The sequence below is a fragment of the Dactylosporangium sp. NPDC050588 genome, assembly GCF_040654975.1.
In the GTDB taxonomy this organism is placed as follows: Bacteria; Actinomycetota; Actinomycetes; order Mycobacteriales; family Micromonosporaceae; genus Dactylosporangium; species Dactylosporangium maewongense.
Map to the genome: position 1 here is coordinate 1 of NZ_JBFAJA010000028.1, position 110,562 is coordinate 110,562.

General features: G+C 72.6%; 110 protein-coding genes and 5 pseudogenes (1 of these 115 only partly in view). 74 read left to right on the forward strand and 41 right to left on the reverse strand.

Annotated elements, in window-relative coordinates; translation table 11 throughout:
- Positions 1-269: 269 nt before the first annotated feature.
- Positions 270-833, reverse strand: coding sequence for a dihydrofolate reductase family protein (locus AB0I21_RS20705; RefSeq protein ID WP_360563266.1), 564 nt, complete (start codon positions 831-833; stop codon positions 270-272).
- Between AB0I21_RS20705 and AB0I21_RS20710 the strand changes: the two genes are divergently transcribed.
- On the forward strand, positions 832-1,473 hold the full coding sequence (locus tag AB0I21_RS20710; RefSeq protein WP_360563267.1) for an AAA family ATPase: 642 nt from the start codon (positions 832-834) through the stop codon (positions 1,471-1,473). The two genes, AB0I21_RS20705 and AB0I21_RS20710, sit on opposite strands and share 2 nt — an antisense overlap.
- Here AB0I21_RS20710 and AB0I21_RS20715 read toward each other — a convergent pair.
- Together AB0I21_RS20715 and AB0I21_RS20720 are read right to left on the reverse strand one after the other, a co-directional pair.
- Positions 1,460-2,269: a polysaccharide deacetylase family protein gene (locus AB0I21_RS20715; RefSeq protein WP_360563269.1), complete on the reverse strand. Its 810-nt coding sequence runs from the start codon at positions 2,267-2,269 to the stop codon at positions 1,460-1,462. The genes AB0I21_RS20710 and AB0I21_RS20715 overlap by 14 nt on opposite strands.
- A gap of 98 nt (positions 2,270-2,367) precedes the next feature.
- Complete coding sequence (locus AB0I21_RS20720; RefSeq protein ID WP_360563270.1) at positions 2,368-3,660, reverse strand: MFS transporter; 1,293 nt, start codon at positions 3,658-3,660, stop codon at positions 2,368-2,370.
- A gap of 45 nt (positions 3,661-3,705) precedes the next feature.
- On the opposite strand from AB0I21_RS20720, the gene AB0I21_RS20725 reads away from it, so the two are divergent.
- Genes AB0I21_RS20725 through AB0I21_RS20740 form a run of 4 tightly spaced genes read left to right on the forward strand, consistent with a single transcriptional unit; the run spans position 3,706 to position 7,290 of the window.
- Positions 3,706-4,329 carry a TetR/AcrR family transcriptional regulator gene (locus AB0I21_RS20725; protein WP_344509720.1) on the forward strand — a complete coding sequence of 208 codons (624 nt, stop codon included), beginning with the start codon at positions 3,706-3,708 and terminating at the stop codon, positions 4,327-4,329.
- 33 nt (positions 4,330-4,362) lie between these two features.
- Positions 4,363-5,790 carry an NAD(P)-binding domain-containing protein gene (locus tag AB0I21_RS20730; protein WP_360563272.1) on the forward strand — a complete coding sequence of 476 codons (1,428 nt, stop codon included), beginning with the start codon at positions 4,363-4,365 and terminating at the stop codon, positions 5,788-5,790.
- Positions 5,787-6,599: an SDR family NAD(P)-dependent oxidoreductase gene (locus AB0I21_RS20735; RefSeq protein WP_360563273.1), complete on the forward strand. Its 813-nt coding sequence runs from the start codon at positions 5,787-5,789 to the stop codon at positions 6,597-6,599. The genes AB0I21_RS20730 and AB0I21_RS20735 overlap by 4 nt, the downstream gene beginning before the upstream one ends.
- A gap of 49 nt (positions 6,600-6,648) precedes the next feature.
- On the forward strand, positions 6,649-7,290 hold the full coding sequence (locus AB0I21_RS20740) for a hypothetical protein (protein ID WP_360563274.1): 642 nt from the start codon (positions 6,649-6,651) through the stop codon (positions 7,288-7,290).
- A gap of 49 nt (positions 7,291-7,339) precedes the next feature.
- Here AB0I21_RS20740 and AB0I21_RS20745 read toward each other — a convergent pair whose 3' ends face one another.
- A complete protein-coding gene (locus AB0I21_RS20745) occupies positions 7,340-7,810 on the reverse strand; it encodes a hypothetical protein (RefSeq protein WP_360563451.1) in 471 nt (156 codons plus the stop codon).
- Between the two features lie 9 nt (positions 7,811-7,819).
- A complete protein-coding gene (locus tag AB0I21_RS20750) occupies positions 7,820-8,428 on the reverse strand; it encodes a hypothetical protein (RefSeq protein ID WP_360563275.1) in 609 nt (202 codons plus the stop codon).
- A gap of 18 nt (positions 8,429-8,446) precedes the next feature.
- On the opposite strand from AB0I21_RS20750, the gene AB0I21_RS20755 reads away from it, so the two are divergent.
- Positions 8,447-8,794, forward strand: coding sequence for a hypothetical protein (locus tag AB0I21_RS20755; RefSeq protein WP_360563277.1), 348 nt, complete (start codon positions 8,447-8,449; stop codon positions 8,792-8,794).
- Positions 8,795-8,813: 19 nt separating this feature from the next.
- Here the strand turns inward: AB0I21_RS20755 and AB0I21_RS20760 are convergent, their stop codons facing one another.
- Genes AB0I21_RS20760 through AB0I21_RS20770 form a run of 3 tightly spaced genes read right to left on the reverse strand, consistent with a single transcriptional unit; the run spans position 8,814 to position 10,079 of the window.
- Positions 8,814-9,050 carry a hypothetical protein gene (locus AB0I21_RS20760; protein WP_360563279.1) on the reverse strand — a complete coding sequence of 79 codons (237 nt, stop codon included), beginning with the start codon at positions 9,048-9,050 and terminating at the stop codon, positions 8,814-8,816.
- A 40-nt stretch (positions 9,051-9,090) separates the two neighbouring features.
- The gene (locus tag AB0I21_RS20765) at positions 9,091-9,225 is read right to left on the reverse strand and encodes a RidA family protein (protein WP_360563280.1); all 135 of its coding nucleotides are present in this window, start codon (positions 9,223-9,225) and stop codon (positions 9,091-9,093) included.
- Between the two features lie 11 nt (positions 9,226-9,236).
- Positions 9,237-10,079 (reverse strand): helix-turn-helix transcriptional regulator, encoded by an 843-nt coding sequence (locus tag AB0I21_RS20770; RefSeq protein WP_360563281.1) that lies wholly within the window; start codon positions 10,077-10,079, stop codon positions 9,237-9,239.
- Between the two features lie 100 nt (positions 10,080-10,179).
- Between AB0I21_RS20770 and AB0I21_RS20775 the strand changes: the two genes are divergently transcribed.
- From AB0I21_RS20775 to AB0I21_RS20790, 4 genes are all read left to right on the forward strand, one after another.
- A complete protein-coding gene (locus tag AB0I21_RS20775; protein ID WP_360563283.1) occupies positions 10,180-10,923 on the forward strand; it encodes an SDR family oxidoreductase in 744 nt (247 codons plus the stop codon).
- 47 nt (positions 10,924-10,970) lie between these two features.
- Complete coding sequence (locus AB0I21_RS20780; protein WP_360563285.1) at positions 10,971-12,356, forward strand: serine hydrolase domain-containing protein; 1,386 nt, start codon at positions 10,971-10,973, stop codon at positions 12,354-12,356.
- Positions 12,357-12,531: 175 nt separating this feature from the next.
- A complete protein-coding gene (locus AB0I21_RS20785) occupies positions 12,532-13,269 on the forward strand; it encodes a MerR family transcriptional regulator (RefSeq protein WP_360563287.1) in 738 nt (245 codons plus the stop codon).
- A 32-nt stretch (positions 13,270-13,301) separates the two neighbouring features.
- Positions 13,302-13,787, forward strand: coding sequence for a TIGR00725 family protein (locus tag AB0I21_RS20790; protein ID WP_360563289.1), 486 nt, complete (start codon positions 13,302-13,304; stop codon positions 13,785-13,787).
- A 343-nt stretch (positions 13,788-14,130) separates the two neighbouring features.
- Here AB0I21_RS20790 and AB0I21_RS20795 read toward each other — a convergent pair whose 3' ends face one another.
- Entirely contained in the window at positions 14,131-14,595 is a 465-nt protein-coding gene (locus tag AB0I21_RS20795) for a DIP1984 family protein (RefSeq protein WP_344509744.1), read from the reverse strand.
- A gap of 24 nt (positions 14,596-14,619) precedes the next feature.
- Complete coding sequence (wrbA, locus tag AB0I21_RS20800) at positions 14,620-15,246, reverse strand: NAD(P)H:quinone oxidoreductase (protein ID WP_360563292.1); 627 nt, start codon at positions 15,244-15,246, stop codon at positions 14,620-14,622.
- A 117-nt stretch (positions 15,247-15,363) separates the two neighbouring features.
- On the opposite strand from wrbA, the gene sigJ reads away from it, so the two are divergent.
- The 3 genes from sigJ to AB0I21_RS20815 all read left to right on the forward strand — a co-directional run bounded on the left by sigJ (position 15,364) and on the right by AB0I21_RS20815 (position 19,944).
- Positions 15,364-16,248 carry an RNA polymerase sigma factor SigJ gene (gene sigJ, locus AB0I21_RS20805; RefSeq protein ID WP_360563294.1) on the forward strand — a complete coding sequence of 295 codons (885 nt, stop codon included), beginning with the start codon at positions 15,364-15,366 and terminating at the stop codon, positions 16,246-16,248.
- Between the two features lie 79 nt (positions 16,249-16,327).
- Positions 16,328-18,337 carry a glycerophosphodiester phosphodiesterase family protein gene (locus AB0I21_RS20810; protein WP_360563296.1) on the forward strand — a complete coding sequence of 670 codons (2,010 nt, stop codon included), beginning with the start codon at positions 16,328-16,330 and terminating at the stop codon, positions 18,335-18,337.
- 233 nt (positions 18,338-18,570) lie between these two features.
- A complete protein-coding gene (locus tag AB0I21_RS20815; RefSeq protein ID WP_360563297.1) occupies positions 18,571-19,944 on the forward strand; it encodes a ricin-type beta-trefoil lectin domain protein in 1,374 nt (457 codons plus the stop codon).
- Between the two features lie 733 nt (positions 19,945-20,677).
- Here AB0I21_RS20815 and AB0I21_RS20820 read toward each other — a convergent pair.
- Together AB0I21_RS20820 and AB0I21_RS20825 are read right to left on the reverse strand one after the other, a co-directional pair.
- On the reverse strand, positions 20,678-21,751 hold the full coding sequence (locus AB0I21_RS20820) for a HAMP domain-containing sensor histidine kinase (protein ID WP_360563299.1): 1,074 nt from the start codon (positions 21,749-21,751) through the stop codon (positions 20,678-20,680).
- Positions 21,748-22,410: a response regulator transcription factor gene (locus AB0I21_RS20825; RefSeq protein WP_360563300.1), complete on the reverse strand. Its 663-nt coding sequence runs from the start codon at positions 22,408-22,410 to the stop codon at positions 21,748-21,750. Before AB0I21_RS20825 ends, AB0I21_RS20820 begins: the two co-directional genes overlap by 4 nt.
- A gap of 115 nt (positions 22,411-22,525) precedes the next feature.
- Here AB0I21_RS20825 and AB0I21_RS20830 point away from each other — a divergent pair, with 115 nt between their 5' ends.
- Positions 22,526-23,953 (forward strand): hypothetical protein, encoded by a 1,428-nt coding sequence (locus AB0I21_RS20830; protein ID WP_360563302.1) that lies wholly within the window; start codon positions 22,526-22,528, stop codon positions 23,951-23,953.
- Positions 23,954-24,007: 54 nt separating this feature from the next.
- Here the strand turns inward: AB0I21_RS20830 and AB0I21_RS20835 are convergent, their stop codons facing one another.
- Positions 24,008-25,201: a CoA transferase gene (locus AB0I21_RS20835; RefSeq protein ID WP_360563304.1), complete on the reverse strand. Its 1,194-nt coding sequence runs from the start codon at positions 25,199-25,201 to the stop codon at positions 24,008-24,010.
- Between the two features lie 212 nt (positions 25,202-25,413).
- On the opposite strand from AB0I21_RS20835, the gene AB0I21_RS20840 reads away from it, so the two are divergent.
- The 12 genes from AB0I21_RS20840 to AB0I21_RS20895 all read left to right on the forward strand — a co-directional run bounded on the left by AB0I21_RS20840 (position 25,414) and on the right by AB0I21_RS20895 (position 39,680).
- Positions 25,414-26,289, forward strand: a complete 876-nt coding sequence (locus AB0I21_RS20840; protein ID WP_360563306.1) for a cyclase family protein — start codon at positions 25,414-25,416, stop codon at positions 26,287-26,289.
- On the forward strand, positions 26,282-27,742 hold the full coding sequence (locus AB0I21_RS20845) for an MmgE/PrpD family protein (protein ID WP_360563308.1): 1,461 nt from the start codon (positions 26,282-26,284) through the stop codon (positions 27,740-27,742). The genes AB0I21_RS20840 and AB0I21_RS20845 overlap by 8 nt, the downstream gene beginning before the upstream one ends.
- Positions 27,739-29,205, forward strand: coding sequence for a dihydroorotase family protein (locus AB0I21_RS20850; RefSeq protein WP_360563309.1), 1,467 nt, complete (start codon positions 27,739-27,741; stop codon positions 29,203-29,205). Before AB0I21_RS20845 ends, AB0I21_RS20850 begins: the two co-directional genes overlap by 4 nt.
- Before the next feature lie 42 nt (positions 29,206-29,247).
- On the forward strand, positions 29,248-30,153 hold the full coding sequence (locus AB0I21_RS20855) for a CoA ester lyase (protein ID WP_360563311.1): 906 nt from the start codon (positions 29,248-29,250) through the stop codon (positions 30,151-30,153).
- A 93-nt stretch (positions 30,154-30,246) separates the two neighbouring features.
- Positions 30,247-31,281: a hypothetical protein gene (locus tag AB0I21_RS20860; RefSeq protein WP_360563313.1), complete on the forward strand. Its 1,035-nt coding sequence runs from the start codon at positions 30,247-30,249 to the stop codon at positions 31,279-31,281.
- 109 nt (positions 31,282-31,390) lie between these two features.
- Complete coding sequence (locus tag AB0I21_RS20865) at positions 31,391-32,749, forward strand: FAD-binding protein (RefSeq protein WP_360563315.1); 1,359 nt, start codon at positions 31,391-31,393, stop codon at positions 32,747-32,749.
- A gap of 327 nt (positions 32,750-33,076) precedes the next feature.
- Positions 33,077-34,141: a class I SAM-dependent methyltransferase gene (locus AB0I21_RS20870; RefSeq protein WP_360563316.1), complete on the forward strand. Its 1,065-nt coding sequence runs from the start codon at positions 33,077-33,079 to the stop codon at positions 34,139-34,141.
- Between the two features lie 59 nt (positions 34,142-34,200).
- The gene (locus tag AB0I21_RS20875; RefSeq protein ID WP_360563318.1) at positions 34,201-34,452 is read left to right on the forward strand and encodes a hypothetical protein; all 252 of its coding nucleotides are present in this window, start codon (positions 34,201-34,203) and stop codon (positions 34,450-34,452) included.
- Position 34,453: 1 nt separating this feature from the next.
- A complete protein-coding gene (locus AB0I21_RS20880) occupies positions 34,454-35,242 on the forward strand; it encodes an SDR family oxidoreductase (protein WP_360563319.1) in 789 nt (262 codons plus the stop codon).
- A 40-nt stretch (positions 35,243-35,282) separates the two neighbouring features.
- Positions 35,283-36,650 (forward strand): RidA family protein, encoded by a 1,368-nt coding sequence (locus tag AB0I21_RS20885; RefSeq protein ID WP_354891857.1) that lies wholly within the window; start codon positions 35,283-35,285, stop codon positions 36,648-36,650.
- A 13-nt stretch (positions 36,651-36,663) separates the two neighbouring features.
- The gene (locus AB0I21_RS20890; protein WP_360563321.1) at positions 36,664-38,415 is read left to right on the forward strand and encodes a CocE/NonD family hydrolase; all 1,752 of its coding nucleotides are present in this window, start codon (positions 36,664-36,666) and stop codon (positions 38,413-38,415) included.
- 5 nt (positions 38,416-38,420) lie between these two features.
- Complete coding sequence (locus tag AB0I21_RS20895) at positions 38,421-39,680, forward strand: helix-turn-helix domain-containing protein (RefSeq protein WP_360563323.1); 1,260 nt, start codon at positions 38,421-38,423, stop codon at positions 39,678-39,680.
- On the opposite strand, the gene AB0I21_RS20900 is transcribed toward AB0I21_RS20895, so the two are convergent.
- A complete protein-coding gene (locus AB0I21_RS20900) occupies positions 39,655-40,791 on the reverse strand; it encodes a flavin reductase (RefSeq protein ID WP_360563325.1) in 1,137 nt (378 codons plus the stop codon). The genes AB0I21_RS20895 and AB0I21_RS20900 overlap by 26 nt on opposite strands.
- 118 nt (positions 40,792-40,909) lie before the next feature.
- On the opposite strand from AB0I21_RS20900, the gene AB0I21_RS20905 reads away from it, so the two are divergent.
- From AB0I21_RS20905 to helR, 20 genes are all read left to right on the forward strand, one after another.
- Positions 40,910-42,010, forward strand: a complete 1,101-nt coding sequence (locus AB0I21_RS20905; protein WP_360563327.1) for an LLM class flavin-dependent oxidoreductase — start codon at positions 40,910-40,912, stop codon at positions 42,008-42,010.
- Positions 42,003-42,563: a carboxymuconolactone decarboxylase family protein gene (locus AB0I21_RS20910; RefSeq protein WP_360563329.1), complete on the forward strand. Its 561-nt coding sequence runs from the start codon at positions 42,003-42,005 to the stop codon at positions 42,561-42,563. The genes AB0I21_RS20905 and AB0I21_RS20910 overlap by 8 nt, the downstream gene beginning before the upstream one ends.
- A complete protein-coding gene (locus AB0I21_RS20915) occupies positions 42,560-43,363 on the forward strand; it encodes an alpha/beta fold hydrolase (protein ID WP_360563330.1) in 804 nt (267 codons plus the stop codon). Before AB0I21_RS20910 ends, AB0I21_RS20915 begins: the two co-directional genes overlap by 4 nt.
- Positions 43,360-44,310 carry an NAD(P)-dependent oxidoreductase gene (locus tag AB0I21_RS20920; protein WP_360563332.1) on the forward strand — a complete coding sequence of 317 codons (951 nt, stop codon included), beginning with the start codon at positions 43,360-43,362 and terminating at the stop codon, positions 44,308-44,310. Before AB0I21_RS20915 ends, AB0I21_RS20920 begins: the two co-directional genes overlap by 4 nt.
- Entirely contained in the window at positions 44,307-44,678 is a 372-nt protein-coding gene (locus AB0I21_RS20925) for a VOC family protein (protein ID WP_360563333.1), read from the forward strand. The genes AB0I21_RS20920 and AB0I21_RS20925 overlap by 4 nt, the downstream gene beginning before the upstream one ends.
- A gap of 118 nt (positions 44,679-44,796) precedes the next feature.
- Complete coding sequence (locus AB0I21_RS20930) at positions 44,797-46,185, forward strand: amidohydrolase family protein (protein WP_360563335.1); 1,389 nt, start codon at positions 44,797-44,799, stop codon at positions 46,183-46,185.
- Positions 46,186-46,237: 52 nt separating this feature from the next.
- On the forward strand, positions 46,238-47,800 hold the full coding sequence (locus tag AB0I21_RS20935; protein WP_360563337.1) for a class I adenylate-forming enzyme family protein: 1,563 nt from the start codon (positions 46,238-46,240) through the stop codon (positions 47,798-47,800).
- Positions 47,800-48,480, forward strand: coding sequence for an aspartate/glutamate racemase family protein (locus tag AB0I21_RS20940; RefSeq protein WP_360563339.1), 681 nt, complete (start codon positions 47,800-47,802; stop codon positions 48,478-48,480). The genes AB0I21_RS20935 and AB0I21_RS20940 overlap by 1 nt, the downstream gene beginning before the upstream one ends.
- Before the next feature lie 273 nt (positions 48,481-48,753).
- Entirely contained in the window at positions 48,754-50,433 is a 1,680-nt protein-coding gene (locus tag AB0I21_RS20945) for an ABC transporter substrate-binding protein (RefSeq protein ID WP_360563341.1), read from the forward strand.
- Positions 50,430-50,999: a hypothetical protein gene (locus AB0I21_RS20950; protein WP_360563343.1), complete on the forward strand. Its 570-nt coding sequence runs from the start codon at positions 50,430-50,432 to the stop codon at positions 50,997-50,999. Before AB0I21_RS20945 ends, AB0I21_RS20950 begins: the two co-directional genes overlap by 4 nt.
- A gap of 17 nt (positions 51,000-51,016) precedes the next feature.
- Positions 51,017-51,727 (forward strand): alpha/beta hydrolase, encoded by a 711-nt coding sequence (locus tag AB0I21_RS20955; RefSeq protein ID WP_360563345.1) that lies wholly within the window; start codon positions 51,017-51,019, stop codon positions 51,725-51,727.
- 58 nt (positions 51,728-51,785) lie between these two features.
- The gene (locus AB0I21_RS20960) at positions 51,786-52,529 is read left to right on the forward strand and encodes an alpha/beta hydrolase (RefSeq protein WP_360563347.1); all 744 of its coding nucleotides are present in this window, start codon (positions 51,786-51,788) and stop codon (positions 52,527-52,529) included.
- 19 nt (positions 52,530-52,548) lie between these two features.
- Positions 52,549-53,583 (forward strand): ABC transporter permease, encoded by a 1,035-nt coding sequence (locus tag AB0I21_RS20965; RefSeq protein WP_360563349.1) that lies wholly within the window; start codon positions 52,549-52,551, stop codon positions 53,581-53,583.
- Between the two features lie 2 nt (positions 53,584-53,585).
- Positions 53,586-54,554: an ABC transporter permease gene (locus tag AB0I21_RS20970; protein WP_360563351.1), complete on the forward strand. Its 969-nt coding sequence runs from the start codon at positions 53,586-53,588 to the stop codon at positions 54,552-54,554.
- Complete coding sequence (locus AB0I21_RS20975) at positions 54,551-56,560, forward strand: ABC transporter ATP-binding protein (protein WP_360563353.1); 2,010 nt, start codon at positions 54,551-54,553, stop codon at positions 56,558-56,560. Before AB0I21_RS20970 ends, AB0I21_RS20975 begins: the two co-directional genes overlap by 4 nt.
- A 76-nt stretch (positions 56,561-56,636) precedes the next feature.
- Complete coding sequence (locus AB0I21_RS20980; RefSeq protein ID WP_360563355.1) at positions 56,637-58,076, forward strand: amidohydrolase family protein; 1,440 nt, start codon at positions 56,637-56,639, stop codon at positions 58,074-58,076.
- A 2-nt stretch (positions 58,077-58,078) separates the two neighbouring features.
- Positions 58,079-58,987, forward strand: coding sequence for an NAD(P)-dependent oxidoreductase (locus AB0I21_RS20985; RefSeq protein ID WP_360563357.1), 909 nt, complete (start codon positions 58,079-58,081; stop codon positions 58,985-58,987).
- Positions 58,984-59,943 (forward strand): Gfo/Idh/MocA family oxidoreductase, encoded by a 960-nt coding sequence (locus AB0I21_RS20990; protein ID WP_360563359.1) that lies wholly within the window; start codon positions 58,984-58,986, stop codon positions 59,941-59,943. Before AB0I21_RS20985 ends, AB0I21_RS20990 begins: the two co-directional genes overlap by 4 nt.
- Positions 59,944-60,025: 82 nt before the next feature.
- Positions 60,026-60,880, forward strand: coding sequence for an IclR family transcriptional regulator (locus tag AB0I21_RS20995; protein ID WP_360563361.1), 855 nt, complete (start codon positions 60,026-60,028; stop codon positions 60,878-60,880).
- A 167-nt stretch (positions 60,881-61,047) separates the two neighbouring features.
- Positions 61,048-63,174: an RNA polymerase recycling motor ATPase HelR gene (gene helR / locus AB0I21_RS21000; protein WP_360563363.1), complete on the forward strand. Its 2,127-nt coding sequence runs from the start codon at positions 61,048-61,050 to the stop codon at positions 63,172-63,174.
- Here the strand turns inward: helR and AB0I21_RS21005 are convergent.
- The 4 genes from AB0I21_RS21005 to AB0I21_RS21020 form a co-directional block, all read right to left on the reverse strand.
- Positions 63,152-65,122 (reverse strand): DNA recombination protein RecN, encoded by a 1,971-nt coding sequence (locus AB0I21_RS21005; protein WP_360563364.1) that lies wholly within the window; start codon positions 65,120-65,122, stop codon positions 63,152-63,154. The two genes, helR and AB0I21_RS21005, sit on opposite strands and share 23 nt — an antisense overlap.
- Positions 65,119-65,613: a hypothetical protein gene (locus AB0I21_RS21010; protein ID WP_354891910.1), complete on the reverse strand. Its 495-nt coding sequence runs from the start codon at positions 65,611-65,613 to the stop codon at positions 65,119-65,121. Before AB0I21_RS21010 ends, AB0I21_RS21005 begins: the two co-directional genes overlap by 4 nt.
- Positions 65,610-66,566, reverse strand: coding sequence for a hypothetical protein (locus tag AB0I21_RS21015; RefSeq protein ID WP_360563365.1), 957 nt, complete (start codon positions 66,564-66,566; stop codon positions 65,610-65,612). The genes AB0I21_RS21010 and AB0I21_RS21015 overlap by 4 nt, the downstream gene beginning before the upstream one ends.
- Positions 66,567-66,714: 148 nt before the next feature.
- The gene (locus AB0I21_RS21020) at positions 66,715-67,821 is read right to left on the reverse strand and encodes an endonuclease/exonuclease/phosphatase family protein (RefSeq protein ID WP_360563367.1); all 1,107 of its coding nucleotides are present in this window, start codon (positions 67,819-67,821) and stop codon (positions 66,715-66,717) included.
- 142 nt (positions 67,822-67,963) lie between these two features.
- Here AB0I21_RS21020 and AB0I21_RS21025 point away from each other — a divergent pair, with 142 nt between their 5' ends.
- The gene (locus AB0I21_RS21025; RefSeq protein ID WP_360563369.1) at positions 67,964-70,651 is read left to right on the forward strand and encodes a glycoside hydrolase family 9 protein; all 2,688 of its coding nucleotides are present in this window, start codon (positions 67,964-67,966) and stop codon (positions 70,649-70,651) included.
- A 55-nt stretch (positions 70,652-70,706) separates the two neighbouring features.
- Here the strand turns inward: AB0I21_RS21025 and AB0I21_RS21030 are convergent, their stop codons facing one another.
- Positions 70,707-71,000: an RICIN domain-containing protein gene (locus tag AB0I21_RS21030; protein WP_360563453.1), complete on the reverse strand. Its 294-nt coding sequence runs from the start codon at positions 70,998-71,000 to the stop codon at positions 70,707-70,709.
- Positions 71,001-71,131: 131 nt separating this feature from the next.
- Here AB0I21_RS21030 and AB0I21_RS21035 point away from each other — a divergent pair, with 131 nt between their 5' ends.
- Complete coding sequence (locus AB0I21_RS21035; RefSeq protein ID WP_360563371.1) at positions 71,132-71,917, forward strand: endonuclease/exonuclease/phosphatase family protein; 786 nt, start codon at positions 71,132-71,134, stop codon at positions 71,915-71,917.
- 37 nt (positions 71,918-71,954) lie between these two features.
- Here AB0I21_RS21035 and AB0I21_RS21040 read toward each other — a convergent pair whose 3' ends face one another.
- The 4 genes and pseudogenes from AB0I21_RS21040 to AB0I21_RS21055 form a co-directional block, all read right to left on the reverse strand.
- Positions 71,955-72,647, reverse strand: a complete 693-nt coding sequence (locus AB0I21_RS21040; RefSeq protein WP_360563372.1) for a CPBP family intramembrane glutamic endopeptidase — start codon at positions 72,645-72,647, stop codon at positions 71,955-71,957.
- Entirely contained in the window at positions 72,644-72,895 is a 252-nt protein-coding gene (locus AB0I21_RS21045; protein ID WP_360563374.1) for a hypothetical protein, read from the reverse strand. Before AB0I21_RS21045 ends, AB0I21_RS21040 begins: the two co-directional genes overlap by 4 nt.
- Positions 72,889-73,044 (reverse strand): NAD-dependent epimerase/dehydratase family protein, encoded by a 156-nt coding sequence (locus AB0I21_RS21050; RefSeq protein WP_360563376.1) that lies wholly within the window; start codon positions 73,042-73,044, stop codon positions 72,889-72,891. Before AB0I21_RS21050 ends, AB0I21_RS21045 begins: the two co-directional genes overlap by 7 nt.
- A 54-nt stretch (positions 73,045-73,098) precedes the next feature.
- Positions 73,099-73,311: pseudogene (locus AB0I21_RS21055) on the reverse strand (YhjD/YihY/BrkB family envelope integrity protein); the annotation flags it as partial.
- Between the two features lie 194 nt (positions 73,312-73,505).
- On the opposite strand from AB0I21_RS21055, the gene AB0I21_RS21060 reads away from it, so the two are divergent.
- The 4 genes from AB0I21_RS21060 (at position 73,506) to AB0I21_RS21075 (ending at position 76,968) form a co-directional block, all read left to right on the forward strand.
- Entirely contained in the window at positions 73,506-73,817 is a 312-nt protein-coding gene (locus AB0I21_RS21060; protein WP_360563377.1) for a DUF3618 domain-containing protein, read from the forward strand.
- Entirely contained in the window at positions 73,817-74,089 is a 273-nt protein-coding gene (locus AB0I21_RS21065) for a DUF4235 domain-containing protein (RefSeq protein WP_344510694.1), read from the forward strand. Before AB0I21_RS21060 ends, AB0I21_RS21065 begins: the two co-directional genes overlap by 1 nt.
- Positions 74,090-74,191: 102 nt before the next feature.
- Positions 74,192-76,486, forward strand: coding sequence for an MMPL family transporter (locus tag AB0I21_RS21070; protein WP_360563379.1), 2,295 nt, complete (start codon positions 74,192-74,194; stop codon positions 76,484-76,486).
- Between the two features lie 17 nt (positions 76,487-76,503).
- Positions 76,504-76,968, forward strand: a complete 465-nt coding sequence (locus AB0I21_RS21075; RefSeq protein WP_360563381.1) for a hypothetical protein — start codon at positions 76,504-76,506, stop codon at positions 76,966-76,968.
- On the opposite strand, the gene AB0I21_RS21080 is transcribed toward AB0I21_RS21075, so the two are convergent.
- Positions 76,954-77,427 (reverse strand): MarR family transcriptional regulator, encoded by a 474-nt coding sequence (locus AB0I21_RS21080; protein ID WP_360563383.1) that lies wholly within the window; start codon positions 77,425-77,427, stop codon positions 76,954-76,956. The genes AB0I21_RS21075 and AB0I21_RS21080 overlap by 15 nt on opposite strands.
- A 37-nt stretch (positions 77,428-77,464) precedes the next feature.
- Between AB0I21_RS21080 and pip the strand changes: the two genes are divergently transcribed.
- Positions 77,465-78,448, forward strand: coding sequence for a prolyl aminopeptidase (gene pip / locus AB0I21_RS21085; protein ID WP_360563384.1), 984 nt, complete (start codon positions 77,465-77,467; stop codon positions 78,446-78,448).
- Positions 78,449-78,455: 7 nt separating this feature from the next.
- Here pip and AB0I21_RS21090 read toward each other — a convergent pair whose 3' ends face one another.
- The 8 genes and pseudogenes from AB0I21_RS21090 to AB0I21_RS21125 form a co-directional block, all read right to left on the reverse strand.
- On the reverse strand, positions 78,456-79,130 hold the full coding sequence (locus AB0I21_RS21090; protein ID WP_360563386.1) for an MBL fold metallo-hydrolase: 675 nt from the start codon (positions 79,128-79,130) through the stop codon (positions 78,456-78,458).
- A 112-nt stretch (positions 79,131-79,242) separates the two neighbouring features.
- Positions 79,243-80,736: an alkaline phosphatase PhoX gene (locus AB0I21_RS21095; protein WP_360563388.1), complete on the reverse strand. Its 1,494-nt coding sequence runs from the start codon at positions 80,734-80,736 to the stop codon at positions 79,243-79,245.
- 113 nt (positions 80,737-80,849) lie between these two features.
- Positions 80,850-81,667: pseudogene (locus tag AB0I21_RS21100) on the reverse strand (DUF4253 domain-containing protein).
- 254 nt (positions 81,668-81,921) lie between these two features.
- On the reverse strand, positions 81,922-83,109 hold the full coding sequence (locus AB0I21_RS21105) for an MFS transporter (protein ID WP_360563390.1): 1,188 nt from the start codon (positions 83,107-83,109) through the stop codon (positions 81,922-81,924).
- Positions 83,106-83,801: a FadR/GntR family transcriptional regulator gene (locus tag AB0I21_RS21110; protein ID WP_360563391.1), complete on the reverse strand. Its 696-nt coding sequence runs from the start codon at positions 83,799-83,801 to the stop codon at positions 83,106-83,108. The genes AB0I21_RS21105 and AB0I21_RS21110 overlap by 4 nt, the downstream gene beginning before the upstream one ends.
- Positions 83,802-83,902: 101 nt before the next feature.
- A complete protein-coding gene (locus AB0I21_RS21115) occupies positions 83,903-84,613 on the reverse strand; it encodes a hypothetical protein (protein WP_360563393.1) in 711 nt (236 codons plus the stop codon).
- A gap of 16 nt (positions 84,614-84,629) precedes the next feature.
- On the reverse strand, positions 84,630-85,118 hold the full coding sequence (locus AB0I21_RS21120) for a sigma factor-like helix-turn-helix DNA-binding protein (RefSeq protein ID WP_360563395.1): 489 nt from the start codon (positions 85,116-85,118) through the stop codon (positions 84,630-84,632).
- A 120-nt stretch (positions 85,119-85,238) separates the two neighbouring features.
- Positions 85,239-86,159, reverse strand: a complete 921-nt coding sequence (locus AB0I21_RS21125) for a M56 family metallopeptidase (protein WP_360563397.1) — start codon at positions 86,157-86,159, stop codon at positions 85,239-85,241.
- 89 nt (positions 86,160-86,248) lie between these two features.
- On the opposite strand from AB0I21_RS21125, the gene AB0I21_RS21130 reads away from it, so the two are divergent.
- The 4 genes from AB0I21_RS21130 to AB0I21_RS21145 all read left to right on the forward strand — a co-directional run bounded on the left by AB0I21_RS21130 (position 86,249) and on the right by AB0I21_RS21145 (position 89,460).
- Positions 86,249-86,638, forward strand: a complete 390-nt coding sequence (locus AB0I21_RS21130) for a BlaI/MecI/CopY family transcriptional regulator (RefSeq protein ID WP_344510663.1) — start codon at positions 86,249-86,251, stop codon at positions 86,636-86,638.
- Positions 86,639-86,691: 53 nt separating this feature from the next.
- Positions 86,692-87,213 carry a PadR family transcriptional regulator gene (locus AB0I21_RS21135; RefSeq protein ID WP_354891965.1) on the forward strand — a complete coding sequence of 174 codons (522 nt, stop codon included), beginning with the start codon at positions 86,692-86,694 and terminating at the stop codon, positions 87,211-87,213.
- A gap of 189 nt (positions 87,214-87,402) precedes the next feature.
- On the forward strand, positions 87,403-88,635 hold the full coding sequence (locus AB0I21_RS21140) for a glycoside hydrolase family 3 N-terminal domain-containing protein (RefSeq protein ID WP_360563399.1): 1,233 nt from the start codon (positions 87,403-87,405) through the stop codon (positions 88,633-88,635).
- A gap of 30 nt (positions 88,636-88,665) precedes the next feature.
- Positions 88,666-89,460 carry a DUF4184 family protein gene (locus AB0I21_RS21145; RefSeq protein WP_360563401.1) on the forward strand — a complete coding sequence of 265 codons (795 nt, stop codon included), beginning with the start codon at positions 88,666-88,668 and terminating at the stop codon, positions 89,458-89,460.
- A 136-nt stretch (positions 89,461-89,596) separates the two neighbouring features.
- On the opposite strand, the gene AB0I21_RS21150 is transcribed toward AB0I21_RS21145, so the two are convergent.
- Positions 89,597-91,798, reverse strand: coding sequence for an ATP-dependent RecD-like DNA helicase (locus tag AB0I21_RS21150; protein ID WP_360563402.1), 2,202 nt, complete (start codon positions 91,796-91,798; stop codon positions 89,597-89,599).
- Between the two features lie 43 nt (positions 91,799-91,841).
- On the reverse strand, positions 91,842-92,660 hold the full coding sequence (locus AB0I21_RS21155; protein ID WP_360563404.1) for a class I SAM-dependent methyltransferase: 819 nt from the start codon (positions 92,658-92,660) through the stop codon (positions 91,842-91,844).
- A 144-nt stretch (positions 92,661-92,804) separates the two neighbouring features.
- Here AB0I21_RS21155 and AB0I21_RS21160 point away from each other — a divergent pair, with 144 nt between their 5' ends.
- From AB0I21_RS21160 to AB0I21_RS21205, 10 genes and pseudogenes are all read left to right on the forward strand, one after another.
- Positions 92,805-93,329, forward strand: coding sequence for a PadR family transcriptional regulator (locus tag AB0I21_RS21160; protein WP_344510649.1), 525 nt, complete (start codon positions 92,805-92,807; stop codon positions 93,327-93,329).
- Positions 93,326-93,997, forward strand: coding sequence for an ABC transporter ATP-binding protein (locus tag AB0I21_RS21165; protein ID WP_360563405.1), 672 nt, complete (start codon positions 93,326-93,328; stop codon positions 93,995-93,997). Before AB0I21_RS21160 ends, AB0I21_RS21165 begins: the two co-directional genes overlap by 4 nt.
- The gene (locus AB0I21_RS21170) at positions 93,994-96,150 is read left to right on the forward strand and encodes an FtsX-like permease family protein (RefSeq protein ID WP_360563407.1); all 2,157 of its coding nucleotides are present in this window, start codon (positions 93,994-93,996) and stop codon (positions 96,148-96,150) included. Before AB0I21_RS21165 ends, AB0I21_RS21170 begins: the two co-directional genes overlap by 4 nt.
- A gap of 59 nt (positions 96,151-96,209) precedes the next feature.
- Complete coding sequence (locus tag AB0I21_RS21175) at positions 96,210-96,968, forward strand: thioesterase family protein (protein WP_360563409.1); 759 nt, start codon at positions 96,210-96,212, stop codon at positions 96,966-96,968.
- A 45-nt stretch (positions 96,969-97,013) separates the two neighbouring features.
- A pseudogene (locus tag AB0I21_RS21180) lies at positions 97,014-97,226 on the forward strand (helix-turn-helix domain-containing protein); the annotation flags it as partial.
- Positions 97,227-97,299: 73 nt separating this feature from the next.
- Positions 97,300-97,800 (forward strand): hypothetical protein, encoded by a 501-nt coding sequence (locus AB0I21_RS21185; protein ID WP_360563456.1) that lies wholly within the window; start codon positions 97,300-97,302, stop codon positions 97,798-97,800.
- Between the two features lie 98 nt (positions 97,801-97,898).
- A pseudogene (gene lexA, locus AB0I21_RS21190) lies at positions 97,899-98,264 on the forward strand (transcriptional repressor LexA); the annotation flags it as partial.
- Between the two features lie 634 nt (positions 98,265-98,898).
- Positions 98,899-99,228, forward strand: coding sequence for a DUF1622 domain-containing protein (locus AB0I21_RS21195; RefSeq protein ID WP_360563455.1), 330 nt, complete (start codon positions 98,899-98,901; stop codon positions 99,226-99,228).
- Positions 99,225-99,494: a hypothetical protein gene (locus AB0I21_RS21200; RefSeq protein WP_360563411.1), complete on the forward strand. Its 270-nt coding sequence runs from the start codon at positions 99,225-99,227 to the stop codon at positions 99,492-99,494. Before AB0I21_RS21195 ends, AB0I21_RS21200 begins: the two co-directional genes overlap by 4 nt.
- 44 nt (positions 99,495-99,538) lie before the next feature.
- Positions 99,539-100,039 (forward strand): hemerythrin domain-containing protein, encoded by a 501-nt coding sequence (locus AB0I21_RS21205; RefSeq protein ID WP_344510642.1) that lies wholly within the window; start codon positions 99,539-99,541, stop codon positions 100,037-100,039.
- An 81-nt stretch (positions 100,040-100,120) separates the two neighbouring features.
- Here AB0I21_RS21205 and AB0I21_RS21210 read toward each other — a convergent pair whose 3' ends face one another.
- Positions 100,121-101,347: an MFS transporter gene (locus tag AB0I21_RS21210; protein WP_360563413.1), complete on the reverse strand. Its 1,227-nt coding sequence runs from the start codon at positions 101,345-101,347 to the stop codon at positions 100,121-100,123.
- A gap of 59 nt (positions 101,348-101,406) precedes the next feature.
- Here AB0I21_RS21210 and AB0I21_RS21215 point away from each other — a divergent pair, with 59 nt between their 5' ends.
- From AB0I21_RS21215 to AB0I21_RS21225, 3 genes are all read left to right on the forward strand, one after another.
- On the forward strand, positions 101,407-102,255 hold the full coding sequence (locus AB0I21_RS21215; RefSeq protein ID WP_360563415.1) for a Rieske 2Fe-2S domain-containing protein: 849 nt from the start codon (positions 101,407-101,409) through the stop codon (positions 102,253-102,255).
- A 36-nt stretch (positions 102,256-102,291) separates the two neighbouring features.
- On the forward strand, positions 102,292-103,374 hold the full coding sequence (locus tag AB0I21_RS21220) for an NAD-dependent epimerase/dehydratase family protein (RefSeq protein ID WP_360563417.1): 1,083 nt from the start codon (positions 102,292-102,294) through the stop codon (positions 103,372-103,374).
- A gap of 71 nt (positions 103,375-103,445) precedes the next feature.
- Complete coding sequence (locus AB0I21_RS21225; protein ID WP_360563419.1) at positions 103,446-104,000, forward strand: hypothetical protein; 555 nt, start codon at positions 103,446-103,448, stop codon at positions 103,998-104,000.
- 178 nt (positions 104,001-104,178) lie between these two features.
- Here AB0I21_RS21225 and AB0I21_RS21230 read toward each other — a convergent pair whose 3' ends face one another.
- Positions 104,179-105,765, reverse strand: a complete 1,587-nt coding sequence (locus tag AB0I21_RS21230) for a methyl-accepting chemotaxis protein (protein WP_360563421.1) — start codon at positions 105,763-105,765, stop codon at positions 104,179-104,181.
- Between the two features lie 129 nt (positions 105,766-105,894).
- Between AB0I21_RS21230 and AB0I21_RS21235 the strand changes: the two genes are divergently transcribed.
- A complete protein-coding gene (locus AB0I21_RS21235) occupies positions 105,895-106,509 on the forward strand; it encodes a dihydrofolate reductase family protein (protein WP_360563423.1) in 615 nt (204 codons plus the stop codon).
- 112 nt (positions 106,510-106,621) lie between these two features.
- Positions 106,622-107,266, forward strand: coding sequence for a class I SAM-dependent methyltransferase (locus AB0I21_RS21240; RefSeq protein ID WP_360563425.1), 645 nt, complete (start codon positions 106,622-106,624; stop codon positions 107,264-107,266).
- Here AB0I21_RS21240 and AB0I21_RS21245 read toward each other — a convergent pair.
- On the reverse strand, positions 107,245-107,943 hold the full coding sequence (locus tag AB0I21_RS21245) for an AraC family transcriptional regulator (protein WP_360563427.1): 699 nt from the start codon (positions 107,941-107,943) through the stop codon (positions 107,245-107,247). The genes AB0I21_RS21240 and AB0I21_RS21245 overlap by 22 nt on opposite strands.
- Before the next feature lie 60 nt (positions 107,944-108,003).
- Here AB0I21_RS21245 and AB0I21_RS21250 point away from each other — a divergent pair, with 60 nt between their 5' ends.
- Positions 108,004-108,246 (forward strand): hypothetical protein, encoded by a 243-nt coding sequence (locus tag AB0I21_RS21250; protein WP_360563428.1) that lies wholly within the window; start codon positions 108,004-108,006, stop codon positions 108,244-108,246.
- Positions 108,247-108,257: 11 nt separating this feature from the next.
- On the opposite strand, the gene AB0I21_RS21255 is transcribed toward AB0I21_RS21250, so the two are convergent.
- Positions 108,258-108,887 (reverse strand): hypothetical protein, encoded by a 630-nt coding sequence (locus AB0I21_RS21255; RefSeq protein ID WP_360563429.1) that lies wholly within the window; start codon positions 108,885-108,887, stop codon positions 108,258-108,260.
- 11 nt (positions 108,888-108,898) lie between these two features.
- Positions 108,899-109,156 carry a PspC domain-containing protein gene (locus AB0I21_RS21260; protein WP_344510619.1) on the reverse strand — a complete coding sequence of 86 codons (258 nt, stop codon included), beginning with the start codon at positions 109,154-109,156 and terminating at the stop codon, positions 108,899-108,901.
- A gap of 146 nt (positions 109,157-109,302) precedes the next feature.
- On the opposite strand from AB0I21_RS21260, the gene AB0I21_RS21265 reads away from it, so the two are divergent.
- The gene (locus AB0I21_RS21265; RefSeq protein ID WP_360563430.1) at positions 109,303-109,776 is read left to right on the forward strand and encodes a molybdenum cofactor biosysynthesis protein; all 474 of its coding nucleotides are present in this window, start codon (positions 109,303-109,305) and stop codon (positions 109,774-109,776) included.
- Here AB0I21_RS21265 and AB0I21_RS21270 read toward each other — a convergent pair.
- A complete protein-coding gene (locus tag AB0I21_RS21270) occupies positions 109,760-110,182 on the reverse strand; it encodes an NUDIX hydrolase (RefSeq protein ID WP_344510615.1) in 423 nt (140 codons plus the stop codon). The genes AB0I21_RS21265 and AB0I21_RS21270 overlap by 17 nt on opposite strands.
- A gap of 10 nt (positions 110,183-110,192) precedes the next feature.
- Positions 110,193-110,562 (reverse strand): annotated as a pseudogene (locus tag AB0I21_RS21275) (aldo/keto reductase) (it continues 454 nt past the right edge of the window).

The window sequence follows — 110,562 nt, forward strand, 5'->3', positions numbered from 1 at the left end:
GGTCGTCAGTGGTGTGTGACATATTACTGGCGTGTCGGATATGGCTCGTGGAGCCGATGTGGTGGTGATCGGCGCCGAGCCTGGCCCGGCCCCGCCTGGCGTGGCGGTGGCGACCGACGAGACAGTGGCGGCGGACCGCAGCTTGCAGGCGTTTCCGGTGGCCGCCGGGGTCCGTTCGCCCCCGCTGGCGTTGCGGCCGCGCTGGCTTCGGGGCGCGGTAGCCGCGACCGCGGGACTTTCCATGGTCGACGGCGCGGGTCGGGGGTGGTTCAGGCGGACGGCTCGTAGTGCGTCACGGGGATGACGCCGTCCACGAGGGTGGAGGTGACGGTGCGCAGGTTGAGGCGCTGCTTCGGCTCCGCGAACAGGCGGCGGCCACCGCCGAGGACGACCGGGTGCACCGCCACGTGGTATTCGTCGATGAGGCCGTGGTCCGTCAGGGCGGCGGCGAGCGACGCACCGCCGGTCAGCAGGAGGTCGGCGCCGGGCTCCGCCTTGAGCGCGAGCACCTCGTCGCGCAGGTTGTCGCTGATGACGCGGCTGGTCCACGCGTCGCCCTCGAACGTCCGGGAGAAGACGATCTTCGGGGTCGCGCGCCAGAACGGGGCGAAGGCGGTGACGTGCGGGTCGTCCGTCATCGACTCCGCGTCAGGCCAGAAGGCGACCATCATCTCCCACACGGGCCGCCCGAAGAGCAGTGTGTCGACCCGCTGGTCGAGGCTTTCGGAGTACGCCGACAGCCCCGGGCCCATGGTCGGCCAGTCGAACTCCCCGTTCGGCCCGTCGATGAACCCGTCGACCGACGTGTGCACCCAGTAAATGATCTTCCGCATGGATCGCTCCTCCTTGTGGTACCGACGCTGTCACCTGGAGGTCGGGGCGCGCAGGTCAAGCTCGACATCACCACCATGTGACGCACGACACAGGGCGCATCGAGCGAGCCGCCCGGCGTCAGTTCTGCGACGATGCGGTGTGCTGATCGTCGTATCTGGATTGCCGGGGACCGGGAAGAGTGCCGTGGCCGCGGGCGTTGCCGCCGGGCTGGGCGCGGTGCAGCTGTCCATCGACGAGGCCGAGGACGCGATGCTCGGCGCCGGGCTGGCCGCGGGGTGGGAGACGGGCGTCGCGGCGTACGAGGTGACCAGGGCGTTCGCCGAACAGAACCTGGCGCTGGGCCGGGTCGTCGTGGTCGACGCCGTCAACGACAGCGAACCCGCCCGGCAGACGTGGCGCGGTGCGGCGGCGCGGGCCGGGTCGGGGCTGCGGTTCGTGGTGCTCACGTGCTCGGACCGGCAGGAGCACCGCCGGCGTCTGGAAGGCCGGCGGCGGGGGCTGCGGCACCTGCCGGAGCCGACGTGGGCGCACGTCGAGGCCCTCGCGTACGCGCCGTGGACCGATCCGCACCTCGCGGTCGACACGGTCGCGCCGCTGGACACGGTGGTCGAGGCGGTGCTCGGGTTCAGTCGAGGATGACGAACTGGTAGCCGCGGGCCTGCAGCGCGGGGATGACGGTCTCCAGTGCGGCGCAGGTCTGGGCGCGGTCGCCGCCGCCGTCGTGGCAGAGCAGGATCTGGCCCGGGCGGGCGGCGAGGAGGTGGTCGGTGATGGAGCGGGTGCCGGGCTGGGTCCAGTCGCGGGGGTCGTTGGTCCAGTTGATGGGCAGCATCCGGGCCTGGGCCGCGGCGGCGAGGACGGCGGGGGAGACGGCACCGCCGGGGGATCGGAAGATGGTCGGCAGCTTGCCGGTGGTCGAGTAGATCTTGTCCTGCGCGCGGTCGATCTCCTGCTGTACGCGGCCCGGGTCGAACTGGGCGAGCTTCGCCGGATGGCTCCACGTGTGGTTGGCGACGTGGTGGCCCGCGGCGACGAGGTCCTTGGCGACGTTCTCGTGGCCGAGTACCTGGTTGCCGATGAGGCAGAAGAGCGCCGGCACGTGGTAGCGGTCCAGCAGCCGGAGCACCTTCGGCGTCCACCTGGGGTGCGGGCCGTCGTCGATGGTCAGGGCCACCGCGTTCGCCGGGAAGGGCGGGCCGGGCCTCAGCTTGCGGTACTCCTCCAGCGTGAACACCGGCCGGTCCAGCGCCGGCATCGGCGAGGGCGACGGCGCCGGGGGCGAGGGTTGCGTGGCGGCGGCCGCCCCGGGGACGGACTGGGGGCCGCGGTGCGGAGCCGGAGGGAGCGGCGGACCCGCCGAGCCGCCCGCGACGAGGGCCGTGCCGGTCGCGGCGAGCCCGGCGCCGAGCAGGCGCCTGCGCGACAGTCCGGTCACAGCGGTCACCTCCGGGTGCGTGATCACGTCACGCCGACGCACTGTTCCTGACGTCGTCGGCCCGCAAAGGGTTGCACATCCACAGCACGCGAGGTGTGTCAGTGGTCCGCGTCGAGGCTGTACCGGCGCTGGAGCAGGACGGCCACGGTCATGAGGGCGGCCGGGACGAGGGCGAAGCCGTAGCGGACCGCGGCGAGGGCCGACGGCGTCTGGGTGACGTGCTCGCCGGCGGCGCTGGCCGCGAAGCCGCCGAGGGCGAGGCAGGCCGCGTACACATAAGGCCCCAGCGCGCCGCCGGTCGCCTCCGCCGCGGTCCAGACACCGGTGTAGCCGCCCGCGCGGGTCGTGCCGTCGGGGCCGGAGGCGGCGATGACGTCGGGGAGCATCGAGAAGGGCAGCAGCTGCATGGCGGCGAACGCGACGCCCAGGACCGCGACCGCCGCGACGATCAGGGGCAGGCCCGCGGTGCCGCCGAGGGCGAGCACGAGAGAGCCGGCGACGAACGCGACCTGGGCGACGAGCAGGCCGCGCTGCTTGCCGATCCGGCGGGCGACGGCCACCCAGATCGGCGTGGCGAGGATCGCCGGGGCGACGAAGGCGGCGACGAGGACGGTGGTGAGCTTGGGACGGCCCAGCTCGTACTCAGCGAAGTAGGGCACGGCGGCGAGGACCAGGTGCGTCGTGGTCGACATCGCCAGATAGGACGCGACCAGGGTGCGGAACTGCCGGTCCCGCAGCGAGGCCAGCAGCCCGTGCCGCGTGCCCGCGGCAGGCTGTACCGGAGCGGCTGCCGAAAGTCGTCGGACGCCGACGATGCCGACCAGCATCGCGGCGAACATGGCGACACCGAGCAGCAGGCCCATCCAGGCGTAGCCGAGCAGGGAGGCGAGCAAGGGGGCGGCCACGCCGCTGAGCAGGATGCCGACGGTGAGGACCACCATGCGGAAGCCCATCAGGCGGGTGCGCTCGTGGTAGTCGATGCGCAGATCCGCGGGAGTGGCAAGGTAGGGGACCTGGTACGCGGCGAAGAGGAGGTTGCCGGCGATGAACGCGACCGCGACCCACAGCCCCGCCGGAGCGCCGCGCAGGCCGGGGACCGCGAAGAGCGCGGCGAACGCGACGGCGAGCGCGCTGCCGGCCAGCATGAGCCGGCGCCGGTGGCCGCGGCGGGCCAGGTCGGCGTCGGAGAGCCGGCCGACCCACGGGTGCAGGACGACGTCGAGGATCTTCGGTGCCAGCAGGACGAAACCCGCGAGCAGCGGCGCGACGGCGAGGACGTCGGTGAGGAAGTACAGCAGGAGCAGGCCGGGCACGGTGACCCACACGCCCATGCCGACGGAGCCGGTCGCGAACGGGATGAGACCGCGTAGCGGCAGCCGGACGTTCGACATGAACCACGCTCCCGTAATCCAACGTGCGATGGATAATAGGCGACGATGGACGATCTGAACAGCACGCGCCGGCGCCCCGGGCGGCCCCGCGCGGCAGACATGGCAGGCACCCGTGAGGTGATCGTGCGGGCGGCGACCAAGCTGTTCGCGCGCCACGGTTTCGACGCGGTGAGCGTCCGGGCCGTGGCGGAGGCGGCGGGCGTCGACGTCGCCACGGTCCACCACCACGCCGGCAGCAAGGCCGCGCTCTACCAGGCGTGCTTCGCGGCGGTCTTCGAGGCCGAGCGCAGCGCCCTGGAGCCGGTCATCAAGGGCGCCTACGACATGCAGGGGCTGCACCGCGTCCTCGACGCGTTCGTCGACTTCCTGCAGGAGCGGCCCGAGACCACCGGCCTGTGGCTGCGCCGGTGGCTGGACCCCGACCGGCACGCGGGCGTCGACGAGCAGTATTCGACGCCGCTGTACGAGCAGGTGCAGGCGGTCCTGGCCGCCGCGCACCGGGCCGGGGTGCTGCACGAGCCGCAGCCGCACCTCGCGGTGCGCAGCCTCATCTGGGCCGTGCACGCCCACACGGTGACGGCGCTGCACGGCGAGGTCACCGAGGACTCCCGGTTCGCGCTGCGGGCGTTCGTGCACCGCTGGCTGGACCGCATGTACGGGCAGCCTTGACGCCCCCGGTGACCGGCGCGCAGAATCCAACGCGTGTTGGAATACAGGGTGGTGGTCATCGGTGCCGGGCCGGCCGGGCTCGCCACGCTCAAGGCCCTCGCCGACGCGCGGGTGCCGGCGATCTGCTTCGACGCCGGTGACCGGCCTGGCGGGCTGTGGGTGCTCGGCGGCCCGCACTCGTCGGCGTACCGGACGCTGCACCTCAACACCAGCCGCACCCGCACCGAGTTCGCCGACTTCCCGATGCCGGCCGGCTGGCCCGACTACCCCGGCCACGCGAGCGTCGCGGCGTACCTCGCCGACTACGCCCGCACGTTCGGCCTCGACGAACAGATCCGCCACCGGCACGTCGTGACCCGCGTATACCAGACGCGGCACGGCACCTGGGAAGTCACGGCGCAAGGTCCACAAGGGACGGTCGAGGTGACGGCCGGCGCCGTCGTCGTCGCCAGCGGGCACAACACCGTGCCCCGGCTGCCCGACCCGCCGCACCCGGGCGACCTCACCGCCACCCAGCTGCACAGCCACGACTACCGCGGGCCCGAGCAGCTGCAGGGCCGCCGGGTGCTCGTCGTCGGCGGCGGCAACTCCGCGATGGACATCGCCGTCGACGCCTCGCACGCCGCCACGCGCACCCTGCTGTCGGTGCGCCGCGGCGTCTGGATCGTGCCGAAGTACCTGTTCGGCCGCCCGTCCGACACCCTCAACGGCGCGCTCGCGAAGCGCCTCCCGTGGCGGGCCCGGCAGCGCATCAGCCAGACGATGCTGCGGCTCGCCGTCGGGCCGCCGCAACGGTACGGCCTGCCCGCCCCCGCCCACGGCTTCCTGCAGGACCACCCCACGCTGTCCGACGCCCTCCTGCCGCGCATCACCCACGGCGAGATCGAGGTGCGCCCGGCGATCGACCGTTTCGACGGCGATGACGTGATTTTTTCCAACGGCAACAGGGATTCCGTCGATGTCGTCGTCTGGTGTACCGGCTACCGCGTCGACGTGCCGTTCCTCGACCCGGCGCTGCTCGGCGAGGGCGCGGACCGGCTGCCGCTCTACCGGCACGTGTTCCACCTCGACGCGCCGGGCCTCATGTTCGTCGGGCTGATGCAGTCGACCGGCGCCGCGCTGCCGGTCGTGGAGGCCCAGGCCAGGCTGGTCGCGGGGCACCTCGCGGGCACCTACGCGCTGCCACCGCTCGCCGCGCAGCGCCAGGACTGCGCCGCCGAGCTGCGCGCGGCACGGGACAGATGGGGTGAGCGCCGCCCGGCGATGCGGATCGACTTCGACGCCTACCTCGACCTCGCCGCCCGCGAACTGGCCACCGGCCGCAAACGCGCGGCGGCCACCCAGAATCCAGCGCCCAGCGGTCCGATCCGGGCAGACGGTGGCGAGACACGGGCAGAAGGCGGCGAGATGCGAGCAGACGGTGGTGCGCGGCAGGCGCCCGACGGCGGAGCGGGCACGTGAGCGCGCTGCGAGGGCGGCGGGTCGTCGTCACGGGCGCCAACGGCACGTTCGGAAAGCTCCTCGGCGAGCGGTTCACGGCGGCGGGCGCGGCCGTCGTCGGCATCGACCTCGTCGCCGTCGACGGGCCGGTGCCCGTCCTCGCCTGCGACCTCACCTCCGCCACCGCGGTCCCCGGCGCCGTCGCCGCGGCCGTCGACCGGCTCGGCGGCCTCGACCTGCTCGTCAACAACGCCGGCGTCGGCGGTCCCGCACCCGCCGAGCTGCCGCCGGACGAGGTCGTCGCCCGGCAGCTGGAGGTCAACCTCCTCGCCGCGTGGCGCACGACCGCCGCCGCCATGCCGGCCCTCGAGGCGGCCCGCGGCAGGGTCGTGTTCGTCGCCAGCAGGATGGCCGTGCTGCCGCTGCCCCTCGCGGCCGCGTACGGCGTCAGCAAGCGGGCCCTCGTCGCATACGCCGACGCGCTGCGCCTCGAGGTCGGCACCCACGTCGGGGTCAGCGTGGTCTATCCGAGCATGGTCGCCTCCCCGATCCACGACACGACCGCCGCCGCCGGCCTGTCGCTGCAGGGCGTGTCCAGGCTGGAGCCGGCCGACGGGGTCGTCACCGCGATCGTGCGCGCCGCCACCGCCCGCAAGGCGCCCCGCGCGGTCGCCACGACCCGCCGCGGCCGCTTCGAAATGGCCGTCGCCCGCCACTTCCCGTCCGTGGCGGACGCCATGGTCCGTCGTACCGTCGCCGCCAGACTCGCCGCGGGCGCCTTCACCGACGCCCCTCTCGCCGCCGGTATGGTCCGCCGCTTTCTGTCATGATCACGACTGATGGCGGCGTGCTCGGGCGGCACTGACGACGATCGCGCGCATGAGCTCGTTCACAACGCCTCGCGCACCTATAGCCCCGCTCAGCCGTGTCCGTGTCCGCGCGGCCCTCGCGGTCATCGCCGTGTCCGCCGCCCTCATCCTCGGCTCCGCCCTGGCCGCCTGGAACCCGTGGCACTTCGTGGTGTTCGGCTTCGGCGGGTACTGGTTCGCCGGTGTCCTCACGCTGGCGCCGCTCGCCGGTGGGGCCGTCGCCGTGCTGCTCATCCGTAACAAGGCCGCCGCCATCACGGTCGGGGTCGTCAGCGCCGTGCTGACCCTGATCGTCGCGGTCGGCGGCTTCCTTCTCGCCCTGCTGGTCGACCCTCACTGGGACCGCACCGTGCTCGCGGCCTCGCCGAGCGGCAGGTTCCAGCTCGTCAGCCTGGAGGAGTCGGACATCATCTTCCGTCAGCAGCTCCGGGTGGGTCGCCCCGACGGCATCCTGACCCGCGAGTCCGCCCGCCCTCTCATCTGCGTCGAGGCCACCTTCGGTGACACCCCGGAGATCAGGGTGAAGTCCGCCCGGTTCGTCGCCGAGCACGAGGTCGAGATCACCTTCGAGGACGGCAAGACCTGGCGGACCCGGTTCGACCCCGACGACCTGCAGCCCGCGGATGTCCTCACGGAGAACTGTTCACTCTGACGCCCCGCCGGTCCGGCCGCTCCGAGCGCCGGACCGGCACACCGCGGCGTCAGTGCAGGGACGTCTTCAGGACGATCAGCGCGACGCCGAAGCTGCCGGCGACGGCCGCCGACACCACCCGCTCGCCGCGGCTCAGGCGCCCGTGCCGGCCGATCTCCCAGCCTGCCAGGCACAGCAGCAGCGTGGAGCAGACCAGGGCGGCGACCACGGACCACAGCTGCGAGTGGCCCGCCAGGTCGGCCGCGACGAGCACCGCCACCGGCAGCGCCGAGGCGGTCACGATCTCCCAGCCGCTCGCGAGCTGCCGGCGCACCGCCGCCCACGCCGGGCGGTGCCCCTCGTGGATCCGTTCGGCGACCAGCCGCGCGTAGCGCTCCGCGCTCCAGTACACGAGCAGCGTCACCACGACCGCGACGGCGGTGGCGGCCGCGGTGTGGGCGTGCGACGCGGCCATGACGGCGGCGCTGACGATGACGCCGTAGATCCCGGCCGCAGTGCTCTCCTCGTCCGCCCGCGCCATCCGCACGCCCTAACGATCTTCGGCGGCTCCGCCTGGCACCTCCTTCCGGCTGGGTGAAGGCTCGCCGAGGACCGCGGCCAGGTGCGCCGCGGCCATCGTGTCCCGCGGCCGCAGCGCCAGCAGCGCCCGGAGCCGGCGCGCCGCCTCCGCCCGCCAGGCGGGGTCCTGCGCGTCGAGGTCCTCGGGCTCGTCCTCGCCGGTGTAGCAGACGAAGTCGTCGGTCGTGGACTCGTCCAGGACCAGCAGCGCCATTCCGTTCGCGGCGGCCGCGTGCGCCGGGTCGGCGTCCAGCGCCCGGCCGTACAGCTCGAACGCCTCGGCGCGGCGCCCCCACAGGCTGCGTAGCCAGGCCTGTCGGTCGCCGGTGCCGTCGTACAGTGGCGAAAATTCCAACACGGTGCGGAATTGCCGCAGCAACAGCCCCGCGAGCAGGGTCGCGGTCACCGGGTCGGCGGGCTCGGCCGCCAGCGCGCGCCGCAGCCACCCCTCCGCCTCGGGCACGTCGTCCGGCGTCTCGAGCGACGACGCCCCTTCCAGCACGCACAGGCGGTGCCCGAGCTCCCGCGCCGCCCCCGCATCACCGGCCTCCGCCGCCTGCCGCAGTCCCTCGAGGTCCACGGCGCTACCGTACTGGCCATGTACAGCTGGTACGTCGTCCGCCGCACCTCGATGGTGAACAACAACGACACGGCCACCGACTGGTTCGTCCTCAGCGACCACGCCGACCTGCTGCGCGTCCTGGACACCCTGGACGTCAACCCGAGCTGGACCGATTCCTGCGCGCTGCAGGTGTACCGCGACGGCCGGCTCGACGTCAGCATCGACCTGCTCGCCACGGTCTCCGACGACGAGGACGACTTCTGCCCGCCCGACCTCACCGGGATCACGATCCCCGCCCTGGACGGCACCCCGCTCCCGCCAGGCCACCCCGTCATCCTCGACGGCACCTCGCTGCACTACGGCAGCAGCACCTTCTACAACTGACCTCGGCGCCGCGCAGCTTCTACCGACAAATCCAATAGCCGCTGCCTTCGTGCCGGACGACGTCCCCGTCCGGCCGGCCGACGCAGACCGCGTCGCCGTCCACCCACACCTGTTCACCCTTGCGCAGGAAGACGGGTCGCGGGAGCTCGACGGCCCAGTCGCCGGCGTCGACCCTGTCCACGAGCGTCAACCGGTCCACCGGAGCCGGCGCCGACCGGATCGGCCACGCTGTCCCGCCACCCGTCCCGAGATCCATGCCACGAGAATATCCACTCGGCCGGGGATTAACAGCCGCGTCAGACGGTCGCGAGGGCGTCGACCTCCACGCGGAACGCGGGGTGCACCAGGGCGCTCACCTGCACGAGCGAGCTCGCGGGCGGAGCGGCCGGGTCGAGGAACTCGTCGCGGACCGGGCGGAAGAAGTGTTCCACGCCGCCCCGTCCTAGGCCGGGACGGTGGTGGGCAGGTCGGTGGTCATGGTGGTGAGCAGGCGCAGCGCCTGGGCGGACGGGCTGGCGGGCTCGGCGTGGTAGACGAGCAACTGCTGGCCGGGGGCGCCGTTGACGGTGAAGGTCTCGAACGACAGGGTCAACTCCCCGACCATCGGGTGGACGAAGCGCTTCGTGCCGGCGGTCTTCGCGGCCACGTCGTGACGGGCCCACAGGCGGCGGAAGTCCTCGCTCTTCAGGGACAGCTCGCCGACGAGGTCGGTGAGGCGGGGGTCGTCGAGGTCGGCGCCCGCGGTGGCGCGCAGGCTGGCGACGGTCTCGGCGGCGACCTTCGGCCAGTCGGCGTAGATCCGGCGGGTGGCGGGGTCCAGGAAGACGGCGCGGACCTGGTTCTGGCCCTTGACCGAGCAGTGGTTGAGGGCCGCGGCGAGGGCGTTGTTCGCGAGGACGTCCAGGTGGCGGCCGACCACCATGGCGGGCGTCTCGGTCCACAGGTCCAGCAGGCGTAGCAGGTGCGCGCTGACCCGCTCCGGCTGGCGCGGGCGGCGCCGCGGTCGGGATGCCGGGCGGGCCAGCTCCCGCAGGTGCGCGATGCCTTCGTCGTTCAGTGTGTACACGCGAGCCAGGGCATCGATCACCTGGTCCGACGGGTGCTTCTCGCGGCCCTGCTCGAGCCGCACGTAGTAGTCGGCACTGACCCCGGCGAGCAGGGCGACCTCCTCCCGGCGCAGGCCGGGGGTGCGGCGGCGGGCCGGTTCGGGCAGGCCGAAGTCCTCGGGCCGGGTCACCTCGCGGCGCGCCCGCAGGAACTCGCCGAGCCGGTTGTCGCTGTGCATCCGTCCAGCGTAGGCGGCTCGGACGGCGGTTGCCTGGCCGTGGTACTCCCAGGTAAATCCCGTCCTGGATGGATTGTGCCGAGGCGCCGACGGTGGAGGCATGACAAACACCAACAGGGTCGCCGTCGTCACCGGAGCGACCAGCGGCATCGGCGCGGCTACCGCGAAGCGCCTCGCGGACGGCGGCGCGGCCGTCGCGCTCGTCGGGCGGCGGGAGAGCCGCCTCAAGGACCTCGCCGCCGAGATCGGCGGCAGCGCGCTGCCGGTCGCCGCGGACGTCGGCGACCTCGACGCGATGCGGGCCGCCGCGGCCACGATCCGCGAGGCGTTCGGCCGGGTGGACCTCGTCGTGGCCAACGCGGGGGTCATGCTCGCCGCGCCGTTCGAGGCCGCGCAGACCGCCGAGTGGCAGGAGATGATCACGACGAACGTCAGCGGACTGCTGCACACGGGCCGCGCGTTCATCGACGACCTGCTCGCGGCGGCCGCGGACGGCCGGCCGGCGGACCTCGTGCACGTCGGGTCCGTGGGCGGGCACATGGTCTTCCCGAACTACAGCGTCTACACGGCCACGAAGGCCGCCGTCGCGCACCTCACCCGCAACCTGCGGGCGGAGCTCGGCCCGCGCGGCGTCCGGGTCAAGAACGTCGAACCGGGCTTCGTGCTCACCGAGCTCGGCGACGGCATGCGCGACACCGCCCAGCGCGACCAGCTCGCCCAGTGGCGCGACTCGATCGAGGTGCTCACGCCGGAGGACATCGCCGACGCGATCGCCTACGCGACGGCCGCACCGGCCCGCGTGAACCTGGCCGAGATCATCGTCGTGCCGACGCAACAGGGCTGAACGCGGGCTTGACCTTGACCCAGGGGCAGGGTCCGACGATGGGCGGCATGACCGACATGGCGCACATCAGCGAGCGGATCGCGGCCTTCTGCGACACCACGAACATCCCCGGCTACGTCGCCGGCGTCGACCACGCCGGCGGGCAGCACATCGTCGCGCACGGGGTGGCCAACGCCGCCACCGGCGCGCCGATGCGCGGCGACACCCGGTTCCTCTTCGGCTCCATCACGAAGGTGATGACGACCATGCTCGTGCTGCGGCAGGTCGAGCTCGGCGCCGTCGACCTGGACGCGCCGGTCGTGACGTACCTGCCGGAGTTCACGCTCACCACGCCCGGTGCGGCCGGCCGGATCCTCGTGCGGCACCTGCTGACACACACCAGCGGGATCGACGCCGACCTGTTCTTCCCGGCCGGGTGCGGCCCCGATGCGCTGCGGATCTACCTGGACGGGCTGGGGCGGCAGTGCGGGACCCTGTTCGAGCCGGGCGAGCTCGTCAGCTATTCCAACGGCGGCATGATTGTCGCCGGGCGGATGCTGGAAGTCGTTACCGGGACGCCGTATCACGAGCTGCTGCGGCGGGAGGTGTACGCGACGGCGGGCATGACCGACGCGTGCGCGTCCGCGGAGGAGGCGATTCTGCGCGGCACCGCGGTCGGGCACTTCGCCGACCCCATCACCGGCGCGGTGCGGACCACCGGCATGTTCACGCTCCCCGCGACGTGGGCACCGGCCGGCGGCACGCCGATCGGGACCGTCGGGGACCTGCTCGCGCTGGGCCGGGCGCATCTCGCCGGCGGCGGTACACCGGCGATCTCGGCCCGGTCGGCGGAGCTGATGCGCACGGTCGCCCACGACCTGGGCACGCCGAACGTGCCGCCGGTCGGGATGGGCTGGCTGGTGCGCGAGCTGGGCGGCACGACCGTGCTGACGATGTCCGGGGCGTCGCCGGGCGGGGTCGCGGTGCTCGCCGTCGCGCCCTCGGAGGGCCTGGTGTTCGCCGCGTACGGCAACGACGCGCGGGCCCTGTCGCTGCACGACGCGCTGCTGTCGTCGCTGCTGCCGGCCGCTCCGGTGGCCCTGAATCCAACAGACGTTGCATTGTCGCGTTACGTGGGCACCTACCGGTCGGACCAGCTGCGCATCGAGGTCAGCGTCGTGGACGGGCAGCTGGAGGAGCGGATCACCTACGAACCCGCCGACGCCGTGCAGGAGGCCACGTTCGCGGGGTTCGTGGGCGGCCCGTTCGTGGTCCCGCCGCTGCGGTACGAGCCGGTCGGCGCCGACCTGTTCGCACCCGCCGGCCTGCCGCTCGGCGACCTCGACCTGACGTCGCGCCAGTACCTCGTGTCGTACCACGGCGACGGCCCGGACGGCCCCACCCACCGCTGCTCGGGCGGCCGCATGACCCGCCGCGTCCTGTCCGGGCGCTGACGGCCCGGTCGGTGCTGACAGGATGCGGGGCGCTGACGGCCCGGTCCACGCTGACAGGATGCGGGGCGCTGACGGCCGGTCCGCGCTGACAGGATGCCGGGCGCTGACGGGCCGGTCCACGCTGACAGGACGCCGGGCCACCGACGGCCCGGTCCGCGCTGACAGGATGCGGGGCATGAGCGACGAACGGCACCTGCTCACCATCGGCCGGCTCGCCGACTACGCGGGCGTGACCATCAAGGCCGTCCGCCACTACCACGCGCGCGGCCTGCTGCCCGAGCCGTCCCGCGACGAGTCCGGGTACCGCCGCTACACCGCCGCCCACGCCATCCAGCTCGTGCAGATCAAGACCCTGGCCGACGCGGGCGTGCCGCTCGCCCGCGTCAAGGAACTCCTCGCCGCGGGCCCCACGGAGTTCGCCGCGGCGATCGCCGAGATCGACCACGACCTGCGCCGCCAGGCCGAGAAAATCCAACGCAGCCGGGACCGCGTCGCCCAGCTGCGGACCGGCGACCGCCTGTTCGTCAGCGAGGAGGTCGCCGCCTACCTCGACCGGCTGCGCGCGCTCGGGGTGAGCGACCGCGCAGTCCTGCTGGAGCGCGACATCTGGGTGCTGCTGCACGCCGTCTCGCCGCGGCAGGCGGACGGCTGGATCACCGACAAGCTCGACGCCCTCGACGACCCCGAGTTCCAGGCGATCTACCTCGCGTACGACGCCGCGTTCGACGCCCCACCCGACGACCCGTCCCTGCCGGGCCTCGCCGCCCGCGCGCGCCGCTGGCACGCCCAGCGGTACCCGTCCGGCGAGCCCTCCACCGGCGCCGACCCGGACATCACCCGCCTCGCCGCCCTCGCCGCCGGCGCGTCGTCACCCGCTTGGACCCGCCTCGCCGAGCTCGCGCGATCGGTGTGAAACGGCGGCGAAAGGCGGGTAGCGTCGCCGACGTGCGGGGACCCTATGTGGCGGTGATCGGGGCAGGGCGGGCGACCGGAGAGCAGGAACGCGTCGCCGAGCAGGTCGGGGCGCTGCTCGCCGAGGCGGGCGCGGTGGTCCTCTCCGGCGGGCTGGGCGGGGTCATGCGGGCCTCGTGCCGCGGCGCGCACGAGCGGGGCGGCCTCACCGTCGGCCTCCTCCCCGGCGGGGACCGGAGCGAGGGCAACCAGTTCCTGACCGTGGCGCTGCCGACCGGCCTGGGGGAGCTGCGCAACGGGCTCATCGCCAGGACCGCCGACGGGCTCATCGCGGTCGGTGGTGGGTGGGGGACACTGAGTGAGATCGGCTTCGCGATGCGGCTCGGGCGGCCGCTCGTCGCCGTCGGCAGCTGGGCGGTCACCGCTCCCGACGGCGGCCCGACGTACCCGGTGATGGACAGCCCCGACGACGCCGTCGCCTGGCTGCTCCGGGAAATCGGCCACCCAGCAGCGCATTAGTCGCCGCGGGAAGCCACCCAGCAGCGCACTGGCCGCCACGGGAAGCCACCCCACGGCGCAACAGTCGCCGCGGGAAGCTGCCAGCAGCGCAACAGCCGCCGCGGAAAGCCGCCCGGAGACGCGAAGTGCCCCTTGCCCGCCCTCGCCGTCGTGGATCTGCACCCGGTGGTGTGCCGTGCTCCGTGCCTCGTCACCTGTGCGCTGTGCTGGGCGTGCGTTGTCTGCCGGGGAGTCGAACCCCCGCGCCTGCCCGCGGCACGCCAGAAGAGGAGCCGAATTGCCCGTCGGCTCTCGGGTCGTGCACGCCTCCACGACGGCTACCTGCTTCGCGTCCAAACCCCGGTCAGTCCAGGAGGTCGGCCTCCCAGTTCGTGCGCTGCACGGCGGTGTCGACCTCGCGCAGCTGCCGCGCCACGTCGTCGGCCTCGGCGCGCAGCTCGGCGACCGGCAGCGCCGACAGCATCTTCAGCTCCGAGCGCAGCTGCCGGTAGCCGCGCTGGCCCTCACCCGCGGCGGCGCTCGCCGCGGCCGTCACCACGCTGTGCCGCAGGCGCAGCACGTCCCGCCGGGCGAGAGCGTCGGTGAGCGTGCCGTCGCCGAGCGGCGTGGCGGCGTTGGTGCGGTTGATCCGCCGGATCAGCGACTCGAGCTCGTCGAGGACGGCGCCCGCCTCGGCGAGCAGCGCGGCCGCGTCCTCGGCGGGCGTCTCACCCTCCTGAAACCGGGCGCTGCCCGTGATGCGGGCGCGCAGCTGTTCGACCCGGCGCGCCGCGTCGGCGCGCAGCGCAAGCGCTTCAGCAAGCTTCACGCTCGCCAGTGTCCGCCACGACGATCATGCCCGCACGCCGTTTTCCGGCAACCGGCCCGCCTTGAGTGCGGCGGCGGTCTCCACGGCGCGGCGGGCCTGGTGCCGGGCCGCCTGCAGCACGACGTCGCCGGGCGGGCCGTCGCCGGTCACGTGCGAGGTGCCGTACGGGTTGCCCGACCTGAACTGGATCGGGTCCGTGTAGCCGGGCGGCACGATGATGCCGCCCCAGTGGTAGAACACGTTGGCGAGCGCGAGGAGGGTGGACTCCTGGCCGCCGTGGGCGGTGTTCGACGCGGTGAACGCCGTGTACACCTTCCCGGCGAGCCCGCCGCTGAACCACAGCGGCCCGGTGCTGTCGATGAATGCCTTCAGCTGCGCGGACACGTTGCCGAAGCGGGTCGGCGTGCCGAAGAGCACCACGTCGGCCCAGTCCAGGTCGTCCAGCGTCGCCCCGGCAACGTCGGCACTCGCCGAAACGTGCGCGGCCCACGCCGGATTCCCTCCGATGATGGATTCCGGCACGGTCTCCGCGACCTTTCGGAGCCGGACGGTCGCGCCGGCCTTCTCGGCTCCCTCCGCCACGGCCGCCGCGAGGGCGTGCACGGTGCCGGTCGCGCTGTAGTAGACGACGGCGGCGTTCACGGGCTGCATGTCGTTGCTCCCTTTGTCGTTGGCTGCTCATGTACGACGAAGCCGGCGGCCGGCATGTGAGGCTCACAATCCGCGGGGCTGTCTCGTCGACACTGGAGGTGAACGGAAGGGGGCCACATGGAACCGGTGATGACCGAGCGGCGCAGGTTGACGGACCTCGCGTACCGCCTGCTGGGATCGCTCGCGGACGCCGAGGACGTGGTCCAGGAGACCTACGCACGCTGGTACACCTTGAGCGAACACCAACAGGAGTCCATCCAGAACCCGGCGGCGTGGCTCACGACCGTCGCCGGACGGATCTGCCTGGACCTGCTCGGGTCGGCGCGGATGCGGCGCGAGCGATACGTCGGGGAGTGGATTCCCGAGCCGCTGCCCGGCCGTCCACAGTGGATCGGCGGGCGGCCCGACGGCGCCGCGCCCGACCCGGCCGAGCGGGTCACCCTCGACGAGTCGGTCAGCATGGCGTTCCTCGTGGTGCTGGAGGCGATGACGCCCGCGGAGCGGGTCGCGTTCGTGCTGCACGACGTGTTCCAGTACCCGTTCGCGGAGGTCGCCGGGATCGTCGGCCGCAGCCCGGCGGCGTGCCGGCAGCTCGCGTCGTCCGCCCGCCGGCGCATCCGCGAGCACCGCGAGGCCGCACCGCCGGCGGGCGACCGCGCCGGCGTGGTGCGGGCGTTCCGGCGGGCGTGGGAGGCCGCGGACGTCGACGCGCTCATCGGCCTGCTCGACCCGGCGGTCACCGCGACCGGCGACGGCGGCGGCCTCGTCAACGCGGCACCGCGCCCCGTCGTGGGGGCAGTGGAGGTGGCCCGGTTCTTCGCGGTCCGCACCGGGTTCCGGCTCGCCGAACGGACCGTCAACGGCCAGCCCGGCCTGGTCGCCGAGGTCGACGGCGCGGTCGCGGCGGTCCTGGCGTTCGACGTGACGGGGGACCGGGTCCGGCACATCTGGGCGGTGCTCAACCCCGAGAAGCTCCGGCACTGGACTGTCCGGACGCCGTGAAAGCTTGTACGCCCGGCGTTCACGGACCCGTCAACCTCCGCCCCGCCTCGCGCCGCCTGACGTTGGCAACGTGCCCGGCATGTCCATGTCTCGATGGTCGGCCGCCGCGATCGCGGCCGGCCTTCTCCTTCCACTGGCGGTGGCCACGCCCGCGGCGGCACACCGCAAGGCGTCCTTCGACATCCAGGCCCACCGCGGCGGCCTCGGCCTGCGCAGCGAGAGCACGCTGAGCTCGTTCGGCAACGCGCTGCGGCTCGGCGTCACCACCCTCGAACTCGACATCCAGATCACCGCCGACGGCCAGGCCGTCGTCACCCACGACCGTCGCGTCAGCGGCGCCAAGTGCCTCGACACCGCGCCGGTCGCCGCGGGCGATCCCGTGTTCCCGTACGTCGGGAAATTCATCAAGGACCTGACCCTCGAGCAGGTCCGCACGCTCGACTGCGGCAGCAAGGGCCTGCCCGAGCACCCGGGTCAGCTGCTCACCCCCGGCTCGCGGATGCCGCTGCTGCACGAGGTGTTCGACCTCGTCGCCCGCTACGGCAACGACGAGGTCAAGTTCAACCTCGAGACGAAGGTCGAGGCCGGCGCGCCGCAGGAGACCGCGCCGCGCGAGCAGTTCGTCCAGGTCGCCGCGCGCGAGATCCGCGCCGCCGGCCTGCTGCGCCGGGTCACGATCCAGAGCTTCGACTGGGGCGCGCTGCGCCGCTTCCGCGAGGTCGAGCCGCGCCTCGCGCTGGTCGCGCTGACCAACCGCGATTTCCTGCAGACCGGCCAGCCGGGCGCCTCGCCGTGGCTGGGCGGCCTCGACATCGACGACTTCGGCGGCGACCCCATCGCGGCCGTGAAATCCATCGGCGTGACGAGTTTCTCGCCGGTGCACGGCTTCCCGCAGAACGGCAAGGTCACCGACGCAGGCTACCAGCCGTACGTCACGGCGGCGATGGTGCGCCACGCGCACGCCAACGGCATCAAGGTGATCCCGTGGACCGTCGACGACCCGGCCACGATGAACAAGCTCATCGACGACGGGGTCGACGGCATCATCACCGACTACCCGGACCGCCTGCGGACCGTCGCCGCCCAGCGCGGCTTCACGCTGCCGCGCGGTACCAAGTCACCCTTCGACATCCAGGCGCACCGCGGCGGCAAGGCGACCCGGCCGGAGAACACCCTGGCCGCGTTCCGTAACTCGCTGGGCAACGCCGACATCTCCACCCTGGAGCTCGACACCGGCGTCACGAAGGACGGCGTGCTCGTCGTCAGCCACGACCGCTCGCTGAACGGCTCCCACTGCCGCGACACCGCGCCGGTCCGTCCGGGCGACCCGCTGTTCCCGTACATCGGCAAGTCGATCCACGACCTCACCCTCGCCCAGGTGAAGACGGTCGACTGCGGCAACGCCTCGGCGCCCGGCGAGCGGATCCCGACGCTCGACGAGCTCTTCGCCGTCGTCAAGTCCAGCGGCCGCGACGACATCCGGCTCAACATCGAGACGAAGATCAGCCCGACCGTCGCCGACACCGAGCCGTATTGGATTTTCACCATCCGGCTCGTCACCGCGATCTCGAAGGCCGGCCTGGACCGCCGCGTCACCATCCAGTCCTTCGACTGGCGGACCATCCAGCTGTCGCGCGCGCTGAACCCGAGGATCGAGACCGTCGCGCTGGTCTGGCAGTACGGCCCCGCCGAGTGCGCCACTCTCGCCGACGAGTGCTCGCTGCAGGCGGTCTACGGCAACCCGTCGGTGAAGAGCCCGTGGACCGGCACGCTCGACTGGTGGAAGTACCGGGACCTGGGCAAACTGGTGAAGGCGAGCGGCGCGTCGACCGTCTCCGCCAACTGGCAGGTGCACGACCCCGCGCAGGGCACCGTCGTGTCCGACGACTGGTACCTGCGGCAGAACCCGGCCTACTTCCACGGCCCGACCGTCGACGTCCTGCACCGCCGGGACGGGCTGAAGGTCGTGCCGTACACCATCGATGACGAGCCGACGATGGACCGTGCCATCGCCCTCGGCGTCGACGGCATCATCTCCGACGACCCCGGCAAGCTGATCACCGTCGCCAGGCGCGCCGGTCTGCGCTGACGACTCCGTTCGCCGCACCCGTCGCCGGTACTGCCGGCGGCGGGTGCACTTTTTCGCCCCGCGGTGGTCTTCGAGCATGTCGCGTCGTGCGTGATCGCGTTGCCGGACCTGCAGTTATTGACAACAAGCTTTCCAGTAGCTCAGGATGCTGAGAGCGCTCTCACGTCCGCCAACGTGTGGCGTACCGCCAATCGCACCGTCTCCGCTCCTGCTCGAGAAGGGCAACCCTCACCGTGGAGATCCAACAAGAACGCACACCCCGCGGGCTCCGCGGCCGCACCGCGCTGCTCGCCGCCGCCGGCGCGGCAGTGGTGGCCGCCGCATCGATCGCGGCACTGCCCGACGCCGGCGCGTCGGTGCCGCCCACTCCGTCCGGCTGGACCCAGATCTTCGCCGACGACTTCAACGGCGCCGCGAACACCGGTGTCAACACCGGCAACTGGCTCTACGACCTCGGCCACGGGTACCCCGGCGGCGCGGGCAACTGGGGCACCGGCGAGATCGAGAACATGACCAACAGCACCCAGAACGTCTACCTCGACGGTGCCGGCAACCTCGCCATCAGGCCGCTCCGCGACGGCGCCGGCAACTGGACCAGCGGCCGCATCGAGACGCAGCGCACCAACATCGCCGCACCGGCAGGCGGCAAGCTGCGGGTCGAGGCGCGCATCGCGCAGCCCAACGTCAACACCGCCAACGGCGCCGGCTACTGGCCCGCGTTCTGGATGCTGGGCGCGGCGGCGCGCGGCACCGGCGCGACCGGCTGGCCCGGCATCGGCGAGATCGACATCCTGGAGAACATCAACGGCCGGCCCTCCGTCTTCGGCGCCCTGCACTGCGGCACCAACCCCGGCGGCCCGTGCAACGAGACCACCGGCATCGGCAGCGGCGAGCGTCCGTGCGGCGGCTGCAACGGCGGCTACCACACGTATGCCATCGAGCAGGACCGCAGCACGTCGCCGGAGCAGATCCGCTGGTACCTGGACGGCAACAACTTCTTCACCATCAACGCCAACCAGGTCGACGCGACCACCTGGAACAACGCGACCCACCACGGCTTCTTCATCATCCTCAACGTGGCGATCGGCGGCGGCTTCCCGGCCGCGTTCGGCGGCGGCCCCTACGCCTCCACCGTGTCCGGCGCCCCGATGATGGTCGACTACGTCGCGGCGTACACGGCCGGTGGCGGTGGCGGTGGCGGCACCACGCCGCCCCCGACCGGCGGCAAGGCCGTGAAGGGTCCCGGCGGCCTCTGCCTGGACGTCCGCTCCTCCAACAGCGCCAACGGCACGCCCGTCCAGCTCTGGGGCTGCAACGGCACCGGTGCGCAGCAGTGGACGTACGTCGAGGCGGGCAGCACCCTCCGCGCGTTCGGCAAGTGCCTCGACATCCCGGGCGGCTCCACCGCCAACGGCGCCAAGCTCCAGATCTGGGACTGCAACAGCACCGGGGCCCAGGTCTTCATCCACCGCGCCGACAACACCTACTACAACCCGCAGTCCAACAAGTGCCTCGACGACCCCAACGGCTCGACGACCCAGGGAATCCAGATGCAGATCTGGGACTGCAACGGCAGCGGCGCCCAGAAGTTCAGCCTGCCGCAGTAACACCCGCACAACGACACACCCTTGGGCCGGCCCTGCCACAGGCGCCGGCCCAAGGCCGTCCTTCAGGGCGCCCCACGCCGACAGCCACCTGAGCCGGGACACCCGCACACGCCACGGCACTCCGACCGTCCTCGACGCCGTGCCCCTCCGGCGGCATCACCGCGAGCCCATGCCGAACCTTCCGCCCCCACCCGACGCCGACCACGGCCCGCCCGTGCTGGACCTCCGGGCCCCAGCCACCCAGCACCACCGTGCACACCGGTGCCGACCCCCCAGGCCCCAGCCACCGGCGTCACCACGAGCGCGCCCATGCCGGACCTTGCGGCGCCCCCGACCGCGGCCTGCCCCGCACGCTGCCCTCGGTGCCGCCGCGGCCTGCTCCGCCACGCTGCCCTCGGTGCCGCCGTGGCCGCACATCCCCTGCAGGGTGGTCCCGACCTCCTCGCCGCACAGCCTCGATCCCGCGCCGCGCCGCCTCGACCAGGTCGGTTCCCGCGTCGCCTCGACCAGGACGGTCCCGTGCCGCATTGACCAGGTGGCTCTCGTGCCGCCTCAATCAGGCCGGTCCCGCGCCAAGGGTGCCCCGTCGTAGCAGCCGCGCTGCCACGAGCCATCCGATCGCTGCTGTCCCGGCCTCCAGCAGCGGCCCCTTCTGACAGCGCGCCCGGCTATCGCCGACACCGACCCTGTGCGAGGCCGGCGCGAGCGCTCGGCCCCGATGCCCTGCGGTTTGTCAGGGCACAGGTGGGAAATCGACGGTGATGTGGAGCCCTCCTTCCGGCCCGGGGCACGCGGCGAGCGAAGCGTGATGCGCCTGCGCGATGGCGGCGACGATGGCCAGCCCGAGCCCGTGGCCACCCGTGTCGTCGGTGCGGTCGGTGCCGTGGCGCTGAAACGGCTGGAACAGCCGCCCGATCTCCGCGGCGGGGATCGGCGGCCCGGTGTTGCCGACGGTCAGCCGTCCCGTGGGGGACGTGGCGACCTCGACGGTCCCATCCAGGACGTTGTGCCGCAGCGCGTTGCCGACCAGGTTCGTCACGAGGCTCGCGGCCAGGCGCGGGTCGCCGAGCACCGGCGCGGCGGCGAGCACGGTGTGGACGCGCACGCCGCGCCGCTCGGCCTCCGCCCCGTGGCCGAGGACGACGGTCCGCGTCACGTCGGCGAGGTCGAACCGCTCCCAGCGGTCGATCGGCTGATAGCCCGTCGCCAGCGTGAGCAGCGCGTCGATCAGGCGCTCCTGCTGCTCGCCGAGCTCCAGCAGCTCGTGGCAGGCCGATCGGAGCGTCTCGTCGGTGGCGTGCGGGTCGGTGAGCGTCAGCTGCAGCATGGTCCGCTGCACGGTGAGCGGCGTGCGCAGCTCGTGGGAGGCGTTGGCGATGAACTGCCGCTGCGCCGTGAACGACGCGTGCAGCCGTCGCAGCAGATCGTCGAGCGTGTCGGCCAGCTCCGCGAACTCCTGGTATGCGGCCGGCACGCGCATCCGCGCAGCGAGGGTGTCCGCGGACATCGCGCGGGCCGAAGACGTGATCACCTGGAGGGGGCGCACCGCCCGCCCGGCGATCCACCAGCCCAGCACGACGGACAGCGCGGCGATGAAGACCAGCGCGACGGCGGAGTAGCGCAGCAGCTCACCGAGGTTGCTGGTGGCCTGGGCGCCGCCGCTCCCGTCGACGGGGGTGGTGTGGCCGGTGCTGATCAGTGGCAGGTTGACGAACGCCAGCAGCAGCACGCCGCAGCCGAAGGCGAACGCCGCGTGCAGCAGCGCGAGGCGGGTGCGCAACCGGCGGCGCGGCGCTGGGCCGGTCATCGCTCGCCGATCCGATAGCCGCCCTCGCGGACGGTATGGATGGCGGGTGGCTGGCCGAGCTTGCCGCGCAGCCGGGCGATCGTTGTCTTCACGGTGGTGGTGAACGGGTCGGTCGCGTCGTCCCAGACCCGCTCGAGAAGCTCCTCGGCGGACACGACGCGGCCGCCGGCGGCCAGCAGATGCGACAGCACCGCGAACTCCTTCGGGCTGAGATCCAGCCGCCGGCCGGCCCGCGACGCGACCCGCCGGTTGGGGTCGAGTGTCAGGTCACCGTTGTCCAGCACCGGAGGCAGCGCCGGCGCGCTGCGGCGGCCCAGCGCCCGGACGCGCGCGACCAGCTCGGCGAAGTCGAACGGCTTGGGCAGATAGTCGTCGGCGCCCAGGCCGAGCCCTTCGACCCGGTCACGGACGGTGCCGGCCGCGGTGAGCATGAGCACGCGGGTGCCCGCCCCGCCGGCCACCGTGCGCCGGCACACCTCGTCGCCGTCCAGGCCGGGCAGGTCGCGGTCCAGGACCATGACGTCATAACGGGTGGCGGCCAGCTGCTCCAGCGCGGCGTGACCGTCGAGGGCGGTGTCGACGGCCATCGCCTCGCGGCGCAGACCGGACGCGATCAACGCGTTCAGCGTCCGATGATCCTCGACCACCAGCACTCGCATGACCACACCTCCATGCAGCAAGAGCGACGCCGACCACGATGCCACGCGGGAGGTGACAGCCCGGTGACAGCGATCGACACCGTCCTGTCACCCCCGCCGGCGTACAACCGAAGCCATGACACAAGTCACCAGGCTGCTGCGGTCGGAATGGACCAAGTTCCGCACCGTGCCCGGCTGGGTGCGCGCCGCCGCGGCCGCCGCCCTGATGATCGTGCTGTTCCCGCTCACGGGTCTGGCCGGCGGGGCACCCGAGCAGCGCACGACGGTGCCCATCGGGCCGCACGGCGAACCCGTCAGCGACGCCTACTTCTTCGTGCACCGCCCGCTGTTCGGCGATGGCAGCATCACCGTCGCGGTCACCGCCCCCTCGTCCACCAGCCCATGGGCGAAGGCGGGACTGATCGTCAGCGCGGGAGCCGAGCCCGGCGCCCGCTATGCGGCCATCATGATGACGGCGGCTCATGGTGTACGGATGCAGCACGACTACCTGCACGACCGCGCCGCTACGGCAGGCGGCTGGCTGCGCCTGACCCGATCCGGCGACACGGTCACCGGTGAGGTCTCCGCCGACGGCGCGAGCTGGAGCGAGGTCGACTCGGTGCGGCTGGCGGGACTGTCCGGCACCGTGCAGGTGGGCCTGTTCGTGGCCTGCCCGCCACTGGTCGACGGTATCGGCACCGCCGGCAACACGGCCACCGCCACGTTCAGCGACCCGCAACTGGCGGGCGCCTGGCCTGCCGCCGACTGGACCGGTGACCAGCGAGGAGCGGGCACGGCCACGTTCGCGGGCTATCCGTCCGGCACGTCCGGCGGGTTCACCGCGTCCGGCGACGGCTTCACCGTGACCGGCGCCGGCGACCTCGGCCCGGCGCCCCGCAGCGAGGTGCCCGTCGGTGCCACCGCGGCCGACCTGCTCTTCGGCACGTTCCCGGCACTGGTCGTCATCGTCGTGGTGGCCACCCAGATGATCACGACCGAGTTCCGGACCGGGCTGATCCGCACCACCTTCAGCGCGAGCCCACACCGGGTGCGTCTGCTGGCGGCCAAGGCGACCGTGCTCGCCGGCGTCACGTTCACCGTCTGCCTCGCCGCGACGGTCATCGCGGTGCCACTGTGGCTGCGGGTGGTCCGCGGCCTCGGTCTCACCGTGTTCCCGGCGACGGACGGCACCCTGCTGCGGGCCGAGGCCGGCACCGCCGCGCTGCTCGCCGTCACCGCCGTCTTCGCGCTCGCCGTCGGGACGGTCGTGCGGCGCGGCGCCACCGCGGTGACCGCCGTCGTGGTCGCCACCGTGCTGCCCCACCTGCTGGCGCGGACGCCGTTCCTGCCGCCACCCATGGCCGAGTGGCTGGCGACGTTCACCCCCGCGGCGGCCCTGGCCGTCCAGCAGACCCTGACCCGCTACTCCCAGGTCGACAGCGTGTACACCCCCGCCACCGGTTACTACCCGCTGTCCCCGTGGGCCGGCCTCGCTGTCCTGTGCGCGTACACGGCGCTGACCTTCGCCTTAGCCACCGTCCTCCTGCGCAGGAGAGATGCATGAGGCGCCGCCGCAGGAGTGAGCGTGAGGCGTCGCGTGGTTGCGGGTGTCTTCGCGTCAGACGGCTCCGGCCGCGTTCAGCTCGGCGATCTCCTCCTGTGTGTAGCCGAGCTCGGTGAGCACCTCTTCCGTGTCGGCGCCCTTGGGACGGCCGGTGAAGCGGATGCGTCCGGGTGTGTGCGACATCCGCCACATGACGTTGTGCATGAGCATCGGTCCGAGTTCGGGGTCCTCGACCTGCGTGATCATTTCGGTCTCGCGTATGTGTGGGTCGTGGGCGATGTCGGCGGCGGAGTAGACGGAGGCGAGCGCGGCACCGGCCTGCTCGAAGGCCGCGAGGACCTCGTCGCGGTTGTACTTGCGGACCCAGGTGCCGACGTATTCGTCGAGTTCGTCGGCGTGTTCGGCGCGTGTGTGCCCGGCTGCGAACCACGGCTCGTCGACGACCTCCGGGTGGCCGACGAGGTGCATGACCCGCTCGGCGATCGCCTGGGCGGATGTCGAGACGGCCACCCAGTGGTCGTCCTTCGTGAGGTAGGTGTTGCGGGGGGCGTTGTTCGTCGAGCGGTTGCCGTGCCGTTGTTCGACGACGCCGAGCTGGTCGTAGACGGTGACACCGGGGCCGACCGCGGTGAGGATCGGCTCGATGAGGCTGAGGTCGATGACCTGGCCGGCGCCGTTGCGTGCGTCCCGGTGGTAGAGGGCCATGACGGCGGCGGAGGAGGCGGCGATGCCCGCGATGCTGTCGGCCAGGCCGAAGGCGGGCAGCATCGGAGGGCCGTCGGCCTCGCCGGTGAGGTGGGCGAAGCCGCTCATCGCCTCCGCCAGGGTCCCGAACCCGGGACGTGAGGCGTAGGGGCCGTTCTGGCCGAAACCGGTGATCCGCACGATGATGAGTCCGGGGTTGAGGGCGTGCAACGCCTCGGGCGACAGCCCCCAGCGCTCAAGCGTCCCCGGACGGAAGTTCTCGACGAGCACGTCCGCCTCGCACACGAGGCGTTTGAGCACCTCGGCACCGGCGGGCACCTTCAGGTTCAGCGTGACGGCCCGCTTGTTGCGGGACACTTCCTTCCACCACAGCGGGACCCCATCCTTGGACGGTCCGTGACCTCGTAGCGCGTCGCCCTTGGTCGGATGTTCCAGCTTGATGACCTCGGCTCCGTAGTCGCCGAGGATCTGGCAGCACAGCGGGCCTGCCAGGATCGTGGACGCGTCGATGACCCTGACGCCACGCAACGAATCCTGAGACATGTCCCTCCTTGGTTCCGATCAGTGGAACGTCGTTCCGAACCAAAGCTAGGTTCGATGTCGCTTGGAGTCAATCGCCTCGCCCCGAGGTTGTCGGGAGCGCAGTGCTGACGCTGGTGTCGTACCGCGAAAGAGACACTTTCCACAGGGCGCAATGGTGTTCCGCTCTACGGGTTTCTCGGCTAGTCTCCGTGACTACATCAGCGGGACCGGAGGTGCAGGGCGCCTTCAATGCCCGACCGGAAACGGAGGACAGGGTTCACGTGCCGGATGACGTGTTGATCGAAGCCGTGGCACAGGGCGTGCGCGTCTTCGACCTGGGGCGGGTCCTCTTCGTGGGGATGCCCCAGTCTCCCAACCACCCCCACTACTGGCACGCGCTGCCGCGCCGGCACGGCGACATGGTGCGGGCGGACGGCGGCTCGGCCTCGAACGACATCATCACCATGGGCACGCACGTCGGCACGCACATCGACGCCCTCTCCCACGTGTCGCAGGACGGCCGCCTCTTCGACGGCTCGGACGCCTATGAGGCTTCCTCAGGCGGCCGCTTCATCGAGCTCGGGGCGCACACCATCCCCGCCATGGTGCGTCGTGGCGTCCTCCTCGACGTGCCGGCGGCTCTCGGCACCCCTGAGGGATGCCCTCCCGGCTACGAGATCACGCCCGACGACCTCGAGGTCACCCTCGAACGTCAGGGCGGGTCCATCGCGGCCGGTGACGTGGTCCTGATCCGCAGCGGCTGGGGCAGGCACTTCGACAACCCCGACCGCTCGGTCTTCATCGGCGGCGAATCCGGCGTTCCCGGTGTCGGCGAGGCCGGCGCGCGCTGGCTCGCGGATCGGGGCGTCGTCGCCGCGGGCGCCGACACCATCGCCTTCGAGTGCCTCCCGCCGGGCGCGGGACACAGCGTCCTGCCTGCTCACCGTGTACTGCTCGTCGATGCCGGCATCTACATCATGGAAACCCTCGACCTCGAGGAGCTCGCCGCCCAGCGCGTGCATGAGTTCGTCTTCGTCGCCTCGCCGCTCAAGTTCTACGGCGCGACCGGATCGCCGGTCCGTCCCCTGGCGGTGACGAGCGGTGCATGACGCGACCCTCGCCCAGGCGATCGCGCGGTTCGCCGCCCGGGCCCGCTACGAGGACCTGCCCCTGGCGGTCACGGCCAGCGTGCGGCAGCGGGTTCTGGACACGCTCGGCATCTGCATCGCGGCGCAGAGCCTCGACAGCAGTCAGGCCGTCATCGACTACGTCGCCGAGCAGGGCGGTGCCCCGCAGGCGCGCGCGATCGGAGTGCCGCACCGGGTCCCCGCCGCGCTCGCCGCCTTCGGCAACGGGGTGCTCGCCCACTCCCTCGACTATGACGACACACATCTGCCTTCGGTGCTGCATCCGAGCGCGACCATCGTGCCCAGCGTGCTCGCCGCCGCCGAGCGCGCGGGCACCGACGGGCGCACGGCGGTCACGGCGATCGCCGTGGGTCTCGAGGTCTGCGTCCGCATCGGCATGGCCGGCTACGACCGGCAGGCCGGCAACTCGGTGTTCTTCGAGCACGGGCAGCACGCGACCTCGATCTGCGGCGCCCTCGGTGCCGCGGTGGCCGTGGGGGTCGTCCTCGGCCAGGACGAGGCGCAGCTGACGAGCTCCCTCGGCGTCGCGGCGTCCATGGCCGCCGGCATCATCGAGGCCAACCGGACCGGTGGCAACGTCAAGCGGCTGCACTGCGGCTGGGCCGCGCACTCCGCCGTGACGGCGGCCGACCTCGTCAGCCGGGGCATCACGGGTCCGCCGACCGTGCTCGAAGGGCGTTTCGGGTTCTTCGAGGCGTTCCTGCGCGGCGAGTTCGACCCCGCCGCCATCCTTGAGGGCCTGGGAACCGAGTGGGAGGTGCCCAGGATCTTCTTCAAGCCGTACCCCGCCAACCACTTCACCCACGCCGCCATCGACGCCGCCACCGCGCTGCGGCGCAGGGGCGTGGACCACCGTGCGGTGCGCAGCCTCACCCTCGGTGTCCCGGCGCCGGTCATCAGGACGATCGGCGAGCCGATCGACGGCAAGCGCCGCCCGGCCACGGGCTATCAGGCCCAGTTCTCCGGCCCGTACGCCGTCGCCGTCGGCCTGCTCGGCGGGGGAGGCGGCCTCGGGGTCGGCCTCGACGACTACACCGACGAACTCGCGGCCGCCCCCATGCGCCGGGAGATCATGGACAAGGTCAGCGTCGTCGCCGACGACGAGTGCACCCGGATCTTCCCGGACCAGTTCCCCGCGGTCCTCACCGCCGAGCTCGTCGACGGCTCGGCCGTGACCGAGCGGGTCCTCGTCAACCGCGGAGGTCCGCAGCACCCGCTCTCCGACGACGAGGTCGAGCTCAAGTTCCGCGACAACGCGGGGCGGCACCTTCCCGAGACAGCGGTGGCGCGGATCGCGGCGCGCGTGCTGGCTCTCGACGAACTGAGCGACGTCGGCGTCGCCCTCTCCGCCCTCGACGACGTGGCGGCCATCGAGTACTCCGTCACCACTACCGCGCAGGAAGGCGACCTATGAACTACGACCTCATCGTCCGCGACGTTCGCCTCGTCACCCATGAGTCGCCCCAGACCGTGCTCACCGACATCGCCGTGACGGACGGGCGGGTGGCCGCCATCGGCCACCTCGGCGACGCCACCGCCACGACGACGGTCGACGGTGGCGGCAAGCTCGCGCTGCCCGGCGTCGTCGACGCCCACCAGCACTGGGGCATCTACAACCCGCTCGAGATCGACACGGAGACCGAGTCGAAGGCGGCGGCCCAGGGCGGTGTGACGACGGGCCTCAACTACATGCGCACCGGGCAGTACTACCTCAACAAGGGCGGCGCGTACCGTGACGTGTTCCCCGAGGTGCTCGAGCGCAGCCAGGGCCGGGCGTACATCGACTACGCCTTCCACCTCGCGCCGATGTCCAAGGAGCAGATCGGCGAGATCCCCGAGCTCATCAAGGAGCACGGCGTCACGTCGTTCAAGATCTTCATGTTCTACGGTGGCCACGGCCTGCACGGCCGGTCCGCGGACCAGAGCTCGTTCCTCATGACCCCCGAGGGCGAGCGCTACGACCTCGCGCACTTCGAGTTCGTCATGCGCGGCATCCAGGCGGCCCGGGAGGCCGAGCCGCAGATCGCGGACTCCATCTCCCTCAGCATGCACTGCGAGACCGCCGAGATCATGTCGGCCTACACCGCGATGGTCGAGCAGGAGGGGCGGCTCACCGGGCTCGAGGCGTACTCCGCCTCCCGGCCTCCGCACTCCGAGGGCCTGGCCATCTCCATCGCCTCCTACCTCGCCCACGAGACGCGGCTGGCGAACATCAACCTGCTGCACCTGAGCGGACGCAAGGCGGTCGAGGCGGCCCTGCTCATGGCGAAAACCTTCCCGCACATCGACTTCCGCCGCGAGGTCACCATCGGCCACCTCATCGCCGACTACCACAGCGCGTCGGGCATCGGCGGCAAGGTCAACCCCCCGCTCCGCTCGCGTGACGATGTCGAGGGGCTGTGGGAGCACGTCCTCGCCGGCGAGATCGACTGGGTCGTCAGCGACCACGCCTGCTGCCGCGACGAGATGAAGTTCGGCGAGGAGCGCGACAACGTCTTCGTGGCCAAGTCCGGCTTCGGCGGAGCGGAGTACCTCCTGCCGGCGCTCATCACCGAAGGTCGCAAGCGGGGCCTCGGCCTGGACCGGATCGCCGCCCTGACCTCGTGGAACCCGGCACAGCGCTACGGGCTCTCCGGTCGCAAGGGCGTCGTCAAGGTGGGGCACGACGCCGACTTCTGCCTCGTCGACGACTCGCGGTCCTGGGTCGTGCGCGCCGAGGACTCCCTCTCGACGCAGGAGTACACGCCGTTCGAGGGGTTCGAGCTGTCCGCCGCCGTGACCGACACGTTCGTGCGCGGCCACCACGTCCTGGCCGATGGGGTGATCCAGGGCGAGCCCCGCGGTCAGTACCAGCGGCGTCCGTTGACCACCGAGTAGGCAGCCCGCGACAACCGGCCGCCGACGCGAGAGGAGGACGGCGTGGATCCCTTCAAGGCACACAGTCCCGCACCCGAGCTCACCGCACTCTACGTGCCGGCGGACCGTCCGGACCGGCACGACAAGGCCCTCGCGACGATCGCCGACGTCGTCATCGTCGACCTGGAGGACGCCGTCGCTCCCAGCCGCAAGGACGCGGCGCGGCGCGAGGTCGTCGACCTGCTGCGGCGCCGGTCGTCGCTGCCCGGCACCGCGCGCCTGTGCGTCCGGGTCAACCCGGTGAGCAGTCCGTGGGGCCGGGCCGACCTCGAGGCGCTCGCGGAGGTCCTTGCCGACGTCACCGTGCACTCGGTCCGGCTGCCCAAGGTCGAGTCGGCCCAGGACGTCGACTCGGTGCGGGCCTGCTTCGAGCGGGACGTGCCGGTGTCGGTCCTCGTCGAGACGGCCGTCGGCGTCGAGCGGCTCGGGCAGATCGCCGCGGCGCACGGGGTGGCGTCGGTCGCGCTGGGCGAGGCGGACCTGCGCTCGGATCTGCGGCTGACCGGGGACGGTGGGCTGGACTGGGTGCGCTCGCGACTCGTCGTCGCCGCCCGCGCCGCGGGGCTGCCGCCGCCGATGATGTCGGTCCACCCCCGGCTGAACGACGACGAAGGTCTGCTCCGATCCTGCGCGGCCGGGCGTGCCGCCGGGTTTCTCGGGCGCACCGCCGTCCACCCGCGGCAACTGCCGCTGATCGTGGAGGGCTTCGCACCCGAGCCGGCGCAGGTCGAGAAGGCCGAGAGTCTGCTCGCGGCGCTCGCCCAGGGCCAGCAGGTCGCGGCGGGTGTCGTCGTCCTGCCCGACGGTCAGATGGCCGACGCCGCCATGGCCGCGGCAGCCGAGCACGTCGTCGCCGTGCACCAGCGAGTTCAGGTGCTGCGGCAGATGTACAGCGCGGCGCCGGCGTGAGACGGAGCAACAGGTAACTGACAGGTGTCGTGCCGACGGGGCGGCTGCGGCCGGGGAGCACGGCGTTGACGGACAGGAGGCCGCACGATGCGCATGGACGGGTTCCTTCTCGGGCCTGGCCCCGCGGGCCGCTGTGACGACTACCGGGTGGGTGGCGCCGTCGTGCACCGTACCGACGCCGGTTGGCGCATGTGGTACTACTGCCGCGACCGCGCCTACGACCGCCCGGCACCGGGCACGCTGGGGTCGGGGCGGATCGCGTTGGCCACCTCTCCCGACGGCATCGGGTGGGAGAGGTTCGACGGCCCTGAAGAGCTCGGCTCGGTGTTCGCCCCGAGCAGCGACCCGGCAGGCTTCGACGCCTCCCACGTCGGGCTCACCGATGTCACCTTCGACGGGCGGCTCTGGCACCTGTGGTACTTCGGCGGCGACCTGACCGTTCGGGCGAGCCAGACACGGCTCGGGGCGGTGACGGGGCTCGGGATGCGCCCGGGGCACGCGATCAGCCCCGACGGGGTGACCTGGACCCGCGTCCCCGGCCCGGCCACCGGCGGGGCCCTGCTCGACTACGACCCGGACCGGCTCTACCGCGCGTGGCCGAACGCCTTCGGTGACCCCGACGGGACGATCTTCGTCCAGACCACCTCACCGACCCTGGACCTCGGCGTGTTCCACACGGACACCTTCGTGTCCACCGACGGGGTCGTCCTGACCGGCGTGGGGCCGCTCGTCTGGGCCGACGGCGAGCGGCCCTGGGACTCGCACGGCATAGTGACGCGGCAGGTGCTCGAGAACCCGTTCGGCGAGGGTCGCCGCTGGCTCATGCTCTACACCGGGCTCGACGAGCGCCATGGCCGCTCGGTCGCGACCGCCGACTCCGACGACGGCCGGCACTGGCACCACCAGTCCGACGGCCCGGTGCTGACGGCGGGGGAGCCCGGCGCGTGGGACAGCCTCGGCGCGGCGGCGACCAGGCTGGTCCCGGTCGAGGACCGGCTGCATCTGTACTACTACGGCTTCAGCTCACTCGCCGACGACGACTCCCCCCGAGGGATCGGCCTCGCGATCGCCCACCGCCGGCCGGGGTCGCCGTTCCGACGCGTCACGACCCCCGACGACCAGTACTGACGCAAGCGACCCCGACGACCGGTACTGACGCAAGCGACCCCCGACGACCGGTACTGACGCAAGCGACCTTCGATGACCAGTATTGACGCTCCCGAAGGAGGAGAACGAGATGGCGGACGTCAACCTGCTCGTGGCCGGTGCGGGCGGCGGCATCGTCGCGGCGCTGCGGGCCCAGGAGCTCGGCCTCTCGGTCGCGGTGATCGACGCGAACGAGCACTTCCTGCTGGCGAACAACACGGCAATGTCGACGGCCATGATTCCGGGTGCCGGATCGCTGTTCCAACTTGACGCAGGAGTCGAGGACTCGCCGGAGATCTTCGCCGAGGATGTCCGGCACAAGACCAAGGGTCGCGCCAACCCGGTCGTGACCGACGCGCTGAGCCGGATCTCGGCCCCGCTCGTCGAGTGGCTGGCCGGCTCGCTCAAGCTGCCACTCGAGCTCGTCACGGATTTCGAGTACCCCGGGCACACGCGGCACCGTTGCCACACCGTGCCGGGGCGGCACGGCACGATCCTGCTCGGCATGCTCCACCGGGTCGCCCGGGAGCGGGGGATCGACATCGTCGTCCCCGCGCGGCTCGTCGCGGCCCGGCACCAGGACGACGCCCTCGTCGCCGTCACCGAGGCGCCGGACGGGACGACGGAGGAGATCTCCTGCGACGCCCTCGTCCTCGCGACGAACGGCTTCGGGGCCGACGCGGCGCTCGTCGCCGAGCACATCCCGGAGATCGCCGGCGCCGTCTACCACGGCAGCGAGGCCTCGCGCGGCGACGCGCTGAGCATCGGGCGGACGTTCGGTGCGGCCGTCGACTGCCTCGACGCGTACCAGGGCCACGGGGCGCTCTCGCTCAGCAGCATCCTCGTCGGCTGGGCGACGGTGATGCACGGCGGGTTCATCGTCAACAGGAGCGGAGGCCGCTTCGCCGACGAGACCCAGGGCTACTCCGAATTCGCCGCGCTCGAGCTCACGCAGCCGGACCACCGCGCGTTCATCATCTTCGACCAGCGGATCCACGACGCGTGCCTCGCCTTCGAGGACTTCCGTCAGACGAAGGAGTCCGGGGTGCTGCGCCAGGGCAGCACGGCCGCCGAGCTCGCCGGGCGGCTCAGCCTGCCCGCGGACCGGCTCGAGGCCTCGTTCGCGCAGGCCGCCGCCGGGCGCCGCGGCGCGACCGACCCGCACGGGCGCTCCCGATGGGGCGAGGTGGACCTTGCCGCTCCGTTCTACGGGGTCGAGGTGCGTCCCGCGCTCTTCCACACCCAGGGCGGGCTCGCTGTCGACGCGGCGGCCCGCGTCCTCGACGCCGCCGGCGATCCCATCGCGGGGCTCTACGCGGCGGGTGGCGCCGCCGTGGGCATGAGCGGCCGGGGAGCGGACGGCTACCTGGCCGGCAACGGGCTGCTCGCGGCGCTCGGGCTGTCCTTCATCGCAGCCGAGGACGTGGGCCGCCGCCTGGCGGGCCGCTGACCGAACCAAGAGGCCAAGAGGCCGCCGCCTGAACCAAGAGGCCAAGAGGCCGCCGCCTGAACCAAGAGGCCAAGAGGCCGCCGCCTGAACCAAGAGGCCAAGAGGCCGCTGACTGAACCAAGAGGCCGCTGACCGAAACGAAGAGGCCGGTGTTCGTAACAAAGCCGCCGGCAACCGAAACACAGAGGCCGGTGGCCGTGACGAACTGGCCGGACGAGTTGACGCGGACCTCTTGTTCGGCGGATACCTAGATCGCTATGGTGCATTGAATGGAACGCTGTTGCGCATAGTGGAATTGATGACTGGCTCACCCATGGAGGGATGAACGTGAAGACAGGTCTCAAACAGCGCGGCCGAGCCAACTTCAACCTGCTGGCGGACATGGCCGCATGGAGTGGCCGGGAGCTCCAGGCCTCGGCCGAGCGGACGCTGGACAAGCGGCTCGAAGGCGAGACCCTCCCCGAGGGCGACCGCGAGCGGCTGCGTCGCGGCTACGAACTGCTCGACGGCTCCAGATCCTTTGCCTGGGACCGCTTCTACACCCGGCTCATCGCCGAGCGTCAATTCGTAGCGGGCCTGGAAGCGTACGAGGACGGGGCGGCGGAGATCCGGGCGGAGTACGAGGCGAACGCCGGCAAGGGTGGCGTGCTCGAGCTCGACCCGGACGTCGAGATCCCCGAGTACTGGACGACGGAGTTCCACCTCACGCCGGGCGGCTGGGACGGCCACGAGCACATGGGCTTCATCATCCACGACTACGTCTACGACCTGATCTTCGCGACCGGCGGGATCGGCGCCATCAAGCCGGGCAGCCACTTCTCCGACCTGCGCTACGTCACCGCCGTCGAGGGCAACCGCGACCACTACGACAACATCCTCGAGCTCGGCGTCGGGACCGGCCGTTACGCCCTCGCGCTGCAGCACGCCTACCCGGACGCGAAGATCCACGGCATCGACCTCGGCCCGAGCGAGCTGCTGCACGCCAAGCTCGTCGCCGCGCGCAACGGCTTCGAGTGGAACCTGCGCCAAGCCCAGGCCGAGGCCACCGGCTACGACGCGGACACCTTCGACCTCACCACGGCCTTCATCCTCTTCCACGAGATCCCGGCCCCGGCCGCCAAGGCCGTGGTCAAGGAGGCGTTCCGGGTCACCAGGCCCGGCGGGGAGTTCCTCGTCGCCGACGTCGCGCCCTACCGCGAGCACGAGAGCCTCTTCCGCTCGGTGGTGCTCGACTGGGAGACGGACCACCGCAACGAGCCGTTCTGGCGTGGCGCGCTCCTCACCGACCGGAAGGCGCTGCTCGAGTCCGCCGGATTCGTCGACGTCCAGGAGTACGGCGTGGGCGCGGCCAACTACCCGTGGATCACCAAGGGCGTCAAGCCCGCAGCCTGAAACACCACGCTTCCGCCCCGGCGGCGGAACGGCACCGCGCCACCCCCTGAGAGGAAGCCATGGAAGTTCCTAAGTACTTGGAGAAGGCGACGATCGACGATCTCGCCCGGATGATCGAGGGCCTCGCCGAGGAGTTGTGGGTGACCAAGGACCGGCTGTTCGTCCTTGAGGAGGTCCTCGCGGGCAAGGGCACGCTGTCCGACTCGACCGTCGACGAGCACCTGCCGTCGGAGCGGCTGCAGGCCGTGCTCCGGCGGGAGCGGATGCGTCTCATCCAGCGGGTCCTCGGCGCTCCCCAGATGGACCACTGACATGGCCAACCTCGTCGCCCCCGCGCTGCGCTCCTCGCTCGGGCAGGCCCTCGGCCTCGCCGGGCGCACCATCGTCGTCACCGGCGCCAACTCCGGCATCGGGCAGGCCGTGGCCCTCGGCCTCGCCGAGCTCGGCGCCAACGTCCTCGGACTCGCCAGACGCGAGGAGGGACTGGCCGCGGTCGCCGAGCAGGCCGAGCAGGCCGGCATCTCGTTCGCCTACGCCGTCGCCGATGTCACCGACGAGGCCTCCCTCGAGGCGGCCATGGACCGCGCCGTCGAGACCTTCGGCGGCCTGCACGGTGTCGTCGCGAACGCCGGTATCGCCGTCGTCCAGCCCGCGCTCGAGGTCGGCGCCGACGACTTCCGTTCCGTCGTCGACACGAACCTCAACGGCGTGTTCCTCACGGCCCGCAGCGCGGCCAAGAGGATGACCGACGGCGGCTCGATCGTCCTGACCAGCTCGAGCTTCGCCCGCCGCGGTTTCCCGGACTGGTCGAGCTACAACGCGAGCAAGGCCGCCGTGTCGATGCTCGCCGAGACCCTCTCCGTCGAGTGGGCGCCGCGCGGCATCCGGGTCAACGCGATCGGCCCGACCGCGACGCTGACGCCGGTCAACGAGGCACTCTTCGCCGACCCGGACTTCACCGCGGCGGTCGTCGCGGGGATCCCGGCCGGCCGCATCCTCGATGCCCGTGAGCTCATCCTGCCCACCGCGTTCCTGCTCAGCCCCGTCAACGGGATGATCCTCGGCCAGACCCTCATGGTCGACGGCGGCCAGACCCTCTGAAAACGCCTTCCGAGCAGCACAAACCCTGGAGGCCTCGCCCATGACCCACAACAGCCCCCGCGTCGTCCACGACGTGCCCGACGCGTCCTTTCCTGACTGGTACCCGAGCAGCCCGGTCGTCACCGCCGGCCCGTTCGCATTCACCGCCTCGATGAGCGCCACCGACTTCGACAACGGCGGGCTCGCCGAGGCCGCGCAGGTCGAACCGGGCCTGCCGCTGCACAGCGGCCACCCGGTGAAGAAGCAGGTCCGCGAGGTGTACCGCCGCCTCGACTCCGCGCTCACCGTCGCCGGGTCGAGCCTCGAGCAGGGCGTGTGCATCAACCAGTGGCAGCCGACCTTCCACACCGACGGGCACCTGGAGCCGGGGTGGACGCCGCGCTACCAGACCCACTGGGAGGACTGGCGTTTCGTCGCGCACTCGTACATCCAGGGCCGCGACGAGTTCCTCCTGTCCGACCGCCCGGCGAGCTGCCTGCTGCCCGTCGAGCGCCTCGTGGCCACCGACACCCACGTCGAGATCCAGCTCATCTCGTTGCTCGACGGGTCCGGTATCGAGAAGCGCGCCTACGCTCACGACGTCCACAGCCCGCTCGGTGGCTACTCGGTCGGCGTCGAGTCCGGCCCCTACCTGTTCAGCGCGGGCTTCATCCCGACCGACTTCGAGTCCGGCCTGCACCCGAACGCCCGTGTGCCGCAGCACATCTGGTACGGCAACCAGGTCGCCGCGGAGACCGACGAGACGTTGCGGCAGATCCGCATCACGATGGAGGCGGCCGGCGGGGACTGGCGTGACGTCGTCAAGGTCGTCATCTACCTGACGCCCGAGGGCGTCCGGCAACTGCCCGCCATCGACGAGGTCTGGGCCCGGCACTGGCCGACCGAGCCGCCCGCGCGCACCATCGTCCCCGTCTCCGGCATCGGTGGGGTCAAGGGCGGCAACGTCGAGATCTACGTCATCGTCGCGCGTCCCGGGCACGGCGGCGACCGCCACATCATCCGCGCGGACAACGCGCTCGCGCCGATCGGGCACCAGGCCCAGGCCGTGCGCAGCGGCTCCCTGCTGTTCCTGTCCGCTCAGCTCGGACGCACCGCTTCCGGCGCGCCCGGCGGCGCATTCGCCCGCAGCCTGCCGCACACCCGCCGCCACATCGTCGACCAGGTGCGGCGCATCCACGAGGACGTGGCGGCGATCTGCGAGGCGGCCGGCACCTCGATCGAGAACGCGGTCCGTGCCGACCTGTTCCTGTCCGACCTCGAGGACCTGCCGACCGTCTTCCAGGCCTGGCCCGAGCCCTTCACGAACGGGCTGCCCGCGGCCGGGTTCTACGAGGTCCCACGGGACTTCCAGGAGGTGCCGGGCTGCGCCCTCAGCGTCGACCTCATCGTCCACATTCCTGAGCAGTGAGGTTCGCAGGCCCGTGACCGAGACCGCCGCCCGCATCAAGGAGGTCCGCGACGGCATGCGGATCCTGTGGGACGTCACCATCACGATGGACGACGGCCTGCCGCTCGCCGCCGACGTGTTCCTGCCGGAGGAGCCCGGACGCTACCCGGTGCTCCTCAGCTACGGTCCCTACGCCAAGGGGCTGCCCTTCCAGGTGGGCTACCCCACGGCGTGGGAGTCGCTGTCGGGCGACCACCCTGACGTCGCCGCGGGCAGCTCCTGCGCGTACCAGAACTGGGAGGTCGTCGATCCGGAGAAGTGGGTGCCGCACGGTTACGCCATCGTGCGGGTCGACTCCCGGGGCTGCGGCCGCTCGCCCGGCTACATCGACCACTTCTCCGCGCGCGAGACGAAGGACTTCGCCGCGTGCGTCGAGTGGGCGGCGGACCAGCCCTGGTCGACCGGCAAGGTCGGCACCTCGGGCGTGTCCTACTTCGGGATGAACCAGTGGCAGGTCGCGGCGGCACGGCCGCGCGGCCTCGCCGCGGTCTGCATCTGGGAGGGCGCGAGCGACTTCTACCGCGACGCGTCCCACCACGGCGGGATCCTGTCGACGTTCTGGGAGCACTGGTACGACAAGCAGATCAAGGTCGTCCAGTACGGTCTCGGCGACCGCGGCCCGGTCAACCCCATCACCGGCCTCAACGTCTGCGGCGACGAGACGCTCAGCGAGGAGGAGCTCGCCGCGAACCGGTGCGACTTCGGCGCGGTCATCCGCTCCCACCCGCTGCTCGACGAGTGGCACGGCGAGCGCTCCGGCGTGCTGGAGCACATCGAGGTGCCGTTGCTCAGCGCCGGGAACTGGGGCGGCTCCGGGCTGCACCTGCGCGGCAACGTCGAGGGCTTCCTGCGCGCCGGCAGCGCGCAGAAGTGGCTCGAGATGCACGGCCTGGAGCACTGGACGACCTACTACACGGACTACGGGCGGGAGATCCAGCTCGCGTTCTTCGACCACTTCCTCAAGGGCGTCGACAACGGCTGGGACCGGCGCCCGCCCGTGAGCCTGCTCGTCCGCTCACCCGGCGAGGTCTACGAGGAGCGGGTCGCGTCCGCGTGGCCGCTGCCGGAGACGGCGTGGCGGCGTCTCGAGCTCGACCCCGACCTGCTCCAGTTCGTCCAGCAGAGCGACGCTGCACCGGGATCCGTCGAGTTCTCCGGTGGCCGGGAGGTCACCTTCCGGCTGCCGGCGACCGACGCGGACCGTGAGATCACCGGCCCGGTCTCGGCGAAGCTGTTCGTGTCCACCGACTCGGACGACGCCGACGTCTTCCTCACCGTGCGGCTGTTCGACCCCGGCGGCAAGGAGGTCACCTTCGCCGGTGCCGTCGACCCCAACGCGCCGATCAGCATGGGGTGGCTGCGTCTGAGCCATCGCGAGCTCGACGAGGCCGGCTCCACCCCGTGGCGGCCGATCCTCTCGCACTCGCGCACCCTTCCCGTCGAGGCGGGCGAGGTGTACGAGGTCGACGTCGAGGTCTGGCCGACGTGCATCGTCGTCCCCGCCGGCTACACGCTCGCGGTGACCATCGGCGGCCGGGACTACGAGAACCCCGAGCTCGAGGACGCGGTGACGATGTCCAACTTCAAGAACGCCATGAAGGGCTGCGGGCCGTTCCTGCACGACGACCCGGTCGACCGTCCGGAACGGCGGGACGCCGCGCGGGTCCGCGTCCATTGCGGCGGTGACCACCGGTCGAGCGTCCTGCTGCCCTTCCAGGAGCGCTGATCGCCGTGTCCGCGGAGTCCGCCTGCCCCCCGCCGCTGCCCGTGTGGCTGCGGGAGGCCCTCAGGTCCGCCGTCTCGGCCGAGCTCATCGCGGAGGTCGTGGCCGTCGACCTCGACGCGGCGTTCGATCACCTGCGCGACGACGAGGAGTTCGTCGCCGCGCTGACCGCGAGCGTCACGGAGAACGTGCGGACCCTGCACCGGGTCGCCATGGGCGAGGTCGAGCTCGACGAGCTCGACCTCGTGCAGCCCCGGCGCCTCGCCGTCGTCCAGGCCCGGCGGCGCGTCGTGCAGGCATCCCTGCACCTGTCCTACCGCGTCGGGTTCCTCACCATGTGGCGGGACTGGGTGGGCCGCCTCGACGCCGTCGAGGCGGACCCTGCCCGCCGGTGTGAGGGCGCCCGCCTGCTCACCGAGCTCGTCATGGCCTACCAGAACGCGGCGCTGGCCCAGGTGGCCCGCGAGCACATGCTCACCGAGGAGAGCCTGCAGCGGTCGCGGGACCATCTCCGCTTCCGACTCGTCAAGGACCTGCTCAACAGCGACCACGTCCCGGACAAGTTCGAACTGCTCGGACTCGGCTACGACATCGACGCCGACCACATCGCCGTCGCGTCGCGTGCCGATGCCGGCACCGACTGGGTGCGCCGCGTCCAGGCGACCTGTGCCGTGACGGACGTCCTGCACCACACGGAGCCGGACGGCATCCACGTGCGGTTCCTCGCCCGGCGGGCGTGGACCGCCGAGGCGCGGGCGGGGCTGCGCCGGCTGCTGGCCGAGCACGGTGTCGCCGCCGAGGTGAGCGCGCCCGCGCGTGGCCTGGAGGGACTCCGCCACGCCTATGGCCAGTTGGGCCGGCTGCGCCGGATTCGAGGGGCGTTCGCCGGGAAGCATCAGCGCTACCAGCTCGCCCGTGACGGGGTCATCGAGTACGCCGACGTCCGTCTCGAGGCGATCTTCCTCGACGACCTGCCCATCGCGGCGCAGCTCGTCGAGGAGGAACTCGCGACCCTGAGCGGCACCGGCAGCGGGCTCGACGTGCTGCGCGAGACCCTGTGTGTCTGGCTGCGGGAGCGCAACTACGCCGCGACCGCGAGAGCCCTGCACCTGCACGAGAACACCGTGCGCAACCGCGTCCACCGTATCGAGGAGCTGCTCGGTCACGACCTGCAGTCCCGCCATGCCGAACTCATGCTCGCGCTGCGCCTGCACGACCTGCTCGCCGGCCTGAACGAGACGGCTACACCGATCCGCCGCGCGATGTGAGCAGCTCCCGGGCCCGCTCGGTCGCCAGCGTGGTGTAGTGCCCGATCGCCGCCTTGACCGCCGGCAGGTCACGCTGACGGTAGCCGCTGACGATCCGCTGGTGGACGTCGACGAACTGCGAGGAGCTCTTCCGGGTCATCCCGAAGCTGTGCGCCATGATCGTCGGCATGGCCAGCGCCTCGTACTGGGCGATGGCGCGCCGGTTGCCCGAGAGCCCGATGAGGAAGCGGTGGAACCGGTCGTTGGCCTCGAGGTAGGCCTCGAAATCGGTGAACTCGTCGTTGAGGATGAACCGGGACAGCTCGCCGCAGCGCTGGTCGAGGGCGACCAGGTCGTCCTCGGACACGGAGCCGACGGTCAGGTCGGCGACCCCCTGCTCGATGATCGCGCGCGCCTCGAACGCCTCCGCGGCGTCGTCGGCGGTGAACGGGGCGACCCGATGACCGTGCCGCGTCGACATGATGAGCCCTTCACGGCGCAGCGTCGACAGCCCGGCGAGGACGGCGGCCGGCTCGACGTCGAGGCGTCGCGCCAGCTTCGGAACGTCGATGTCGTCGTGCCCGTCGATCTCCCGCGCGAGGATCATGTCGCGCAGCCGCTGGTACACCTGGTTGAAGCGGTCGAGCGTGAGCCCGCCGAACCCGCCGCGGAAGTACGTCAGGGGCAGGCCCTCACGCGCCTGGGCGTCCCGCGCCCGGCCGATGAAGATGCTGTGGCTGCCCGCCTGCACCGTGTCCGACACCTCGCACTCGATCGAGGCCAGAGCGTCGGTGAGGACGGGATTGCCGAGGACTCCTTCGTGGACGCGCACACCGGTGAACTTGTCGTCGCTCGGGCGGGCGAACTGCAGCGCGAGCTGTTCCTGGCCCTCGGCGAGGATGTTGAGGCAGAAGGTGCCCGCCTCGGCGACGGTCCGCTCGGTCGGCACCGAACGGTTGACGCAGACCAGGACCATCGGCGGGTCGAGCGACAGTGACGTGAGCGCACTCACCGTCATGCCGGCCCGTGCCTGGACGCCGCGTGACGTGAGGACGGCGACGCCGGTGGCGAAGCGACCGGCGACATTGCGGAAATGGTCGCGGTCAACGTTTGGCGTCCGAACGACGGTCATGTCCCGAGTCAACCTCCCGCCCCGGCGGCGGGGCAATCACGGCTTCCCACATCCCGGCCCGGTCAGGTTGTGAGAAGCCGTAATTGTTCCGGGGTTGACCAGCGGATTGACTGAGCCGGTGAGACTTGGATACTTCGCGATGCCACTGCACCGCCCCGGACGTCCATGGGCGGAGACGCTCCGCGAGGACCGCGAGGCGGTCATCCTCGCCGACCGGCTCGGATTCCACGACGCCTTCATCGGTGAGCACCTGACGGACACGCTGGAGAACATCACCAACTCGATGCTGTTCCTCGCGACGCTCGTCGGCGACGCTCCCCGGATCAAGCTCGCGACCGGCACGACGAACCTGTCACACCAGCACCCGGCGCTCGTCGCGGCCAACGCGGCGATGTTCGACCACCTGACCGGCGGCCGGCTCATCTTCGGCATCAGCCCCGGGGCGCTGCCGTCGGACGCCGAGGTGCTCGGCATCCTCGACGAGGACCGGGGCGCGATGTTCGCCGACGCCATCGAGGTCATCCTCAAGATCTGGGAGGGTGAGCCGCCCTACGACATCGTGTCCGGGAGCGGTCGCTACAGCGTCTCGACGCGGCGGTCGATGGACCTTCCGCTCGGTGTGGGCGTCCTGCCGAAGCCGCTGCAGAGCCCGCGCCCCGAGGTCGTCGGCACCGTCGTCGCGCCCTTCTCCAAGGGCGTCGTGGAGATGGGCCGCAAGGACTTCCACCCCCTGTCGGCCAACTTCCTGCTGCCGCAGTGGGTGGCCACGCACTGGGACAAGTACGTCGAGGGCAAGGAGGCCGTAGGGGTCAAGGCGGACACGGCCGACTGGCGGATCGCGCGGACGGTCTTCGTCGCCGACACCGAGCAGGCGGCCCGCGCCTACGGGCGGGACGACCGGAACAGCCCCTACCGGTTCTACTACGAGCAGATGCTGCGCAAGATGACCAAGCTCGGGCGGCTGGGCCTGTTCAAGCGCGACCGCAGCGAGCCGGACGAGGCGATCACCCTTGACCGGGTCCTCGACGACCTCGTCATCTGCGGCACGCCCGAGCAGGTGGCCGAGCAGCTCGTCGCCTTCGAGCAGCAGACCGGACCCTTCGGGGAGCTCGTCTACGCCGGCCTCGACTGGGTCGACGAGGGGCTCGCCCGCCGGTCGATGGAGCTCATGGCGACCGAGGTCATGCCCCAGGTCGAGAGGTACGGCAGCGGTGCGTGACCGGATGCCGCAGTTGCCGGCGACGGCACTGACGCCGGCACAACAGGAGGCCGTCGCGGCGATCACCGCCGGCCCCCGGGGTGCGCTCTTCGGGCCGTTCGTCCCTCTCCTGCGCAGCCCCGGCGCCATGGTTCGGCTGCAGGAGGTCGGCGCCCACCTCCGGTTCGGGTCCGCCCTGCCCAAGGCGGTGCTCGAGCTGGCCGTCCTTCAGGTGGCTCGCGCCCGCAACCAGGTCTTCGAGTGGGGCTACCACTGCCAGCTCGCCCTCGACGCGGGCGTCCCCCGGGAGGTCGTGGAGGACATCGCGGCCGGCCGGGAGCCGGGTCCGCTGGCGGAGCCGCTGGCGACGGGCTACGCGGTCGTCGCCGACGTCCTCGCCGGCAACGACATCCCCGACGAGCGCTACGACCGGGCGCTCGACGTGCTCGGCGAGGAGGGGCTCATCGACGTCATCGTCTGCGCGGGCTACTACACGACCCTCGCCATGGTGATGAACGCGACCCGGACCGACGCCGGCGCGCTCAGCCCGCCCGTCGAGATGAGCCTGTCGTGAGCGGGGTGGCCGTCCGCGGCCGCACCCTGCGGGAGGGCCAGGGCCCGACCGTCGTGCTGCTGCACCCGCTCGGCGCGGGCGCCGACTTCTGGCAACCGGCCGCCGCCTCCCTCGACGGCCTCGGCGTGTACTCCGTCGACCTTCCGGGGCACGGCGGCTGCCCGGTCCCCGACGACCCCTACGGCACGGCGGACGTCGCGGCCGCGCTCGCGACGCACCTGCGCGGCCTCGGCCACGAGAGCGTGCACGTGGTGGGGCTGTCCCTCGGCGGCCTCGTCGCCCTCGAGCTCGGGGCGCACGACCCCGGCCTCGTCTCAAGCCTCGTCGTGGCGGCCACCGTCCCGTCCTACCCGGAGGACTGGCGCGAGAAGTGGCGGGCCCGGGCCGCCGACGCCGGACGCCTGGGCGTGACCCCGTTCGTCGAGCCCACGCTGCAGCTGTGGCTCACCCCCGCCGCCCTCGCCGCCGACGGGCCCGAGGTCGCCTACGTGAAGCGCACCCTCGGCGGCACCGACCCGCGCGGCTACGCCCTCGCGTGCCTGGCCCTTGCCGATGCCGACGTCACCCCGCGGCTCGGCACGATCACGGCGCCGACCCTGCTCGTCGACGGCGAGCTCGACGCGCCGCTGTTCCACGACGGCGCCGCCCGCCTCGCCCGGTCGATCCCCGGCGCCCGCCGCGCCGTCATTGCCGGGGCGCGGCACGCCAGCGCCCTCGAGTTCGCCGAGCCCTTCGCGCGGCTCGTACGGGACTGGGCGCGACCCGGGAATGACGGCCCGGACGAAGGGAGCCGGTCATGAACGCGACCGGTCGACCAGTCGTCGGCTTCGTCGGGCTCGGGGTCATGGGCTCCGCCATGGCGGGCAACGTCCTTGCCCGCGGGGCGTTCGAGGTCCACGGCTACGACATCGACGCAGACCGGCGCCGCGCGTTCACCGACGCCGGGGGCGTGGTGCACGACGACCTCGCCTCGCTCGTCGCCGCCGGCGACCTCGTGCTCACCTCACTGCCGAGCGCCGCGGCCTTCGAGTCCGTCCTCGGTGGGCTCGTCGAGCACGCGCGCCCGGGGACGGTCGTCGTCGAGACGAGCACCCTGGATCTGCGCACCAAGCTCGACGGGGCGGCCCGCCTCGCCCGCACGGGCGTCGAGATGCTCGACTGCCCGCTGAGCGGCACCGGTGCCCAGGCCCGGGCCGGCGACCTCGTCGCCTACGTGAGCGGCGCACCGGAAGCGGTCGGACGGGCCAGGAGCCTCGTCGAGGCGTTCACGCGCGCCCACTTCGAGCTCGGCGAGGTCGGCAACGGCACCCTGATGAAGCTGGTGGCGAACCATCTCGTCGCGGTGCACAACGTCGCCGCGGCCGAGGCGCTCGGGTTCGCCCAGGACCTCGGCCTCGACCTGTGGCAGGTGCTCGCCGCCGTCGGCGACGGCGCGGGAGGCTCGCGGATGCTCGGTGTCCGCGGCCCCGACATGGTGCGGGGGCGCTACGAGCCGGCGAGCATCCGCATGGACGTCTTCGCCAAGGACCTCGAGATCATCGGGGCGGCCGCGGCCGAGGCGGGCACCGTGACGCCCCTGTTCGACGCCGCCCGGGCCGTCTACCGCGACGGCCTGTCGGACGGCCTCGTCGCCAGCGACACGGCCGTCGTGTTCGAAGTGCTTCGTGGGCACCCTCGCCCACGCGACCCGGCGCCCAGCGGGCGACGGGCATCGGAATCGGTCGACAACGGAAGGGAACACGCATGATCACCGGAATCCGCGGTGTGAACATCAAGGTTCGTGACCAGGATCGGTCGGCGAGCTTCTGGACCGAGCAGGTCGGCCTGGAGGTCGTCAGCGACGTCGTCATGCCCGACTTCGCCCCGCGTCGCTGGTTGGAGACGGCCCCCGCGTCGCGCAACTCGTTGATGATCCTGCACTGGCCGGTCTTCGACGAGGTGGAGTTCTACTCGGGCATCACCTTCACCTGCGACGACATCCACCAGACCTACGAGGAGCTCAAGGCCAAGGGCGTCGAGTTCGTCTCCGAGCCGTTCCTGGCCGGCTTCGGCTGGTGGGCGACCTTCAAGGACCCCGACGGCAACGTGTTCGTCCTGCGGCAGGAAAAGGGCTGAGCGCAGCCATGGTCGCGCGCCCGCCGCGGGCGGGCGCGCATCAGCGACAACGAAAACTCACGACGGGGCCGGAAGGCGGTTGACGATGGTGGAACGTTCGGTCATTTTCCCTCGCTGGGTGTACCTCGGTGGCGGTGAGGTGCGCACGGGCGCGGCGGTGGTCGTCGAGGGCGACCGGATCGCCCAGGTCCTGCCGGCCGGCCAGGCCGAGGGCATCGATGCCCGGCGGATCGAGCTGACCGACAAGGTCCTGCTGCCGGGGCTGGTCAACATGCACACCCACGCGGGTGCCGGCCCCGTCGGCCGGGCCGTGTCGGAGGACTACGAGCTGCCGACGGGCATGCCGTTCTACGTGCCGCTGTCGCGGCTGTGGCGGCACGCCTACCGGGACGAGCTGCGGGAGCAGTTCCGCGCGGTCATCGAGTGGGACGTCCTCGGCATGATGCGGACCGGGACGACGACGATCCTCAACCACGCGTCGACCGACATCGAGGGCTACCTGCACATCGCCGATCGCGTCGGGGTGCGGACCTTCGCCGGTCCGACGATCCCGCTCGACGTCACCGCCCGCCTGGGCCAGCTCTCCGGGGGGCGGGAGGACCGCAAGCAGACCACCTCGGAGGAGGTCCAGCTGGCCGAGCTCGAGGAGCTCGAGCGGATGTTCGGGGAGTGGGACGGTGCGGCGGGCGGGCGGATCACGATGGTCCTCGGGCCGGCCGCGGTGCACACCGACGAGTTCAGCGTGCTGGCCGGGGTCGGCGTTGCGGCGAAGCGGCTCGACTGCCTCGTCACGACCCACCTGTGTCAGGCGCCGAGCGAGCTCGCCGCGACGCAGGAACGTTTCGGCACGACTCCGTTGCGGGTCCTGCAGCGGGCCGAGCTGGCCAACGAGCGGCTCATCGCCGCGCACGGCACGTACCTGCCGGACGAGGACCGCCGGCTCGCGGCCGACACCGGGATCACCATCGTCCACTGCGCCTCGCGCAAGGCGAAGGAGGCCGTCATCTCGCCTTCGGTGTCCTTCCAGGACTCGGGCATCTCCATCGCGCTCGGTACCGACGGCTTCAACTGCGACATGGTCGAGGAGCTGAAGTTCGCCGCGATGCTCGGCAAGATCGCCGTCGCCCAGTCGCACCGGCCGACCGCCGCCGAGGTCCTCGACCTCGCGACGAGCCGCGCCGCCTCGATCCTGCGCCGGCCGGACCTCGGCGTCATCAAGGAGGGCGCGCGCGCCGACCTCATCGGCGTCGCCGTCACCGACCCGTCGATCGCCCCGGCGCTCGATGTCGTCCAGTCGCTCGTCTACTACGGCAACGGCCGCGACGTCCAGTTCGAGATGGTCGACGGCCGGGTCCTCATCCAGGACGGCACCTTCCTCGACGTCGACCTCGACGGCGTCCGCGCCCGCGCGGAGGCGGCCCTCACGTCGATCTGGGAGTCGGCGATCGACGCGGGCGTCGTCGCCGAGGTCCTCCCGAGCATCAACCGCACGCGGCCGCTCGCCTAGCCCGTCGGCCCGGGCCTTTCTGATCACACTGCGCACATCCAGGAGGCGATCCATGACCGATCTGCTTCTCAAGGTCAAACAGAACATCAATCTGCTGGCCGGCAGGCCCGCCATCGTCGGCGACGTGACGACCGCGTCGCGCCGCACCCTGACGTGGGGAGAGCTTGGGACCCGTCTCGACGGTCTCGTCGGCGGCTTCCGGGAGCGGGGCCGCAAGCCCGGCGACCGCATCGGCATCGCCCACTACCAGGGCACGTTCGGCCTCGAGCTCTACCTCGCCGCGCAGGCGGCGGGCCTGCAGCCGGTGCTGCTCGGCATCACGCTGAACAACCACCTCGACGTCGCCGCCCGCGCCCTCGATCTCAAGGAGCTGTTCACCGGCCCGGAGCTGCTGGAGGCGGCCCGGCGGGCGATGGGGTCGGCGCCCGTCTGGTTCACCGAGCCCGGCACCGACACCTACGACGAGGTCGCGCGGCCGGACGGCGACACCGAGTGGGTCGGCCTCCGGGCGCCCGACACGGTGTCCGGGATCCAGTACTCGACGGGTACGACGGGCGTGCCCAAGGGGATGGTCCGCTCCGTCGGGGCGGACTACTGGGACGCCGTCAACCGCTCGCTGTGCATGCGGCTGCGCCACTCGGAGCGGTGGCTCGCCGCCAGCCCGACGAACATCAACGTCTCCGTCGGTGCCCTGCGGGGCATGACGCTCATGGGTGGCACGACGATCGCCCTCGACGACGTCTCCATCGCCTCGATCGAGCGCAACAGCGAGGACGGCGTCACCGTCCTGCCGCTGCAGGCGCCCGCCTGGCGGGCGATGCTCGACTCCGGCGCGGCCGAGCGCCTGCTCGACAAGGGCCTGCGGGTCCTCGTCGCGACGGGCCAGCGGACACCGCGGGCGACGCTGCGCCGCCTCGGCGAGCTCGCGGCAGGACGGGGCGAGGTCGTTAACAGCTACGGCCTCACCGAGACCAGCACGCTCGCGATCCTCACGTCCTCGATGCCGGAGTACGGCGACTCGTCCTCCGTCGGGCGTCCCGCACCGCTGAGCACCGTCGACATCGCGCCCTGGCAGGACGCCCGCGGCGACACGCGCGGCGCCGGGGAGGTCCGGGCCAGCGGCCCGGGCATCTCGCCCGGCTACATCCTGCCGTCCGACCTCCACGAGACGACCGTGTCCAACGTCGGCGCGTCGGTCGACGGGTGGTTCTACACCGGCGACGTCGGTCGCTGGGACGAGCGGGGCAACCTGCAGATCCTCGGCCGTTGGAAGGACGCCTTCGTGCTCAACGGCGCATACGTCTACCCGTATGAGATCGAGGGGATCCTCGGTGAGGTCCCCGGCGTGCTCGACTCCGTCGTGATCGGCCTGCGGACGGACGGCAAGCCCGCCGGCGGCGAGGCTCCCGCGGATTACATGGCCGTCGTCGTCCACTTCAAGGGCGATGTCGCCGAGCAGCGGGCCGCCATCGGGGCCGCTGTCGCCGGGTTCCCGGCCGAGCTGACGCGGCTGCTGCTCATCGACGAGATGCCCCGCAACTCGAGCGCCAAGATCAACCGGGCCGAGGTCGCCGGCCTCGTCGTCGCGGGTGTCCCGTCGGCCCTGGAGCTGTGATGGCGGACGTCGAAGCGGTGCCGCTGCGCATCTGCATGATCTCGCCGATCCACCTCTCCGAGCCGGTCACCGCGGCCCGGGCGCGGCGGCTGCGCGAGCTCGGCGGGCCGGACCTCGACGTGGATCTCGTCGGCCTGCCCCCCGAGGCGCCGGTCGGTCTCAACCGGCCGGAGGACATCGAGGCCGCGACGGCGCACATCACCGCCGTCGCGGCGGGCCTGGACCCGGCGCGCTATGACGTCGTCGTGCCGGACTGTGTCCTCGACCCCGGCGTGGAGGCCGGCGCCGACTGTGAAATTCCTTTCCTCGGCCTGCTCCGCCTCATCGCGGCGGGTCTGTACGGGCTCGGCAGGCCGTTCTCGGCGGTGACCCGCAACGAGACGATCGCGGCCGAGCTCGAGGCGCGACTGCGCGGCTACGGCCTTGCCGAGGGGTTCAGAGGGACCGACATCCTCAACCTCGGAGTTGAAAAGGTGTTCCACGGAGAGGAATGGGCAAACGCCCTGGACAAGGTCGTGCGCGAGCGCGCCCAGGCCGGCGTCACCATCGTCCTCAACGGGTGCAGTGCTGTCGCGACCGGCCCTTCGCCCTGGTCCGGCAGTTGGGTGGTCGATCCCACCACATACGCGTTTGACCTCATCCGGGCCCGCCTGCACAACGGGGTGCGGCCGGCCGGCTGAGGCCCGAACGGGCCGCCTCGGGAGGTGTCGACGGCACCTCCCGAGGGGGTGGCCGCTGCCCTTCAGGTGATGGTCTTGACGGCCGTTGACATCGCTTCAGCGGCTTCATAATCTCATCTAGAGGAAAACAGTTCCGACAGATGAAACACGAGCGGTCGATCCCCCGCCCGGCGGACCGGAACACCATTCCCGCGACCGGCTCTCGCAGTCCTTTGAGACACCACCTTCCTTCCCGGCTGCTGAACCGGGCCATCTCCTCATCGGAGGACAGAAATGAACGACTTCCCCCCGGCTCGGCTCAGCCGAAGGAGCGCGCTGCTCCTGGGGCTGTCCGGCGCCGCATCCCTCGCCCTCGCCGCCTGCGGCAGCGTCGACGACGCCGCGTCCGGCGCCGGTGACGACATCAAGGCGCTCTCGCCCGACGGTGCGCCGGGCGACACGCCCCCGGCCGGCGTGAAACTGGCCGCGACCCAGAACGCGACCATCGCCGTGTCGAACCTGCCCTCGTCCATCGACCCGATGGTCGTCGTCAGCGGCGGCGCCCGGCGATTCGACATCTACGAGTCGCTCATCGACACCCACCCCAGCACCGGCGAGCCCCGCCCGTTCCTCGCGACGCAGTGGAAGCAGGTCGACCCCAAGACCTGGCAGTTCACCCTGCGTCAGGGCGTCAAGTTCCATGACGGCACGCCGATGACGGCCGAGGACGTCGTCTTCAGCTTCCAGCGGGCCGCGACCCAGGGCTACGGCATCGCCACGCACTTCTCGACGATGGCGAGCGCGCGCATCATCGACGACAAGACCGTCGAGCTGGTCACCAAGACCCCGGACGTGCTCATCCTCAAGCGCCTCGCTCAGGTCGCCATCCTGCCGAAGAAGTACTACGAAGGCCTCGGGACGGACCAGAAGTCGCGTGACGCCGCGTTCGCCAAGGCGCCGATCGGCACCGGCCCCTACAAGTTCGAGTCGTACGCCTCGGACAAGGCCGTCGTGAAGAAGGCCGGCGACACGACGTGGCGCAAGCCGACCCTCGAGAAGATCACCTTCCTACAGGTCACCGACGCCGGGACGCAGCTGAACTCGCTCCTCGCCGGGGACGTGCACTACATCAACATCCAGCCGCTCAACAACCTGCCGACGCTCAAGAACGCGGGCGCGACGCTCGTCCAGCTGACCAAGGGCAACGACCTCGGTGCCTTCATGGACTCCGTCGACAACAAGGGCATGCCCAAGACCGGCCCGATGGGTGACAAGCGGGTCCGCCAGGCGATCCAGTACGCGCTCAACAAGGAAGAGCTCGTCAAGTCCGTCCTGCAGGACCGCACCGTCGCCGACGACGGCCAGCTCATCGGCAAGGGCCTGCCGGGCTACACGGAGACCGTGAAGGACTACCCGTACGACGTCGCGAAGGCCAAGGCCATGCTCGACGAGGCGGGCTACCCCGTGAAGGCCGACGGCACGCGCTTCACCATCACGATGGCCTCCGCCTTCGCCGGCACGGGCTCGGTGCGCCGGCTCATCGGCGAATGGATGCAGTCGTCGATCAGCAAGCTCGGCATCAAGGTCGAGTTCACCGCGCTGACCGACACCGCGCTGCAGCTCGAGTACTTCTACAACACCAAGCAGCGTCCCGACATCTACCACTTCGGTCTGTTCACGCGCCCCTACATGGACGCCGCGCGGGCCTACAGCCGGTTCGTCTCCGACAGCGGCTCGTTCCACATGAACAACCCCGAGTTCGACAAGCTCTACAAGGAGCAGCTCGGTGAGCAGGACCCGGCCAAGCGTCAGGCGATCCTCGCCAAGGTGACCGAGATCTTCCACGAGGAGTCCTGCTTCCTGTTCGCCTGCGCCGACGTGTGGGTGGACGCCGCGGCGAAGAACCTCAAGGGCCTGGTCCAGTGCGACGTCCAGACCGAGCAGTACTACGACCGGCTCTACATCACCGCATGACCTCGATGCCTTCCGGCGGGTCGTCGGCGCTGTTCACCGCGGTCCCCGAGTCCACACAGGACCCGGAGACGATGGAGGCCTACGAGAAGTCCCGCGAGCTGTTCGGGCACGTCTCCGAGCTGTTCTCCATCCTGGCGAACGCGCCGACGGCCCTGTCTGGCTGGATCGACCTGCTCCGCCGGCTGCGCCGTGAGCTGGCGGTCGAGCCGCGGCTCACGGAGCCGGCGATCATCACCGTCGCACGGCTGCACGGCAACGGGCGGGTGGCCGCGTCGCACGAGCGGCTGGCCGCCGCTGCCGGGGTGGACGCACGGGCGCTCCGCGCGGCGGCCTCCGGCGAGACGGATCGGCTCGACGCCGACGAGCGCCTCGCCTGCGACCTCGCCGCGGCGGTCGTCGGCGGTGGGGCCCCGGAGCCGCTCGTGCGGGAGTGCCAGTCGCGCCTCGGGGTCAGGGAGACGGCCGAACTCATCATCCTCACCTCCTTCTACTGCATGGTCTGTCGCGTCAACGCCTCGATGCAGGTCTACGTCGACCTGCCGCCGGCGCGACCGGCCGGGCACTGACGAGCGCCGTGTCCGCTGTGCTCGCGTACGACCGGTACCCCGGAGAGGGGCCACTCGCGGTGCTGCTGCACGGCTGGGCTTGTTCCGGGGAGGACCTGCGGCCGCTCGCCCTCGAGCTCGCGGGCCGGCACGACGTCGTCGTCCCCGGGCTGCCGGGCCACCCGCGCACGGGGGCGGCGCTCGGTCCGGCCTACGGGGTCGGGGCGATGGCGCGGTGCGTGCTCGACCTCGTGCGCGCACTGGACCGCGGGCCGGCCCTCCTCGTCGGCCACAGCCTCGGTGGCGCCGTCGCGCTCGCCGCGGCCCGGCTCGAACCGGCGCTCGTCACCCGTGTCGTCACCGTGGAGACGTCGTGGGCCTGGGTCGAAGCAGCCATTGGGCCAATCGATCTCGCTGACGCGGAACGCCGTTCCGCAAAAGTGAACATGAAGCGGGAACAATTGGGCCTGTCCTCGGTGACCGGACAGCTCGACCCGGCGGCCATGGCCGAGGCGCTGTCCTCGGTGCTGGAGTGGTCCAGGGAGCCCTCCCGGGACTCGCCGCTGCACGGTCTCGGCATCTTCGGCGACCCCGGCTGGGCGGCAGTGAGCAGCTCAGGAGTGCCTGGGACCCGGGAGGGTGGCGTCCGGCGCGCCCATCTGGCGGGCTGTGGGCACTGGCCGCACGTCGAGCGTCCGGCCGCGGTCGCCCAGCTGATCGCGGCGACCGGGGGCGACGAAAAGCATTGACCGCCCAGTAGCTCTGGATTACGTTGTGCGGAACGCCGTTCCGACTGATGGAGGTGCCGTGAATCGCCTGAGGGTCGTGCTCGTCCACGGCGCCGGCCGCGGAGCCTGGTGCTGGCAGCGCCTGACCCCGCTGCTCGACGCGGCGGGGGTGGAGTGGGAAGCGCCGACGCTGACCGGACTCGCGGACCGCGCGCACCTGCTCGGTCCCGAGGTCGGCCTGCAGACGCACGTCGACGACGTCCGCGCCGTCCTGGCCCGGCAGGCTCCGGCCGCGGTATGTCTCGTCGGCCACAGCTACGGCGCGGTCGTCGTCGCGGGCGTCGTCGGGGCCGGGCCCGAGCACGTCGCGCGGGTCGTCCTCCTCGACGGTCCCGTCGTCGAGGACGGCGAGAGCGGGGCGGACGTGCACCCGAAGGGCGCCGCGATCCGGGCCCGGGCGAGGCGGCACGGCGACACCGACATCATCCCCATCGCCGGCGGGCCCGACGACCGGCTCTCCCCGGCGGACAACGCCTGGATCGCCGGCAGCGTCACCCCTCAGCCCCTGCGGTGCGTGACCGACCCGGTCCGCCTGCCCGGCGGGTGGCCGCTCGACCTGCCCAAGGACTACGTCCTGTGCGGCCGGCCAGGGGAGTCCTCCGACCGTCCGTACCTCTCCCGCGTCCGGTCCGGCGAGGGGTGGTCCACGCATGTCGTCGACAGCCCTCACGACGTGATGATCGCGCGGCCCGACTGGCTCGCGGAGCTGCTCGTCCGTCTGTCCGCGAACCCCATCGACGACTCCCGACGCCCGTGCCCGTAGCGACGGAAAGGCTGATCGCATGACTCTGAACGTCGCGCCCATGGGCACCGCCCCCGCGACGACCCGTGGCGGTGACCCGGGCCCTCAGGCCCCTGTCTGGTCCCGGCTCCTCTCGCACGGCGTCGTCCGCTTCGCGGTGCGCAGTGTCGTGCGGCTCGTCCTGGTCGCCGTCGGCGTCCTCACGCTCCTGTTCGTCCTGCTCCGGATCGCCGGTGACCCGGCCAAGGCGCTCGCCGGGCAGGACGCGACACCCGCCGACCTCGCGCGGATCCGCACCGATCTCGGGCTCGACCGGCCGATCATGACGCAGTACTGGGAGTTCGTCTCCCGGGCGTTCCTGTTCGACTTCGGCGACTCGTACCGGCTCAACAGCGACGCGATGGCGGAGGTGCTGCACCGGCTGCCCGCCACGCTCGGGCTCATTCTGGCCGCGCTCGCGCTCGCGCCGCTCATCGGCATCCCGCTCGGCATGATCGCCGCGCTCGCCCGCAGCCGGATCTACGACAAGCTGATGGACGTCATCGTCGTGGGCGGCCAGGCCATCCCCGTCTTCGCCGTCGCGGTGCTGCTCGTCTACCTGTTCGGCGTCCAGCTGCGCTGGGTGCCCACACTGGCGACGGCCGGCTTCGCCTCGGACCCACGGGCGGTCATCCTGCCGATCCTCGTCCTCGCCATCCATCCCATCTCCCGCATCCTCGAGGTGACCCGGGCGGGCCTGGCCGACAGCATGCAGGAGGACTTCGTCCGCACCGCGCTGTCCAAGGGCGTCCCGCCCGCCCGGCTCGTGACCCGTCATGCGATCCGACCGGTGCTCAACAGCCTCATCACCGTCCTCGGCGTCGACTTCGCCGGGATGCTCTCCGGAGGCGTCGTCGTCGAGTTCATCTTCGTCTGGCCCGGTCTCGGACACGTGCTCATCTCCGGCGTCTCCAACCGTGACTACCCCGTCGTCGGCGCGGCGACCTTCGTCGCGGCCGTCCTCGTCGTGGTCGTCAACCTCGTCATCGACATCGCCTACCGCCAGCTCGACCCGCGGATCCGAAAGGGGCGCTGACCATGGCTCAGCCACCGCAACCGGCCGGCGTGCCGGGTCCGGCCGACCGCATCGACGCGGTCGCGGCCGAGGTCCCGGCGGCCGCGGCAACGCCCGCCGGCCCGTCCGTCCCCGAGCGCCGCGACCTGTCACGGACCCTGATGCGCTCGTTCCTGCGCTCCAAGGCCGGCGTGCTCAGCCTCGTCGTGCTGCTCGGCATCGTCGTGGTGACCCTGCTGGCCGACCAGGTCGCGCCCTACGACCCCGGGCAGCTGAACCCCGCGAAGTCACTGCTCAAGCCGGTGTGGGCCGGCGGCAGCGGCGAGCATCTGCTCGGCACCGACGAGCTCGGTCGCGACCTGCTCTCACGGCTCATCTTCGGCGCCCGGACGGCGCTGGCCCTCGCCTTCGGTGCGGCCACGATCAGTGCCGTCGTCGGCACCGTGCTCGGACTCGTCGGCGGCATGAACCGCCGGTGGATCGGGCCGGTCGTCGACTGGCTCTGCGACGTGCAGCTCGCCTTCCCCAACATCGTCCTCGCCCTCGTCGTCATCACGTCGCAGGGCAACAGCATCAGCTCGCTGCTGATCGTGCTGTCGATCTTCGGATGGGTCCACTTCGCCCGCGTCGTGCGCAGCGCGGTGCTCACCCTCCGGCAGGCCGACTTCGTCCTCGCGGCGCGCGGCAGCGGCGGGTCGACCCTCAGCATCACCTTCCAGCACATCCTGCCCAACGTCATGTCGTCCGTGCTCGTCCTGTGGACGTTCGCGGTCGCGACGGTGCTCCTGCTCGTGAGCGGCCTCAGCTTCCTCGGCCTCGGCGTGCAGCCCCCGGCCTCCGACTGGGGCCAGCTGTTCGCCTCCGGGCGCGCCTTCCTCATCCAGAACCCGTGGTACGCGTTCATGCCCGCCGTCGCCATCACCGTCACGGTGCTCTGCGCGACCGTGCTGGGCCGGACGCTCCGCACGACGCTGAACCCGAGGACCCGATGACTGCCACCCCGAACGCGCCCCTGCTCGCGGTGCGCGACGTCACCGTGACGATCACCAAGGGCAAGCGCCAGACCGACGCCGTCACGGGCATCGACTTCGACGTCGCCGCCGGAGAGATCGTGGCCATCGTCGGCGAGACAGGGTCGGGCAAGTCCCTGTCCGCCCTCTCGGTGCTCCAGCTGATCCGGAACCCCGTGCGGCTCGCCCGCGGCAGCGTGCTGCTCGAGGGGCGGGACCTCACCGCACTGAAGCCCGCCGACCTGCGCCGGGTGCGAGGCGGCGACATCGGGATGATTTTCCAGGACCCGATGACGGCGCTCAACCCGTTCCACACGGTCGGGCAGCAGATCGGCGAGGCCATGACGGTCCACCGCAAGCTGTCCAGGGAGGCCGTGCGCGAGCGGACCCTGCGCCTGCTCGGCGACGTCGGCATCGTCAACCCCAGGCAGCGGATCGACCAGTACCCCCACGAGCTGTCCGGTGGCACCCAGCAGCGAGTCATGATCGCAATGGCGCTCGCCAACGAGCCCAAGGTGCTCATCGCCGACGAGCCGACCACCGGACTCGACGTGACCGTCCAGGCCCAGATCCTGCGCCTGGTCCGCGAGGCCGCTGTGTCCTGGGGGATGGGCGTGCTGCTGATCACCCACGATCTGGGCGTCGTCGCCGGTTACAGCGACCGCGTCGTCGTCATGTACGCCGGCAACGTCGTCGAGAGCGGGCCCACCGAGGAGGTGCTCGCCGCGCCGGCCCACCCGTACACCCGGGCCCTGCTGGACGCGCGACCGGAGAACGGCCGACCCGGCATGAAGCTCAACGCCATCTCCGGCGGGCCGCCGGAGCTGTTCAAGTTTCCCGGCGGATGCCGGTTCCAGCCGCGCTGTGCGGTCGCGACGGCCGAGTGCGGCGTGGCCAACCCGGCGCTCGTGCCGGCGCCGGACGCGTCCGAGGACCGCCTCGTGCGCTGCATCCACCCCTTCGCCGCGCCCGTGCCGAGCGATCCCGCCCGGAAGCCCGGCGTGTCGATCTCGCTGCCCCCGGCCCCCGCCGAACCCGGCGTCCCGGCCATCCGCGTCGAGGGGCTGCGCCGCGTGTTCGCCGGCGGTGGTCACGTCACCAAGGCGGTCGACGGCGTCGACCTCCAGCTCGCGTTCGGCGAGACCCTCGGCATCGTCGGCGAGTCCGGCTGCGGTAAGTCGACGACGGCGCGGATTCTCGCCGGGCTCGACCAGCCGTCCGACGGCCTCATCCGCTACGCCGACGGCAGGGAGCTCACGCACCGGCGCGGCGGCGTCGACCACACCTTCGTCCAGTACGTCTTCCAGGACACCTTCGGCTCGCTCAACCCCCGGCGCACCGTCTGGCAGATCATCGAGGAGCCGCTCAAGCGGCTCACCGGCCTTTCGAAGGCGCAGCGCGCCAAGCGGATCCGCGAGTACATGGCCGAGTGCGGCCTCATGCCGAGCATCGAGTCCCGCTACCCGCACGAGCTCTCCGGCGGCCAGCGCCAGCGCGTCGGCATCTGCCGGGCGCTCGTCGTCCAGCCCAAGGTCGTCGTCATGGACGAGCCGATGTCCGGACTCGACCTGTCGGTCCAGGCGCAGATCATCAACCTGCTGCAGGACCTGAAGAAGGATCTCGGGCTCACGGCCGTGCTCGTCTCCCACGACATCAGCGTCATCCGGCACCTCTGCGACCGCGTCGCCGTCATGTACCTCGGCCGCGTCGTCGAGGCCGGGCCGGCGAGCAGCCTGCTCACCGACCCCCTGCACCCGTACACGGCGGCCCTGCTCAGCGCCGTCCCGCAACTGGAAACCGATGAGCGGCGACCCGAGATCCCGCTGCGCGGGGACGCCGGCGACGTCGACCCGGCGTCCGCCTGCGGCTTCGCGCCGCGTTGCCCGATCGCGCGCCCCGACTGCCGCACCGACGAGCTGCGCCTGACGCCTCGGCGGGACGGCCTGCTCGTCGCGTGCCACTACCCAGGACAGTTCGACCAAGCCTGATTCCCGTCCTGCGACCGCGGACCCGCGTCGTCCGTCACCGGACGGCGCCGCCGCGGCGCCAGAGGAAGGTCCCCACATGAACGAGCCATCACCGTGTGACGTCCTGATCCGGGGCCGGATCATCACCATGGACACCGACCGGCGCGTCCTCTCCGACGGATGGGTCGCGGTCACCGACGGCGCCATCGTCGGTGTCGGCACCGGGCCGGCCCCGTATCAGCCGAGCGAGACCTGGGGCGGGGACGACCACCTCGTCATGCCCGGGCTCGTCAACACGCACACGCACCTCGTCCAGGGCTGCATCCGCAGCATGGCCGAGGGGACGAGGTTCCAGGAGCGGCTCTTCGGGTTCTACTACCCGATGACCGGTGCCTGCGACGAGGAGCGGTCCTACTGGTCGGCGATGACGCCGACGCTCGACCTGCTGCGTTCGGGCGTGACCACGACGACCGACGATCACTTCACCCACGCGAACAAGCGCTCGATGGACGGCGTGCTGCGCGCCCTGACCGACGCGGGCATCCGCGCCCGCGCCGCGCGCCTGCTCGTCAACGACCCGCTCGCGGTGCCGGAGGAGTTGCGTGAGGACATCGAGACCGCGCTCAGCGAAACCGACCGGCTTGCCGCGGCCTACGACTCGGAGACGATGTCGGTGACGGCGAGCACCATCGGCATCACCTACGTCAGCGAGTCCGACCTGCGCGCGCTGTACAAGTGGACCCTCGACAACGACAAGCAGTTCGACATCCACGCGCCTTCGATGATGGACGGCGCCTACCTCAAGGACGTGCGCGGCTGGGCCGGCGGCTCCTTCGAGTGGCTGCACTCGGAAGGCATGCTCGACAAGCACGTCATCGGCATCCACGCCCAGAACATCCGCCCGGGCGAGGCCGAGCTGCTGGCTCGCGCCGGCGCCAGCGTCTCCCTCGTGCCGGACATGGAGCTCATCCTCGGCATGGTCACCTTCGACTCGCGTCAGTACCTGAACGCGGGGGTCACCGTCGGACTCGGTCTCGACGGCCCGGTGGTCTCCTACGGCCACAACTTCTGGCTCGGGATGCGGTCCTACCTCATGGCCCAGCGCATCGGTGACAGCGCGCGCAAGCTCGTCCGGGGCGACAAGGGCCACTTCGGCGACGAACTGCTGTTCGGCACCGCGGAGGAGGCGCTCGAGCTCGGCACCATCGGCGGTGCCCGGGCGCTCGGCCTCGGCGACAGGATCGGGTCGCTCGAGGTGGGCAAGGAGGCCGACCTGCTCGTGATCGACCTGTCGACCGAGCCGACCGCCGCTCCCGAAGGGGCGCTGCTGGCCAACCTCGTCTGGTCCGGCGGGCCCGCCCCCGACTCCATCGACCGGGTCGTCGTGCGCGGCCGCACCGTGATGCGCCGGGGTCAGCCGGTCCAGGTCGATCTCAAGGAGGCCGTGCGCCGCGCGAACGAGGTCCAGCTCGAGCTGTTCCAGGAGACCGGCTGCGACAGCTTCCTCCGGCGCGGCTCGACCTGGCAGTGGTCGTGACCATGAGCGGCGCGACACCGGGAGCCCACGCGGAGCCGGCCATCGGGTGGATCGGGCTGGGTGCCATGGGCGCGGCCATGGCCGCGAGGCTGGTCGACCGGGGCCGTCCCGTCCTCGGATGGAACCGCGGCGCGGCGCGCGCGGCCGACGCCGCCGCGCGCGGGGTCACCGTCACGCCCGACATCGCCGAGGCGGCCTCGCGCGACATCGTCGTGAGCATGCTGCCGGACGACGAGGTCGTGCGGGACGTGCTCGGCGGCGCCACGGTCCTCGCGGCCGTCAAGCCGGGCAGTGTCCACGTCAACTGCGCGACCATCTCTCCCGGTCTTTCGCGCGAGCTCCACGGGCTGTACCGCTCCCGGCGCGCCCACTACGTCTCGGCGCCGGCCTTCGGCCGGTCCGCGGCCGCGGCCGGAGGTCAGCTCACGATCGTCGCGGGTGGCGACGCCGAGCCGGTGGGCCTGATCCGTCCGGTCCTGGCCGACCTCGCGGTCAGCGTCCACACCTTCCCCGAGCCGGCGCAGGCCAACCTCGTCAAGATCCTGGGCAACTACCTGATCGCGGTGACGGCCGGCTCGCTCGGCGAGGTGGCCGGGATCGCCGAACGCGGCGGGCTCAAGGCGGACCAGCTGCTCGACGTCCTCACCGAGCGGCTGTTCTCCGGACTGATCCATCGGGCCTACGGTCAGATGGTCGCCGAGCAACGATATGAGCCGGTCGCCTTCACGATGCGACTCGGGAAGAAGGACGTCGACCTCGCCCGGGCGGAGGCGCAGCTCCATGGGGGACGCCTGCCCCTCGGCGACGTCATCGCCGGCGCGCTCGGCGAGGAGGCCGCGGGGACGGCGGCGGAGCAGGACTGGGCGTCCGTCGCGGAGTGGTTCCGGACGCGGGCCGGAGGCGCGCGATGAGCCGCTGGCTGATCGTCGGTTACGGCCGGGCCGGCGAGGTGCACGCGGCCGCGCTCTCGCGCGTCCCGTCGGCCGTCGTCGCCGGTGTCGTCGACTCCGTGCCGGAGGCCCGCCAGAAGGCCTCCGCCGCCGGCTACGCGGTCCACAGCGATCTCGAGGCGGCGATCGAGCGGACCCGTCCCGACGCGCTCTCGGTGGCGCTGCCGCACGACCTGCACGAGTGGACGGTCGATGTGGCGGCGGCCCACGGGCTCGCCGTCCTCGTGGAGAAGCCGCTCGCCCGTGACGCCGAAGAGGCGGAGCGGATGGTGTCCACCGCCAGAGCCGCCGGTGTCGAGCTCGGGTGCCTGATGAACTACCGGGCCTACGCCCAACTGCGTTGGGTCAGGGATCTCATCGCCGGCGGTACGCTCCGGGTGCGCAGCGTCACCGTCGAGGTCAACCTGCCGGCGCCCGTCCAGGTGCCCGGCTGGCAGACGGACCGGGCGCGGGCCGGAGGCGGCCTCCTGCGCACGGTCGGGGTCCATTACCTCGACCTGCTCGTGTGGTGGCTCGGCGTGCCGGAGCGACTCGTGGGCCAGGTGACCGGACCGAACGACGAGGTCGCGACGGCGCTGATCGCGCTGCCCGGCGACGTCAGCGCATCCGTGTCGGTGGCGGCCGTCGCGGCACGCGGTGCCGGGGTGCGGATGACCCTGTTCGCCGATCAGGGAAACGTCGTCATCGATGGTTCCCGGGTGGTCTCCTCACCCGCGGGGCTGATCCCGCCGGCACCTGAGGCCGATGGTGTGGACCTCCTTTACGGCTCAGGTCATCTAGAGTATTTTCGGGCAGCCGACCGGGCCGTCGGGCTGAGGGAACCGTTCCCGGTGCGGGGGGACGAAGGACTGGACGCCGTACGTCTCGTGGATCTCTGGTATGCCTCCGCGCGGACCGGCGGATGGGTCACGCTGTAATCTCGCTACCCACCACGACGGGCTTTACCGGCACCGTGCTCGATGCCACTGACGGCGGCCGAGGGGCACGACTTGGAAGGGAATGACGTTGTCGCAGGACAGCCAGCTGGCCGACCTCGAGCTCGAACTCGGAGCGGGGGCGAAGGTCTCGAGCGCCACCATCGCGACGGTCGTGCGGGCCGTGGATCTGCTGATGTACTTCAAGGACGCCCCGACCCGTGACCTCGGCGTCAGTGAGATCGCCGACGGGCTCGGCATGTCGAAGGCGGCCACGCACCGCATGCTCGCGTCGCTTCGGGTGCGCGGCCTGATCGAGCTCGACGAGACGACCCGCAGGTACACCCTCGGCATCGGCATCATGCAGCTCGGCCTCGCCTACATGGACCAGATCGACATCCGTCGCATGGCGCACCCGGAGCTCGCCCGGCTGTCCAACCGGACGAACGAGACGGCGACCCTGTCCGTCCGGGTGGATCAGCGCCGGCGCATCTACGTCGACGAGGTGCTGCCCCGACGCGAGGTCATCATGTCGGTGAGCCTGGGCATCCCCTACCCGCTGCACGCGGGTGCGTCGTCGAAGGCGTTCCTCGCGTTCTTCACGGAGGACGAGGTCGACCGCTACCTCGACAGCACGCTCGAGGCGGTGACCGACGGCACGATCACCGACACGGCGGCCCTGCTCAAGGAGCTCAAGGCAGTCCGTGAGCAGGGCTGGGCGCGGTCCATCGGGGAGCGTCGCAGCGGTGCGGCATCGGTCGCCGCCCCGGTCTTCGACCACAGCGGCAAGGTCGCGGCCGTCATCAGCGTCTGTGGACCCAAGGAGCGGTTCGAGGCCGAGTTCGACGCCTGCCGCGACGCGTTGCTCGAGGCGACCGCGCGCCTGTCGGTGCGTCTCGGGTGGACGCCGGAGCGTACGGGAGAGGCGACCGCTCGCTAGTCGCGCAGCGGGAGCAAGGGGAGCGGTGGGGGAGATCGGGGAAGGGCGCCGCAAAGAACGCGCACTGTTCCCTTTCTAAGGTATAGCGGACCCCGGGGCTTGCGGCAAGAGGTGGGTCAGGGCGCAGAATCGCTGGCCGGAGCCGGAAGCAGAGGATGTGCCTGACCATGCAACCGTTGCGGACCAGTGTGTTCGAGCTTGGGGGGCGGCTTGCCGTCAAGGGCGAGCCGGGGCTGATCGACAGGGACGAGCGGCACTTCGCGGCGATCGCGGAGAGCCTGGACGGGACGATCGCGGAGCTGCGGGAGCGGCTGGACGCGGAGCGCAGAGCGCCCGGGGGGATCGGGCAGGCGGCGATGGACCGCGACGACGAGGTGCGGCGGCTGTCGGGGCGGTTGCGGGCGTTGCGGCGGTTCGGGCTGGACCTTTGCCTGGGCAGGATGGTGCCGGAGTCGGGCGAGCCGGTGTACGTCGGGCGGCTCGGGCTGACCGACGGCGGCGGGCGGCGGTTGCTGCTGGACTGGCGGTCGCCGGCGGCGGAGCCGTTCTTCGGGGCGACCCACGCGAACCCGATGGGGCTGGTCAGCCGGCGCCGGTACCGGTGGACGCGCGGCCGGATCACCGACTACTGGGACGAGGTGTTCACGCCGGAAGGGCTCGAGGGGCACGCCGCGCTGGACGACCAGTCGGCGTTCATCGCCACGCTCGGGAGCAGCCGGTCGGCGCGGATGCGGGACGTGCTCGGGACCATCCAGGCGGACCAGGACGCGATCATCCGGGCGGGGTCCAGCGGTGCGCTGGTGGTGGACGGCGGTCCCGGGACGGGGAAGACCGTTGTCGCGCTGCACCGGACGGCGTACCTGCTCCATGCCGATCCGCGGCTCGGGCACAGGCGGGGCGGCGCGCTGTTCGTGGGGCCGCACCAGCCGTACCTGGCGTACGTGGCGGACGTGCTGCCGAGCCTCGGTGAGGAGGGTGTGCAGACGTGCACGCTGCGGGACCTCGTGCCGGAGGGGGCGGCGGCGACGGCCGAGCCCGATCCGGAGGTGGCCCGGCTGAAGGCGTCGGCGCGGATGGTGGGGGCGGTCGAGGAGGCCGTCCGGTTCTACGAGCGGCCGCCGGCGAAGGGGATGACCGTCGAGACCCACTGGGCGGATCTCTGGATCGGCGCCGAGGACTGGGCGGAGGCGTTCGAGGCGGCGGAGCCCGGGATCCCGCACAACGACGCGCGGGACCTGGTGTGGGAGGAGCTGGTGCGGATCCTGCGGGAGAAGGAGGACGTCCCCGAGGCGCAGCTGCGGGCGAACCGCGAGCTGGTGACGGCGTTCAACCGGGCGTGGCCGCTGATCGACGCGAAGGACCTCGTCGGTGACCTGTGGTCGGTGCCGGCGTACCTGCGTAAGTGTGCGCCGTGGCTGTCGGTGGAGGAGGTGCGCCGGCTGCAGCGGGCGGACCCGCAGGCGTGGACCGTCAGTGACCTGCCGCTGCTGGACGCGGCCAGGCAGCGGCTCGGCGACCCGGCGGCAGCGGCGCAACGGCGGCGGCGGGCGGCGGACGTGCAAGCGCGGCGGGCGGGCATGGACCGGGTCGTGGACGACCTGATCGAGGCCGCCGACGACGAGTACGGCACGGGCCTGGTGACGATGCTGCGCGGCGAGGACTTCCAGGAGGCGCTGGTCGACGAGGCCGGCCTGGCGGAGCGCGACCCGGACCGGCTGGCGGGGCCGTTCGCGCACATCGTGGTGGACGAGGCGCAGGAGCTGACCGACGCGGAATGGCAGATGCTGCTGCTGCGCTGCCCGTCGCGGAGCTTCACGATCGTCGGGGACCGGGCCCAGGCGCGGCACGGGTTCGCCGAGTCGTGGCAGGAGCGGCTCGGGCGGGTCGGGCTCGACCGGGTCACCATGGCGTCGCTGAGCATCAACTACCGCACGCCGGAAGAGGTCATGGCCGAGGCGGCGCCGGTGATCCGGGAAGCGTTGCCGGACGCCAACGTGCCGGTGTCGATCCGAAAGAGCGGCCTTCCCGTCGTACACGCGAAGAAAACGGACATCAAGACCATCATCGGCGAGTGGCTCGCGGCGCACGAGGAGGGCACGGTGTGCGTCATCGGCGACCCGGAGTTCGCCGCGACGGAGCGCGTGCGGTCGCTGTCGCCGGAGCTGTCCAAGGGGCTCGAGTTCGACCTGGTCGTGCTCGTGGATCCGGACGCGTTCAGCAGCGCGGTCGACCGGTACGTCGCCATGACGAGGGCGACGCGGCAGCTGGTGATCAGCCGGTCTCGTCGTCGATGAGGCCGTAGGGCGGCTGGTCCGGCCGGCGGGTGAAGCGGACGATGACGTCGTCGGCGGCGGCGGGGGGCGGGGCGTTGTCGGCGACGATGATCTGCGCCCCCACGCCGCGGCCGGCGAGCCACTGCTCCAGGTGCTGGTAGATGCGCTCGATCGTGACGGTGTCGGCGAGATCGCCGGCGACGCCGAGGTTCTTCTGCGGGCTGTCCAGCATGAGGAACCCGGGGTGCGACGAGCGGCTCTCCCACGCGATCTCGAACAGGGCGAGCTGCCAGGCGAGCGCGATCAGCGTCCGCCCGCCCGACGACGCGGCCGTGTAGGGCTCGCCGCGCATGTACGGGGTCAGGTCCTCGGCGAGGTAGGCGTCGGCGACCTTCGGGTAGTGCCACTCCTGCAGGATCTCCCGGTAGCGTTCGCTGACGAGCCGGATGACCGCGGTCCGGTCCGCGCGCCGCGCCTGCGGGCCGGCGGCGGCGAGCTCCTCGCGGTACGCGGCGACCTGGTCCATCTGGTGCAGGATGCCGGCGGCGCGCCGCTCCAGGCTCTGGATCAGCCGCAGCCCGCTCAGCGCCCGTTGCAGCGTCGCGGCGGCCTCCTCGCGGCGCCGGGCGAGGGCGTCGCGCTGGGCGAGGAACGGCGTGATCGTGTGTGCCGTCGCCTCGTCGACCTCCGCGGCGGCGCGGGCCTCGTCGCGCTGGGCGCGTTCCGCGGCGTCCCGCAGCCGCGGCAGCTGCTCCTGCAGTTCCTCGGTGTAGCGGTTGAGCTCGGCGAGGCGGGTCTTCGCGGAGCGCAGCTCGGCGGTCACGTCGATCGAGCCGCCGTCGGTGATCGGCAGCCGGCAGGCGGGGCAGCGGTCCTCGCCGCCGTTGGCGGCCCCGAGCTCATTGCCGCCGTTGGCGGCCCCGATCACATTGCCGCTCAGCGGCTCCAGGCACGACGGGCACGCCGAGACGCGCATAGGCTCGAAGAGGTGGTCGGCCTCGGTGAGCATCGTCCACTTCGCGACATCGTCGGCGTAGGTGCCGTGCAGGGTCTGCATCCGCTGCAGCTGGGTCTCCCGGTCGCGCAGCTCCGCCGCCGTGCGGCGGGCCTCGGCGGCCGCGGCGCCGTGCCGCTCGCGCAGCTCCTCGGCGAACATGGTGTCGGCGCGGGCCTGCGCGTCCAGCGCCGCGAGGGCCTGCGCGCACGCGGCCAGCTCGTCCTTCGCGGTGCGGTGCAGGGCCTCCAGGTCCTCGCGGCCGCCGACGTGCTGCTCGTCGACGATCTGCTCCGCCGCCCGGTACGCCGCCCGGGCCGCGGACAGCTCCGCCTCGACTGCGCGGATCCGCCGGCCGATCTCCACGGAGTGGTCGTCGTGCACGTCGAAGACCACGTCGACGACCTGCCGCAGCTTCAGGTGCTTCATCGGCACGCTGCGGAAGAGCAGGTCCTTGCCGTCGAGGCGCTCGTTGGGCAGGAAGCACAGCCACATCAGGTCGCGGAAGCTCAGCGGGTCGGTGTCGACGCCGCTGTCGCGCAGCCGGACGCCCTCGAGCTTGCAGTGCGACAGCAGCATCGTCGACAGGCTCTCCGGGTGACTCGCCGGGCGCAGCGGGCGCCGTGCCGGGGGAGTGGCGCCCGGCTCGTCGAGGCGGCCCGCTCGCACGTACGCGAACATCGACGGCTCGCCGACGGTCCGCTCGATGAGGTACGGCGAGCCGGACAGCTCGACCTCCAGGGTCGCCGCGCGCACCTTCGGCATGATCTCCGGGTGGCGCGGGTGGTCGGAGGCGCCCAGGCAGTAGTCGACGAACTCCAGGATCGTGGTCTTGCCGGTGCTGAAGGCGCCGGCGAGCACGGACAGCGGCCGGGGCGAGTCGTCGGGCGCCCGGAAGTCGACGTCATAGGTGCGGTCGCCGCTGTGCAGGCGCAGCCGTCTGAGCCGGATGCCGTGTGCTCGCAAACCGATCATGTCAGGTCCTTCAGCGCGGACGAAGGGACCGGAAGGAGCCACAGCCGCAGGCCTTCGCGCAGCCTCCGCGTGCTCAGGCGACGAAGGCGGCGGATGACGATGCGCGCCGCTGTGCGGTACACCTGAGCGTACATCGCGGTGAATCGATCGGCCATGCTCGCGCCCTCCTGGGTGAGCCGGTAGGTCACCCGTCCGGTGGCCGTGACCTCGACGAGCCCCCGCCCGACCAGGGCGGCGAGGTCGTGGGACAGGTGCAGCTGGGCGGTGACGAACCGCTGGCCCGGGCTGGCGTAGGCGACGGCCCGGTCGTCGAACCCGGCGAGCCGCAGCGTGGTCCGGTCGGCGTCGTCGTCGGACCGCGCGAGGAGCAGCGGGTGGGCGGCCAGGAAGTCGTAGACGCCGAGGCGTTCGGCGTCGAGGGGCTCGGCGGCACTGGCCAGGAGCAGGAGCAGCCTGGTCTGGCGGAAGACGGAGACGTCGTCTGGGGTCATGTGATGTCCCGCCAGTGGATGACCCAGCCCGCGCGGCGGTCCTCGACGACCCGGTGCATGAGACCGCACCGGTGCACCGGCCCGGCCCGCAGCTGGACCGGGAACGCGCCCGACTCGCGGATGTCGTGCATCACCTCGGCGTGCAGTCCCGGCAGCCGCGGGTCGCCGGCGAACGCCATGGCGTTGAACCGCGCCTCCCAGATGCTGTGCACGACCCCGTCGGCCTCGCTCAGCGCCGCGACCTCGGCCGGCACCCGCTTGTCGAGGACCTCGCGGGCCAGCAGGTCGGCGTTGAAGTACTCGCGCTTCGCGGCGCCGACCTCGACGTGCCCGGCCGCCCGTAGCTGCCGCACGAACAGCGCCCGGTCCAGGGCCGTGTCGTCGTCCTCGCCGAGGTCCCGCACGGGGGTCCGCTGGGTCTGCGCGGGCACGTACGGGTCGTAGAAGTGCCGGCGCACGTGGGCGCAGTCCGGGCGCACGAGATGGTTGCGCAGCACGTTCTCGTGCCACAGCTCGATCGAGACGCCGGTCTCCCGCTGCCGCCGCGCCCGCCAGTTGTCCCACCACTGGGCGGTCGGCGCGTCCATGCTCGCCGGCACGCACAGCACCCACTGGCTCAGCCGGTATCCGTTGCGGGCGGCCGCGTCGAGCGCCGAGTCGAACGACTCACGGATCTGCCCCTGCTGCGACCGGCCGACGACCGGCCAGAAGTACTTCGACTGCCAGATGATGACGAGCCCGGACAGTTCGCCGAGGAGGATGTCGATGCCCCAGTCGCCGGGGTTGGCGGTGATCGCCCGGGCACCGGGGTAGATCGCCGCGAGCAGCATCGCCAGCATCTGCTCGAAGTCGTCGCGGGCGCCCGCGAGGTTGCCCGCCCGCAGCTGGTGCGCGGCGAAGTTGATCGGAGGCTCTCCGGAGGCAAGACTCATCGCGGCCGCGGTAGCGGTCATCCCCGCTCCTCCCACTCGCGCCCTGACCCCCATTGATCTTCGCGACTTTCAGACTGTCACGCAATGCAATAGATCCGCTACCCAGTGCGCAGTGTTTGTGCATTTTTCACCGTTCGTTTGTCGCTCGAACCGGTGACACGAGTGCCGTTCAGGGCCGCGGCAGGCGGGACAGGTCGATGTCGGCGTAGATGGCGGCGTGGTCGGAGCCGGCGTGGACCGGTTGGGTCATCGTGTCGTAGATCGGCCACAGGGCGCCGCGGCGGCCGCCCCACACGCCCTTGCGCAGGATGCCGCCGCCGGTCGTCGCGGCGAACAGGGCCGGGGACAGCAGGACGTAGTCGAGCTTGTTGGGGGCGGTGCAGTAGCCGTACGTGCCGGGGCGGCCGCCGTCGTCGAAGCCGGGGTGGGTGCTGACGTCGCGCAGGTCGGTGTCGCGCAGCAGCGGCGCGAGGGGGTCGCTGGCCGGGGTGTCGTTGAGGTCGCCCACGACGGCGACGAGCGGGAAATCCAACGCGCGGTAGATTTCCGCGACCCGGGCGGCCTGCCGGCGGCGACGGGCGTCGGAGGCGACCTTCCCGCCGTAGCCCTTGCTCTTGAGGTGGTTGACGAGGACCGCGAGGTGCTGGCCGTCCGGCAGCCGGAAGTGGTACTCGGCGCAGTCGCGGCTGAAGACGCGGCCGTGCTCGTCGGTGTCGTCGACGTGGGTGCGCTGGCCGACCGGCGGGTATGCCGCGGTGGACATGACGCCGACGTCGATGCCGCGCTCGTCGTTGCCGTCGACGACCATGAAGTGCTCGTACCTGCCGCCGAGGCCGCCCTCGGCGAACCGCTTCAGCGCGAGGCGGCTCTCCGCCTCGATCACGCCGAGGATGTCGGCGCCGACGTCGAGGATGACCCGCGCCGTGTTGAGCAGCGCCAGCTCGTCCACCCGGTCGGTGGTCAGCTCCACCCAGCCGATCCAGTCGGCCCGGCCACCGGCGACGACCTCGACCACGCCGGTGCGCCGCCGCACCAGCAGCCGCCCGCGGTTCTGCCGCAGGCGGGCGAACTTCGCCGTGTCGCCGTTGCGCAGCCCGAGCCGGCCCAGCTCGCGCAGGATGTCGTGCTTGACCTCGTCGGTGTAGACGGGCTCCTCCAGCAGCTCGCAGGCCCGCTGGAACGCCTCGAGGATCGGGCGCCCGGCCGCCCACGTGCGCTGGTCCAGCGCCTTGGCCCGGTTGAACAGGTTCTCGACGTTGTAGCTGGCGAGCCGCATGGGCCGTAAGTTACATGCCCGCGGCACCGGCCGGACGGCATCGACGCGACGGATGCTTTACAGCGTGTCGAAGGTCCGCCTACGGTCCGGCACGCCGGCGCCCGCCAGTGCCGGCACCCTTTGCCGCAGGAGGACTCCCGACATGAGACGCCGTACCGTGGCGATCGTCGCCGCGGGCGCACTGTTCGCACTGTCTGTGTGCGCGCCGCCCGCCACCGCCGCGCCGGACCCCGGGTCGCCGGTCAAGGTGAACCAGGTCGCCTACGTGCCGGGCCTGCCGAAGCAGGCCACGATCGTCAGCTCCGCCACGACGCCGATCGGCTGGACGCTGCGCAACGCCGCCGGCGTGACCGTCGCGAGTGGACAGACGACCGTGAAGGGCGCCGACACCCTGTCCGGCGACAACGTCCACATCGCCGACTTCTCCGCCTACGACACCCCGGGCAGCGGCTACGTGCTGTCGGCCGGCGGGTCGGACAGCTACCCGTTCGACATCTCCGCCGCGCCGGTGCAGCAGCTGCGGAAGGACTCGCTCGCCTTCTTCTACCACCAGCGCAGCGGCATCGCGATCGAGTCGCAGTACGTCGGCAGCCGCTACGCCCGCCCCGCCGGGCACGTCGGCGTCGCGCCGAACCAGGGCGACACGTCCGTGCCGTGCCGGACGAGCTGCGGCTACTCCCTCGACGTGCGCGGCGGCTGGTACGACGCCGGCGACCAGGGCAAGTACGTCGTCAACGGCGGCATCGCCGCGTGGCAGCTGCTCGACATCTACGAGCGGAGCACCGACCGGGCCGCGCTCGGCGACGGCACCCTCGCCATCCCGGAGCGGGCCAACGGCGTCCCGGACGTCCTGGACGAGGCCCGCTGGGAGGTCGAGTTCCTGCTGCGGATGCAGGTGCCGGACGGCCGTACCGACGCCGGCATGGTCCATCACAAGATCCATGACGAGAACTGGACCGGGCTGCCGATGCGCCCGGAGGCCGACCCGCAGCGGCGCCTGCTGTCGCCGGTGAGCACCGCCGCCACCCTCAACCTCGCCGCCGTCGCGGCGCAGGCGGCCCGGATCTGGCGCACGATCGACCCGGCGTTCTCCGCCCGGGCCCAGACCGCCGCCGAGAAGGCGTACGCCGCGGCGAAATCCAACCCGAACCGGATCGCCAGCGGCAGCGACAGCACCGGCGGCGGCGCGTACGACGACAGCACCGTCACGGACGAGTTCTACTGGGCGGCGGCCGAGCTGTTCACCACCACCGGCGGCGCGTCCTACCGGGCCGACGTGACCGGCTCGCCGCTCTACAAGGGCGCCGGCTTCAACCAGCGCGGCTACGACTGGGGCTGGGTCGCCGGCCTCGGCGACACCACCCTCGCGATCGTCCCCAACGGCCTGCCCGCGGCCGACATCGCGGCGACCAGGGCCAGGTTCGCGACGTTCGCCGACGGGCTGCTGACCCAGATGGCGGCGCAGGGCTACCCCGCCCCGAACGGCGGCCCGACCTACAACTGGGGCTCCTCCGGGCAGATCGCCAACAACGCCGCCGTCCTCGGCCTCGCCTACGACTTCACCGGCCTCGCGAAGTACCGCACCGGCGCGTTCCAGGCCCTCGACTACCTCCTCGGCCGCAACCCGCTCAACCAGTCCTACATCGCCGGGTACGGGGAGAAGGCCGTCCGCAACGTGCACCACCGGTTCTGGGCCAACCAGGCCGACGCGTCGCTGCCGACCGCGCCGCCCGGCGCGCTGTCCGGCGGCCCCAACAGCGGCCTGCAGGACCCGGTCGCGCAGGCGCAGCTCGCCGGCTGCAAGGCGCAGAAGTGCTTCGTCGACGACATCGGCGCGTACTCCGTCAACGAGGTCGCGATCAACTGGAACTCGGGCCTCGCGTCCCTGGCCAGCTGGGCCGCCGAGCACACCGGCACTGTCCCGCCGCGGGACACCACTGCGCCGACCGTGCCCGGCACGCCGGTCGCCTCCGACGTCACCGCGACCTGGCTGCGCCTCACCTGGGCCCCGTCCAGCGACCCGGAGAGCGGCGTCACCGGCTACGAGGTGCGCCGCGTGTCCGGCTCCACCTCGACGGTCGTGGCGACCACCACCACCGCCTCCGCGTCGATCACGGGCCTGACGCCCGCCACCGCCTACACGTTCGTGGTCGCCGCCCGCAACGGCGCCGGCCTCACCTCCGCCGCGTCGGCGCCCGTCACCGTGACCACGGCGGACCCGCCCGCGGATGCCCGGCCCTCCACGCCCGGCCTGCCCGTCGCCTCCGCGGTGACGGCCACCGGCTTCACGCTCACCTGGGCCGCCTCCACCGACGACAACGGCGTCACCGGCTACGAGATCCACCGCCGGCAGGGCGACGCGCTGTCGATCCTCGCCACCAGCACCGGGCCGTCGGTCACGCTGACCGGCCTCACCCCCAACACCGAGTACATCCTCATGGTGCGCGCCAAGGACACCGCGGGACAGTTCTCCCTGTTGTCGTCGCCCGTCACGGTACGGACGGCGGCCGCACCGACCGGCGGCTGCACGGTGGCCTACTCGGCGAACAGCTGGGGCGCCGGCTTCACCGGTAGCGTCACGATCACGAACACCGGGACCACGGCGTGGACCTCGTGGACGCTGGGCTTCACGTTCCCCGGCGACCAGCGCGTCACCCAGGGCTGGTCCGGCCGCTGGACGCAGACCGGCGCCGCCGTCACCGCCACGAACGAGTCCTGGAACGGCGCGGTGCCCGCCGGAGGCACCGTCAGCCTGGGCTTCAACGGCTCGTACACCGGCAGCAACACCAACCCGACGGTCTTCACCGTCAACGGCACCACCTGCACCTGACCCGCACCGCCCCAGACGCCGGCCACCGCACTGGTGGCCGGCGTCGGCGGGGCGGTTACATGGGGTTCCAGCCGTCGGTGCCGGCCAGGTACTTCTGCGCCGCGACCGTGGGCCTGCCGCTGGTCGGGGGCGGGCCGGCGGTCGCGGTCGCGCCGCCGACGTGGTTGAACGACCACTGCATGCGCGCGATGTCGGCGCACGTCTCCTGCACGATCGGGTTGCCGCCGGCGGTGGAGCCGTCCTTGTCGCTGAGGCAGAGCCCGGAGGAGACGCTCTTCACGATGTACTTGCCCGCGGCCGCCGAGGACGCCGTGAAGGTCCACTGCTGGTTGGTGGAGACGCCGCAGATGCCTCGCCCGGTGCCCGGATTACGGAAATTCGTGGCGGCGGCGCGGGCCCCCGGCCGGCGGCGGAAACGTTCACGCCCCCCGGCGAGATACCCCGTGGCGCCCCGCGCGGCGCGGGTGGTGAAATCGGCCGATGATCGACGTGCGGCTGCTGACGTTCAACACGCTCATGCGCGACGACGTCCCGGCCCGGCTGCGGGCGCTCGGCCCGGTGCTGGAGCGGGCCGCGTACGACGTGGTGTGCCTGCAGGAGGTGCTGCACGGCGGCAGCGTGCGCCTGCTGCGGCGGGGCGCCGGCTTCCGGCACGTGGCGGTCACGCGGGCGGCGCTGCCGTCGGGCGGGCTGATGCTCATGTCGCGGTGGCCGATCCTGCGGTACCGGTTCGCGCGGTTCCGGATGGCCGGGCCGTTGCGCACCGAGCAGCTCATGCGCAAGGGGGCGCAGCTCGCGGTCGTCGAGACGCCGGCCGGGCCCCTCGCCGTCGTCAACACCCACCTGTCCGCGAACCGCGACGACGACTGGTCGGACGGCAACCGGTTCACCCGCGTCATCCGCCAGGAGCTCGACCACCTGGCGCGGCTGGTCCGCGGGTTCGAGCCGCAGCTGCCGGCGGTGGTCGTCGGCGACTTCAACGTGCCCCGCGACTCGGCGGCGTTCACCGGGTTCGCCGCGGCGGCCGGCCTGCGCGACGTCCTCGCCGGCGACCCGACGACGACGTTCCGGCCGACGCCGCGCTGGCCCGCGCCGCCCGCCCTGGACCAGGTCCTGGTCCGAGCGCTGACGGCGGACGCCCGGACGGTGCTGCAGGATGCGGTCCGGGTCGCCGACGGACGGGAGCTGTTCCTGTCCGACCACTACGGCCTGGAGGCCGATCTGTCCTTCGGCGGACCTGTCACGGGGGAGCGGCGCGCTTCGTGACGATCGGGACCGGCGGCCGGGCAGGTGCCGGCGTTACTCAGGTCGCGATCAGTGGGGGCAGCGCGAACAGCATCACCGTCGACCAGGTGACGTGCGTCAGGACCGGGGCGAGGACGCCGCCGGACGCGCGGCGCTGCAGGGCCAGGACGGTGCCGAGGACGACGGCGGCGAAGACGAGCATCGGGTTGCCGGTGGCGACGGTGGCGATCGCGTAGACGGCGGTGGAGATCGTCACCGGGAGGGTGCGGCCGACGGCGGCGAAGAGCGCGCCGCGGAAGAAGAGCTCCTCGGCGGCGCCGTTGGCGAGGGTGACGACGGTGATGAGGACGAGCGAGCCGTACCTGGCGTGGTCGAGCACGTCGTCGGTGTAGGCGCGCAGCGGCGGGATCTCCCGCACGACCAGCGCCCCGGCCACGAACACCGCCCCGGCGAGCAGGCCGGTCAGGATCGGGGTCGCGACGGGGCGGCGCAGCGTGTCGCGGAACAGGATGTGTCCCAGGTGCAGCGGGCCGGACAGCAGCGCCCCGGCGACCCACGTCGCGGCGACGGCGAGGGCCATCGGGTAGAACAGCGCGTCGCCGGGGCGGATCGACAGCGACAGCCCGAGCAGCACCGCGCCGACGACGAGGGTCACCGCGGCGACGACCCGCCGACGGCGGAACTGCGCGTCCGACTGGGTGTGGTCGCGCGGCACGCGGTCGACGAACGCGGCCCTGACCAGGCGCCTCACGACGCGCGGTCCCGCAGGGCGAGCCGGACCGCCTCGTCGTAGCCGATCGTCGGGCCGGGCACGACCTTCTCGATGCCGTGGTCGCGGACGACGACCTCGTTGCTCAGCGAGTCGACGAGGTTCCGGGCCGTGGTCAGGTCCACGTCGGTGACGAGCGCCAGCCACGACGCCGACAGGCGGGGCGTGAGCAGCGGCACCGTCACATTCGGCAGGCGATCGCCGCGCACCGCCGCCGCACGCGTCAGCATGTCGATGTAGCGCAGCACCTCGGGGCCGCCGATCTCGTAGACCTTGCCGCGGGCCTCGACCAGTTCCAGGACTCCGACAAGGTAGCGGCCAGGTGCGACCCGATGAACCCGGAGGCGCCGGTCACCAGCACTGTCTTCGTCACCGCCACCTCCTACCCCACCCGGGCCGCGCCATCGCAAATCGACGCAGCAGCCCGGACCGGCTACGACGGCGACGCGGCCCGGTCCAGCTTGCGGGTGTCGCGCAGCTCGACGTAGGGCTCCTCCGCCTCCGGGTGGCCGGCCTGGATGGCGCGGCTGCGCTGCAGCTCGGCGTCGAGCTCGGCGCCGACCAGGATCGCGATGTTGCTGATCCACAGCCAGATCAGGAACACGATGACGGTGGCGAGGCTGCCATAGGTCTTGTTGTACGAGCCGACGCAGCGGTGCGACCGGTCTCGTTCTCTGGGTGCCCGTCCGTGTTGTCTGCCATGCCGACCTCCAAGCCGTGGACCTCACGTTTCGGCTTTCCCTGCCGGGGGCCGCCGAACCATCCGCGGTGCCGCCGGTGGGGGTGTTTGGTTGCCGGACGGCAAGGGCATCACGCCTGCAAATGAACGGGAGGTGCGTCATGGCCATGCCCCGATCGGGCGGCGACGATCCGCAGCAGCTGCGGGAGCAGATCGCGCGGACCCGCGCCGAGCTCGGCAGCACGGTCGAGGCCCTCGCCGCCAAGGCCGACGTGAAGGCCCGCGCCAAGGACGCCGCCGCGCAGGCCGCCGAGCGCGCCAAGGGCGCCGCCGCCGACGCCGCCAGGAACCTCGCCGAGACCGTCTCGGACAAGGCGGTCGCCGTGCGGCGGCCGCTGGCCCTCGCCGCGATCGGCGCCGCCGTGCTCGTCGCGGTGCTCGTCGCCGTCGCCGTCCGCCGCCGGGGGCGATGATGAGCGGCTGGGGCGCGAAGCTCGCGTACAAGCCGGTCGGGCTCGCCCTGGGCGTCGGCTCCGGCCTGGTCGCCGGGCTGGTCTTCAAGCAGGTCTGGAAGGTGCTCGGCAACGACGACGACGCGCCGAACGCCACCGACGAGGATCGCGGCTGGGGCGAGATCCTCGTCGCCGCCGCGCTGCAGGGCGCGATCTTCGCCGTGGTGAAGGCGACCGTGGACCGGGCGGGCGCGGTCGCCGTCCACCGGGCCACCGGCCGCTGGCCCGGCTGATCCCGCCACGACGTCGCCCGATCGGGGCGCACCGTTTTCCTCTCCCGGCGCCGGGGTACTGCCCGATCCACACAACGAACTCCTGGAAGAGGGAGCCGGACCGTGACCGACGTCGTGGAGCCTCGCAGCCGGTGGCGGCCCAACGTGCTGATGCGTGGATACGCGGCGCTCGTGGTCGCGCTGCGCTGGCTGATCGTCGGCGGGTGGGCCGTCGCGGTCGTGCTTTCCGTGCAGTACCTGCCGGCCACCAACCAGGGCGGCAGCGACCTGGAGCAGCTGGTGTCCGCCGGCAACCCGGCCGTCGCCAGCGAGGTCCGCTCGTTCGAGAAGTTCGGCTTCCCGCTGCTGAGCCGCGTCGCCGTGGTGCAGCGCAAGGCCGATGGGCTGCCGCAGGCCACCCAGACCGAGGCGGTCGCCCGCGCCCGGGCGGTCAGCGACGGCACGTACACCGACGTCGCGCCGATCCGTGCGGCGGTCCCGGTCATGAACACCCTCGGCCTCTTCCCCGGCTCCGCCGAGGACGGCACCACGATCGTGACGCTGCTCTTCACGGACCCGGACGTCACCTTCGCCGACCAGGTCGCCGCCGCGGAGAAGTTCGTGGCCGCGCACTACGGCGCGGACGACGCCGTCGTCGGGATCACCGGCTCGGTGCCGGCGCGGGTCGAGCAGACCCGCATCCTGCAGTCGAAGGTGCCGACCCTGGAGCTGATCACCGTCGGCGCGGTGTTCCTCATCGTGGCGTTCGCGTTCCGGTCGCTGATCGCGGCGCTGCTCGCGCTCGGCGCCGCCGGGGTCGCGACGCTGCTGACCCTGCACGTCGGCGGCGCGCTCGCCGAGCGGCTCGGGGTGCCGGTGCCGCAGGAGACCCAGCCGCTGCTGGTCGCGCTGCTGCTCGGCGTCGTCACCGACTACGTCGTGTTCTACCTGTCGGCGGCGCGCCGGCAGCTGGCCGCCGGGGAGTCGCGGCTGGACGCCGCGCGGCACGCGACCGCGCGCTACACCCCGATCATCGCGATCGCCGGGGCGACCGCCGCCGCCGGCACCGGCGCGCTCATCGTCGCCGACGCACCGACCTTCCGGGCGTTCGGCCCCGGGATGGCGCTCGCCATCCTCATCGGCGTGCTGGTGTCGGTGACCCTGGTCCCGGCGCTGCTGGCGATCTTCGGCCGGTTCGTCTTCTGGTCGCCGCTGCGCCGCCCGCTCGGCACCCGCGGCGCCGAGCCGGCCCCGGTCGGCGGGCGCTGGTGGGCCAGGCTGCTGACCCGCCGCTGGTTCGCGCTGCCGGTGCTGCTGCTGTGCGTCGGCGGGCTCGTCGCGGCCGCGCTGCCGCTGCAGCACATCCGGCTCGGGGTGTCGTTCGTCGAGGCGCTGCCGCCGGGGCACCCGACCCGGGTCGCGGCCGACGCCGCGGAGACCGGCTTCGCCGACGGCATCCTGTCGCCGACCGAGGTGCTCATCGAGGGCGCCGGCGTCGCGGGCCGCCAGGCGGAGCTCGCGAAGCTGCAGCAGGCGCTGTCCCGCGAGCCCGGCGTCGCCGCCGTCCTCGGCCCCGGCACCCAGGGCCTGCCGGAAGGGCTCAGCGTCTTCCAGGCCGGCGACGGCTCCGCCGCGCGCTTCCTGCTCGTCCTCGCCGACGAGCCGCTCGGCGCCCGGGCCGTCGACACCGCCGGCCGGCTCGACCGCGACCTGCCGGGCCTGCTGCGCGACGCGGGGCTCGACGGCGCGACGGCGAGCCTCGGTGGCGACACCGCCGTCGCCCGCGTCATCGTCGACCAGACCGTGCACGACCTGGGCCGCATCGCGATCGCGGCGCTGCTGGCCAACCTGCTCTTCCTGGTGCTGTTCCTGCGGGCCCTGATCGCCCCGATCGGCCTGCTGCTCTGCAGCGTCCTCGCCATCGGCGCCACCCTCGGCCTGACCACGTACGTCTTCCAGGACCGCCTCGGCGGCGACGGCCTCACGTTCTACGTCCCGTTCGCGGCGGCGGTGCTGCTCGTCGCGCTCGGCTCCGACTACAACATCTTCGGCATCGGCCCCGCCTGGCGCGAGGCCCGGACCAGGCCGCTGCGCGAGGCGCTCGCGATCACCCTGCCGCACTCGGCGAAGGCCATCCGCACCGCCGCGTTCACGCTCGCGGTGAGCTTCGGCCTGCTGCTGATCGTGCCGCTGCGCCCCTTCCGGGAACTCGCCTTCGCCCTCGCGGTCGGCGTGTTCATCGACGCGTTCATCGTCCGGTCGCTGCTCGCCCCGGCGCTGCTGAGCGTCCTGGGGTCGACGGTGGCCCCGACCGTCGACCCGCCGCCCCCCGGTGCCGGGGAGCCGCTCGTCGTCGAGCAGCGCGCGCACTCAAGAGACGCTCAAGACCTGCGCACCGCGGGCTCGTACGACGGCTGAGTGGCTACGCTCGATACATGCTGATCGCGAAGCGGACCAGCGTCTGGCGGGCGCGCTATACAGTCACGCAACAGGGCCACGCCGTCGCCGCGTGGGAGGGCGGGGTCTGGCGCGGCGGCGGCCAGCTGACCGTCGCCGGCCAGTCGTTCCTCGTCCGCGGCAACGCGTGGGGCAGCCGCTTCGTGATGCAGGACAAGGCCGGCGAGTCCGTCGCCGCCGCCGACCGGGTCGGCCGCAAGCAGTGGACGGTCACCGCGGGCGGCGTCACGTACCAGTTCCAGCGCGCCTCGGTGTGGAGCCAGGCCCAGGACCTGTACGCGGGTGGCCGCAAGGTCGGCTCGGTCCGCAAGACCAGCTTCTGGGGCAGTGACGTCGAGGTCGACCTGCCGGGCCTCCCGCTGCCGGTGCAGGTCTTCGTCCTCGGTGTCGTCGTCACGATGTGGGAGGCGCAGTCGGCCGCGGCGGCGTCAGCCTCGGCCTGACGGCCCTTCTACGACCACCGCGCCGATGCGCTCGTGCATCGGGCGGCGCTCCAGGGCGGCGATGGCCTCCTCGACCAGGCGGCTCAGCGGATAGGGCAGCTCCGCGTCGAACGCCTCGGCGGCCGCGACGGTCGCCGCCATCTCCGCCTCGATCGTCGGCATGAGCCGGGCGGCCCGGTCGGTGAGGTGGACGATGCGCTGCCTGGCGTCGGCGCCGGGCTCCAGGCGCACCAGGTCCTGCCGGGCCATCTCCGCGACGGTCTGGCTCGCCGCCGAGTGGGTGACGCCGATCGCGACGGCCAGGTCGCGGATCGTGCTGGGCCCCTGCCGGGCGAGGGTGCGCACGACCGGGGCGAACCTGGGGCGGATGTCGGGCAGCCCGAGGTCCGCGTAGACCCGGGCGACGTCGCCGTCGAGCAGTTCGAGCAGGTGCCGCAGCCGGCTGCCGAGGAATGTCACAGCACTAATATAACAGCGCTGTTGTATTCTGCTCGGCATGTACCCACCCATCGAGCCGCACGACGAAGGCATGCTCGACGTCGGCGACGGCAACCTCGTGCACTGGTCCGTCAGCGGCAACCCGGCCGGGCTGCCCGCCGCCGTCGTCCACGGCGGGCCGGGCTCCGGCAGCAGCCCGCGGACCCGGCGCTACTTCGACCCGGAGCGCTACCGGATCGTGCAGTTCGACCAGCGCAACTGCGGCCGCAGCACACCACACGCGTCCACACTGGACGCCGACCTGCGGCACAACACGACCGACCACCTCGTCGCCGACATGGAGCGGCTGCGCGAGCACCTCGGGATCGACCGGTGGCTGCTGTTCGGCGGGTCGTGGGGGTCGACGCTGATCCTCACGTATGCCGAACGCCACCCGCACCGCGTCGCCGGCATCGTCATCGACGGCGTGACCTCCACCCGCCGCCGCGAGCGCGACTGGCTCTACGAGGGCGTCGGCCGCTTCTTCCCCGCGCAGTGGGCGGCGTTCCGCGACCACGTGGCACCGGTGAGCGACCGGACACCGGCAGGTTCGGCCGACCTGGCGCCGGCGAACGCGGCCGACCTGATCGCCGCTTACGCACGGCTGATGGGCTCGCCCGACCCGGCCGTGCGCGCCGCCGCGGCGCAGGCGTGGTGCGCCTGGGAGGACACCGCCGTCTCGCTCGAACCGAACGGCGTGCCCGACGCGTACAGCGGCCGCCCCGACGACGCGAAGCTCGCCATGGTGCGCATCTGCACCCACTACTTCGCCAACGCCGCCTGGCTGGAGGAGGGCGTCCTGATCCGCGACGCCGATCGGCTCGCCGGGATCCGCGGCGTGCTGCTGCACGGCCGGTTCGACATCAGCAGCCCCCTGGAGACGGCCTGGCTGCTCGCCGAGCGCTGGCCGGACGCCACGCTGACGGTCGTCGAGGACTCCGGCCACACCGGCAGCGACACGATGCGCACCCTGATCCGCGAGGCCCTCGACTCGTTCGTCTGACCGGCGTTCAGCGCAGCCGGGCGGCGAAGTCCCGGAACCGGGACACCGCGTCGCCCCGGACCGCGGCGCCGTGGCCGAAGACCGCGACCTGGAAGTCGAGCTCGGCGAGGCGGGCGGCGCTGCGCACCGCGACGGCATGGTCGGCGTTGGTCACCTTCGGCGACGCCCGCACCCTCCCAAGCATCGCGGTCGCCGCGTCCCCGGCGAACAGCACCCCGCCGCCGCGGTCCAGCAGGAACGACACGTGCCCCGGCGTGTGCCCGGGAGTGTGCACGGCGGTGATCCCGGAGACCCCGGTAGGCCCGTCGCCTTCGAGGGTCCGGTCCACCGGCGCCGGCTCGGCCCGCAGGAACCGCGCCGACAGCCGCAGCAGCCAGTGGTGGACGGGCGCCGGCCGCTCCCCGGTGATGACCGGCGCGTCCTGCCGGTGCGCGACGACCCGCGCCCCGGTGCGCTGCCGCAGGTCCGCCAGCGACCCGGTGTGGTCGGCGTGCTGGTGCGTCATCAGGATCGTGTGCACGTCGGCGAGGTCGTGCCCGGTCGCGCGGACCGCGACGCCCAGCTTGCCGGCCCTGTGCGGCAGCCCGGTGTCGACGAGCACGAGGCCGTCGTCGACCTCGATGAGGTGCGCGTGCACGTAGCCGAACGCGATCTCCCACACGCCGTCCACGATCCGCCGCACGCCGGTCCCTTCCGTCGGCCCCCAGCTTGCGCGACCGCCGGCACCGGCCGCCACGCGACGGTGGAAATTCACTCCGGGGCCCCGGAGTGACGCCGGGGCCCCGGAGCGCTGGTCAGCCGAGGTAGCGGCCCCACGGGCCGGTGATGGCCAGGGTGATGCCGGGAACCTGGATGTTGACGAACAGGACCTTGCCGTCCGGGGAGAACGTCGGGCCGGTGAACTCGGAGTAGGTCGGGGCGCCGTTGGAGGTGCCGTTGCTGAGCATGTTGCGGGCGATGGCGTAGGTCGGACCGCCGGGGACGGAGCTCAGCACGTGCGAGGCGCGGACGCCGTCCTCGGCGAGGACGAGGGTGCCCCACGGGGTGACCGTGACGTTGTCGGGCCCGTCGAAGGTCAGGTCGGCGTACTTCGGCGCCGGGCCCTCGCCCTCGGCGGCGGAGTTGTGCGGGAAGTACGTGACCAGGGTGATGGTCTGGTCGGAGTAGTCGTAGAACCACACCATGCCGTCGTGCTTGGTCGCGTCGGCGGGCAGGTCGTTGGCGCCGAAGGCGAAGCTGTTGACGATGTAGCAGCCCTTGCGGGTGCTCCAGACGCCCTCGAACTTCTTGCCCCGGGTGACGGTGCCGTCGGCGAACTGGGTGCGGACCGGCTTGGTGGTCGCGTCGCGGTCCGGCACCTCGAGCCAGGTCACCTTGAACGGGCGGCCGATCTGGGCGGAGGTGAGGTACGCGACGTCGGGCAGGATGCTGCCGTCGTCGAGGCGGATCTGCATCGCCTCGAGCTTGCCGGCGTCGTCGGCCAGCGAGTTGGCGATGCCCGCGCCGAGGCGCTTGCCGTCGGTCGAGCGCCAGCGGTAGAACAGGCCGTTGGGGCTGCTGGCGTCCTCGGACAGGTAGACGTGCTTGAGGTCCGGGTCGACGGCGAGGGCCTCGTGGTCGTACCGGCCGAACGCCTTGATCGCCTTGGGCAGCTGCTTCTTGGACTCGGCCGGGAAGACCTCGAAGACGTAGCCGTGGGCCTTCTCGTAGGTGCCGGTCTGGCCGCCGGCGGTCCAGGTGGCGCCGGCGTTGGCGGTGGTCTCCTCGCAGGTCAGCCAGGTGCCCCACGGGGTCACGCCGCCCGCGCAGTTGCGCAGCGTGCCGGAGATGCCGACCCACTCGCCGGTGCGCCGGCCGTTGCCGTCGGTGGTGATGACGGTGCAGCCGCCCGCGTTGGGCGCGCCCGGGTCGTACACGGTGCCCTCGATGTGCGGCACGCCGTACGCGATGGTGTGCGGGTTGAGCTCGTGGTTCTGGATGATCGTGAGCTTGTTGTGGCCGGCGGCGACGACGCCCGTGCCGTCGTGGTAACCGGGCGTCTTGCCCTGGTTGCCGTTCATCTCCGTGCTGCCCTCGCGGGTGACGATCGTGTAGGAGAAGCCCTCGGGCAGCGCGAGGATGCCGTTCGGGTCGTCCTTCAGCGGCGGGAACGGGCGCCCGCCGGAGGACGGCCGGTGCTCCTCGTGCGCGAGGGCGGGCTCGGCGAGGGTCGGCAGGGCACCGGCGACGGTCAGGCCGACGCCCGCCGCGGCCGTACCACTGAGAACTTGACGGCGAGAAACAGTCACGCTGGCACGCTCCAAAGAAGTCTGCTTGATTCCTTCGCAGCCTCGGAGACGCCGGTGAACCGTGGGGAAATACAAGGCGAACGATGCACGTCGCCGACCCGCACAGCGGGCGGTCAGTCCCACCAGAAGTGCCAGGCGGGCGCGCCGACGAGGCCCGCCGCGTAGCCGGGCAGGTCGGTGCCGCCCCACACGGTGTCGGGGCAGAAGGCGACGTGCTCCGCGGCGACCGTCAATGCCTCGTCCACCGTGGACGGTGGCGCGGCGACGCTCAGGAACAGCTCGGCGAAGCGACCCCGACGACCCGGACCCCGAAGCGCTCCTCCCAGCTGCGCAGGACCGCGCTGATGTGGGCGGTGTCGTCGGTGTGGTTGGCGGGGCCGTCCCAGCCGACGACGGTGAGCGCGTCGGCGCCGCGACCGGCGGCGACCAGGCCGAGCCGCCACGGCCGGCGGGACGCGACGAGCGCGGCCGCCTCCCGGTCGGCGGTCGCGTCGGCGTCGGCGGGGTCCACGCCCGCCGCGGGTGCCAGCCCCGGCCACGGGCCGCGTTCGTCGCCGGTCTCCGCCCACCACTTCGGCAGCAGCGCCGCCGGGTCGTGGTCCGCGGGGTCGGACATGTCTTCGGGGACGAGCTCACCCTCGATCCACGGGCGGCACGGGTCGCCGTCGAGGTGCGTCAGCAGCAGGGGCCACAGGCCGGTGGCGGGGTGCGCGGCGCGCAGCTCCTCCCACAGCCCCGGCGGCGGGGACGTCTTGCTCAGCCAGAGCACCGGCGGCTCGTCGTCGTCGAGGTCGGGCCGGATGGTCTTGCCCGGGGGCAGCGGCACGGTGAGGGCCTTGACCCGGGCGGGCAGCGTCAGACGCTTCGCGGACACCCGCACGACCGTATCCGATCGGCGCCGGGTGGGACAGCCGCCGGGCGCCGTGTCCATCGACGAACTCGGCCGCTCCGGCGGCCTTTCAACCGGGTGCCGCGGTCCCCGTCCGTCCGTGCCGGGCCGCCCGCCGGGTCGGCCGGTCCTGTCACGGACGGCCTGTCTCGGTTGCCGGACCGGCCGGTCCTGTTGCGGGTGGCCTGTCTCGGTTGCCGGACCGGCCGGTCCTGTTGCGGGCGGCCTGTCTCGGTTGCCGGGTCGGCCGGTCCTGTTGCGGGCGGCCCGTCTCGGTTGGCGGGCCGCCCACAGGGTCAGCCGATCACCCTGTCCCGGCCGGCGAGGACGGCGAAGCCGCCCATCACTGCGATCAGTGCGCACATCGTCGCCAAGGGCAACGTCCACGAGCCGCTCGCGTCGCGCAGCGCGCCGATGAGGACGGGGCCGCACGCGGCCAGGAGGTAGCCGACCGACTGCGCCATCCCCGACAGGGCCGCGGCCTGGCGGTGGTCGACGGCACGCAGGCTGAACAGCGACAGGCACAGCACGAGCGACAGGCCCGCACCGAGGCCGGCGCTCACCAGCCACACGACGGGCAGGCCGGGCGCGAGCAGCAGCCCGCCCACGCCGAGCAGGATCATCGCGGTGCACAGCAGGGCGACCAGCCGCTGGTCCGGCAGGCGGCGCATGAGGTGCGGGGCGGCGAGGTTCGCCACGACCACGGCGATCAGGTAGACGAACAGGTGCCAGCCGGCCGTCGTGGCGCTGACCCCGTGGTCCTGCTCGATGCTCGGCAGCCAGGCGACCATCACGTAGAAGACCAGCGACTGCAGGCCCATGAACAGCGTCACCTGCCAGCCGATCGGGCTGCGCCAGGGCGAGCGGTGCGCGACCGTCGCGCCGGCGCCGCCGTCGGGGCCCGCCGGGCGGGTGCGCAGCCGGGGCAGCCAGACGGCGGCGGCGACGACCGTGAGCCCGACCCAGCAGCCGAGCGCGATCCGCCAGCCGGCGGTGGACTGGCCCGCGATGGGCACGGCGACGCCGGACGCGATCGCCGCGACGATGCTCTGCGTCGCGGAGTAGCCGCCGGACAGCTGCGCGACCCGGTCCGGGAAGTCCCGCTTGACCAGGCTGGGCAGCAGCACGTTGAAGAACGCGATCGCCGCGCCGATGGCGACCGTGCCGGCCCAGATCCCGCCGGCGACCGGCACCGACCGCAGCACGATGCCGGCGGCGAGCACGGCGAGGCCCAGGCCGAGGGTGCGCTCCAGCCCGAGCCGCCGCGCCACCAGCGGGGCGACCGGCGAGAAGCCCGCGAACGCGAGCAGCGGCAGCGCGGTCAGCACACCGGCTGCGGTCGCGGTCAGGCCGAGGTCGGCGCGCACGTCGTCGAGCACCGGCCCGACGGACGTCAGCGCGGCCCGCAGGTTGGTGGCGATCAGCAGGATGCCGACCACGAGCAGCCCGGTGCGGGCCCGCACCGGGGCGAGGGTGGCGGTCACGACGCGCTCCCGCGCAGGATGTCGCGGCCCTCGGCGACCAGCGCGACGCTGCACGCCTCGGCGGCGTCGGGGTCACCGGCCTCGATCGCGTCGACCAGGTGGTGGTGCAGGTCGTGCACGGTGCTGTCGTGGTCCAGCGCGGCGCTGTCGCTGATCGTCTGCGTGATGACGGGGCTCAGGTGCTGGTACAACTCAGCGAGCAGCGGGTTGCCGCCGGCGATGACGACCGCGCGGTGGAACGCGAAGTCGGCCTCGACGAAGCCCGCCAGGTCGCCGGTCCGGGCTGCGTCCCGCCGGTCGAGCAGCTCGCGCAGGTGGGCGACGTCCTCGGCGGTGGCGTGCAGGGCGGCCCGGCGCGACCCGCGGTGCTCCAGCAGCGCCCGCACCTCGAAGGCGTCGTCGGGGTCGGCCTCCGCGACCCGCCGGCCGAGGGACACCTGCAGCTCGCTGTCGGCGCGCACGTAGGTGCCGTCGCCGGGACGCGCTTCGAGGAGTCCGAGGTGTACGAGCGCGCTCAACGCCTCCCGGACGGTGTTGCGACTGACGCCGAGCTGCTCGGTGAGCCGGTGCTCGGGCGGGATCCGGGAGCCGACCGGCCAGTCACCGGCCGCGATCAGCTGCTTGAACTGACCGGCGACCTGCGTGGCGAGGGGCACGGCCCGTTGCGGGCTCGACAGCACTCCGACCTCCAAATGTAGGACATTTGGATGGTAGGACAGATCGAATCTTTTCGCGAGCGTGGACGCGCGACTGCCCCGGCACCAACCGGCGCCGGGGCAGTCGCTGAGCGGGGTTACTTGACCGGCTTGACCGGCTTGGCCGACGGGTCCTCCTCACTGCCGGCCGGGCGGCCTTCTCGCGGCGGGGCCACGGTGGTGCAGGTCAGCGGCGTGTCGATGGGCACCAGGCGCTCGACCGAGCCGGGGGAGCCGCCCGTGACCTCCAGCTGGGCGGGGGTCAGGTACCCGATGAACAGCTGCTTGCCGGGCGGCAGGGCCGAGGCGTCGAAGACGAACGTCGCGTCGGCGCCCGCCAGAGGGCGCACGACGCCCGTGACGCCCGGGCCGGTGCCGTGCACCAGCGTCAGGTCGTCGCCCGGGCCGGCGCAGAACTCGCCGACCTTGACGACCACCGGGAAGCCGGCCTGCCGCAGGGCCGCCTCCAGGCCGGCGGGGTCCTCGAACCACTGTTGCTTGGTCCAGGTCACCTGGACCGTGCCGTCGGCCCGGGAGTCGACGGTGTAGGCGACCGTCCGGACGTGCACTTCGCCGGCCGCGTTCACGCCGGGCGCCGTGGCCGGGGGTCCCGCCGGGGGGTTGGCGAGGCTCGCCACGCCGAGCGCGACGCCGGCCACCGCCACGGTGCCGGCGGCGACGGTCGCCAGCCGGCGGCGGTTGCGGCGGGCCCGGCCGGTGCTCACGATGTCCTCGACGGGCGTGCCCATCGTGACCGCGTCGAGCGAGCCTCGCAGGGTGTCGAGGACGTCGGTGTCGTGGTCGTTCATGACTTCTCCTGACTGTTCATGACTGCTCCTGGCTGTGGTTGACGACGAGATGGCCGCGCAGCGTCGCGATCGCCCGGGACAGGTGCGCGGTGACGGTGCCCGGGGCCATGCCCAGGGCCTTGGCGGTGGCGGCGGTGTCGAGGTCGAGGAAGACCCGGAACGCGATGACCTCCCGCTGCCGGGGCGGCAGGGCGCGCAGCAGCCGCAGCAGCGCCGGGTCGAGGCCGCCGCCGGGCTCGCCGGTGCCGTCGGCGGTGTCCACGTGCCCGTCGCCGAGGTCGACCTCGCGGCGGTGCCGGCGCCACCACGACACCCGCAGGTTGAGCGCGGTGCGCACGACCCAGGCCCGCGGCGCCGGATGCCGCCGCACCTTGTGCCACGACATCCACGCCCGGGTGAACGCCTCGGCCACCAGGTCCTCGGCGACCTGGCGGTCCGCGACGCCGGCGAGCACGGCCCGCAGGCACCGGTCGCGCTCCGACCGGTAGAACTCGGTGAACTCCATGTGCCCCACGCCTCATGAACGCTTCAGGGCCCGGAATCACTTACCCGGGTTTCGCGAGGCCGTCGGTGACGGCGCCGGCGCGGACCGCTCGGCGTCGCCCGGCGCCGGTCGCGGACCCGTTCAGCGCCCGCGGGCCGCCATGAGCAGCTCGACCAGGTCGATGGCGGCCTCGACCGACCAGACGACGCTGAACGCGGCGAGCGCGGCGGGCAGCAGGCTCAGCAGCCCCGCGGCGGGCCAGGTGCGCGGGGTCAGCAGCAGCGACACCCGGCGGGGCACGATGCCCTGCGGGATCGCGACGTGCAGCACCGACCAGCCCGATCCGGCCGGGGTCGCGCCGGCACCGGAGGTCGCCAGCGCGGCCGCGCCGATGGCGTGCGCGACCGTGCGGCGGCTGCCCACCTCGACGGCGGCATGCTCGTCGGCGGCCCGCTCGAGCAGGTAGTCGACGTGCTTCGCGACCCACCACAGCGCCGGGTGGGCGGCGGCGGCCGTGTCCGCCAGGCGGGCCAGCCGGTGGTGCCGGCCGGCGAGGTGCGCCTGCTCGTGCGCGATGAGCGCGTCGAACTGCCGGTCGGTCAGCAGCGCCCGCATGCCGGTGGTGACCACGACGTAACCGGGCCGGCCGGGGACCGCGAACGCCTTCGCCTCCGCGTCGGGCAGCACGACCAGCGCCGTGCCGTCGCCGGCGGACCGGCCGAGCGCGAGGACGTCGCGGTGGTGGCGCCAGCGGCGGATGACGGAGACGGCGACGGCGGCGAGCAGCGCGACGCTGAGCCACGGCGCCCACGGCTCCGCGGCGGTGTCGGCCGTGACGACCGTCGCCGACCAGCCGAACACGCCGGCGACGGCCGGCACCTGGGCGAGCGCCTTCAGTGCGAACAGCAGCAGGTTGACGGTGCTGGCGGCGGCGACCACGGCCGCGGACCAGGCGACGGCACGGGCCGCGCCGGCGGGCGGGAGCCGGTCGGCGAGCAGGCGCACGACGAGCAGGATCAGCGGCGGCACCACGAGCACCGACCACACGAAATGATCGAACATGTGCCTCCCCCGCGCGGTGAGTCCGTGCCCCTCGCACTCTAACCAGATCGGTCAGCGACGACCGGCCACGGCTCGATAGAGTCGTCGCGATGAGTACACCACCGCCTCCGGGAGACCGCCGGCGCCGGCCCGGACAGCTCGAGGCGCAGGTGATCACGGTCCTCGGCGCCGCCGCCGGGCCGCTCACCCCGGGCGAGGTCCGCGACCTGCTCGATCCCGCCGGCGCGCTGTCGTACAGCGCCGTGGTGACCACCCTGACCCGGCTGCACGAGAAGGGCTCCGTCACCAGGCACCGCGACGGCCGGGCGTTCCGCTACGGGGCGCTCCGCGACGCGGCCGGGCTGGTCGCGGAGCGGATGAGCCGCCTGCTCGCCGAGGAGCCCGACCGGGCGACGGTGCTGCGCCGGTTCGTCGGCACCCTCGACGACCGCGACGAGCAGACCCTCCGCGCGCTGCTGCGGGAGCACCCCGAGGCGTGACCTCTGCTAACTTCTACGTCGTGTAGAAGTTCGGCGGGAGGTGCCTGGCATTGGTGCTCGACGACGTGCTGCTCGCCCTGCTGGGCGGCCGTGACAGCAGCGCGTGGGAGCTCATGCGGCGCCACGACGAGATCTTCGGCAGCGCCCGGCGGATGGACATCGTCCGCGTGATGGCGTCGGTGACGCGGCTGGAGCGGGCCGGCTTCCTGCGGGTCGACACCGCCGTCCCGGCCCGCATGGCCAGCAGCAACCGGCGCACCTGCTCGCTCACCGCCGCCGGGCGGCAGCGCCAGCGGACCTGGCTGTGCGCCCTGCCGCCGGACGTCAGCATCGAGGACGTGTACGTGCGGGGCATGCTCGCCGTGGAGTCCGCCGACGAGGCGACCTTCGACATGTTCATCCGCAGCGGGCTCGCCGTCACCCGCGCCCGCATGCACGCGCTCGCCGACGACGTGGCCGGCGCGGCCGCCGTGACCCGCGCGAAGGCCGCGTTCGAGCGGGAGACCGTCCGCGCCCTCGCTCTGTGGCTGCACCAGCTGCCCGACCACCGCCTGCCCCGCTCCGCCGCGGGCTGACCCACCTCCGACCGCCTGGCCGCCGGCCGCCTCGCTCCGCGTGCTGACCTACCTCCCGCCGTCTGGCTGTCGGTCGCCCTGCTCCGGCGGTCGGACCGGTCCGCCGCGGGCTGGCGGGGGGCGGCCGGTGCGGGCCGGGTAACGTCCATCGGGTCGGGCATCCTGCGAACCCCACGGACGGAGCGGCCCATGGCTCGCCATCGTGGCCGGATCGGCCCGTTCCCCAGGTGGACCCTCGCCGTGGCCGCCGTGGTGCTCGTCGCGGCCGGGGCGGCGCTGTGGTTCGTCGCGGCCGGTCGCGGTACACCGGCATCCGACGCACGCACGCCCGCTGGTGCCGGCACGCATGCCCCGGTGTCGCCGTCCGCCTCGCCGAGCGGTGACTGTGCCGCCGCGCTGGTCGCCAAGCTCACCCTGGAGCAGCAGGTCGGTCAGCTCCTTATGATCGGCACACCGATCGGGACGCCGCTCAACGCTGTCCAGGCGATTCAGCGGTACCAGCTGGGCGGCATCTTCCTGGCCGGCCGCAGCACGGCGTCGGCGGCGTCGCTGCGCCAGTCGATCGAGCAGCTGCAGGCGGCCGCGGCCAAGTCGGGGCTCGGCCTGCAGATCGGCGTCGACCAGGAGGGCGGGCAGGTCCAGACGTTGAAGGGCGCCGACTTCCCGGCCATCCCGTCCGCGGTCAACCAGGCCAAACTGGACGACGCGACGCTGAAGGCCAACACCGCCGAGTGGGTCGGCCGGCTCAAGGCCATCGGCGTCACCATCGACCTGGCTCCGGTCGCGGACGTCGTCCCGGCCTCCGTCGGCAAGGCCAACCCGCCGATCGGCGGCTTCGACCGCCAGTACGGCGCGACCCCCGAACCCGCCGCCGCCGACGTCGCCACCGTCGTGACCGCGATGCAGGGCGCCGGCGTGCTCGCTACGCTCAAGCACTTCCCGGGCCTCGGCCGCGTCCGCGTCAACACCGACACCTCCACCGGCGCCCGCGACGACATCACCACCGCCGACGACCCGGCCCTGCAGCCCTTCACCAGCGGCATCGCGGCCGGCTCGGCGGCGGTCATGATCTCCTCGGCGACGTACCCGAAGCTGGACCCGGCCAACATCGCCGCGTTCTCCGAGCCGATCGTCACCGGCCTGCTGCGCCAGAAGCTCGGCTTCGACGGCCTCGTGCTCTCCGACGACCTCGGCGCCGCCACCGCGGTCGCCTCAATCCCGCTCGGCCAGCGCGCCGTCCGCTTCATCAAGGCCGGCGGCGACGTGGCCCTGTCGGTGAAGCTGTCCGACGCCGGCCCGTGGACCGAGGCGCTCGTGACCGCCGCGAAGGGTGACCCCGCGTTCGCCGCCCGGGTGACCGAGTCCGCGACCCGGGTGGTCCGCGCCAAGCTCCGCGCCGGGCTGGCCCGCTGCGGCACCTGAACCGCCGCGGACCCGGCTACAGTCGCGATCATGCCGGCCACCTTCCCCTCGCACGCCGCCGCCGTCCTGCCGCTGAAGCTGTGGCGGCCCGCGTGGTTCGACGGGGTCGCCCTGGTCGTCGGCTCGGCCGCGCCCGACCTGCCGTACGCGATGCACTGCCACCCGCCGTTCACCAAGGGGCACACGTGGTGGGGCGTGCTGGCCTCGGTGCCCGTCACGACCGCGGCGACCCTGCTGGTGCGCCGGGCGGCACCGGAGGTCGCCGCGCACCTGCCGGGTCTCGGCCCGTTCGCCGTCCGTGACTACGGCGCCCTCACCAAGGCCCGGCACCCGTGGTGGGTCACGGCCGGCTCGGCACTCATCGGCGCCGCCAGCCACGTCGCGTGGGACCACCTGACCCACGACACGGTGACCGGCACCAGGGTCGGCCTGCCGCGCCTGGCCCGGGAGGTGCTGCCGGGGGTGCCGGCGTGGGTGCCGCTGCACCTGGCCTCCAGCGCGGTGGGCGCGGCGGCGTGGCTCGCCATGTCGGCGAGGCTGGGCCGCACCCGCCGGATCGCCGCGTGGCACGGCCCGGCGCCGCACGTCCAGCGGCGACCCGGGGCGTTCTGGGGCACCGCGGCGGCGGTCGGCGCGGCCGGCGCCGCGGCGGCCGCGCTCGCACCGCAGCCCCGCCGCCGGTACGTGCGCTTCCTGCCGGCCGTGCCCCAACCGGCGGTGGTCTCCGCGCGCCTCCTCGGCGTGACCGCGGCCGCCCTCATGACCGCCGCCGCCGTGCACCGCGCGATCACGGCAAGGCGACGCCCTGCCACCGAGCTCCACTGACCGCCCGGCACTCAGCACCGCCCCACGCCGAGTGGTGTGCCTGTTCGCCGTGTCCGCTGACCGCCGCCGCCGTCCCAGCACGACTGCCCGCCTGGTCTGGCCGCCCGGTCTGCCCCTCAACGCGCTCTCGGCGGGGTCAGGGGCTGAGGCGGTGGGTGAGGGCGGTGTGGCGGCCGCTGCCGACGGTGCGGACCGCGGCGGCGAGGGCGCGGCGTGAGCCGACCAGCACGACGAGGCGCTTGGCGCGGGTGACGGCGGTGTAGAGCAGGTTGCGTTGCAGCATCATCCAGGCGCTCGTGGTCAGCGGGATCACCACGGCGGGGTACTCGGAGCCCTGGGAGCGGTGGATGGTCATCGCGTACGCGTGCTGCAGCTCGTCGAGCTCGTCGAAGTCGTAGTCGATGGACTCGTCCTCGTCGGTGCGGACGGTGAGGGTCTGCTCGTCGGGGTCGAGGGCGGTGACGACGCCGAGGGTGCCGTTGAAGACGCCGGCCTGGCCCTTCTCGTAGTTGTTGCGGATCTGCGTGACCTTGTCGCCGACGCGGAACACCCGGCCGCCGGCGCGGCGCTCCGGCAGCCCGTCGCGGGACGGGGTGAGGCGCTCCTGCAACAGGGCGTTGAGCGCGCCGGCGCCCGCCGGGCCGCGGTGCATCGGGGCGAGGACCTGCACGTCGCGGCGCGGGTCGAGGCCGAACTTCGCCGGGATCCGGTGGTGCACCACGTCGACGGTGAGCTGCGCCGCGGCCTCGGTGTCGTCGCACGGGAAGAGGAAGAAGTCCCGCATGCCCTGCACGACCGGCGGCAGGCCGGCGTTGATCCGGTGCGCGTTGGTGACGACGCCGGAGTCGGCGGCCTGCCGGAAGACCTGCGTGAGGCGTACCCGCGGGACGGCCTGCGCATCGAGGACGTCGCGCAGCACGGCGCCGGCGCCGACGGACGGCAGCTGGTCGACGTCGCCGACGAGGAGCAGGTGCGCGCCGGGCGGCACCGCCTTGACCAGCTTGTTGGCGAGGATGAGGTCGAGCATGGACACCTCGTCCACGACGAGGAGGTCGACGTCGAGGGGGTTGTCCCGGTCGAAGCTGGCGTCGCCGCCGGGCTGGAGCTTCAGCAGCCGGTGTACCGTCGCGGCGGGCTGCCCGGTCAGCTCGGACAGGCGTTTGGCGGCCCGCCCGGTCGGGGCGACCAGCAGGATCTTCGCCTTCTTCGCGGCGGCGAGCTCGACGACCGACCGGACGGTGAAGCTCTTGCCGCAGCCCGGGCCGCCGGTGAGCACCGCGACCTTCGAGGTGAGCGCCAGCCGGACCGCCTGCTCCTGCTCGGGTGCCAGGTCGGCGCCGGTGCGTGAGCGAAGCCAGGCGAGCGCGCGGGTCCAGTCGACGCCGTGGAAGTGCGGCATCCGGTCGCCCCGCCCCCGCAGCAGGGTCAGCAGCGCGTTGGCCAGGGACTGCTCCGCGCGGTGGAACGGCACGAGGTACACGGCCGGCCCGTCGTTGCCGGGGACCGTCTCGCGCACCACCCCTTCCTCCGCGACGAGCTCGTCGAGGCAGCGGGTCGCGAGGTCCGCGGGCACGTCGAGGATCTTGGTGGCGTCGGCGACCAGCTGCGCGGCGGGCAGGAAGCAGTGCCCGTTGTCGGTGGCCTCGGAGAGGGTGTACTGGAGACCCGCCTTCACCCGCTCCGGGCTGTCGTGCGGGATGCCGACGGCCTGGGCGATCGCGTCGGCGGTCTTGAACCCGATGCCCCACACGTCGGTGGCCAGCCGGTAGGGCTCGGTCTTCACCACGTCGATGGACTTGTCGCCGTACTGCTTGTAGACGCGCACCGCGATCGACGTCGACACGCCGACGCCCTGGAGGAAGACCATCACCTCCTTGATGACCTTCTGCTCCTGCCACGCCGCGGTGATCTTCGCGGTGCGCTTCGGTCCCAGGCCGGGCACCTCGACGAGGCGCTCGGGGTGCTCCTCGATGACGGTGAGCGTGTCGAGGCCGAAGTGCTCGACGATGCGTTCGGCGAACACCGGGCCGATCCCCTTGATGAGCCCGGAGCCGAGGTAGCGGCGGATGCCCTGGATCGTGGCGGGCAGCACGGTGGTGTAGGAGACGACCTCGAACTGCCGCCCGTACTGCGGATGCGACGACCACCAGCCCCGCATCCGCAGGCTCTCGCCGGGCTGCGCCCCGAGCAGGGCCCCGACGACGGTCAGCAGGTCGGTGCCGCGCCCGGTGGCGACACGGGCGACGGTGTAGCCGGTCTCCTCGTTCGCGTACGTGAGCCGCTCGAGGACCGCCTCGAGGACTTGCGGCGCCGGGCGGGAGGCGGCGGGTGGCGGCACGCGCACCATGGTGCCCTCGCCGCCACCGTCCTGGCAATCCGGCTCAGCGGGGCAGGCGGCGCGCCACGTAGACGACGTTCACCGCGTACCGGTCGGTGCCGGGCAGCACGCTCGCCGCCGAGTCGACGCCCCGCGCGATCCGGTCGAGCCCGCGCCGCTCGTACCAACCCTGGGTCAGCATCGAGAAGCCGCGCCGCTCCACGGTCTCGAACCCGTGCCTGGCCAGCAGCCGGTCGACGTCGTCGTGCGACAGCTCGGCGAACCATCGCTGCCCCCGCAGCCGGTGCGCCCGCAGGTGCCGCAGCGAGTTGGCGTTGCCGTGGTTCTCGATGACGAGCAGTCCGGCGTCGGGGTCGGGCAGGGCCTTGGCCGCGAACGCGAGGGCCCGGTCGCGGACGGTGTCGTCGGCGTTGAGCAGCAGCCGGAACACGGTGACGAGCGCCGGTCCGTCCGCCGGTGCGGGCTGCGGCACGGGGCCGCCGGCCGGGATCGCGTGCAGCTGCGCCCGGGTGCCGACCTCGGCCGCCTTGGCGAGCATGTCGGTGGACGTGTCGTAGCCGTGGGCCTCCCGGACGAGCCCGTGCAGGCTGCGGATCGCCCGGCCGGTGCCGCAGGCGAAGTCGTGCTGGACCGGTCGCTGGTCCGGTCGCTGGTCCGGTCGCTGGTCCGGTCGCTGGTCCGGTCGCTGGTCCGGTCGCTGGTCCGGTCGCTGGTTCGGGAACGACCGCCGGACGAGGGCCCGCAGGTACGCCCGCTGCCGCTCGTTGATCCGCGACGCGTAGCTGCCGGGTGCGTAGGTGACGTGCTCGTACTTGTCGACCGCGCCGGTGTGCTGGAACACCCGCGCGTAGTTCGTGTCCAAAGCTGATCCCCGTTCAGTTGTGCCGCCCTACCCAGGCCAACCGCGCCATGACGGATCGGATACGGCTAGCTACGGTCCGCAATCTTTTGAGACCTACGCCGAGGGTATATACGCGGCGTATACCCTCAGCGTATGGTGATCGGCATGAGCGTTCCCCTCACGCTGCTCGGGCTCCTGGAGCGCGAGCCCAGCCACGGCTATGACCTCAAGCGCGACTACGACACCTTCTTCGGCCGCGGCAAGCCGCTGTCGTTCGGGCAGGTCTACGCGACCCTCGGCCGCCTCGCCCGCGACGGCAAGGTCGTCATCAGCGACGTCGAGCCGGGGGAGGGGCCCGACCGGAAGCGGTATGTCATCACCGACGCCGGCGCCACCGAGGTCGACGCGTGGCTCGCCGAGCCCGTCGAGCCCGAGCCGCACCTGCAGACGGTGCTGTTCGCCAAGGTCGTGCTGTCGCTGATGCTGGGCCGCTCCGCCGAGGACTACCTGGACATGCAGCGCAGCGCCCACCTGCGCCGCATGCAGCAGCTGACCGAGATCAAGCGCGCCGGCAACCTCGTCGACGCGATGCTCGCCGACCACGGCCTGTACCACCTCGAGGCCGACCTGCACTGGATCGAGACGACGGTCGCTCGTCTCGACGCACTCACGAAAGAGGTCCGTCGATGATCGAGGCCCGTGATGTACGGCTGTCGTTCGGCCAGACACCGGCGCTGCGCGGCGCCACCCTCGCCGTCGAAGAGGGCGAGATCGTCGCCGTGATGGGCCCCAGCGGCTCCGGCAAGTCGACGCTGCTGCACTGCCTCGCCGGCATCCTCGTCCCCGACGAGGGCGAGATCCACTTCGACGGCGCCCGCATCGACCGGCTCGACGAGACCCGCCGCAGCACCCTGCGCCGCGACCGGTTCGGGTTCGTGTTCCAGTTCGGCCAGCTCGTGCCGGAGCTGACCGCCGAGGACAACATCGCCCTGCCGCTGCTGCTCGGCGGCGCCCGCCGCGCCGACGCCGTCGCGCAGGCCCGGCCCTGGTTCGCCCGGCTCGGCCTGGAAGGCCTCGAGCAGCGCCGCTCCGGCGAGCTGTCCGGCGGCCAGGCGCAGCGCATCGCCCTCGCCCGGGCGCTGGTCGCCAAGCCCCGCGTCCTGTTCGCCGACGAGCCGACGGGCTCCCTCGACTCGCTCACCGGAGAGCAGGTCATGGACCTCATGGTCGACTCCGCCCGGGCGCAGGGCACGACCGTCGTCCTCGTCACCCACGAGGCCCGGGTCGCGGCGTACGCCGACCGTCAGGTCGTCGTCCGCGACGGCCGCGTCCACGCCCTCGCCAGGAGCGCGTCGTGATCCGGTTCGGGCTGCGCCTCACTCTCGCGAGCGGCCGCGAGGCCGCGATCAGGCTCGCCGTCATGGCCGGCGCGGTCGCGCTCGGTGTGTGGCTGCTGCTGAGCACCCTCGCCGGCGTCAACGCGGTCGACGGGCAGGTCGCCAGGCTGGCCGCCCTCGGCGCGCAGATCCCGGCCGACGACGGCCCGCTGTGGTGGGTCGAGCGCGGCGGCGAGTTCTTCGACGGCCGGTCCATCTCCAGGATCGACGTCGCCGCGCTCACCACCGGTGCGCCCGTCCCCAGGGGTCTGCCGCGCCTGCCCGGGCCGGGGGAGTACTACGTCTCGCCGGCCCTCGCCGACCTGATCGACTCGACCCCCGCCGACCAGCTCGGCGACCGTTACCCCGGCCGGCGGGCGGGCCTCATCGGCGACGCCGCGCTGCCATCGCCGGGCAGTCTCACGGTCGTCGTCGGCGGCACTCCTGAGTTTGTTTCGCAGCTGTACAGCGCCCGCCGCGTCAGCGGGTTCCCCACCGACCCGACCGGACTTCCCGTCGCCGCGCTCGACCTGATCCTGTCCGTCGTCGCCGGCGGGCTGCTCTTCCCGGTGCTCATCTTCATCGGCACCGCGACCCGGCTCAGCGCCGCCCGGCGGGAGCAGCGCTTCGCCGCGATGCGCCTCATCGGCGGCACGCCCAGGCAGATCTCCGTCGTCGCCGCCGTCGAGTCGACCGTCGCGGCGCTGCTCGGCACCGCCGCCGGGTTCGCGCTGTACCTCGCGCTGCGCGAACAGATCGCCGGGATCCCGTTCACCGGCCTGCCGTTCCAGCCTGACGACGTGACCCTCGGCCCACTGATGACCGTGGCGGTCGCGCTCGGCGTGCCCGTCGCCGCCGCGGTCGCCGCCCGGGTGGCGCTGCGCCGGGTCCGCATCTCCCCGCTCGGCGTCGTGCGCCGCGTCACGCCGAAGCCGCCCCGCTGGTTCCGCCTGCTCCCGCTGCTGCTCGGCATCGGCGAGCTCGCGTTCTTCATCGGCCGGGTGCCGGACAGCTCCAACCAGCAGGTCGCGGTCTTCCTGCCCGGGCTGCTGCTCATCATGGTCGGCCTGGTGATCGCCGGGCCGTGGCTGACGATGGTCGGCGCCCGGGTGCTCGCCCGCCGGGCGCAGCGGCCCGCGACCCTCATCGCCGCCCGTCGCCTGAGCGACAACCCGTCGGCCGCCTTCCGGGCGATCAGCGGCGTCGTCATCGGCCTCTTCGTCACCACCACGTCCGTCGGCATCATCCACACCATTTCCGAGGAGCGCGGCCGGCACGTCGACGCGCTCGCCGCCGCCACGCTGGTCACGAGGTTCGAACGCAACCCACAGAGCATCCCCGCGCCGGTCCTCGCCTCCGTGACAACCCTGCCCGGGGTCCGCTCCGTCACGGTCGTGCGGGGCAACCCCGAGCGCGACGGCGACTACGCCGGCTTCGCCCTGTGCGCCGACCTCGCCCGGGCGCCCGAATACGGCCGCTGCGCCGACGGGGCGACGGTCGCCTGGGTCCACGAGGACCTGCTGGGGTGGCGCACCAAGCACGGCGCCGGCATCGTCTGGCCGGCGGCGCCCCTGACCGAGGAGCAGCTGGCCGCGCTGCCCGTGGAGGCGGTCGTCACCAGTACCGACGGCGCCACCGCCACCCTCGAGCGGGCCCGCACCGCGCTGGAGCGGGCGTTCCCCGACCTGCAGGTCCAGCCGGTCACCGAACGGGACCGTGCCGAGGACCAGAACTCGCAGCTGGCCGGCTTCGAGCAGCTCGCCGCCGTGATCATCTTCGCGAGCCTGCCGATCGCCGGGTGCAGCCTCGCGGTCGCCGTCATCGCCGGTCTCACCGATCGCAAACGGCCATTCAGCCTGCTGCGGCTCACGGGTGTACCGCTGGCGGTGCTGCGACGGGTCGTCGCCCTGGAGAGCGCGGTGCCGTTGCTGGCCGCCGCCGCCCTCGCGATCGGGGCCGGGCTGCTGGGCGCGCAACTGTTCCTGAAGGCGCAGATGGACTACACGCTGCACCCGCCGTCACCGACCTACGCCGCGATCGTCGCCGGTGCGCTGCTGATGTCCCTGGCCATCATCGCCGCGACGTTCCCGCTGCTGCGGCGCATCACCGGCCCGGAGACCGCCCGGAGCGAGTGAGCCCCCATGTCGCTGCGCCGCTCGCAAGCCGACGGCAGGCGTCGATCTACGATGTCCCGATGGCGTTCTACCTTCCGCTGGGCTCCGGCCGGTTCGCTTCGACAGCACACACGCGAGGGCCGTGGGACGCGGGATCGCAGCACGCCGGGCCGCCGGCGGCGCTGCTCGGCCGGGCGGTGGAGCAGGTTGCGCCGCCCGGCATGCGGGTCGCCCGGATGACCTTCGAGATCGCCAAGCCGGTCCCGATCGCGGAACTGTCCGTGGAGGCGCGGATCGTCCGGCAGGGCCGCAGTGTCGCGCTCGTCGAGGCGGCGATCGAGCCGTACATGCGCTGCACCGCGCTGCTGATCCGCGCGGGGGCGGACGTGGTGCCCGCCGCGGTCCCGCCCCCGACCGTCCACCTCGACGGCGCCACCGTCAAGCCGCTCTACCCGACGACCCACGACGTCGGCTACCACACGGCGATGGACTTCCGCTTCTCCGAGGGCTCGTTCCTGGAACGCGGCCCGGCGACCGCCTGGCTGCGCATGAACGAGTCCCTTGTGGACGGTGAGGAGCCCAGCCCGCTGACCCGCGTCCTGGTCGCCGCCGACTCGGGCAACGGGATCAGCAACGAGCTGGAGCTGCGCAGCTTCCTCTTCGTCAACGCCGACCTGACCGTACATCTGCTGCGGCACCCGATCGGGGAGTGGGTGTGCCTGCGCTCGGCCACCTCCATCGACCCCGCGGGCATCGGCCTCGCCGACACCGCCCTGCACGACCAGCATGGCCCCATCGGCCGATCGGTCCAGAGCCTTTTTGTCGCACCCCGTCGGTAGGGTGATTCTCGTACAGGTGATCGAATATTGGCGTATGGTGATCGCATGGTGGACAGTGGACTCAGTGACCGGCAGCAGCGCGTTCTGACCGTGATCCGCGGCTGGGTCGAGGAGCACGGCTATCCACCCACGGTGCGCGAGATCGGCGCGGCCGTCGGCCTGGTCTCGACGTCGTCGGTGTCGCACCATCTCAAGTCGCTGGAGCGCCTCGGTTATCTGCGCCGCGACGGCCGCTGGCCCCGGGCGATGGACGCCAGGGAGGGCGTGCGCGCCGAGTCGGGCGACGCTCAGCCCGGCGCCGGATCCGGTGCCGCGGGCGGGGTCGGGCCGGGTGTCGACGGCGGCGGTCGCGCTGGGGCGGGCCGTGGTGATGGTGGCGCTGAGGTCCGGCTCGGTCCTTGGCCCGGGGTCGCGGGCGATGCGCGATCCGGTGCTCGTGGCGACGACGGTGCCGGGGCTCGCGGTGCTGACGGTGCCGGGATCGGCGGTGCCGGGGTTCGTGGCACTGGCGGTGCCCGGGCTGGCGGGGCCGGGGTCGGCGGTGCTGGCGGTGTCGAGGTTCGTGGCGCTGGCGGGGCCGGGGTTGGCGGGGCCGGGGTTGGCGGTGCTGGCAGGGCCGGGGTTGGCGGTGCTGGCGGGGCTGGGGTTCGGCTCGGCCCTTGGGCTGGGCTCGCGGGTGACGTGCGGTCCGGTGCTCGCGGTGATGACGGTGTCGGGGGCCGCCGCAGTGACGCTGACGTTCGGCTCGGTCCCTGGGCCGGGGTGGCGGATGACCTCCGATCCGGGGCCCGGAGCGACAATCGTGCTGAGGGTGGCCAAGTTGACGACGTGACCGGCATCCGGACTGGGGGTCAGACCCGGGCCAGATCCGGCGGGCGGGCCGGTGCCCATGGCGCGTCGGGCACCATCCACCGTGACGCCGGGGTCAGCGTGCCGGTGCTCGGTGCGATCGCCGCCGGTCAGCCGATCCTCGCCGAGGAGCAGGCCGACGACGAGCTGACCCTGCCGTCCTCGCTCGTCGGTCACGGCAGCCTGTTCGCCCTCCGGGTCAAGGGCGACTCGATGATCGAGGCCGCCATCTGCGACGGCGACTTCGTCGTGGTCCGCCGCCAGCCGGTCGCCGACAACGGCGACATCGTCGCCGCGATGATCGACGGCGAGGCCACCGTCAAGGTCTACCGCCGCCGCGACGACGGTCATGTCGACCTCATGCCACGCAACCCTGCGTACGACATCATCCCGGGCGACGAGGCCACCATCCTCGGCCGCGTCGTCAGCGTGCTGCGCCGCCTCTGACCCCCTCCGTCCCCGGCGCCGCCGTCCGGCCCATGGCGGCGGCCCGTGTGCGCGGCCCGTGTCGGCGGGCAGCGTCTCGGCGTCGCCCAGGGCGTGTCCTGGCTGGACCATGTCCGCATGCGTCCGCCTGGACCTGCCTTGGGCGCGCGACCGCCGACGGAGCCCCGGGTTGCGTCCTGGCCAGGCCGTGTCCGCATGCGTCCGCCGGGGCCTGCTTGGGCACGCGACCGCCGGCAGAGTCCCGGGTCGTGTCCCCAGGATCTGGGGTGTTCGGGTCGTGTCGTGGCTGGGCCGTGTCCGCATGTGTCCGCCGGGGCCTGCTTTTGGGCGCGCGACCGCCGACGGAGTCCCGGGTCGTGTCCCCAGGATCTGGTGTTCGGGTCGTGTTGCCGATCGGTGATCCGCGGTGTGTCCACAGCGTGTGTGGTCTGGATTGTTGCCAGGCTGTGTCGGCAGACAGTGCTGTCCGGCAGTGGTTCCAGGCGGTGTCCGAAGGGGTGCTGTCCGGGTTGTGCTCCCCTGCGTCGGGGCCGCTGGGGCGTGGGTGGCGGTGGTTGTGTGGCGGTGGGGTGGGCAGAAGGGGCGGGTGGAGCTGGAGTTCGGCAAGGCGGGGCTGTCGGGTGTGGTCGACCTGATGGTGCGGGTGGTGGAGGCGGCCGGCGCGGTGGTCATCTTCGTCGGGGCGGTGGTGGCGTTCGTGCGGTTCGTGGTGGTGGCCGTGCGGACTCGGCGGGTTGAAGGGTTCACGCAGGTCAGGCTGGGGCTGGGGAGGTTTCTGGCGTTGGGGCTGGAGTTTCAGCTCGCCGGGGACATCCTGCGGACGGCGGTCGCTCCGACGCTGCGGGAGATCGGGGAGCTTGCCGCCGTCGCGGCGATCCGGACGGGGCTGAACTACTTCCTCGGCCGCGAGATCAAGGAGGAGCGGGAGGAACTGGCCCGGGGGAAGGACGCGGCCGCGCCGTGATGCGGGTGCTGGTGGAGTACGCGGCGCTGGGGTGTGTCGCGGCGGGGCTGGTTGCGGGGTGGGTGACGTTCGCGCTCGGGCGGGACCTGCGGGGCGCGCTGAGGGTGGCGCTGGACTTCTGGCTCGCGGGCGGGATGCTGCGGCTCTCCGTCAGCACGGACTGGCGGCCGCTCGCGGCCGCGGCGGCGATCCTCGTGGTCCGGAAGCTGCTCGTGGTGTCGGTGGGGCGGTCCCAACAGCGTTTGCGGAGGTACAAAGAAGGGTAGCCATAACGGCATACACCCAGGCATTTCCACGTTTGGAGGGGCTCGTGTCGACCGACGCGATCGTTGTGCTCAAAGAGGACCACAAGACCGTCAAGCGGCTCTTCAAGGAGTTCCAGTCGGTGGGGGACGCGGCGAAGCGGCGCAAGGCCGAGATCGTCGGCAAGATCCTGGAGGAGCTGACCGTCCACACGTACCTCGAGAACGAGGTCATGTACCCGGAGGTCCGCAAGCTGCTGCCGGACGTCGAGGACGACGTGCTGGAGTCGTACGAGGAGCATCACGTCGCGGACGTGCTGTGCTTCGAGCTCGCCACGATGAGCCCGGACGACGAGCACTTCGACGCGAAGGTGACGGTGCTCATCGAGAGCGTGACGCACCACATCGACGAGGAGGAGCAGGAGTGGTTCCCGAAGGTCCGGGCGGGCCTCGGTCGCAATCAGCTGCAGGAGATCGGCGCCCGCATGGAGGAGCTGCGGCCCAGCGCGCCGAAGAAGCCGACCCAGCCGAAGGCGTTGAAGAAGGCGCTCGACGCGATGACCGCCTGACGGCGAAGACACCCCCGCGCCCCGCACCGGCCCCGGCCGGCCGCGGGGCGCGCGTCGTCTCAAAACGCCGGCACTCAGACCTCACGAGGCCGGCACCAGGGCGGGCAACCTCGGCAGGAGCAGCAGGGCGAGCGCGGCCGTGGCGACGGTGACGGTGCTGGCGAGGACGGCCAGGGTGGTGAGGCCGGCGGCCTGGGCGAGCGCCGGGCCGGCGACCGCGCCGACCAGCGTGGCGAGGGCCTCGCCGCTGAGGAAGACGGCGCTCACCCGGCCGAGGACGGCGTTGGGGAGGGTGCGCTGCACCGTGGTCTGCGGCACCGCCCAGGTCATCGAGCCGGAGACCCCGATGCCGACGGCGGCGGGCAGCGCGACGGGCAGGCCGTCGGCGGTGAACAGCGCCAGGAAACCGGCACCGGTGCACAGCAGGCTCACGGCGTACAGATGCCGCGGCTGGACCCGGTCGACCAGCAGCCTGATGAGCGGGGCGCCGAGCAGGAACCCGGCCCCGAGCGCCGAGACGACCAGGCCGGCCTGGCGGGGGCCGCCGAGTTCGGTGACGCCGAGCGGGACGAGCAGGGCGCTGAGGGAGCCGTTGGCGAGGGTGAAGAGCGTGCTGACGACCAGCAGCCACCGGGTCATCCGGTCGCCGCGGATGGTGCGCAGGCCGTGCCGCAGCTCCTCGCGGATCGCCGCGACCGTCGTCCGGGACGCCCGCGCGCCGGGGTGGCGGGTGGTGAGGAAGATGGCCAGGGCCGAGCACAGGTAGGTGGCGACGTCGGCCCAGATGAGCACGGGGAAGCCGTAGGCCAGGAGCAGGACGGCGCCGAGCGGGGCGCCGACGAGCCGGACGACGCCGTCGGTGCCGGCGGTGAGCGCGTTGGCGCTGCTGAGGCGGGTGCCGGTGCCGACGACGGCGGGCGTGTACGCCTGTGCGGCCGGGCGGAACAGGACCGAGCCGGTGCTCTCGGCGGCGAGGGCGGCGTAGACGATCCACACGGTGCCGGGGGAGTCGGCGAGGAGCATCGTGGCGACCGCCGCGGCGCGGACCACGTCGGTGGTGAGCATGACCCGGCGGCGGTCCCAGCGGTCGCTGAGCACCCCGGCGAGCGGACCGAGCAGCAGCACCGGCAGGTACTCCGCGGCGAGGGTGAGACCGGTGGCCATGAGCGAGCCGGTGATCTGCAGGACGTGCGCGGGGACGGCGACGGTCAGCAGCCAGCTGCCGAGCAGGCTGACGAACCGGCCCGTCCACAGCAGCCTGAAGTCCCGCACCCGCAGCGCCGCGGGCAGCCCGGGCAGCTTCGGCATCCGTCGATCCTTGCACGGGTGCGGTGTTTCGGCGGACCCGTGCCGGGCATGGGACCCGCATGCGTGTGCTGGCCAGGCTGGAGAACGCCCGTTGGCTCGACCGGATCGGTGACGCCGTCCGGCGGGTCGTGCTCGCCACGGTGGGCAAGGGGCCGGTCGGCGAGGCACTGCACGGGCGGCAGCTGGGGCATCCGGCGCACCCGGCGATGGTGCAGCTCCCGGTCGGCGCGTGGATGAGCGCGGCCGTGCTCGACCTGCTGCCCGGCACCGAGCCCGCCGCGACCGCGCTGCTCGTCGCCGGCACCGCCGGGACGCTGCCGTCGGTCGCGACCGGCGCCGCCGACTTCGGCACCCTGTCGCGGGAGCAGCGCCGGGTCGCGCTGGTGCACGCGGCCGCGAACACCGTCGCGGTCGGCCTGTTCACCGCGTCGATCGTGGCGCGACTGTGCGGCGAGCACCGGCGCGGGCGGGCGCTGTCGTTCGCGGGGCTGGGCGTCGCCGGGACGAGCGCGTATCTCGGCGGGCACCTGGCGTTCGCCCAGGCGGCCGGGGTCAACCACGCGGCTGCGGCGTTGCCTCGTGTACCGCGGGAGTGGCGCACCGTCGACTCGGTGGACAGCTTCGCGGACCGGAAGGTCGGCACGAGGGCGTTCGGCGACACGACCGTGCTCGTGTACCGGGAGAGCGACCGCTTCAGCGTGATGGTGGGCGAGTGCGCGCACCGGGGCGGCCCGCTGACCGACGGGCGCACCGTCGACGTCGACGGGCAGGTGTGCGTCCAGTGCCCATGGCACGGCAGCGTGTTCGCGCTCGCCGACGGGCACGCCGTGCACGGGCCGGCGGGCTCCGACCAGGTCCTGCTGCGCACCCGGGTCCGCGGCGGCCTGCTGGAGGCGGCCCGGCCGTAAGCGGGAGGCGGCACTTCGACATAGGGGGAGCACGGCATGCGCATCGTCATCGTCGGCGCCACCGGCAACGCCGGGACCGCGTTGCTGCGCCGCCTGCACCAGGACGGCACGCACGACCTCGCCGGCGTGGCCCGCCGGCTGCCGGGGCCGGCTGCGGGCGCACCGTACACCGGCGTCGACTGGTACCGGTGCGACATCGGCGCGAAGGGCGCCACGCACCGGCTCGAGCCGGTGTTCGCCGACGCCGACGCGGTCGTGCACCTCGCCTGGCAGATCCAGCCGAGCCACGACCGCCAGGTGCTGCGCCGCACCAACGTCGACGGCAGCCGGGCCGTCATCGGCGCCGCCGTCCGGGCGGGCGTGCCCGCGCTCGTCGTCGCCTCGTCCGTCGGCGTCTACGCGCCCGGGTCGAAGGACCGCCTCGTCGGCGAGGACTGGCCGAAGACCGGGGTGGCGGCGTCGTCGTACAGCCGGGACAAGGTCGTCGTCGAAGGCATGCTCGACACCGTCGAGCGCACCGACCCGTGGCTGCGGATCGTGCGGGTGCGGCCCGGCCTGATCTTCCAGCGGGACGCCGGCACCGAGATCGCCCGGTACTTCCTCGGCCCGCTCGCGCCGACCCGCCTGCTGCGCTTCGGCCGGCTGCCGATCGTGCCGGACAACCCGCGGCTGCGGCTGCAGGCGGTCCACGCCGACGACGTCGCCGACGCGTACGCGCGGGCGCTCACCTCGGACGTTCGCGGCGCGTTCAACCTCGCGACGGACCCGGTCCTGACCCCGCGGGTCGCCGCCGAGCACTTCCACGGCCGGACGGTGCCGGTGCCGGGCGTGCTGCTGCGGGGCGGCGCCGCGCTCTCCTGGTGGCTGCGCCTGCAACCCGTCGACGCGGGCTGGGTGCAGCTGGCCCTGAGCGCACCGCTGATGTCGAGCGAGCGGGCCACCACCGAGCTCGGCTGGCACCCGTCGGTCGACGCGGTCGCGGCGCTGCGCGAGCTGGTCGACGGCATGGCGGCCAGGGCGCACACGAAGAGCCCGCCGATGTCCGCCGGCCGCCTGCTTCCGGGCCGCACCGGCGGCCTGCTCCGGGGCCGGCTGCCGGGGACCGGCAACCCGTACTGAACCCGCGGGAACCACCGCCGGCGCCGAGCCGTCAGAACGGCATGAGGAGCAGCAGGCAGGTCATGGGGGCGATGCTCGGACTTCTGTTGGTGGCGGCGGGCTGCGCCCGGCAGGTGCCGCCGGATCTCGTGGCGGGGGCGCCCGCACCGACACAGGCGGGGTCACCGGCGGGGACGCCGGCCGGCGACATCGCGGTGCAGGTGCTGCGGCGGTATCTCGGCACGCCTTCGGAGAACTCGTTCCCCGAGCGGGCGTTCCCGACGGTGTATGTCATGGACCACACGTTCGGCGACGCCGCCGACCCGAGCGGGAAGCAGGCCGGCGGCGTGCCGATCCCGGCCGCGACCCAGCAGCGGATCGCCGAGGCGCTGGCGCCGGCGACGAAGGTCCTGTTCGTCGCCGACCGCGACACCGTGCTCGAGCACAAGGAGAGCTGCGCGCGGGTCAAGGACGACGCGATCCTGATCACGCTGGGCCCGCCGGTCGGGGACGCGCGCAGGGTCACCGTCGGCGTCAACGGGTTCGTCGCCTGCCTCGGCGCGACCTGGCTGACCTACGTCGTGCAGTACCAGAGCGGCGACGGCTGGCGGGTCACCGGGACGACCGGGTCGATGAGCATCGCCTGAGGCGCGAGCCGTCAGACGTGGAACTGGCCGGCCAGCGACTGCAGCTCGGCGGCGAGCCGGGCCAGGTCGTGGGTGGCGGTGCGGACCTCCGTCACGCCGCGGCTGGTCTCGTTGGCGGCGACGGCTGGCGGGTCACCGGGACGACCGGGTCGATGTCCATCGCCTGAGGCGCGAGCCGTCAGACGTGGAACTGGCCGGCCAGCGACTGCAGCTCGGCGGCGAGCCGGGCCAGGTCGTGGGTGGCGGTGCGGACCTCCGTCACGCCGCGGCTGGTCTCGTTGGCGGCGACGGCGATGCTGCTGATGTTGCTCGCGATGAAGCCGGCGCCCTCGGCCGCCTCGGTGATGTTGCGGCCGATCTCGGCGGTGGTGCTGGTCTGCTGCTCGACGGCGGTGGCGATCGTCTGCTGGTAGCTGTTGACCTGGTCGATCACCTCGGCGATCGCGGCGATCGCCGAGGTGGCGTCGGTGACGCCGCCCTGGATGGCCTGGATGCGGCCGGCGATGTCGCCGGTCGCCCGCGCCGTCTCCTCCGCGAGGTCCTTGACCTCGGCGGCGACCACGGCGAAGCCCTTGCCCGCCGCGCCCGCGCGGGCCGCCTCGATCGTGGCGTTGAGAGCGAGGAGGTTGGTCTGCTCGGCGATCGCGGTGATGACCTTCAGCACGGCGTTGATCTCGTTGGAGGCGGCGCCGAGCGCGTTGACGGTGCCGGTGGCGGCGCGGGCGGAGTCGACGGCGGTGCTGGAGACGCTCGCGGCCCGGCCGGCGTTGCTGGCGATCTCGCGGACCGACATGGTCATCTGCTCCGCGCCGGCCGCGACAGTCTGCACGTTGTGCGACACCTCCTCGGCGGACCCGGCGACGAGGTCGGACTGGGTGCCCGCCTCCACGGCCGCGGCCGCGATCTGCTGGGTCGTCGCGGACAGCTCCTCGGCGCTGGCGGCCACCGCGCGGGAGTGCTCGGAGATCGCGGTGACCACGCCGCGGGTGCGTTCGTTGGCGCGGTTGAGCCCGGCGGCCATCTCGCCGAACTCGTCGCGGCCGCGCACGACGGCGGTGCGGGTGAGGTCGCCGTCGGCCACCCCGGCGAGGACCGACGCGACGGCCCGCAGCGGCGGCAGGATCGACGAGCGCAGCAGCCACAGACTGGCGGCGGTCAGCACCAGGGCGAGGACGCTGACGGTCAGGATCCACCCGCGGGCGATCGCCCCGGTGTCGTGGAGCCGCTGGTTGCTCCACTGTGCCTGTGCCCGTGCCTCCGCGACCGCGTCGTCGCCGGCCTTGGTGATCCGGGTGAAGAGCTCGATCTCGGCCCCGAGGATGAGCTTGTCCGCCGCCGCGCGGTCCTGTGCGGTGCCCGACCGGTAGAGCGCGACGATCTGCTGGTCGACCTTCATGAAGTCGGCGAACGTCTGACGCATCAGGGTGATCTGTTCGTTGATGATGGCGTCGGTACGCCACGCGTCGAGCGAACCGAGATCCCGCTCGAACGCGGCCGCCGCGTCCAGGAACGCCTTGCGGCTGCCGGACGAGTCGGTGGCGGCGGCGGGGCCCTCGCGGGCGACGTCGAAGGCGTAGGCCGTCTGCCAGCCGTTGAGGTCAGCGCCGCGGAACTTGACCTGCAGCGCCGCGGCGACCGCCCGCTGGGCGTCGGCGGCCGCGAAGGCCTTGTCCCGCTGGCTCAGTGTGACGGCGTAGCCGAGCGTGGCGACGCCCAGCACCAGCACCATCGTGACCACGCCGCTGGCGAGGAGCCGCGTTCCCACCCGGACGTCCCGGAACCCACTCACATCACGGCGGATCGGCACCGAACTCCGACACTCCAGGCATACCCGTCGGTAACTTCCGGTTCGGACTAGGCTGGCCCGGTCACCGACTCGAAGGGAATCACCGCGATGGCGCAGGTCATTTCCACGTTGTTCATCTCGGCCGACGGCGTGGCCGAGATCGACCCCGACTGGCACTTCCCGTACTTCGACGACAACATGGGCCGCTGCGTCGGCGAGGACTACGACACCTCCGACGTGCTGCTGATCGGCCGCGAGACCTACGACAGCTTCGCCGGGGCGTGGCCCGAGCGGGAGGCCGCGGGCGGCGAGGACGCCGGGTTCGCCAAGCAGCTCGGCGACGTGCGCAAGGTGGTCGTGTCGCGGCAGCCGCTGGAGTTCACGTGGCGCAACTCCGAGCTGATCGCCGGCGACCTCGTCGAGGCCGTCACGGCGCTCAAGGCCGACCCCGGCGTCAAGGGCATCCTCATCCCCGGCTCGATCTCCGTGGTGCAGCAGCTGCTCGCCGCCGGTCTGGTCGACGAGGTGCGCCTGCTGGTGCACCCGGTGGCGGCGCGCAAGGGCCGCCGGCTGTTCGACGAGGGTGACGCCCCGTACCACCTGAAGGTGACGGCGACGGAGGTCTTCCCGACGGGCGTGATCCGGGTGATCTACGCGCCCGGCGAGCCGCCGGCGAAGGCCGGCTACGACGACGTCAAGAACCAGGTGCCCGCCGGCGAGTAGCCCCCTGAGCAGCCCCGGGGGCGCCGGTCCCGTCGCGGCGCCGGCGCCCTCGGGTCCGCGGCGAGCGTTCGGTGCAAGCCGGGCCGCCGCCGGGTCGCGCAGACTGCCCGGCATGAGCGATGACTTCACCCCCGCGCTCGGCCGCCTGGCGCCGACGAGGTTCTACGACCCGGTGGTCGCACTGACCCGGGAGCGACGCTGGCGGTCATCCGTCGTCATGTACGCGTCGCCCCGCCCCGGCGAGACCGTCGTCGACGTCGGTTGCGGGACCGGCACCCTCGCGCTGCTCCTGGCCCGCGCCGAGCCCCGCGCCACGATCGTCGGCGTCGACCCCGACCCTTCGGTTCTGGCGGCGGCCAGGCGCAAGGGCGCCGGTGCGGCGGTGCGGTGGGAGCAAGGGCTGGGCGACCAGCTGGTGCCGTTGCTGGGCACCGGATCCGTCGACACGGCGGTGTCCAGTCTCGTGCTCCACCAGTGCCCGATCCCGATGAAGCGGGCGATCCTCGCCTCGATGCACGCGGTCCTGCGCCCCGGCGGCCGGATGGTCGTCGCGGACTACGGGCTGCAGCGAACACGGGCGATGCGTCTGGCGTTCCGGACCGTACAGCTCGCCGACGGCAGGGCCGACACCCGGCCCAACGCCGACGGCGTCCTGCCCGGCCTGATCGCCGGTGCCGGGTTCGGCGACGTCCGCGAGGCGGAGGTGGTGCCCACGGTCACCGGGTCGATCTCGCTCTACGTCGCGCGCCGCCCCTGACGGGGCACCGGACCGGCGAGGGCGGCGACGGCCACGGCGGGGGTCAGGCCGATCATCTCGCGCATCCGGCGGGTCAGGTGGGCCTGGTCGGTGAAGCCTGCCTCGGCGGCCGCGTCGGCCGGTGACCGGCCCCGCTGCAGCGCCTCCGCCGCCCGCCGCAGCCGGGCCCACCCGCGCCAGCGGGCCAGCGGCATGCCCAGCTGCGCCTGGGCGAGGGCGCGCAGCCGCTGCGGGGACAGGCCGACAGAGGCGGCCAGGTCGGCCATCGGCGGCGCGTCGCCGCGCAGCGTCTCCATGACCCGCAGCAGCCGCGGGTCGATCCCGCCCGCCGGGCACACGCTCGCCGGGCCGAGATCGCCCTCGCTCATGGCGTGCAGCTCGGCCGCGTGCGCGATGCCTCCACCGTACCGCCGCCGCAACCGACCGGCGAAGACGCACTGCGGCTCGACGAAGAACGTGACGAGGTGCGCCGTCGCGAGCATCCTGTGCCGCACCATCGGCGCCACCACCAGCACCGCACCCCGGTGCTCGGTGCCGGCGGCGTCCACCAGCCGCACCTCGCCCCGCGCGGCGATCGCCACCTGAAACGCGGCGTGGCGGTGCGGGGCGCTGTCCGTCGCGGGTCCCCGGTACACCGCGTACCCGTCGCCGACGCTGAACCGCGCGCTGGTGTCCATGCACCGATCCTGCACTGCCGTGCGATGGGACGCGGGCCCGCCAGTGGGTATGCGGGAGGTATGAGCGACGAGAAGACGGACGAGAACGCCACGATGGGCACCACCGGCACGCCCGGCACCGCGGGCGCCGAGGCGATCGACGACCCGGACCGCCCGAACGCGTCGGCCGTGGGGGCGCGCACGACGCTCGGGCCGGGCGGGCAGGCGGACGCGCCGGGGCTGCCGTTCGACCGCAAGCCCGACTCCGGCGACCCGGTCCACTCCGTGCAGACCGCGACCGAACGCGGCGAGGGCGGCGGCTGAGCCGGCGCCGCCTAGAGCCTGACGACGGCCATGTCCCACTGGAAGCCGGCCTCGTCGGACCATGACGCGACGACGGTGCCGCGGGGGACCTTGAACGGGCCGGTGCCGTTGAAGACCATGCCGGCGGTGCCGTCGGCGCAGCACCAGCGCAGGTGGGCGAGCAGCTCGTCGTCCACGCCGGCCTCGGCCAGGGCGGCCTCCCACTCCTCGTCGGCGTCGAACTCGAACTCGAACAGGTCCTCGGGTCCGTCGCCGACCTGGGTGGCGGCGCGCATCGCGTCGAAGAGCGTGCCGTCGGAGGCGAGCCGCACGTACGCGACGCGCCAGTCCTCCGCAGGGGGCAGCTGGAGTTCGCGGCCCTCCAGCAATCCATCCGCCGATGGAATGTCGAACAGTGAACCGGCCGCGTCGACCCGCAGCGGCCCTTCGTCGTTCACCGCCAGGTGCTGGTGCACCAGGACGGTGTCGCCGCGCAGGGCCGCGGGGTCGAGCCACGCGGGCAGCCGGTCGAGGCCGGCCTCACGGAGGAAGTTGCCCCACGCGAAGGTGGCGTAGGTCGCGTCCTGCGGGTGGTCGGACAGCGGGGCGCCGAGCAGCGCCTCGAACGCGGGGGTGAGCCTGGCACGCCATTCGTCGGACATGCCGGTTGATCTTAGTGAGTGGTCTTCGCCCAGACGTCGACGGGCGGCGTCGCGGTCACCGGCTCGGCCGGCATGATGATCCACAGAATCGGGTAGATCAGGATCTGGCTGCCCGGGATCAGCAGCAGGATCAGGATGAACAGCAGCCGCGCCGGCCAGGGATCGATGCCGAAGCGCCGCCCGAGGCCGGCGCACACGCCGCCGAGCACGCGGCCCTGCGCCGGCCGGACCAGGCCCTGTTGTCGCATCGACTGGTGCACGCTTTCCATCGTCTCGCTCCTTCGTCGCGTGATCGCGTTGTTCCTCAAGCGTGCGCCGGCGGGACCCTGGCCGGCATCAGGGATCGGCCCCGGTCGCCCCCTGAGACCCGACAGCGGACCCGACAAGGGCCACGGGGCAGTGGCAGACTGCCGTCATGGCGGAGATCGTGGAGCTGCTGTCGTCGCCTTCGCATCGGTACGTGGGGCGCCCCGCCGACGGTCCGCTGCCGGCGAACGCCGGTGACCTCGTGCCCGAGATCCGGATCCGGGCCGGGCTGGGGGTCGTCGGCGACCGGTACTTCGGCAGGCCGGCGCACCGGGAGGCGAGCGTCACCGTCATCGCGCGGGAGTCGCTGCCCGGCGGGGCGGGGCTGACGCAGGTGCGGCGCAACATCATGGTCGCCGGGATCGCCGTCGACGAGCTCGTCGGCGCGGTGCTGACCCTCGACAGCGGCGACGGGCCGGTCCGGCTGCGGGTGCGGCGGGCCGCGCACCCGTGCGCCTGGATGGACGCGACCATCGGGCCGGGCGCGTGGAAGGCGTTGCGGGGCAAGGGCGGCGTGCGCTGCGAGCCGCTCGACGACGGGGTCCTGCGGGTCGGCCCGGTGGCCTTCACCGTGTCGCGCTGAGCTCCCGCCGGATCGCGTCGAACAGCGGCGACTCCCGCAGCTGCCGCCAGGGCAGGAAGAGCGGCTCGGGGAGGTCGTCGAGGTCGTGCCAGGCGAGGCTCACGCACTTGTCGGGCTCGAGGATCGCCGGCTCGCCCGCGAGATGGTCGGCGAGCATCCAGACGGTGACGTAGTGCCGGTCCTCGTCGGCGAAGACGTCGTTGGTGACGGCGCCGAACCGGACGTTGGTGATCTGGACGCCGGTCTCCTCGAGGACCTCGCGGACCGCGGTGTCCTCGAACGACTCGCCGAACTCGAGGTGCCCGCCCGGCACCGACCACGTGCCGGCGCCGTGCGCGCCGCGGCGGCGCCCCATGAGGAACCTGCCGCCGCGGCACACGAAGACCGCGATCCCCACCCTGACCACGGCAGGGAGCCTACTCGAGCTCGTCCAGGTCGGCCGGCCCGAGCGTGATGCCGGCGGCGGCGACGTTCTCCTCGAGGTGGGCGAGCCGGGACGTGCCGGGGATCGGCAGCACGACGGGGGAGCGGTGCAGCAGCCAGGCCAGGGCGACCTGCGTCCGGGTCGCACCGAGCCGCGCGGCGACCCGGCCGACGGCGTCCCCGCTGGTGTCGGAGCCCCTGCTCAGGGGCGCCACCGGCAGCCACGGCAGGAACGCGATGCCGTGCCGCTCGCAGTGCTCCAGCACCGGTTCGGCGGCGCGGTCGGTGAGGTTGTAGCGGTTCTGCACGCTGGCGATCGGCATGATCCGCGACGCCTCGACGAGCTGCTCGACGGTCACCTCC

What these genes read in the sequence shown, in the direction of transcription:
- AB0I21_RS20885 (WP_354891857.1), top strand. Translation starts at nt 35,283, where the DNA reads ATGACCCACAACAGCCCCCGCGTCGTCCACGACGTGCCCGACGCGTCC.
- AB0I21_RS21140 (WP_360563399.1), top strand. Translation starts at nt 87,403, where the DNA reads ATGGCTCGCCATCGTGGCCGGATCGGCCCGTTCCCCAGGTGGACCCTC.
- helR (WP_360563363.1), top strand. Translation starts at nt 61,048, where the DNA reads ATGCAACCGTTGCGGACCAGTGTGTTCGAGCTTGGGGGGCGGCTTGCC.
- AB0I21_RS20940 (WP_360563339.1), top strand. Translation starts at nt 47,800, where the DNA reads ATGGCGGACGTCGAAGCGGTGCCGCTGCGCATCTGCATGATCTCGCCG.
- AB0I21_RS20770 (WP_360563281.1), bottom strand. Translation starts at nt 10,079, where the DNA reads ATGCACAGCGACAACCGGCTCGGCGAGTTCCTGCGGGCGCGCCGCGAG.
- AB0I21_RS20740 (WP_360563274.1), top strand. Translation starts at nt 6,649, where the DNA reads ATGAGCTCGTTCACAACGCCTCGCGCACCTATAGCCCCGCTCAGCCGT.
- AB0I21_RS20990 (WP_360563359.1), top strand. Translation starts at nt 58,984, where the DNA reads ATGAGCCGCTGGCTGATCGTCGGTTACGGCCGGGCCGGCGAGGTGCAC.
- AB0I21_RS20950 (WP_360563343.1), top strand. Translation starts at nt 50,430, where the DNA reads ATGACCTCGATGCCTTCCGGCGGGTCGTCGGCGCTGTTCACCGCGGTC.
- sigJ (WP_360563294.1), top strand. Translation starts at nt 15,364, where the DNA reads ATGGAACCGGTGATGACCGAGCGGCGCAGGTTGACGGACCTCGCGTAC.
- AB0I21_RS21165 (WP_360563405.1), top strand. Translation starts at nt 93,326, where the DNA reads ATGATCGAGGCCCGTGATGTACGGCTGTCGTTCGGCCAGACACCGGCG.
- AB0I21_RS20835 (WP_360563304.1), bottom strand. Translation starts at nt 25,201, where the DNA reads ATGTCTCAGGATTCGTTGCGTGGCGTCAGGGTCATCGACGCGTCCACG.
- AB0I21_RS20875 (WP_360563318.1), top strand. Translation starts at nt 34,201, where the DNA reads ATGGAAGTTCCTAAGTACTTGGAGAAGGCGACGATCGACGATCTCGCC.
- AB0I21_RS20945 (WP_360563341.1), top strand. Translation starts at nt 48,754, where the DNA reads ATGAACGACTTCCCCCCGGCTCGGCTCAGCCGAAGGAGCGCGCTGCTC.
- AB0I21_RS20925 (WP_360563333.1), top strand. Translation starts at nt 44,307, where the DNA reads ATGATCACCGGAATCCGCGGTGTGAACATCAAGGTTCGTGACCAGGAT.
- AB0I21_RS21215 (WP_360563415.1), top strand. Translation starts at nt 101,407, where the DNA reads ATGCGTGTGCTGGCCAGGCTGGAGAACGCCCGTTGGCTCGACCGGATC.
- AB0I21_RS21195 (WP_360563455.1), top strand. Translation starts at nt 98,899, where the DNA reads ATGGTGCGGGTGGTGGAGGCGGCCGGCGCGGTGGTCATCTTCGTCGGG.
- AB0I21_RS20935 (WP_360563337.1), top strand. Translation starts at nt 46,238, where the DNA reads ATGACCGATCTGCTTCTCAAGGTCAAACAGAACATCAATCTGCTGGCC.
- AB0I21_RS20980 (WP_360563355.1), top strand. Translation starts at nt 56,637, where the DNA reads ATGAACGAGCCATCACCGTGTGACGTCCTGATCCGGGGCCGGATCATC.
- AB0I21_RS20705 (WP_360563266.1), bottom strand. Translation starts at nt 833, where the DNA reads ATGCGGAAGATCATTTACTGGGTGCACACGTCGGTCGACGGGTTCATC.
- AB0I21_RS21120 (WP_360563395.1), bottom strand. Translation starts at nt 85,118, where the DNA reads ATGGAGTTCACCGAGTTCTACCGGTCGGAGCGCGACCGGTGCCTGCGG.
- AB0I21_RS20710 (WP_360563267.1), top strand. Translation starts at nt 832, where the DNA reads ATGGATCGCTCCTCCTTGTGGTACCGACGCTGTCACCTGGAGGTCGGG.
- AB0I21_RS21005 (WP_360563364.1), bottom strand. Translation starts at nt 65,122, where the DNA reads ATGATCGGTTTGCGAGCACACGGCATCCGGCTCAGACGGCTGCGCCTG.
- AB0I21_RS20775 (WP_360563283.1), top strand. Translation starts at nt 10,180, where the DNA reads ATGACAAACACCAACAGGGTCGCCGTCGTCACCGGAGCGACCAGCGGC.
- AB0I21_RS21075 (WP_360563381.1), top strand. Translation starts at nt 76,504, where the DNA reads ATGCTGATCGCGAAGCGGACCAGCGTCTGGCGGGCGCGCTATACAGTC.
- AB0I21_RS20970 (WP_360563351.1), top strand. Translation starts at nt 53,586, where the DNA reads ATGGCTCAGCCACCGCAACCGGCCGGCGTGCCGGGTCCGGCCGACCGC.
- AB0I21_RS21250 (WP_360563428.1), top strand. Translation starts at nt 108,004, where the DNA reads ATGAGCGACGAGAAGACGGACGAGAACGCCACGATGGGCACCACCGGC.
- AB0I21_RS21125 (WP_360563397.1), bottom strand. Translation starts at nt 86,159, where the DNA reads ATGTTCGATCATTTCGTGTGGTCGGTGCTCGTGGTGCCGCCGCTGATC.
- AB0I21_RS21235 (WP_360563423.1), top strand. Translation starts at nt 105,895, where the DNA reads ATGGCGCAGGTCATTTCCACGTTGTTCATCTCGGCCGACGGCGTGGCC.
- AB0I21_RS21020 (WP_360563367.1), bottom strand. Translation starts at nt 67,821, where the DNA reads ATGCGGCTCGCCAGCTACAACGTCGAGAACCTGTTCAACCGGGCCAAG.
- AB0I21_RS21160 (WP_344510649.1), top strand. Translation starts at nt 92,805, where the DNA reads ATGAGCGTTCCCCTCACGCTGCTCGGGCTCCTGGAGCGCGAGCCCAGC.
- AB0I21_RS20830 (WP_360563302.1), top strand. Translation starts at nt 22,526, where the DNA reads ATGACACAAGTCACCAGGCTGCTGCGGTCGGAATGGACCAAGTTCCGC.
- AB0I21_RS21065 (WP_344510694.1), top strand. Translation starts at nt 73,817, where the DNA reads ATGAGCGGCTGGGGCGCGAAGCTCGCGTACAAGCCGGTCGGGCTCGCC.
- AB0I21_RS20760 (WP_360563279.1), bottom strand. Translation starts at nt 9,050, where the DNA reads ATGGATCTCGGGACGGGTGGCGGGACAGCGTGGCCGATCCGGTCGGCG.
- AB0I21_RS21260 (WP_344510619.1), bottom strand. Translation starts at nt 109,156, where the DNA reads ATGGAAAGCGTGCACCAGTCGATGCGACAACAGGGCCTGGTCCGGCCG.
- AB0I21_RS20985 (WP_360563357.1), top strand. Translation starts at nt 58,079, where the DNA reads ATGAGCGGCGCGACACCGGGAGCCCACGCGGAGCCGGCCATCGGGTGG.
- AB0I21_RS20975 (WP_360563353.1), top strand. Translation starts at nt 54,551, where the DNA reads ATGACTGCCACCCCGAACGCGCCCCTGCTCGCGGTGCGCGACGTCACC.
- AB0I21_RS20965 (WP_360563349.1), top strand. Translation starts at nt 52,549, where the DNA reads ATGACTCTGAACGTCGCGCCCATGGGCACCGCCCCCGCGACGACCCGT.
- AB0I21_RS21220 (WP_360563417.1), top strand. Translation starts at nt 102,292, where the DNA reads ATGCGCATCGTCATCGTCGGCGCCACCGGCAACGCCGGGACCGCGTTG.
- AB0I21_RS20865 (WP_360563315.1), top strand. Translation starts at nt 31,391, where the DNA reads ATGGCGGACGTCAACCTGCTCGTGGCCGGTGCGGGCGGCGGCATCGTC.
- AB0I21_RS20755 (WP_360563277.1), top strand. Translation starts at nt 8,447, where the DNA reads ATGTACAGCTGGTACGTCGTCCGCCGCACCTCGATGGTGAACAACAAC.
- AB0I21_RS21210 (WP_360563413.1), bottom strand. Translation starts at nt 101,347, where the DNA reads ATGCCGAAGCTGCCCGGGCTGCCCGCGGCGCTGCGGGTGCGGGACTTC.
- AB0I21_RS21025 (WP_360563369.1), top strand. Translation starts at nt 67,964, where the DNA reads ATGAGACGCCGTACCGTGGCGATCGTCGCCGCGGGCGCACTGTTCGCA.
- AB0I21_RS21145 (WP_360563401.1), top strand. Translation starts at nt 88,666, where the DNA reads ATGCCGGCCACCTTCCCCTCGCACGCCGCCGCCGTCCTGCCGCTGAAG.
- AB0I21_RS21035 (WP_360563371.1), top strand. Translation starts at nt 71,132, where the DNA reads ATGATCGACGTGCGGCTGCTGACGTTCAACACGCTCATGCGCGACGAC.
- AB0I21_RS21115 (WP_360563393.1), bottom strand. Translation starts at nt 84,613, where the DNA reads ATGAACGACCACGACACCGACGTCCTCGACACCCTGCGAGGCTCGCTC.
- AB0I21_RS20820 (WP_360563299.1), bottom strand. Translation starts at nt 21,751, where the DNA reads ATGACCGGCCCAGCGCCGCGCCGCCGGTTGCGCACCCGCCTCGCGCTG.
- AB0I21_RS21175 (WP_360563409.1), top strand. Translation starts at nt 96,210, where the DNA reads ATGGCGTTCTACCTTCCGCTGGGCTCCGGCCGGTTCGCTTCGACAGCA.
- AB0I21_RS20810 (WP_360563296.1), top strand. Translation starts at nt 16,328, where the DNA reads ATGTCCATGTCTCGATGGTCGGCCGCCGCGATCGCGGCCGGCCTTCTC.
- AB0I21_RS20825 (WP_360563300.1), bottom strand. Translation starts at nt 22,410, where the DNA reads ATGCGAGTGCTGGTGGTCGAGGATCATCGGACGCTGAACGCGTTGATC.
- wrbA (WP_360563292.1), bottom strand. Translation starts at nt 15,246, where the DNA reads ATGCAGCCCGTGAACGCCGCCGTCGTCTACTACAGCGCGACCGGCACC.
- AB0I21_RS20860 (WP_360563313.1), top strand. Translation starts at nt 30,247, where the DNA reads ATGGACGGGTTCCTTCTCGGGCCTGGCCCCGCGGGCCGCTGTGACGAC.
- AB0I21_RS21265 (WP_360563430.1), top strand. Translation starts at nt 109,303, where the DNA reads ATGGCGGAGATCGTGGAGCTGCTGTCGTCGCCTTCGCATCGGTACGTG.
- AB0I21_RS21255 (WP_360563429.1), bottom strand. Translation starts at nt 108,887, where the DNA reads ATGTCCGACGAATGGCGTGCCAGGCTCACCCCCGCGTTCGAGGCGCTG.
- AB0I21_RS21045 (WP_360563374.1), bottom strand. Translation starts at nt 72,895, where the DNA reads ATGCTGACGCGTGCGGCGGCGGTGCGCGGCGATCGCCTGCCGAATGTG.
- AB0I21_RS21225 (WP_360563419.1), top strand. Translation starts at nt 103,446, where the DNA reads ATGCTCGGACTTCTGTTGGTGGCGGCGGGCTGCGCCCGGCAGGTGCCG.
- AB0I21_RS21015 (WP_360563365.1), bottom strand. Translation starts at nt 66,566, where the DNA reads ATGACCGCTACCGCGGCCGCGATGAGTCTTGCCTCCGGAGAGCCTCCG.
- AB0I21_RS20900 (WP_360563325.1), bottom strand. Translation starts at nt 40,791, where the DNA reads ATGACCGTCGTTCGGACGCCAAACGTTGACCGCGACCATTTCCGCAAT.
- AB0I21_RS20920 (WP_360563332.1), top strand. Translation starts at nt 43,360, where the DNA reads ATGAACGCGACCGGTCGACCAGTCGTCGGCTTCGTCGGGCTCGGGGTC.
- AB0I21_RS21240 (WP_360563425.1), top strand. Translation starts at nt 106,622, where the DNA reads ATGAGCGATGACTTCACCCCCGCGCTCGGCCGCCTGGCGCCGACGAGG.
- AB0I21_RS21130 (WP_344510663.1), top strand. Translation starts at nt 86,249, where the DNA reads ATGAGTACACCACCGCCTCCGGGAGACCGCCGGCGCCGGCCCGGACAG.
- AB0I21_RS21010 (WP_354891910.1), bottom strand. Translation starts at nt 65,613, where the DNA reads ATGACCCCAGACGACGTCTCCGTCTTCCGCCAGACCAGGCTGCTCCTG.
- AB0I21_RS20745 (WP_360563451.1), bottom strand. Translation starts at nt 7,810, where the DNA reads ATGGCGCGGGCGGACGAGGAGAGCACTGCGGCCGGGATCTACGGCGTC.
- pip (WP_360563384.1), top strand. Translation starts at nt 77,465, where the DNA reads ATGTACCCACCCATCGAGCCGCACGACGAAGGCATGCTCGACGTCGGC.
- AB0I21_RS20995 (WP_360563361.1), top strand. Translation starts at nt 60,026, where the DNA reads ATGACGTTGTCGCAGGACAGCCAGCTGGCCGACCTCGAGCTCGAACTC.
- AB0I21_RS20780 (WP_360563285.1), top strand. Translation starts at nt 10,971, where the DNA reads ATGACCGACATGGCGCACATCAGCGAGCGGATCGCGGCCTTCTGCGAC.
- AB0I21_RS20850 (WP_360563309.1), top strand. Translation starts at nt 27,739, where the DNA reads ATGAACTACGACCTCATCGTCCGCGACGTTCGCCTCGTCACCCATGAG.
- AB0I21_RS20785 (WP_360563287.1), top strand. Translation starts at nt 12,532, where the DNA reads ATGAGCGACGAACGGCACCTGCTCACCATCGGCCGGCTCGCCGACTAC.
- AB0I21_RS21245 (WP_360563427.1), bottom strand. Translation starts at nt 107,943, where the DNA reads ATGGACACCAGCGCGCGGTTCAGCGTCGGCGACGGGTACGCGGTGTAC.
- AB0I21_RS20720 (WP_360563270.1), bottom strand. Translation starts at nt 3,660, where the DNA reads ATGTCGAACGTCCGGCTGCCGCTACGCGGTCTCATCCCGTTCGCGACC.
- AB0I21_RS21060 (WP_360563377.1), top strand. Translation starts at nt 73,506, where the DNA reads ATGGCCATGCCCCGATCGGGCGGCGACGATCCGCAGCAGCTGCGGGAG.
- AB0I21_RS20725 (WP_344509720.1), top strand. Translation starts at nt 3,706, where the DNA reads ATGGACGATCTGAACAGCACGCGCCGGCGCCCCGGGCGGCCCCGCGCG.
- AB0I21_RS20880 (WP_360563319.1), top strand. Translation starts at nt 34,454, where the DNA reads ATGGCCAACCTCGTCGCCCCCGCGCTGCGCTCCTCGCTCGGGCAGGCC.